A 113,875-nucleotide genomic window follows, 5' to 3' on the forward strand; every position below is an offset into this window, starting at 1 on the left:
GCGTGTGGACGCCCGGTGAGACGACCGCGCTCTACTGGGCCGCCCGGATCAGCTTCGTGCGGCGGCACGCCGACCTCGCCGCCTTCGACCGCGTCTTCGCCGCTGTCTTCGCCGACGCGCCGCCGCTGCCGCTCACCCGGTCCGCGGCCCCGCCGGGGACCCGGGACGACGTGCACCTGCCGGTGCCCGCCGACACCGACGACACCGACGACGGTGGTGGGCTGCCGTGGGCGACGTTGCCGGCGCCCGTCGCCGAGGCGGAGCCCTCCGACGCCGGGGTGCGGCTGCCCGAGCGACGGCCCAGCGCCCTCGCCGGGCTCGCCGACCGGCCGTTCGAGGACCTCGACGCCGCCCAGCTCGCGCTGCTCGGCGACGCCTTGCGCGAGGCCGTCGCCCGCTGGCCGTCCCGGCGCACCAGGCGGCACGCCGTCGGTCCGGCCGGGCGGCGGGTCGCGCTGCGTCCGACTATCGCCCGGGCCCGTCGCACCGCGTGGGAGCCCGTCGAGGTCGTCCGCGAGCGACAGGTACGCCGACCGCGCCGGGTGGTGCTGCTGTGCGACCTCAGCGAGTCGATGCGGGCCCAGGCCCACGCGTACCTGCACCTGCTGCGGGCCTTCGCGGTGACCACCGACGCGGAGGTGTTCGCCTTCGCCACGACGCTCACCCGGCTCACCGTCGCGCTGCGGCACACGTCGGCGTCCGCGGCGATCGCGCACGCCGGCGCCGCCGTGACCGACCGGTTCGGGGGTACGCGCATCGCGACGAACCTGCGGGCACTGCTCGCGTCCCCGCACGGCGACGCGGTTCGCGGGGCGGTGGTGCTGATCGGCTCGGACGGCTGGGACAGCGACCCCCCGGACGAACTCGCCGCCGTGATGGCACGGCTGAGCCGCCGCGCCCACCGGATCGTCTGGCTGAACCCACGGGCCGGCGCCCCCGGCTTCGCTCCCCTGGTGGCGGGCATGGCCGCGGCCCTGCCCTACTGTGACCGGCTGCTGCCGGCCGCGACATTCCGGGACCTGCTGGACGCCGCCGGTCAGCTCCAGAGCGTCACGTGCACCGAGGGCCGGAAGCGGTTCACCGCGACGCCCACGCCGCGCATCATCGCCTGAATCGCCCGGGGCGTCGACGCGAAGCGGCACAGTTCCGCTGCCACGGACGGTGTGCCGGGTGTGACGAGCACCAGCGAATGCCACACCGCCTCGGCCTTGGCGTGCGGCCCGGACAACGCCACGAGCTGGCCGCTGCGGAGATCCGGCGCGACGGTGAACGACAGCGCGGGCGCGATCCCCCGGCCGCGCTGCGCCTCACCCAGCGCCGCCGCGTGGCTCTGGAAGATCTGCTGCTGCTCCTCGGGTACGCCGAGCCGGCGCAGCATCGCCGGGACAGCGCCCACGGTGTCGGTGGCCGAAGGGCCGAGCAGCCAGGTCTGGTCACGCAGCTGCCCCGGCGAGGCCGGCACACCGGCCAGCGGATGATCCGGGCCGAGGACAGTCACCAGCCGGTAGTTCATCATCGGCCGGCCGGAGATCGCCGGATCAGCCACCGGCGGCAGCGGCCCCATCGCGACGTCCGCGGCCCGGGTCAGCAGCAGCGACTCGAAGGAGCCGGGGTCGCAGACGCTCAGCTCGATGTCGAGGTCGGCGGCGCGTCTGGCGAACAGCTCGATCAGTCTCGGCGCGGCGAACTCGGCGAACTCGCTGGACGCGGCGACCCGCAGCATCCGGCGGCCGTGCGCCGCCGAACTGACCTCCAGGACCGTACGGTCCTGCAGGCCCAGCATCTCGGCCGCGCGGCTGGCGAGCCGCAGCCCGCCGGGGGTAAAGGCCAGCCCCGCCGCCGTCCGGGTGAACAACTGGTCTCCGAACTCCCGCCGGAGCTGGCCGATGAGCAGCGAGACCGCCGACTCGGAGACCTCCAGTTGCGCGGCGGCCTGCTTGACGGATCCCAGCCGGACGACAGCGACGTAGGCCCGTAGCTGCGTCGGAGTCATCGGCGTCGACCCGCCCTTCTGCTGCGCCGTGGACTGCTGCGGGCAGCCCGCGGTGTACCCCGATCATTCCCCGCCGATTGCCTCGCCGCCAGGGACAGCGCGCCCGGAGCGATCCGGCTGGTACGCGGGGTGAGTGCCCGATCAGGCGTCGGTGTCGGTGAGCAGCCGGGCGGCCAGGGCGCGTATCTCGTTCTTGAGTTCGTCCGGGCGCTCGATCGTGAACGACCAGCCGAGCCCGGCGAGCATCTGTGCCGCGCCGTCGAGCCGTTCCGCTCGGGCGGTGAGGCGCACTCCGCCGGGAACCTCGGTGAGCGTGCCGACCGAGGGCGGGATCCGTCGCTGCGCCTGCTCCGGGCTGGTGTGCAGCACCACGGAGATGTCGTGCGCGTACGGCACTGCTGCCAGCCCGGTGAGTACCTGCGTGGTGGGATCGAAGCCGGCCGGGATGTCGAACCTGCCCGGGGTGGGGCGGGCGGTCCCGATGCGGTCGAGCCGGAACGTCCGTACGGCCCGGCGGTTGTGGTCGTGGCCGGTGACGTACCACCGGCCGGCGTGGAAGACCAGCCCGTACGGGTCGAGTCGGCGCTCGCCGGCCTCGCCACGCCAGGTGGTGTAGGTGATGTCCACCGGTTGCTGATGCCGGGCCGCTTCCGCGAGCACCAGCAGCACCTCGATGCCGGGCGGGGCGGACTTCCGGACCCGTGCGGTGAAGTCCACGGTCTCCAGCAGCGAATCGATCCGCCGGGCGAGAACCGCTGGCAGCACCCGGCGGATCTTCGCGGTCGCGCTCTCGGCGGCCGCGCCTTCGGCGGTGACCAGCCCGGCCCGGCGGGCGGCGACGAGCCCGAGCATGACGGCGACCGCCTCCTCGTCGGTGAGCATGAGTGGCGGCAGCTTGTATCCGGGCGCGAGCCGGTATCCGCCGTAGCGGCCGCGCCGGGCCTCGACCGGGATGCCCAGGTCGGCGAGGTGCGCGGCGTAGCGGCGGACCGTGCGCTCGTCGACGCCCAGCCGACCGGCCAGTTCGGCGACGGTGAAGCCGCCGCCGGCCTGGAGGATCTCCAGCAACGCCAGTACGCGCGCGGTCGGCCGGGTCACGAATCCCCACTTCCAATCCGGGCGGAACCTGTCCGGTATTGATCGTAGCGTGTCAGGCATGACGACCTTCGTACTGGTTCCCGGGTTCTGGCTCGGCGCATGGGCCTGGCGCCCGGTCACCGCCGCCCTGCGCGGGCACGGCCACGAGGTGTACCCGCTGAGCCTGACCGGTCTGGGCGAGCGCGCCCACCTGGCCCGCCCGGACACCGACCTCGACGTCCACGTCACCGACGTGGTCAACCTGCTGCGCTACGAGGACCTGCACGACGTGGTGCTCGTCGGGCACAGCTACGCCGGCGCGGTCGTGACGACCGGCGTTGCCGACCGCATGACCGACCGCATCGCCCAACTGGTCTTCGTCGACACCGGCCCGCTGCCCGACGGGGCGGCGAACGAGGACTTCAGCCCGCCCCCGGAGCGTGACCGCAACGCGGCGACGGTGGCCGAACACGGCGACGGCTGGCGGCTGCCACCCCCGCCGTGGGCCGGGCTGGCGGCGAGCGCAGCAGACGTGGATGAGTCGGTCGTCGCGTTGCTCGATGAGCGGTCGGTGGCCCAGCCGTGGGCGACTGCCACCACCCCGGTGCGGCTCACCGGCGCGTGGGAGAAGCTGCCCCGCCTCGGCGTGCTGTCGAGCTTCACCGCCGAGCAGGCACGCGAGATGGCCGCCACCGTGCCGCTGTGCCGGCACATGGCCGGCGATTCGTGGCGGTACGAGGAACTGCCGACATGGCACTGGCCGATGCTCAGCCGACCGGCCGAGCTGGCCCGGATCCTGCACGAAGCCAGGCCGACGGTGTAGCCCGCGGTGCCCGGGCGACCGCGCCCCAGGTCACCCGGGCACAAACATGGGGAACCATCGAACACAGCCGGTGCTCAGATGTTGGAGCCGTCCGGCGGCAGCCCGGGCGGTGGCTGCGGGGATCCGCCCCGGCCGGCAGCCGGTGGACAGGACATGCCCAGGGTGTAGGCCGTCATGGACAACGAGCCGTAGGCGTAGCCGTCGACGAGGACCTCGGTGTCGGGGGTGTCCATGGCGGCGGCCAGACCGGCGAGATACAACGCCGGGATGAAGTGATCCGGTGTCGGTACCGCACGGCGGAAGTCCCCGTGGGCGTCGAGGGTCGCGTACTCGCCCGGATCGGTCAACATCCGGGCCTTGGCGTCCTCGTCGAAGCGTCGCGCCCAGTCGAAGCCGTCGTCGGTCAGCGTCCAGTCCATGCCGCGCAGGTTGTGCACGACGTTGCCGCTCGCCACGATCAGCACGCCGCGCCGACGCAGTGGAGCGAGCCGGGCGCCGAGTTGAAGGTGGTAGTCCATCGGCTTGTCGGCGTTGATGCTGAGCTGGACGACGGGAATCGTCGCGTCCGGAAAGGCGTGCATCAGCACCGACCAGGTGCCATGGTCGATGCCCCAGCTGTCGACGTCCGCCCCGACCCAGGTCGGATGGACGACGTCACTGACCTCCTCAGCCAGCTCGGGCAGCCCCGGCGCCGGGTACTGCACCTCGAACAGCTCCTGCGGAAACCCGTAGAAGTCGTGGATGGTCCTCGGCCGGGGCATCGCGGTGACGGCCGTGGCGTTGATGTACCAATGGGCGCTGACCACCAGGATCGCGCGGGGACGCGGCACCGCGGCGCCGAAGGCTCTCCACGCGGAGGTGTACCGGTTGACCTCGAGGGCGTTCATCGGGTTGCCGTGGCCCAGGAACGCCGCGGGCATCAACACATCCAGGGCCGGATGTACGTCTGAAGGCACGTGGACTTCCCTCCGTGGAGGACCGGATCGTACGGCGCGGCCTGCCGGACCTGAAAGTCACGATAGTGCCGACCGCGACGTGACGTGGGCTGATCAGGCGGTCGGATGGGAGAGCGCCACGGCGATGGCTGGTCCGATCGCGACGCTGAGCAGGTAGGCGAGGTTGAACAGGCCCAGTGCTTCGGCCCGGTGGGAGCCGGATACGACGCCGGCCGCGTGCAGGGCGAGTACGCCTTGGCCGGTCGCGGCGGCCAAGGAACCGAGCGTCATCGCCGCAAGCAGCAGCGGTACAGCGGTGGTGACCGTCGCCAGCAGCAGCGCGGCGGCGCCGGTGAGGAGCAACACGGCGACCGCGACGCGGCGTGGCACTCGCACGGATGCCGCGACCAGGAACCCGGAGCAGATGCCGCCGATCAGGTACGGCGCCAGCAGCACGAGCCCGCTCTGGGTGCCTGCCCATCCCGCGTGCTGTCGCAGCAGGTCCGGCGCGGCGTAGAGCAGGGCGAAGTTCCCCGCTCCCAGCGCGAAGGCCAGCGCGCACGCCGCGAGGAACCGGCCGTTCCGTGCCACCGCAGCAGGCAGGAAGCCGTCCGGGCGGACCTTGGTCCAGGCCACCAGCAGAGGCAGCAGCACGACGGTGGCCGGGCCGGCCACCAGCGGCCGGTGCGGAATGAGGACGGCTGCGGTGACCAGCATGGCCAGGATGGTCATCCCGAAGAAGTCGAACGGCGCCGGCGCCGCGTCCGGTGCGGTGGTGCCGCGGCGAGTCGCGGGCACGGCGAGCACCGCCAGCAGCGGCAACGCCAGCGCCGCCTGCCACGAGGAGAGGTCGGCGATCAGTGCGCCGGTCAGCGGACCGGTGGCCCCGACGACCGCCAGCGACGCGGCGACCACGCCCATCTGCCGGGCCGAGTCGGCCAGTTTCATCGCGGTCACGGTGAGGCCGGCAGACCCCAGTCCCTGCACCGCCGCACCGGCCACCATCGCCGACACGCTCGGGATCAGCACGAGGATGAGCGTCCCCGCTGCCACCAGCGCGGACGCGACGGTCAGGGCCGCTCGTACGCCGCGACGGGCGAGCAGCGCCGCCAACAGCGGCGTCCCCAACGCGATCCCCCAGCCGAAGGCGGTCACACCGGAGGCCGCGGCCTGTTCCCCACCACCCGTCGCGCGCGCCAGGTCGTCGAGCAGCAGTGCCGGTGCGGCAATCCCGAACGACAGCGGACCGGCCAGCAGGGCGAGCCAGGGTGTGGCCACCCGCCCCGGTGCGAGTTGCCTGTCGCGGTGAGCGGCTCGGCGCCGCTGTAGCTGATCCATGTCGTTCCTCCGGTGTCGGCTCGGTTCAGCCTTCCCGGGGCTCCTTACCATCGGCTGATGGCCGGCTGACGTACGCGTCGGTGACCCCGCGTCGCTTCCCGCCGAGCAGACCGACGGCCGGCGGACCTTCGCGGGGCGGGACAGCCGGCTGGCTAGTGTGAAGCGATGAGGTTCGGAGTGCTGGGCGACGTTGCGGTGTGGACGTCGGACGGCACACCTGTCGCCGTGCCCGGCCTCAAAGTGCGTGGTCTGCTGGCTGACCTGCTGGTTCACGAGGGGCGCCCGGTGACCGCCGACCGGCTGATCGAAGATCTCTGGGGTGACGAGGCGCCGGGCAACGCGCTCGGGGCGCTCCAGACCAAGGTGTCGCAGTTGCGGCGTGCCCTGGAGGCGGGCGAGGCGGGTGGCCGTGCGCTGGTCGAGTCCGGTGAGGCCGGCTACCGGCTGCGGACGTCGTCGGAATCGGTCGACGCCGGTCGCTTCGCCGCTCTGTTGCTACGTTCGGGCGCGCAGCGGGAGCCCGCTGTGCGGGCGGCGACGCTGACGGAGGCTCTGTCGCTGTGGCGCGGTTCCCCGTACGCCGACTTCAGTGACGAGCGATTCGTCCGCCAGGCGGCCGATCGGCTCAACGACCAGCGCCTGACCGCGCTGGAGGAACTGGCCGAGGCCCGGCTCGATCTTGGCCAGCACCACCTGCTCGCCGGGGAACTGACCGACCTGGTCGCAGGCCACCCGTGGCGTGAGCGACTACGGGCCGCGCACCTGCGCGCCCTGTACGGCTCGGGACGGCAGCATGAGGCGCTGTTCGCCTACGAGCAGTTCCGTCGGCAGGCGCGCGACGAACTCGGTGTCGATCCCGGCAGAGAGTTGGTCGAGCTGCACGGGGCGATCCTGCGCCAGGATCCCGCCCTCCAGCCGCCGGCACCGGCGTCGGCTCCGGCCCGAACCAACCTGCCGGCGCCTCTGTCGCCCGGTCCGTACGGCGGACTGATCGGGCGCGACGCGGCCGTCGAGGCGGTACGGGAGCGGCTGACGAACGAGCGGCTGGTGACCCTGACCGGTCTGGGTGGGGTGGGAAAGAGCAGGTTGGCGATCGAGGCCGCTCGGGTGCTGGGTGACACGTTCCCCGCTGGAGTGTGGCTCGTCGAGCTGGCCGGCCGGCCGTACAGCGGCGACCACGCGACCTGCACCGAGATTGTCGACATGGTGGCGGCGACGCTCGAGATCCGAGACGACAGTCCGCCCGGCCTGCCCGGTGATCGACCACCCCGCGAGCCGATGGACCGGCTGGTCGCCGCGCTGCGAGGTCGGCGGATGCTGTTGCTGCTCGACAACTGCGAACACGTGGTGGCGTCAGTCGCTCAACTGACCGAGAAACTTCTCGGCGCCGCGGCCGACCTGCGCATCCTGGCGACGAGCCGCGAACCGCTCGGGATCCCCGGCGAAGTCGTCATTCCGGTGCCGCCGCTGGCCCTGCCGGAGCCCGGAGCCGGCGCGCGGCAGATCGCCGAGGCTCCGGCGGTTCGGCTCTTCGTAGCCCGCGCCCGCGCCACCGAGCCGGGGTTCACCGTCGATCAGCGGGACACGGACGCGGTCGCCGTCATCTGCCGGCGTCTCGACGGCGTACCGCTGGCGCTGGAACTGGCCGCGTCCCGTCTGGCCGTTCTCGATCCGGACGAGCTGGCGGCACGGCTCGACGATCGCTTCCGGCTGCTGTCATCCGGCCGGCGCACCGCGCCCCCGCGTCAGCAGGGACTTCGCGCCGTGATCGACTGGAGTTGGGAGTTGCTGGCGCCTCCCGAACGCGCGGTGCTGCGCCGGCTCGCGGTCTTCGCCGACGGCGCCACCCTGGCCGCCGCCGAGCAGGTGTGCGCTGGCGGCCAGGTGGCAGCGGACGAGGTCCTCGATGTGCTGGCACGCCTGATCGACCGGTCGCTGGTCATGGTGCGGCACGGTGAGAGTCCGCGACGCTTTCGGCTGCCGGAGACGGTGGCTGCCTACGGTCTGGAACAGCTCGACAGCGCCGCCGAGCTGCCCGCAACTCGTCGCCGTTACGTCACGTGTTTCGCCCGTCTCGCCGAGCAGGCCGCCGGGCGGCTACGTGGTCACGATCAGAGCCGCGCGCTACGCGAGCTGGACGCCGAGAACGCGAACTTCCGGGCGGCGCTCGACGTCGCCGCCACTGACGGTCAGGCCCGCGTGGGCCTGGCGCTCGCCACCTCGTTGTCCTGGTACCGGCTGCTCCGGGGTCGGTTCGGAGAGGTGAGCCGGTCACTGCGAACGGCGCTGGACATCGTCCCGAGGAGCGAGGTCGACGTCGCACCGGACGGCCTGCGGCGGCATGCGGAGATGTGGCTGACCGCTCTCGCCACCCGGGACGGCGATCCGACCGCTCCCCGGCAGCGGATCCTGGAGAGCTACCAGGACCACGAGGGGCCGGAGAAGGCGTTCGCGCAGTGGTTGTTCGCTTCCATGATGCTCGGCTCCGGAGATCCGGGCGCGGCGGCCGTCCTGGTCGACGCGGCGCTGGCGGCGTTCCGCGCCGGCGGGGACCGGTGGGGCATCGCTGCCGCCTGCGCCATCCGAGCGGACCTCGCGCTCGTACTCCGCAGCGACCTGCCCGCGGCGCAGCGTGACTGCGAGACCAGCCGGGCGCTGTTCGAGCAACTGGGCGACCGCTGGGGCCAAGTACATCCGACGAGCCTGTTGGGAACCCTGGCCGAGATCCACGGCGACTACGATCGCGCCGCCACGCGCTACCGGGAGGCGTTGCGCATCGCCGAACACCTGCGGCTGTGGACGTCGGTGTCCCGGCAGCTGGCATGCATCGGCCGGCTCGCCATTCTGAGAGGCGACCTCGACGAGGCCGTCGTCAGTCACGACCGCGCGCTACAGGTGGCCCAGGAACAGTCGAGCTCCTCCGCCGTCGCCTTCGCCGGCACGGGCCTGGCAATGATCGCGCGACGGCGGGGCGACCTCGACGCCGCCGAGACCCGGCAGCGGGACCTGCTCGACTGGAACCGCCGTGCCGGCTTCCTGCCGGGCTGCGCGCTCGCGCTGGCCGAGTTGGGGTTCATCGCCGAGCACCGCGGTGATGCTGTCCTCGCCGAGCGCCACCACCGTGAGTCGCTCGACGCGGCGCGCGCCACCGGTGATCAACGGGCGGTCGCCCTGGCTCTCGAGGGCCTGGCCGGGGCCATCAGCCTCGGCGGTGAGAGCCGGCCCGCCGCGCGGCTGCTCGCCGCGGCACGGACGCTGCGCGAGGCCGCCGGCGCGCCGCTGCCTCCCAGCGAGCAACACGACGTCCAGCGCATCACCGTCCGCCTCCGGGAGGCGCTCGGCAGCGACGAACTCGCTGCCGAGATGAGCCGCGGCGCACAGCTCGACCTCGACGAACAGCCGTTCAGCGGCGTCGGTAAGGGGGTGGTCAGCGAACGGTAAGCCTGCTCGGCACGGTTGACCGAGTACCGAGCCGACCCAGGAGGCAGCATGCATACCGATGCCAGGATCGCCGTCATCTACTACTCCGCCACCGGCACCGTGCACCGGCTCGCGCAGGCATTTGTCGACGGAGCCGCGGACGCCGGCGCGGAGGTCCGCCTGCGCCGGGTGGCAGAGTTGGCGCCGGAGCACGTCATTGATGCCAAGCCGCAGTGGCGAGCCCACCTCGACGCCACTGGCGACATTCCGGTCGCCACCCTGGACGACCTCCGGTGGGCCAACGGGTACGCCTTCGGCACGCCGACCCGTTTCGGGAACATCTGCGCTCAGCTGCGCCAGTTTCTCGACACCACGACCGGCCCATGGCAGGCGGAGGAACTGGCCGACAAGCCGGCGACCGGTTTCACCGCCAGCTACGAGGAACACGGCGGCCAGGAGGCGACTCTGCTCAGCCTCTACCAGACCTTCCACCACTGGGGGTCGATCATCCTGCCTACGGGCTACCTGAACTACGACACCGCTCACGTCGCCGGCGGAAACCCGTACGGCGTCAGCCAGGTGGAGAGCCGCGCCAGCCGGGATCCCGAGTACGCCAGAGCGGTCCTCGAGACGGCCTGCTTCCAGGGCGCACGCCTGACCCGGATGGCAGCCGCTCTCGCCGCCGCCCGCGCGGACAGCAAGCTCGGGTAGGAGCCCGGCGGCGGGAGCAGTACGACACCGGGACGGAATCGTGAGTAGACGCGCGGGTCATGTCGAACATCGGCAGAAGGTGTACGGGGTGTCCGCGCTCAACCCGGTCACGTCATCGGCCGCCTTTCGGGGCATGCGCCGAAGGCGATCGTGGGGAACTGATGCGGGGCGCCGTTTCCTCGCCTAAGCTGCATCCAATACATCGATATCAATCGATAGCAGGTGTCGGCGGCCGAGGCCGGTCCAGGCAGCCACGGGCCTCGCATTCACCGACCCCGATTGGAGTACCCGATGACCTGGCGTCCAACCATCGCCGCACTCACCGGCCTGTGCCTCGCGCTCACCACCGCACCAGGCCCCGCCGGCGCCGCGCCCCCGGCACCTCGGCGCGCCGCTCATGTGAACGTTCACACCTACCCGCTCGCCGGGCCGCCCGGCGCGCCCCCCGGGGTCTGCCCGGGCGGCACCGGGTACGGCCCGCCGCTGCCGGCCGGCTCCGTGTCCGCGACGAAGATCCAGGGCGGGTTCTCGTTCCTCGAAGGACCGGTCTGGATCGCCGAGGGCGGCTACCTGCTGATGTCCGACATGGCCGCGGGCACCGGGCCGTACAACGTGCAGCCCTCCACGATCCGCCGATTCACCCCGCCTTCGACCTTCGACACCTTCATCGCCGACTCCGGCAGCAACGGCCTGGCACTCAGCCCCGACGCCCAGCAGATCATCGCCGCCACCCACGACCAGCGGAACGTCTCCGCGTACCGGCTGAGCGACCGGACCCGCAGCACCGTCGCCGCCGACTACCAGGGCCGGGCGTTCAACTCACCGAACGACGTCACGGTCCGCTCCGACGGCGTCGTCTACTTCACCGACCCCAACTTCCAGCGCGGCAACCGACCCGACCAGATGAGCGGACGTACCAGTGTCTTCCGCGTCTCCGGCGGCCAGGTCTCGCTGGTGGACGACCGGCTGCGGCAACCCAACGGCATCGCGCTCTCCCCGGACGGCGGCACCCTCTACGTGAGTGCCTACTCCGAGAACAAGATCTACAAGTACGTCGTCCAGCCCGACGGCAGCACCGGCGCCCGCAGCGTCTTCGTCAACTACCTCGGCGGTCCCGACGGCGTCACCGTCGACTGCGCCGGCAACGTGTACTGGGCCTCCGGCTCGGACGGGCTGATCCACGTCTACTCGCCCTCAGGCGCGCAGCTCGGCACGATCCGCTCCGGCGGCGCCGGCACCACGAACGTGGCGTTCGGCGGACCCGACCGGCAGACCCTCTACATCACCTCCGGCCGGACGAACGACTCCGGCCTGTACAGCATCCGGCTCAACGTCCCCGGCTACCCGTACTGACCAAGAACCCCGGGAAGGAAAGCACCCGTGCGGACCAATCCTCACCAGCTCCGACACCGCGTACCGCTCGCCCTGCTGATCTGCGCCGGCACCGTCCTGGCCGGCGTACCCGCAAACGCCGCGGCGGCCGCGCCGGCGGCCGGCAGCCGGCCGGCGGCCCGGCTCGCCGCCGACACCAGCCCGCCCACCCGGCCGACCGGCCTGCGCAGCAGCCGGCTGACCTGCCAGTCCGTCACGCTTTCCTGGTACGCGTCCCGGGACAACGTCGGCGTCGCCTTCTACGACATCTACCACGACGGCCAGCTCGTCACCTCGGTCTCGGGACGGACGCTGACCGCCACGCTCAGCGTCGTGCAGGGTGTCACCTGGGGCTGGTACGTCAACGCCCGCGACGCCGCCGGCAACGTCTCGCAGGCCAGCTCCACGCTCTCGGTCACCCCGCCGTTCTGCCAGCAGGACACGACTCCGCCCAGCACGCCGACCAACCTGGCCGCGACGGTGAACGGTACGGCCGTGACCCTCACCTGGTCGGCCTCCACCGACAACGTCGCGGTCACCGGCTACACGATCCTGCGCAACGGTACGGCCGTCGGCTCCACCACCGGCACCGGCGGAAACCCACCGGCGACCACGTTCACCGACACCGGGCTGACGCCCGACACCGACTACCGGTACACGGTGACCGCCCGCGACGCCCAGGGCAATGTCTCGGGGACGAGCGCCGCGGTCACCGCGCACACCGGCACGGGGTGCACGAGCCCGGTGTGCGGCGCCACGGTGGTCACCACCGAGAAGGACCTGCCCTGGGGCCTTGTGCAACTGCCCGACGGCACGGTCCTCTACGGCCGGCGCGACCTGTTCGACATCGTCGCCATGAACCCGGACGGCACCGACAAACGCAGCATCGGCACCGTGCCGAACGTGGCCGGCACCAGCGGCGAGGGCGGCGTGCTCGGGCTGGCCGTCTCGGCCACCTTCACCACCGACCGCTGGCTGTACATCTACCACACCACCACGACCGACAACCGGATCGTGCGCATCCGCTACGACGGCACGCTGCAGACCGGCACCAGGCAGGTGCTCGTCACCTGGATCCCGCGCAACAAGTACCACAACGGCGGCCGGCTGCGCTTCGGCCCCGACGGCAAGCTCTACGCCGCCACCGGCGACGGACAGAACCCCGACGTGGCCCAGGACACCAACAATCTCGGCGGCAAGGTGCTGCGGCTCAACCCCGACGGCACGGTGCCGGCGGACAACCCCTTCGGCAACCACGTGTGGAGCTACGGCCACCGCAACCCGCAGGGACTCGCCTTCGACTCCCAGGGCCGGCTCTTCGAGCAGGAGTTCGGCAACAACGTCATGGACGAGACCAACATCATCGTCAAGGGCGGCAACTACGGCTGGCCCGCCTGCGAAGGCACCTCCGGCGACTGCGCCAACCCGAGCTTCAGGGCCCCGATCCGGACGTACCCGGTGGCCGAGGCCTCGTGCAGCGGCATCGCGATCGTCCGGGACGTGCTCTACATCGCCTGCCTGCGTGGCAACCGGATGTACCGTGCGGAGATCAGCGGCGACACGCTCACCAACGTCCAGCAGTACTTCGTCGGGACGTACTTCCGGCTGCGCACCGTCGAACCGACCCTCGACGGCAATCTGTGGCTGACCACGAGCACCGGCGGGGACAAGGACAGCACCCCGAACAACAGCAACGAGAGAGTCCTCAAGGTGACCCTCGGCGGGGCGGCGTCCGGCCCCACGAGCTGAGAGAAGGCCTCCCGGTTGCCGGAGCGGTTGCTGGACAGCTCCACTCCACAACCGGGAGGCCTTCGTCATCACGTTCATCGACGTCATGCCTTCTCGGCCGGGTGAGGAGGCCGACGCACCAGTACCGGGCAGAGGGAGGATGGGTGGTGATAGGCAACTTGATCGCGATCGAAGAGCACTGGATCACGCCCGCGCTGACCGCCGCTGTTCAGGGCAGCGACGACAGTCTCCCGTTCGTGCTCGCGCTGACACCGCCCGGCACCCAGTCGCTGGCACCCGACGACGCGGTACGGCTCAGCCGGATAGCGAACGAGACGGCCGCCGAGGCCGTGAGCCGTCACCCACGTCGGCTGCGCGCGATGTCGAGCTGCCGATGTCGGCTCCGGACCGGGTCGTGCCCGAGCCGGAGCGCGCGGCGGCGGAGGGGCACGTCGGCACGATGGTCTACGGACGGTCCGGCGACCTGTTGCTGGACGACCCGGTGTACGAGGACTTCTTCGCCGCGGCCGAGGGGCTGGGACAGCCGGTCTCCGACTACATCCGGACGAACATCTGGATCACGACGTCGGGGATGCTGAACCCGGCGCTCCTGCAGCACGCGCTGACCGTGACCGGGTCGACCGTCGGATCTTCTCCACCGACTACCCCTTCCAGCACCCTGGCCGCGACGAGATCGACACGTTCCTCTCCCACTTCGCTCCCGACGCCCGGGACCAGGTCACCGAGGGCAACGCGCATGGGTCTGGACTGCCGGGCCTTCTGGTGGGGCGGACCGGGCGAGGGCGAGCATCACGGCAGTGCCTGGCGGGTGGCCGCGGCTTCGCTCAGCCGGCCAGCCCTCGCCGGCGCCTGTGGCCAGGCACTGCGGTGATCAGCAGCCCGCCGACGACGGCAGCCGCGCCGAGGTAGGCCAGCGGCCGGAAGAGCATGAACGTATACCCGATCCAGGCCGGTCCTGCTGGCTGGTGCGGGGCAAAGTAGCTGGCGACCAGCGCCAGGGCGCTCAGCGCAGTAGCGGGGAGAAGGGCGAGCAGTCCTGCGCCGGCTACGACTACCGTGAGGGCCCGCCGCGTTGGAGTGGCTTCCTTGATCCGCCGGAACGCCCAGGCCGCCATCAACCAACCGGCGGCAGCGCCGGCGAGTAGCCCAGCCGTGGTCAGTGGGAGCACGGCGACGGGCGTCGTACGGCTGACGGCTACTTGCAACCCATAGTGGGATTCGTCGAGGGCGCCCTCAGAGAAAACCTCCACCAGCCACCCATCCCGATAGACCGCTGACTCCGGGCAGCAACCGGACAGATCCGTTTTGGCTGGCCGCCAACCGGCCGCCCGCATGCGTTGCTCTGCCCCGTCAACCAACTGGCGCACCGGCCTGTCGTTGGGGTAGGTGAACTGGAAGAAGACCTTCCCCGCCCGGTACTCGTCGGTTCCGCCTATCAGGTACACCCATCGCGGATCGGTGTAGTCGGGGTTGTCGTCGTAGATGAAGTCCCACCGTTGCGGCACAGCCGACATCCCCGGCGGTAACGCCGGCTCAACCATTCGCAGCGCGTCGGAGTTGCTCGGCAAGGGTTGCGCGGTCTGCCAACCCAGATAGCCGCCGAGCGCGCCGAGCGCCACGGCCGTGACTGTGGCAGCGCAGATCACGCCGACTATTCCGGCTGCACCCCACACCCGGAATCGGAATCGGAGACCACCGGTGAGCAGGTCGACGACCTCGGCGCGGGTCGGCCAGGTCCTGTCGACTGGAGCGGCGTCCAGCAGTGTCGTCACGATCTCGGCGCCGCGTCGGCGTCGGTAGGACCGCGGGTACGTCAGCAGCAACCGTCGGTAGCGGCAGGTGAGCCTCGCCCGAGCGCCTGGTTCTGGCATCTGCACTCCTTGCCGATACGTGAGCACTGCTGATCAGAGGGATCAGGACGGAAGGAGACCGGGCCGCGATGTCCACCCGGCGAGACGGTTGACGGCGATCTCTGCATTGCTGCGTAGCCGGGCAGTCTCCTGCCGCAGTGCGGCACCGCCCTGTTCGGTCAGCCGGTAGTAGCGCCGCGCCCGACCATCGACCGTCTCCTCGCGGTCGATGGCGATCAGCCCTTCGGCGGTCAAGCGGTCCAACGCCGCGTACAGCGTGCCGGCGCTCAGCTTCACGCGTCCCTTGGACAGGATCGCCACCTGGCGCATCACGCCGTATCCGTGCAACGGCGGACCGGCCAACGCGGCGAGGGTCAGGAAGGTGGGTTCCCGCATGGTCACGCCAGCAATATACAGATGATCGATACAACCGAACAGATCCAGCCGGCCACAGCAACCGACCCCAGCGAGCACGGTAGACGACAAACAACGATCGGCCGCGCCGATGCCGCGTGGCACGTCAGGCAGTGCTAGCCGTCACCGAAGGCGATGGCCAGCACTGCCCGGGCGATACCGACGACGGAGTGTCGACGCGGTGTCAGGTCAGTTGACGCCGACGTTCAGGTAGAAGTGGCCGAGCTTGAGCGACAGAGAGGCGCCTCCGAAGTTGTGAATGAGCAGGGCCAGAAGTATGACGATCAAGATGCAGACGACGATCCAGATCAGGGTCCACACGAACCTTGGGATCCCGTAGCGACCGACGCGGGCCATCAGGCTCGCCCCCTCGGCGTCGGCGCTGCAGCAGGCGCCGCCACGCATGGCCTTGTCGGCTGTTGACAACTGCGTCCGACGCTAGCGGACGTCTCCATACACCCTCCTTCATCGAGGTGTCCGCGAAACTTCCCAACCGAGGCGCGCGTCAAACTGGGACGGACCCGCTGACCATCGACCGTCGAGGAATGGTCGGCGCACGAATCACTACGCCTCTCGCACGTACCCCGAGGAGTTGTGCCGCCCGGCCGCAGCGCTGGTGCTCGATTCCGGTCGCGCGATCCGCGACGTGGGCGAGGTCTCCCGCCGGAGGCCGGGGCCGGCGGGCCGGCGGGCCAGGTGACGCGCTTGAGCAGCTGCTCGCGGCTCTTGTCGTCCCCGGAGATGAAGGCCGTCGTCGCCTGAATCTCGTTGCTGAAAGCACGGTAGGTCCAGACGGACGGGAGCACGTGCTGGTCGGACTGCTCGACTTGGAGCAGCTGCCCATCCTTGACCACCAGCCGGTTCGGGTTGACGAGCGGAGCGACGCCCTGGTGCACGACAGCTATCCACGCCTGGCCTTCAGAGTTGCAGGCCCCGGGCGGGCCAGCCGTCGGTCTCGTGGCCTGGGGACCCCACCCCGCCACGAGGTAGACGATGCGCGGCTCGGCGGTGCAGGGGTCAAAGGTCGGACCTCGCTCGTGCGCCAGCCCTCCGGGACGGCGACCGACAGGCCACCCAGGCTCACCGTGGCCCCGGCGGCCTCGGACCCCCTTCGGGGGCGCACCTAGCTGGGGCAGGGCCACGACGGCCGCGGCCGCGACGGCGACGGCGACGGACCCAGCGGATCCCCAGGCACGGCGGCGGCGCTGCACGCTACGCCGTCCGAGGCGGACCAGCCGGGTGGCGGGATCAGTCTCGGCCGGCGTCACGGAGGCGGCCGCGCGGTCGAGCAGCTCGCTGACGTGGGTGGTATTCACGGCGTCTCCTTGGCAGATTCGACGAACAGGCCGCTGGCGCGCAACGCCGCCAGGGCACGGGACGTGCGGCTCTTGACCGTTCCCACCGCAACGCCGAGGGTCTGCGCCACCTCGGCCTCGGAGGCGTCGGCCCAGAACCGCAGCACCAGCACCACCCGCTGGTCGGCAGGCAACCGGCGCAGACTGGCGAGCACCTGCACGCTGAGATCCGACTGATCCGCGAACCCACCACGGGACGCGTCCGGCAGCTCCCCGGTCGGCGCCTCGTCGCGCCAGCGCCGGCGCCTGGCCCGCATCGTGGCCCGGACCATCACTGCCGGACGTACGCCTCCGGCCGCCCCTCCGGCACGCCCAACCGGTGCCACGACCGGTAGGCCGCGATCAGACCCTCCTGGGCGAGGTCCTCGCCCAGCCGGCCGTCACCGGTCAGCAGCGCGCCGAAGCGGACGATCTCGCGGTACCGGCTGGCGACGAAGTCCTCGTAGCCGGCGGGTTCCGCTCTGCGAAGCAAGCCCATACCTCATTAAGGGACCTGGACCTGCCCGTTGGTTCCCCCTGCCTAACCGGCGGTGACGGCAGAATTCCCCGCCACGTCGGCGAGGTCGCGGCCGGCGGTGGCTCGAATGGCCCGGGGCCAGGTCCATGCGGCGCGCAGGATGAAGGCCAGGAGCAGCAGTTCGAGCCCGATGGAGAAGCCGTAGAAGTAGAGGTAGGCCCAGGACTCGCCGTCCGCGTTGTACGCCGTGACGGGGATGTAGAGCGTTGCCACGACGAGGTTGGTGGCGCGGTTGACACGGGCGGGGAGCGTCGTGGAGAGCAGGATCATGAGGATCGGGACGGCCATGAGTGTGAGCGCGAGGGCGACGAAGGTCGGGCCCGTGTCGAACTCGTGCACGGCGCCGGCCAGGATGTCGTCGATGAAGCCGGGCTTGTACAGGGCGAGGTAGTCGACGTAGATGTAGAGGAACATGAAGCTGGCCCAGGCCGCGGCAAGCTTCGCCTGGACCGGGAGGTGCGCTTCCTGGAGCGCACCGGCCCGTCTGTCGGTTCTGGTCATCACGTCTCCTGTCTGCTGGCGTCAGCCGGGTCGGCTCACTCGATGTCTCCACACTGACCAGCGTCGGCGGGCGTCACATCCGCTTGCGGGCTCGGGCTGTCCTGGCCCCGGGCGCGGGAAACTCGCCGTACTTTCGGCTGATCCGCCCGAGGGGCGGCCCCCTTACGTTCTCGGAAAAGGGGGAAGCATGCTTGCTGGGATCTGGGCTGAGCCTCGCCCCACAGGTGCGCCGGTGCGTCTGTGGCGGGACTGGGCGCTGTCCTCGGCTCTTGTCGTGATCTCGGTCGTCGAGATGCTGCTGCGCGACGACAGGGCATGGGCGCCGCTGCTGGTCGGTGTCAGCGTCGTGGTCGCGGCGTGCCTGCTGTATCGACGCACGCGACCGCTGGCCGCGGTAAGCGTTGCCTTCGGAGCCGTTCTCCTCTTCGACATCGCGAGGATCGCGGTCATCGACGCCACCGGTCTGCTGGGCATCGCAGGGCTGCTCGTGTTGCCCTACGCCCTGCTGCGCTGGGGAGCAGGTCGTGAGGCTGCCCTCGGACTCGGCATCATCCTCATCTGGCTACCCGTCACCCTCGTCGCGGAGTCGACCTCGCCCGCGGAGAAGGTCGCCGGTTACGGCTTCTTCCTGTGCTCTGCCGCGCTCGGAGCGGCAGTGCGCTACCGCACCAGAAGCCACGAGCGCGACGTCGAGCAGGTCCGGCTCCACCAGCGCAACGAACTCGCCCGCGAGCTGCACGACACGGTCGGCCATCACGTCTCGGCCATCGCCGTCCAGGCACAGGCAGGTCGCGCGCTGGCCGCCGCAGATCCGGAGCGCGCGCTGGCCACCCTGGTCACCATCGAGGAAGAGGCGTCCCGGACGCTCAGGGAGATGCGAGCCCTCGTGGGCGTGCTGCGCGACGGTACGGACGCCGATCTCACCCCTCGGCGAGGAGTGGCGGACATCGAGCGACTCGCTCGTCCCGGCGGCGAGGTGCTGGGCGTCCGCGTGCAGGTCTCCGGTGACGCCGAGGCCGTTGAGCCGGCAGTCGGCACCGCGCTCTACCTGATCGCCGCCGAGGCGGTCACCAACGCGACCCGCCACGCCCGCGGCGCCACCGGAGTCACCGTCGACGTCACCGCATCCCGCGACCAGGTGCACCTGCGGGTACGCGATGACGGCGAGGCGACCACGACCAGCTCTTCGCACGCCGGCTACGGGCTGCGCGGCATGGCCGAGCGGGCGAGCCTGCTCGGCGGCACCCTCCGGGCGGGACCTGCCGCGGACGGCGGCTGGAGCGTCGACGCCTCGCTGCCTCGGACAGCGCGCGCGTCATGACCATCCGCGTGCTGGTCGCTGACGACCAGGACATCGTCAGGGCAGGGCTCTGCATGATCCTGAACGCCCAACCGGGCATCGCCGTCGTCGGCGACGCCGCCGACGGCCGCCGGGCGATCTCCATGGCCCGTTCGCTGCGTCCCGATGTGTGCCTGCTGGACATCCGCATGCCCGAGGTCGACGGGATCGAAGCCACCCGCCGGCTCGCCGGGGCCGACGTCGCCGATCCTCTGGCCGTCGTCGTCATCACCACCTTCGACCTCGATGAGTACGTCTACGGCGCGCTCAAGGCAGGCGCCCGCGGCTTCCTCCTCAAGGACGCCGGCGCCGAGATGCTCACCCAGGCCGTCCATGCCGCGGCCCGGGGCGACGCCCTGATCGCACCGAACATCACCGCGAGGCTCCTGTCCTCCTTCGCGAACAGCCGCCCGCGCTCGGTGCCACCTGAGCCTGTCGAGCCGCTGACCGCTCGCGAAGAACAGGTTCTGCTGGCTGCCGCTCGCGGGCGGACCAACAGCGAGATCGGCGATGAGCTGTCCATCAGCCTCAGCACCGTCAAGACCCACATCGCCGCCCTGATGCGCAAGCTCAACGCCCGCAACCGCGTCGAGATCGTGATGTGGGCCTACGAGACACGCCGCGTCGGCACCTGACCGACGCCCGCAGGCCCGGGTCGCGGAACCAACGCCGACCGCTTCGGTGTGAGCTGTCGGCGAGACGGCCGGGTCAGGCCCGATGCGAGGTCAGGGGGCCCGGTGGGACTCGTCTCGACCGGGCTCGGCTGGCATGAGCTGGCCGGGTTCCCTGGTCCAGCCGAGGAATCGGTGGTGCGGCACGCCCGCCGGCGTCGACGGCATGTTTTCGGTGGCCTGAATGAGATAGGCACCAAGTAGAGGGCCAGCGACACCGGAGCGCCCGCATACTCCGCCCGCAACTCTCGCTTCCGGGTGGGGCACGGCCAGGGCAGGTCGCAGCCACCGCAGCTCCGGACCGGCATGACCGGGCCGTGGGTGGCCACCGCACACCCTCCAGGAACCGCGCGGTGATCGCCCGCGCCTGCCGGCTGGTCGCCCAATCCACCTGCCAACAGGGGTACGGAGTCATCCGCCACGACCACACCGGCCGGTGCCTGCGAGCAAGAGCCAGCGCGGTGGCAGAAAGGTATTCGTCATACGAGACGCGCCGCTCTCGCGACATCGATGTGTCCCCGGCGCCCTTGGCAGAGCGCCCTGAGGCGCAACCCGTTGAGCTTGCTGGGAAAGATCGAGTGCTGAACGGTAGTCACCTTGCGTCAGCGCGTCCCAAGCCCTCGTCTCCAGACACCACGCCTGAATTTCAGGTTCAGCAAGGTCACGAGCAGCTCGCAGCTGAGCAGCCGCAGCATTCCGCTGCCGCAGGTCGATGTGAACCGTGGCCCGCAGCACCGCCAACCAACCGCCGGCAACCAACCGCCGACGCTGTTGAGCAACTGTTACCCGTCAGTGCAGCAACCGCACCACATAGGAGAGGTGCCGTCGCACCAACGGCAACAGATCCGCCGGGGCCATCGTCGGATAGGAGCTGGCGAGGTCGTCGACGCCCTGCTCGATCCGTTCGAGCAGGGCGTTGCTGACATCAGTGGCGGCGACTCTCGCCGGCAACTCGCCTGCCTCGACCGCATGGTCGATCGGCGCATCGACCAGCCGAGCGAGCACTCCCCCGGGCGTCAGGGATCCGGTCCAGGTGGCGGGCTGTGTCGACCGTCGGAGCTTCGAGCCCTGCCTCCAACTTGTGGAGATGGCTCTTGCTCCGGTGAGCGAGTTGCCCGAGAGACCGAAGCGACAGGCCACGCCGCTCCCGGCTCAAGGGGCCTGGCGAATCAGCCGGCCGCCACCCCGTCGACGGTACCTAGACTCTTCACACGTGGATCCCCCATGCTCCTCACTTCTCGGTGAAGTGGCCTTGGACCTACCCCGGTCGACCTCGGACTCGTCACCGGTTCACCCCACTGACGCAGTGTGACGCGCGGGGCGGGGCGTGGGGTTCGGCCCGGCTGACTTTCCGCCCCGGCGCCGTGGGCAGCCGGGGTGGTCGCTTCATCCGTAATCGCATCGACGGCGACAGGTGCGGGCGGCACCTGCGCCGGGATGAAGACCTCGTCCACCTGGTCGAACTTCCAGCGGAACAGCGCTCGCCCGGCGACCGCGTCGAGTAGTGAAGGGCGGGCCGGCCCACAGCCAGTCCCGATGACCTCAGGCCGGCTCGTCCGGGAACCAGCCGGCCCGGCCGAGGGCACCCGGCAGGCTGGCCTTGCCGAGCCGGTCACCGATCCAGGCCGCCGTCTCGATCACCGCACGCGGGTCGAGGCCGGTCTGGTGGCCGGAGCGGTGCAGGGCGTAGACCAGGTCCTCCGTGGCGACGTTGCCGGTGGCCGCCGGGGCGAAGGGGCAGCCACCGATGCCGCCGACGCTCGCGTCGAGCACGCTCACGCCGGCCTCGACAGCAGCCAGAGCGTTGGCGATTGCGGTGTTGCGGGTGTCATGCAGGTGCAGGCGCAGCGGTACGCCCGGCGCGGCCGCGCCGGCTGCGGCCACCAGGTGCCGCACCTGGGCGGGCACTCCCACACCGATGGTGTCGGCCAGAGCGATCTCGTCCGGCTCGCCCTCAGCGAGCCGGGCGACGAGCTCACCGACCGTCGACGGGGCGACGTCGCCCTCGAAAGGGCAGCCGAACGCCGCAGCGACGGTGACGCTGGCCCGACGGCCTGCGGCGTGGGCGGCTGCGGCAATGTCGGACCAGGCCTGGACCATGGTGTCGACCGAGGCGCCCTGGTTTCGCCGGCTGAACGTCTCGGTGGCGACCACGACGCAGTTCACCTCGTCCACCCCGGCGGCGAGGGCACGGTCGAGCCCGCGTCGGTTGAGCACCAGACCGATGTACGATACGTCGCTGCGGCGCGGCACCTCGGCCATGACGGCTTCCGCGTCGGCCATCTGGGGCACCCGGTCGGCGCGGACGAACGACACCGCCTCGACCCGCCGCGCTCCGGCCTCGACGCAGCGCCGGATCAGCTCGATCTTGCTCGCTGTCGGGAGGACCTCGGACTCGTTCTGCAACCCGTCCCGGGGGGACACTTCCACCACGCGCACCATCATCTGTATACAATCTCATAGCAGCAGGCGGTCGGCAAGGTACCGGTCGCGACATCGCTTCAGACCACGGAGGCACGGGTGACCAATGCCGGGCAGGACGCCTACGAGGCGTTGCGGAGCGCGATCCTGAACGGATCCATCCGCCCGGGGGAGCGGCTGGGCGAGGTGGAGCTGTCCTCGCAGTTTGGGGTGAGCCGGACCCCGATCCGGGAGGCTCTGCGCCGGCTCACCGCCGAGGGCCTGGTCGTCTTCCAGCCCAACCGGGGGGCCCGGGTGGCCGAGTGGTCGCTCAGCGATCTGGAGGACACCTACGAGATCCGGGCCCGGCTGGAGAGCTACGGCGCGGCCCTGGCCGCCCAGCGCATCGACGCCGACTGCCTGCCGAGGCTGAGCCTGCTCTGCGACGAGATGGATCAGCGGGCGCAGCGGATGACCCCGCAGGATCTGGACGACATCGCCGACCTCAACGCCGAACTGCACGGTCTGGTCATCGGCGCTGCCGACAGCCCTCGACTGACCTCCCTGCTCTCGGCGGTGGTGGAGGTCCCGCTCGTGGTTCGGGCGTTCCGCCTCTACACCCCGGAAGCGCTGGCCCGCAGCATGGCCCACCACCGTGACCTGGTGGCAGCCCTCCGCGCCCGCGACGCCGAATGGGCGTCGAGCACGATGCGCGCGCACGTGCTGGCCGCCCGGCGAGTGCTGCTGGACGCCATGTCCGACAACCCGGATCTCTGAGCGCTCGGGGCGCGCCGTTCCGACCGCGGTCCAGCCTCCGGGCCCGGTGGCCCGGAGGCTGGACGGGCCTCCGGGCCCGGTCAGCTCCCGGGTGCGCCCGGCTTGATGCAGGCCACCGCGCGGTCGGCGTCGAAGGGGGTCAGGCGCACCTCGTTTTGTACACACCGGTCCTCGCCGACCGGGCACCGACCGTAGAGGACGCAGCCGCTCACCTTCTCCGTCGGGCTCACCGGGTCGCCGACCAGGCGGGCCGGCGGCAGCTCCTGGTCGGGGTCGACGGGCAGCGCTGCGGCCAGCAGAGCGCGCGTGTAGGGGTGCTGCGGGTCGGCGAACACCCGCTCCGACGGGCCGGTCTCCACCACCCGTCCCCGGTACATGACCGCGATCCGGTCACTGACGTAGCGAACGGTGTGGATGTCATGGGAGATGAACAGATACCCCATGCCGAGTTCGGTCTGCAGGTCGGCCAGGAGTTGCAGGATCTGGGCGCGGACCGACAGGTCGAGCGAGGAGGTGGGTTCGTCGAGGACGATCAGGGAGGGCTCGGTGACGATGGCCCGCGCGATGCCGACCCGTTGCTGCTGTCCCCCGCTGAGTTCACCGGGAAATCGGCGGGCCATCTCGGGTGCCAGCCCCACCTGGTCGATGACCCTGGCGACCCGGCTCCGGCGGTCGGCCGCCGGGGTCTTCGGCTGGTGGATGGCGAGTGGCTCGCCGACGATGTCGGCCACCCGCATACGCGGGTTCAGCGACTCGAACGGTTCCTGGAAGATGATCTGCGCCTTGGCGCGCAGCTGGCGCAGTCCGGCTGCGGGCAGCGCGAGCATGTCGGTGCCCTGGAAGTGCACCGAGCCCCGGGTCGGCTCGATCAGGCGTAGGGCCAGCCGGCCCAACGTCGACTTGCCCGACCCGCTCTCGCCGATGACGGCCAGTGTCTCGCCGGCGTTCACGGTCAGCGACACGTCGTCGAGGGCGTAGACCGTGGTGGTCCCGCCGACGGAGAACTCCTTGCTGACGTTGGTCAGCTCCAGCAGGCTCACCGAGCGGCCTCCCTCTCCTGCGACAGGTGACACCAGTACGTCCGGCCCGACGCAGAGGTCGTCGGCTCCGGGAACACCTGCCCGCAGGGCTCGAAGGCGTGCGGGCAGCGGGCCTGGAAGGGGCAGCCGGCCGGATAGTCGACGAGATCCGGCAGCCTCCCGGTGAGGTGCACCAACGGATGGCCCGGCCGGGGAACGGCCCGGACCAGCGCCTGCGTGTACGGGTGCTGCGGGCTGGTGAGCACGTCACGGACCGAGCCGTGCTCGATCACCTTGCCGGCATACATCACGACCACCCGGTCGCAGTACTGGGCCACCACGCCGAGGTCGTGGGTGACCAGCAGCATCGAACGGCCGTGCTGCTGGACCAGGCCCCGGATGAGGTCGAGGATCTGCCGTTGCACGGTCAGGTCGAGGCCCGTGGTCGGCTCGTCGGCGATGACGAAGGCCGGGTTGAGCAGCATGGCCATGGCGATGACGACGCGCTGGGCCATCCCGCCGCTGAGCTGGTGGGCGTAACCGTCGAGGACCCGGTCCGGGCCCGCGATGCCGACGTCGGCCAGCGCGTCGCGGGCCCGGTCCCGGGCGATGGCGTCGGAGCGGATGCCGTGCGCAGCGAGGATGTTGGCGAACTGCCGGTGGATGCGCATCACCGGATTCAGCGCGCTGAACGGGTTCTGCGCGATGAAGCCGATCTCGGCGCCGCGCAGCCGGCGCAGTTCGGCCGCACGCAGGCCGAGCAGGTCGACGCCGTTGAATCGGGCGGTGCCCTCGACCACCCGCCCCGGGGGACGGACCAGGCCGAGAATCGACCGGATCGTCACCGACTTGCCGCATCCGCTTTCGCCGACCACACCGACGATCTCGGCCCGGTCGACGTGGAAGTCGACGCCGTTGACCGCGTGTACCAGCCCGTCGGGGGTGTCGAAGCGGGTGGTGAGGCCGCGGACCTCCAGCAGGCGGGGCTCCCGGTCCGCGCCCTGGCCGGTGTTGGTGGGGCGGCTCAGTGCCTGGCGGGGGGCGCTCATCGCTGCCTCGCCCGTCCGAAGGAGTCCTGCAGCTCGTCGCTGATGGCGTTGAAGCAGAGCACGGTCAGGAAGATGGCGAGTCCGGGGAAGACCGATACCCACCACTGGCCGGTCGTCATGTTCTGCGCTCCTGTCTGGATCATCGCTCCCCAGCTGGCGTCGGCGGCGTTGATGCCGATGCCGAGGAAGGACAGCGAGGCGATCACCACGATCGAGTGGGCCACCGCCAGCGACGCCTGGGCCAGGATGATGCCGGTCATGTTCGGCAGCACGTGACGGAACATGACCCGCGGCCCGGTCGCGCCGATGGCGTGGGCGGCCTCGACGTAGCGGCTCTCCCGGATGGTCAGCCCTTCGCTGCGGACCAGACGGACGAACCGGGGGACGTTGATGATGGCGATGGCCACCACGACGTTCTCGATGTTGTTGCCCATCAGGGCGACCAGTGCGATGGCCAGGACCAGCAGGGGGAAGGCCTGGAAGACGTCCAGCGCGCGGACCACGCGCTCTCCCCACGGCCCTCGGTGCAGGGCGGCCAGCCCGAGCAGTACGCCGACCACCAGCGAGATCAGCATGCCGGCGAGGGCCAGCGGGATGTCCACTCCGGCCGAGGCCACCAGGCGGCTGAAGACGTCGATGCCGAACTTGTCGGTGCCCATCCAGTGCTCGCCGTCGGGTGCGGCGAGGGTGTCGGGCAGCGGCTCGGCCGGGTCGTAGGGCAGCGGCGCGAGGTAGGCCGCCGCCAGCATGCCGGCGAGGATGCCGCTGGGCACCCACAGGCGCAGGCGGCGACGACCACGGCGGGGCTTGCGACCCTTCGGCGCGGAGACCGTGGTGGGATCGGCGGCCAAGGTTTCAGTCATAGCGCACCCTCGGATCGAGCACCGCGACCAGGATGTCCAGTGCGGTGAAGGCCAACAGGGTTCCCAGACCGGCGGCGAGGATGAAGCCCTGCACGGCCGGCATGTCGAGCTGGAGGATGGAGTCGATCGCCCACTCCCCGAAGCCACCCCACGAGAAGATCGTCTCGATGATCGCCGCACCGCCGAGCAGAGCGGCCAGCAGGATGCCGCCGTAGGTGAGGATCGGGGTGCGGGCCTGACGGAAGGCGTAGGCCAGCACGGTCCGCTCGGGCAGACCGCAGGCCCGGGCGAATTCGACCTGCTTGGACTCCAGGGCGGGCACCAGCGAGGCGTAGGTGCTGCGGGCGAAGTACGCCGAGTAGTAGATGCCCAGGGTCAGCACCGGCAGCATCGAGTGCGCCACCGCCGAACGGAACACCGTCATGTCACCGGCGATCAGCGAGTCGACCAGCAGTGCCCCGGTCACCGCCGGCGGCGGCTCGTCCATCAGACCGAGCCGGCCGACCGGGGCGGGAGCCCACCCGGCGAGATAGAAGCAGAGGTAGATCAACAGGAGGGCGAGGAAGAAGTCGGGGATCGACTGGAAGGTGGTGACCACAAATCGGGAGCCCCGGTCGGCCAGCCTGCCCTTGTGGTACGCGCCCAGGGTGCCCAGGCCCACACCGAGCACCGCGGCCACGATGAGCGAGAGGATCACCAACTCCAGGGTGGCCGGGGCGAAGCGCAGGATCTCCGACAGGATCGGCCGGTCGGTGTAGTACGACGATCCGAGGTCGCCGCGGACCAGGCCGCCGAGGTAGTCGACGAACCGCTCCCACAGTGGCCGGTCCAGACCGAGACGTCGCTCGATCTCGGCCAGTTCCTCCGGGCCGGCGGCCGGCCCGGCGATGACCCCGACCGGGTTGCCCGGCAACGCGTTGACCAGGAGGAAGGCCAGCACGACGACCGAGAGCAGCCCCACGGGCAGGAAGAGCACCCGCCGTCGGGCGTAGCCGAGGACCCGCATCACAAACCTCCCGGTCCGAGCAGCGCCGTGGCTTCGTCCAGAGCCAGCACTTCGGCGTACTTGGCGCCGAGGTCGAACAGGGCGGCCTGGTGCGGTCGCGGGTCGCGGTCCAGGCATGCCTCGGCGACGACGAGGGGGACGAAGCCGTGCTGCAGGGCGTCCACCGCACTGGCCCGGACACAGCCGCTGGTCGACGCGCCGCCGATGACGAGGGCGTCCACCCCCAGGACACGCAGGGTGCTGGCCAGGCTGGTGCCGAAGAAGGCGCTGGCGTACTGCTTGGTCACCACCGTCTCGCCGGGCGCCGGGGCCAGGCTCGGCGGGGCGTCGGCGAACGCGCTGCCGTGTTCGAAGACCCGCAGGGCGGGCACCTTGCGGGCGAAGAGGCCACCGTCTGCCCCGCCCGGGCTCAGTTCCACCCGGGTGTGGATCACCGGCACGCCGTGGCGGCGCGCGGTGTCGAGCAGTGCGGCGCAGGCCCGCAGGGCCGGTGGGTCGGTGTCGCCGGCGTAGAGCGGTGAGGCCGGGTCGAGGTAGGCCCGGACGAGGTCGACCAGGAGCAGAGCTCGACGTGATCCGCGACCCAGGTCCCCGCCGAAGCCGGCCCTGCGGTAGTCGCCCTGGAGGTCATCCACCGTGTCCACCCCTAGATGACGCCGCTGGTTCGCAGCGCGTCGATCTCGGCGGACTCCAACCCGACGATGTCGGTGAGCACCTCGTCGGTGTGTTCCCCGAGCCGCGGCCCGGCCCACTTGATCCGCCCCGGGGTCGCCGACAGTCTCGGTACGACGTTCTGCATGGGGAACTCGCCGAACTCGGGGTGGGCGACCCGGACGATGGCTTCCCGGGCGGCGAAGTGCTCGTCCTCCAGCATCTCCGGGGCGCGGTAGACCCGGCCGACCGGGACGTCGTGCTTGACCATCGTGGCCATCAGGTGCTCGGTGTCGTGCTGCGCCGACCAGGTCGCGATGATGGCGTCCAGTTCGACCTGGTGGCGGCCCCGGGCGGAGTGCGTGGCGAAGCGCTCGTCGGTGCCGAGTTCGGCCATGTCCATGGCTGCGGCCAGCCGCCGGAAGACGGTGTCCTGGTTGGCCGCGATGAGCACCAGCCCGTCGTCGCGTGTGGGATAGACGTTGGAGGGGGCGATGTTGGGCAGGATGGCACCGGTGCGTTCGCGCACGTGACCGGCCAGGGCGTACTCCGGCAGCAGCGACTCCATCATCGCCAGCACCGCCTCGTAGATCGCCGAGTCGACCATCTGGCCCCGGCCGGTGCGGTCGCGGACCCGCAGCGCGAGCAGGGCCCCCAGGGCGGCGAAGGTGCCGGCCAGGGAGTCGCCGAGGCTGATGCCGACCCGGCTGGGCGGCGTCTGCGGGTCGCCGACGACGTAGCGCAGGCCACCCATGGCCTCGCCGACGGAGCCGTAGCCGGGGCGGGCGGAGTAGGGACCGTTCTGACCGAAGCCGGAGACCTGGACCATGACCAGCCCGGGATTGGTTTCGGACATCTGCTCGTAGCCCAGGCCCCAGCGCTGCATGGTGCCGGGCCGGAAGTTCTCCACCACCACGTCGCACTGGGCGATCAGCCGCTGGGCCACCGATTGGCCCTCGGGGGTGCGCAGGTCCACGGTGATGGACTTCTTGTTGCGCGCCACGATCGGCCACCACAGCGACTTGCCGTACGGCTTCTCCCGGCCCCACTCGCGCATCGGGTCGCCCTGGCGCGGAGGTTCGCACTTGATGACCTCGGCGCCGAAGTCGGCCAGGAGTTGGCTGCAGAACGGCCCCGCGAGCAGGGAGCCGAACTCGACCACGCGTACGCCGTGCAGCGGTCCCTCATGGTGCAGATCGCTAGACATGAACACCTCTCATAGCAGCCACTCAGTGGTCGTTGTATACAACAGGGAGTCGAAGCTCGCTGTCAACAGCAGTTTGGGCCGATCAGCCGCGCGCCACCGCGCTCACATTCCCACGTTTCTGCATACAGAAGCGGCCCGGGCGGCCCCGACGCCTGTCACGCCCGTGCGCCCAGCCGACGGCCGAGCAGCCGCCCGAACGCCAGCGCCGGCGTCACCGCCATCCCCCCGCAGAACGCCGCGCCACTGGTGGCCCCCATGCCGATGGCCTCACCGACGGCGTGCAGCCCGGGCACTATTGCGCCACCGGGCCGCCGGACCCGCAATTCGGTGTCCACGTCCAGTCCGCCGAAGCTGCACAGCAGCGCGGCCACCGAGCGAAGCGCGTAGTAGGGCGGCCGGACCAGGGGATGCGCGGGAGCCCGGCGGCCCAGCGGGTCCACCCCTTGCCGCACCGCGAGGTTGTAGGACCGCACGGTGTCGACCAGCCCTTGCGCGTCGATGCCCGCCCGGCGGGCCAGGCCAGGAAGGTCGTCGGCGACCCAGGCCACGTCCCCCCGCTGCGCCTCGACCCGGAACCGCTCGTGCCCCCAGGCCGGTACCAGAGGCGGCCCCGCCGCCAGGGCTTCGGAGTCGCAGACGATCCAGAACTCGCCCCCCGGCTGCTCCTGCACGGCCCGCTCGTGTCCGGTGACGTCGTCGAGGTCCTCGGCGACGAACCGTTGCCCGGCCGCGTTGACCCAGATCTCCCGGGGCGGGCGCTCGACCGGTGCGAGGTGCGCCAACTCCGACCAGAAGTCCACCCGCCCCGGCTGGGAGCGGCGTTCGAGCAGGCCGAGCCGGGGCGTGTGCAGATCAGCGAAGCGGACCTCGGCCCCCAGGGGCCTGGCCATCTCGATCGCGGCGCCGGTGGAGGTCGGCACCGCGTTGGTCACCAGCCGAGGGCCGCCCGGGGTCAGCGCGCGGAACAGCTCCGGGTTGGCGCCGTACCCGCCGCAGGCCAGCACCGTGACCCCGGCGCGGACCTCGCGGGGGCCCTCGGGGGTGTCCAGGAGCGCGCCGGTGACCGTGCCTGCGGCGCTGGTCAGCCGGGTGGCCCGCGAGCGCAGCCGCAGGGCGACCCGGCCCGCGGCCACCTGCTTGTCCAGCAGTGGACGCAGCGTCTCTCGGATCGACCGACCATGCCCGATCCCCCAGTAGGTCCGCGGCCGGGAGTACGGGGAGTGCCCGTGGTAGACCACAGGTGTGCCCGGGGCGAACGGGAAACCATGCTCGTCGAGCCAGTCCACGACGCCGGCCGCCTCGTCGACCGCCAGCCGGATCAGCGCCGGGTCGCCGCGGTGATGACCGATGCGCAGCACGTCGGCGTAGTGCCGGTCCGGGTCGTCGTCGATACCCGCCTGGCGCTGCCGGCGGGTGCCCGCGGCACTCATGTGCCCGGCCGAGACGCTCAGCGTGCCACCGATGTCGGTGCCCCCGTCGACCAGCTCGACGCGGAGCCCGGCCCGCGCCGCCTCGATCGCGCAGGGCAGGCCGGCGGTGCCGGCCCCGATCACCAGCAGGTCGACCTCGCCGCTCATCGCGCGCTTGCCCGGTCGGATACCAGCCGGCCCGTGGTGACGAAGGACGACAGCACCGCGGCGAACTCCTCGGGCACCCGCCAGGGCAACTGGCCGGTGGTGTCGGTCAGCCGCACGGCGACGGCGTCCGGACGGATTGCCTGCGCCAACGCGTCGCCGTCGGCCAACATGTCCCGGGCGGCGGTCAGCAGCAGCACCGGGCAGGGCAGGGCGCGCAGCGGCTCGGTCGGGTCGTAGGCGAACGCGGCCCGGTACGCCCAGTTGTACCGTTCGAAGACCGAGGCGATGTTGGCCACCGCGAGGTTCACCAACTCCGGAGGCCCCTCCCAGATGTCGAGGTAGCGGGCCCAGAGATCCTGCAGGTGCCGGCCGGCCGGGTCGATCGGCTTGTCCGGCGCCCAGGAGGCGCCGAGGCGCTCCCGCTCGGCCTGGTCCAGCACCAGCCCCGACAGGATGGCGTGAGTGACCCGGTCCGGCCCGGCGAGTTGGGCGACCGCCAGGGCCAGCGAGGCTCCGGTGTGCTGTCCGGCGACGGCGAACTCGGTGATACCGAGGGCGTCGACGGCGTCGAGCAGCAGGCGGGCGTAGCCGGGGATCTCCAGTGGGTCGCGGGGCGGGTCGGACAGCCCGTACCCGGGGGTGTCGAAGGCGAAGGCGCGCAGTGTGCGGCCAAGGGCGGGCAGGGCCGGGGCGAAGACGTTCGATGCCTGCGGCGACTCGTGGAACAGCACCAGGGCAGGCCCGCCGGTGCCGGCGGTGCGGTAGTGGATCTGCCCGCCGGGCGGGCCGACGTATCCGCGCATGTCACTTTCCTCGGGCTCGGGGGGCGGGGGGTTCGGGTGGTGGCTCGTACGGCCCGGCGGCGGGCGGACGCCGTTTCGGGGCGGTCGAGCGCGCGGCGCTCCGGGTGGGGCTCCCGCCGGCCTTTTCGGCCGATCGGCGGGCGGGCACGGCGGGCGGCGCCGCGGCGGGTCCGGGCTCCAACTCGGCCCCGGCCGCGGCGGACGGTGGAGCGGCGGCCGGTGGCTTCGGCGCCCCGCCTGTCCGGGGCTCACGCAGCAGGTCCGTCGGCACGGCCGGTCGACCGATCACGGTCGTCACGACAGTCCCGCCGATCGCAGCCACGGCCTGCCGGGCGCTCTCCACCGCGGACGTGACCGAGGCCATGTCGCCGACGAGGGAGACCGTGACAATTCCATCGCCGATGCGTTGCACGCCGATCAGCCGTACCTCGGCCGCCTTGCCCATCACGTCGACGGCGACGATCGAGGCGGTCAGCCCTTGTGTCTCGACCATGCCGAGCGCACCCGCATCCCACAGATCCACGTCAGTCCTTCACGTAGTTGAGCCACGCCTCGGTCTCCAGCCGGTCGACGATCGCGACGATGCTGGAGTCCACGGGCGCCTGACCGGGTTGCCGCAGCGCCAGCCGCGCGGCGCCACCCGTGGCGACCAGGACGACCTCTCCCCTGCCGGCGCCGACGGTGTCGACGGCGACGTAGGGCTCTCCGGCGGGCGCATCGCCCAGCGGCGCGACGACGAGCAGCTTGGCCCCGGTCAGCGCCTCCGACTTGACGGTGCTGACCACCGAGCCGATCACGCGGGCGACACGCATGCCGACACCACCTCGTTTCTCTAGCGTCGGTGCGACCAGGGCTTCGTCTCGAACGCTCGACGGACCGCGTCGCGCGCCGCCTCCACCTCCGAGTGCAGTCCGGAGATCCACAACCTGCCGAACTGGCCCACGCCCCGGACATCGATGATCTTCACACTGGCGGACTTCTCCACCTCGTTGCCGACAGCGGAGATGTAGGCGGCGGGCTGACACTCGACCACCAGCATCGACTCGCCGGCCACCAGCAGGGAGCCCTTGCGGGAACGGTTGACCAGCTGCGCCTGGTAGGCGTCGATGTTGGAGACGACCTTCGCCGAGACCAGCTCCGCCGGCTGCGCGTCGGCCTCGGTGATCCCGAGCAGGTCCAGGATGGTCTGACCGGCCTGGCGCACCGCGTCCTGCGACATCGAGTGCAACTCGGTCATGCCGTACTGCCGCTCGACGACCTGAGAGCCGGGGCGCACCCCGGTGGCCTTGACGGCGGCGTCGACCAGGGCGTACACGTCGCTGCCCGGGGAGATCTCCAGGTAGAGCTCGGACATCCCCTCGACCACCGGGTCACCCGACATCACGCTGCCGAGCAGGGCGGCCATCTGCGGTTGGAGTCGGTCGACGAACGCGAAGGTACGCAACTCGACGTCGTTGTGGGCCATGTCAGCGCCGGCCCACGAGCAGCGCGAGGGTGCCGCTGCTGCGCCGCTCACCGCTCTGCAGCACCCGGCCGGTGGGGGTGGAGACCTCCTCGACGCACTCCCGCTTGCAGGACAGTTCGGTGCAGTCGCCGGTGAACCCGGCGTCCCGGGCGGCCTGGACCAGGTCCATGTCCCGCATCGGGCCCCAGAACGGCTCGTTGTTGTTCCAGGTGTCCCAGTCGATGAGGAACTGCACCAGCGGGTCCAACCCGGCGTAGCCCGGGAAATCCGCGTGGATCATCATCCCGCCCGGGGCGAGCAGCCGGTGGCATTCCCGCAGGACGGCGCGGACCGCCTCCGGCGGCATCTCGTGCAGCAGGATGTGCGAGACGACCAGGTCGAAGTGCCCCGACGGGAAGCCCGTGTCCTCGCCGTTGCGCTGCGCGAAGTGCACCTTGCGGCCCAGGGACTCCGCCCGGCCGTGGGCGTAGCGCAACAGAGCGGCACCGACGTCGATGCCGTGCACCTCCGCCTCGGGATAGGCGTCGACGTAGGGCAGCGTGGAGTTGCCGACTCCGCAGCCGATCTCCAGGATCCGCCTGGGGCGGAAGTCCTTGTGCACGGTCTTGAGGTAGTTGTTCACCACCGACTGGCCGTAGTCGTCGTTGAGCTCGCCCATCTGGCCCATGGCGTAGACGTAGACGCCGCGGTCGTAGAGCGCCCCGGCGGTGACGTCGCCGGGGACGTACTCGCCCCGGTAGCCGCCGGGCATGGCGTGGATGTCGATGCCCCAGAAATACCAGGGCAGGACGAAGTCGGGATCCAACTCCAGCGAGCCGAGGGTACGGCCGGTCCGTTCCGCCCTGGCCCGCAGGTCGTCCAGTTGCCGGCCGATGCTGTCGGCCACCACGTTCCAGAGCAGGTCCTGGCTCGCCCGCCGCACCGAGCTCCAGAGCTGGTAGTACGGCTCGGGCTCCATCGCCCGGCGGACCGTCTCCCGGTCCCGGGGCGGGACGCCCATCTCCTGCTGGTACCTGGGCAGGACGCGGTGCGCGTACAGCTCCCGTACCCCCGGGGTCACCTCGGTGGAGATGTGCGACTTCAGGGCCCGGACGAACGTCTCCCGGGCCAGTTCGTCGTGGTTCTCCGTCGGCAACAGGCCGTGTCGCTGCTGCTGTTTCACTTGTCCTCCCCCACCTGTGCGAAGGCCCGCCGGATGACCTCCCGGTAGGACTCCGGGGTCTCCTCCCGCACGATCTCTTCACGCCACTCGTAGAAGACCCGCAGCACCCGGGCGACGAACGCCGCCGCCTCGGCGTCTCTGGTCTCGGCGTCCTCGGCGGAGAGCGTGAAGCCGTCCACCGCGCCCCCCTCCACAACCCGCCGGTCGGCCAGCAGTTGTTCCAGGGTCATCACCCGCTCACGCAGCACCCACACCTCCGAGGTGAGGGTCACCATCGTCGAGACCAGGGCCTCCATACCCGGCTCAGCGAAGAACTGAGGGCGGGCGCCCTTGGCTTTCTTGGGCAGCAACTGTCCGGGCAGCGGTTGGGCCTGCTCGGGGCTGCCCACCCCGGGCCCGCCGTAGGCGCCGAGCGCCCGCAGCGTCTCGGTGGCGACAGTGGAGGCGTCCGCGTCGGGGTTGGCCGACACGACCGCGGCGGCGATGGTACGGATGGTCCGCTCCGCCTCCTCCGCGGCCTCGCAGCCACACGAGCAGCCGTCGGCGTCGTCGCAGCCGCCCTGGGGCTCGCCCCCGCCGGGGCCGGCCCCGGCGGGGGCGGCCGGCGCCGGTGCCGCCGACCCGCGCCGGACGTCGATGCCCAGCCCTTGGGCGATGTCCTGGGCGTGCGGGGAGATCAGGTCGCCCGGGCCCAGCAGGACTTCGCGCGGTCCGTCCGACCGGGCGATGTCTTCGATATCGACTGCAGTCCACACCCGACTCATGTCTCAGCTCCTTCGATGAGCACGCGGGCTCCGGTCAGGACTTCGTTCCGCCTCGACTCGAACCGGTCGGCAGGATCGCCTCGACCTCGTTGTGCGGGCGCGGGATGACGTGCACCGAGACGACCTCACCGAGCCGGGAGGCGCTGGCCGCACCGGCGTCGGTGGCGGCCTTGACCGCGCCGACGTCGCCACGGACGACGACGGTGACCAGGCCACCGCCGATGTACTCGGTGCCCACCAGGACGACCGTGGCGGCCTTGACCATGGCGTCGGCGGCCTCGACCGCCGCGACCAGGCCCCGGGTCTCGATCATGCCCAGCGCGGACATCTGCAGGTCAGCCATGACAGTTCTCCTTTGCGAGTTGGTTGGCGTGCGGGTGCCCGCCGTTGCCCAGGACCGTGGTGGTCTGGAAGTGGGGTGGTCTCATCGCACGGTCACCTGCCGAGCGATGTGGTGCACGAGCGCCTCCAGCGGGGACTGCGCCGGTCGCTGGGCGCGGGCGGGCCGGTCGCTGCCGCCTGCGGGCCCGGCGTCGCGATGGCGGGCCGGCGTCGCACCGGGCCGTGGGCCGGGAGGCGCCGGCTCCGGCCGCGCCCCGGCGCCCGCCGGTTCCCGGGGTGGGGTCAGTCCGGTCTCGGCGAGGCAGCGCGCCCGGAGTTCCTCCACGGTGCCGCCCCGGTTGAAGCGGGGCAGGTCGCCTCGGCCGGCGGCGAGTTCCGCGCGCCGGGTCCGGGTGCGCTCGGCATCGACCCGGCCGTCGACCAGGACCACTCCGTAGCGCCGGGCGCCGTCGACGGTGACCAGGCCCCGCTCGACGTCGTGGCGGACCTGCTCCGGGTCGCGCTCGAGCGGGTCGCCCCAACCGCCGCCGCCCCAGGTGACGAAGTGCAGCAGGTCGCCGGGGCGGACCGCGACGTGGTCACACTTGGCCGGTACCACCTGCCGGGAGCCGTCGGCGCGTTCCAGGATCTTCGTGCCGCGTTCGCCGGGCTCGCCGCCGAGCACGCCCCAGGGTTTGGTGAACCATCTGTCGTCGTGGATCGAGACCTCACCCGGTTCCAGGAACCGGTAGCCGACCCGGATGCCGTTGCCGCCCCGGTGCCTACCGATGCCCCCGGAGTCGGGGACCGTCTCGTAGGACTCGATACGCAGCGGGTAGTAGGCCTCCAGGTACTCGTTGGGCACGTTGGTGAACGAGGGCCACATGGAGTGCCCGTCGAACCCGTCACCGACCGGTCGGGCGGGCACACCGCCGAAGCCGATCTGGTAGAGCTGGAACCACTTGCCGTGCCGATCCAGGCCGGAGTACATCAGGTGCGGGCTCGAGGAGAACCCGGCGGCGGCGAGGAAGTCCGGCTGACACTGCCCCAGCAGTCCGGCGAGCACGTCGAAGAGCCGACCCAGGGCGTGGGTACGACAGGAGACGGCCGCCGGGCGCCGGGGCTTGAGCAGGCTGCCCTCGGGGATGCGGACGTCGACCAGGGGGTAGAACCCGTCGTTGAAGAGGATCATCGGGTCCACGGCCATGATGGTGTAGACCCCGAAGAACATCCGTAGGACGTTCTCGTTGAGCAGGAAGTTGATCGACCCCTCGGCCTGCTCGCTGGTACCGGTGAAGTCCAGCACCACCCGGTCGCCCTCGCGCCACAGCGAGCAGCGGATGCGGAACGGTCCCTCGCCGCGTCCGTCGTCGTCGACGAAGTCCTCGAAGGTGACCGGCTGCTCGGGCACGACCTGGCGGAACAGCTTCGCCATCGCCTGCCGGTTGCGCTCCAGCAGCAGCTCCAGGGTGGACAGGTAGGTGTCAGCGCCGAAGCGCTCGCAGAGTTCACGGACCCGGGTCTCGGCGGTGCGGCAGGAGGCCAGGACCGCGTTCAGGTCGGCGCGGTTCCAGCTCGGCAGGCGCACCTGGTTGAGCACGGTGTCCAGGAGCTGTTGGTCGAGGGTGCCGCCGCGGAACAACTTCACCGGCGGGACGATGACGCCCTCCTCGTGGATGGACACCGCGTCGGTGGGCAGGCTGCCGGGCACCTTCCCGCCGACGTCGCTCATGTGACCGAACATCGCCGCCCAGCCGACCAGCGCCTTCTCGAAGTAGATCGGCAGCAGCACCAGCCAGTCGTTGGCGTGGCTGATGGCGCCGTCACAGGCGTACGGGTCGGAAGTGAAGAAGACGTCGCCCTCCTCGACCGTGCCGTCGTATGCGGAGAGGAAGCCGTCGATGAAGGAGCCGAACTGTCCGGCGACCATGCGCCCGCGCCGGTCGGCGATCAACGGGAAGGCGTCGTGCTGCTCGCGGATGCCCGGTGACATCGCGGTACGCATCACCACCGCGTCCATCTCGAAACGGGCGTTACGCAACGCGTTTTCGACGATGTCGAGCACCGCGGTCTCGACCTCGACGCCACGCTCCGGGCGTACTGTCTCGACGATGACCGCACTCATCGGTTCCCTCCCTGCTCGGCGGGCAGGATGAGCAGGTTGCCCAGCCTGTCGACGCGCGCGACACAGCCCGGCAGGACCAGGCTGGTGGAATCCATCTCGACCACGATCGCCGGCCCGGACAGCTCGTTGCCGGCCCGCAGGGCGGTGCGGTCGTAGAGGGTGGCCTCCTGCCAGCCGCCGTCGACGTAGACCTGCTGACGGCCGACGATCGCCTGCGCGGCGTCGCGGTCACCGGATTCGATCTCGACCGGGGTGATCCGTTCGGCGTGGGAGACCCCGACCGCCCGGATGTTGACGATCTCGTGCCGCTCATCCAGTGCGAAGCCGAACAGGCGCTGGTGGGCCTCGTCGAAGCCGCTGCGCAGGCCGGGGATCACAGCCATGCCTCGGCCCGCGTCGACCTCGACGGAGACCTCGAAGCCCTGGCCGTGGTAGCGGACGTCGGCCTCGTATCGCACCGACCGGGCGTCGCCTGGCACCCCGGCCCGGTCGAACTCGGTGTCGATCTGGGCGGCGAGGTCGGTGAACTCGCGCCGCAGCAGTTCCTCGTCGACGTCGTCGAGAGGGCGCACCAGGGACCGGTTGGCCTCGGCCCGCACACCTGTCGAAGCGTCACCGTAGGCGCAGAGCACCCCGGGCGACTGCGGGATCACCACCGGCCAGGAGCCGAGAAGCTTGGCGAGCGCGTTGACGTGCAACGGGCCGGCGCCGCCGAAGCCGAACAGCGCGAAGCGCCGGGGGTCGTAGCCGCGCTGCACCGAGACCAGCCGCAGCGCGCCGAGCATGTTCTCGTTGACGATGTCGATGATCGCGGCGGCGGCGGCCTCCACCGACACCCCCAGCCTGCTCGCAACGGTGCCGACCGCCGTGCGGGCCTTCTCCACGTCCAGCGGCATGGCGCCGCCGAGCAGGGCGTGCGGCAGGTAGCCGAGCACGACGTTGGCGTCGGTGACGGTGGGCAGTTCGCCGCCGCGTCCGTAGGTCGCCGGACCGGGCAGGGCACCCGCGCTGGCCGGGCCCACCCGCAACGCACCGGTCAGCTCGGGGACGTGGGCGATGGAGCCGCCGCCGGCGCCCACGGTCTGTACGTCGATCGACGGGGCGCGGACGGCGAGGTCGGCCACGGTCGTCTCGCGCCGGATGGCCGGGGTGCCGTTCTCGATCAGCGCTACGTCGGTGGAGGTACCCCCCATGTCCAGGGTGAGCAGGTCCGGGTGGCCGGCGGCCGGGCCCAGCGCCACGGCGGCGGCGACCCCGCCGGCGGGTCCGCTCATCAGCAGACTGACCGGGATGTCCTCGGCCCGCTCGAAGGTCATCAGTCCGCCGTCGGAGCGCAGCACGCGGCGCTCGCCCAGGAGTCCCTCGGCGACCAGTTTCGCGCTGAGGTTGCTCAGGTAGGAGCTGACGCCGGGGCGGACGTAGGCGTTGGCGACGGTGGTCAGGGTCCGCTCGTACTCCCCGAGCTCGGGCAGGACCCCGGCGGAGGTGGAGACCGGCACACCAGGGGCCTCGGCGGCGGCGATCTCGGCGGCCCGCTGTTCGTGGGCGGGGTTGGCGTAGGAGTTGACGAAGCCGATGGCGAGGGCGTCCACGCCCTGGTCGACCAGCTGGCGGACCGCGGCCCGCACGGCCGCCTCGTCGAGGGGCTCGACCTGCTCGCCTCGGGCGTCCATGCGGCCCCGGACCTCGCGGACGTCTTCGAGCGCGACCATCTCGGCCGGCCGGTCCCAGACGATCCAGCCGCCCAGGCCGCCGGGAACGAACGAGCGGGCGATGTGCAGGATCTGCCGGTAGCCGACGGTCACCACCAGGCCCACCCGGGCGCCCCGGCGTTCCAGGACGGCGTTGGTGGCCACCGTCGTGCCGTGCAGGAACTGGCGGACGTCCGCGGCGCGGGCCCGGGCGTCGGTCAGCACCCGGGTTACGCCCTCGATGACGCCGACGGACTGGTCCTGAGGCGTCGAGGGCACCTTGGTCCGTCGGGTCTTCCCGGTCGCCTCCTCGATCAGAAGAACGTCCGTGAACGTGCCACCGACATCGACTCCTAGGCGGTACATCAGTGCATATCCTGCTTTCTCGAGTGCCGGCTCTTCTCGGGTTGCCGTTCTGCGTCGTCGCTGTGTGGTCCCCGGCCCCTGGGGTGCTGCCCACCGGGGCCGGGGATCACCGCGCCGGTGGGACGCCGGCGAGGTCAGGAGCCGCTGATGTCGTAATAGTTGACGTGGCCCTGGGAATAGCTGACGAACCCGGTCACGCCCTTCTTGAAGACGTAGTACTTCTGGGAATCGACCAGCGGGATGGCCGGCATGTCACCCACCAGGAAGTCGTTGACCTGCTTGATCAACGCGTCGCGGTCGGGACCCGGCTGGGTTTCCAGGATCTTCCGGGAGAGGTCGTCGAGGGTCGGCGAGCTGTAGTTCTGCAGGTTGGTCAGTCCACCCGTGGAGTAGAAGACCTGCAGGTAGTAGGCGGGGTCGGGCACCAGCGGGGTGCTGGTGGCCAGCCAGCTCTGCAGCTTGCCTTCACGCTTGGCGGTGTCGAAGTCCGCGCCGGAGGCGACGTTGTTGAGCTTGACCTGGATGCCCACCTTGGCCAGTTGCGAGCGCAGCAGGACGGCGACCTGCTCGCTGTGCGCTCCGACGTTGGCCGCGTTGTAGGCCAACTCCATCGGGAAGCCGTTTGGCAGGCCGGCCTCGGCCAGCAGTTGCTTGGCCCGGTCGAGGTTCTGGGCGAAGGGCTGGCTGGCCGCCGGGGCACCGAAGTCGTCGTGGATGAAGTCGTTCGAGGGCGCCGAGTAGCCCTGGTACGCGGAGTCGACGATCGCCTTGCGGTCGACGGCGTAGGAGATGGCCTCGCGGACCCGCTTGTCGTCGAAGGGCTTGGCCTTGAGGTTGGGCACCAGCACGTCGATGTTCGGGTAGAGCACACGCTCCAGCCGGGCCTGGTCGCTCTCCTCCAGCGAGGAGAGCTGGTCGAACGTCATCGCGGTGGCGACGTCGACCTGCCCGCTCTGGGCCAGCTGGAGCCGGTTGGAGGTGTCGGGGACGGCGCGGACCACCACGTCGGTGACCTTGGGCTTCCCGCGGAAGTAGTTCTCGTTGGCGGTGAGCCGGACCTCCTTGCCGGGGTCGAACGAGCGCACCTGGTACGCCCCGAAGGTGGCGGTGTTCTCCCCGAGCCACTTGTAGGCGTACGGATCGTCGGCGGTGGCGTGCTTCTTGGCCTCCACCGAGTCGTAGATGGTCATGAAGAAGGTGCTCAGGATCGACACGCTCACCGCGTTGGGCTTGGCGACGTTGATCGTGAACTTCTTGTCGTCCGTGACGGTGATCGGGTTGGCGGTGTCCCAGCCGCCGACGCCCATCAGGATCTTGGCGATCGGCACGCCGGTGCTGTTCACCATCCGGTCCACCGACCACTTCACGTCTTGCGAGGTGATCGGGTTGCCGAACTGGCTCTTGGCCTCGCGCAGCGTGAACGACATCTTCCTGCCGCCGTCGTCAAGCGTCCAGGACTCGGCGAGCTCGGGCTCGATCTGGTCCGGCGTCTGAAGTTTGGTAGCGCCGGCCTCGGGCTTCTTGAAGCGCACCAGGGTCCCGGCGGTGTTGGGAAGCAGGTCGATCGAGATGAAGCCCTGGTAGCGCTCGGAGTCGAGACTCGACAGCACCCCGGGCGCGGCGATGGTCAGCGCCTGGCCGGTGCCGGCGTCAGACTTCCCCGCATCGTCGGCGCCGCAGGCCGCGAGCGACACGCTCGCCACGGCGAGCACTGCCACGGCTCGCACCCGCACGGAACGTATTCCCATGCCGACACCTCCAAATTGTGTGCAAGCTTGAATAGGTCTAGCGCAACAACCCAGGTAGGGCGACTAACACGAGCGATGCTTGTATACAAACTTGACCCTGTCAAGGCTCCGAGCAGTCAGATCCCGCAGCCAGCCGCGTCGACACTCACGCCCGGCGACGGGCCAGGAACCGACCGGCGTCCTGCCGGCCGACAAATCGTCCACGCTGGGCGATCAGCTCCCCGCGCAGATAAACCGCTTCGACCCGGCCGGGCACGTGCCACCGCTCGAACGGCGTGTAGTCACAGTTCTGCGTCATCGTCCGGGCGAGCACGACGGAGGCCGCCTCCGGGTCGAGCACGACCAGGTCGGCGTCGGCGCCCCGCCTGATGACCCCTTTTGTCGGGTACAGCCCGAACCGGCGGGCCGGCTCGGTGCAGGCCACCTCGACGAAGCGCGACAGACTCAGCCGCCCGGGGCGTACACCGTGGCCATAGAGCAGGGGAACCCGGTGTTCGATGCCCGGCGCTCCGTTCGGGATCCGGCGAAAGTCCTCGGCTCCCAGGCTCTTCTGCCCGGACATGCAGAACGGGCAGTGATCCGAGCTGACGACACCGAGGATGCCTTCCCGCAGCCCTTGCCAGAGCGCCTCCCGGTGCTCGGCGGTGCGCAGCGGCGGGCTGACGACGTACTTGGCCGCCTCGAACCCGGGCTGGTGGTAGAGGTCGGCGTCGAGCAGGAGGTAGTGGGTGCACGTCTCGCCCGCGACCGGGCGGCCGGCCCGCTGGGCCTCGGCCACGGCGGCGACCGCGCCGGCGGTGGACAGGTGCACGAAGTACAGCGGGGCGTCGGCCAGGTCGGCGAGCGCGATCGCGCGGCGTACCGCCTCCACCTCGGTCTCGGGTGGCCGCGACAGCAGGTGCGCCAGCGGCCCGGTGCGGCCGGCCCGAACCAGCCGCTCGGCGAGGACGTCGATGACGTGACCGTTCTCGGCGTGCACGCAGAGTGTGGCGCCCAGGCGGGACGACTCGGTGAGGATGGAGAAGAGCTCTCCGTCGTCGAGCATGGCCAGCCCCTTGTAGGCCATGAACACCTTGAAGCTGGTCACGCCGTCGGCCACCACAAGCGCCATGTCAGCCACCATGCCCGGGTAGGGCGAAGTGACAGCCAGGTGGAAGCTGAAGTCGATGGCGGAACGACCGTTCGCCCGCCCGGCCCACCGGGCCAGCACCTCCGGCAGACGCTCACCGGCGCGCTGAAAGGCGTAGTCGACATATGTCGTGGTGCCGCCGACGGCAGCGGCCCGGCTGGCCGAGGCGTGGTCGTCGGAGGTGACCGTCCCCATGAAGGGCGTATCCATATGTGTATGCACATCGACGCCACCCGGAATGATGATCTTTCCTCGGGCGTCGACCTTCTCGACATCAGCCGATGGCGGAATCCGGCCGACACTTTCGATGCGGCCGGAGTCAACGAGCACGTCAGCGCGGTGGACACCGTCCTCGGCGACCACCGTGCCTCCGACAAGACCAAACCTTCGGGGCATCTCTTCCCCGTTCGCTGCAGATGAGGAAACGCGAGTGACAGGCGGGCTAGGCAGTGGACCGTATACAACTCGACGGGACGGCACAAGGAGTCGACTCAACCCCGACCCGACGCCGACCACCGGGAGGCAACTCCTGCCCGCAAGCCAGCCTTAGGCATTTTGCATACATTACGCCTCGATGAGGTCAGCGGCGGTGGCCGACTTTGCTGCTCAGGCCCGAGTATTCACGACGACGCCCTAGACGAGCTGCGCCAGATTACATACAGTCTGGCGCAACCTGAAGGAGGTCGCCATGGCTCATTCCGGCAAGCGACGGGTCACCATCGAACAGGTACCCCAGCGGGTGTGGCGGGCATCGGGCCTGCCCTTCGGCCTACTCGTGCGGCAGATCAACGCCGACCCGGAGACCGGCGCGCAGACGCTCGTCGTCGACGTTCCACCCGGCTGGCAGATGCCCGAGCACTGGAACAGCGCCGACATCGAACTCCTGGTCCGCGACGGCGACCTGAGCATCGCCGGACGCCAGTGCCGGCGCGGGCACTACCTCTTCCTGCCCTCCGGCACCGAGATCGGCCCGGTCTCCTCGACCGAAGGCGCCACGTTGATCTTCTGGACGGACTCGCCGTTCGAGGTCCGCACTGACGAACGACCCCCGCCGTCGAAACCGCTCGGAGAGACCGTCGACCTGTTCGACCCGGCCAACTGGCGACCCGTCCAGGAGGCTTTCGCGGGAGTGACCGACACCAGCAGTCACGGCGACCTCGATGTGCCCACGCAGTGCATCCGGTTGCGCAAGGTGGAGGAGACCGGCAAGGACACCATCCTGTTCGTCCTGCCACGCAACTTCGCCAAGACCGCGTTGGAGTTCCACCACAGCACCGAGGAGATCTTCTTCCTCGGCGGCTGGTGCGCCACCGACCCGGAGCACGTCTACCGTGCCGGTGAGTACCTGTGCTGGGAGCCGGGCGTCATCCACGGCGTGGTGACCGGCTGGGAGGCCATTTGCCTGTCCAAGCATCACGGACCGCTGACCAGCCCACAGATCCCCCTCGGGGCGACAAGCGTGGACGCCGAGCGGTGACGGCATTGCCCGGCCGTGGACGCCGGATCGCCGCCGGGGACGCCGGGGCGGGCGCCGTACGCCCGGCGTTCGTCGTGCACCGCGACGAACTCGCCTACGAGCTGATCTCCAGCCTCAACCACAACACCGACGACGAAGGGCTGGTGCATCGCCTCGTCGACCGGCAGCTCACCGGCGACCCGGACTGCGAGTTCCTCAATGGGGTCTACCGCATGGAGCCCAGGATGACCCACCCGCTGCACCTGCACGCCGACTCGGCCGAGTTCTACTACGTGCTGTCCGGCACCGCGCTGTTCCGAGTGGCCGACGAGGAATTCGAGGCGGGCCCGGGCACCGCGATGTACATCCCCGCCGGTGTCGCCCACGCCATCACCACCGGCGGCGAGCACGCCATGGAGTTGCTCTACTCCTTCAGCACCCCGGACCTCAACGAGATCGGCACCAGGTGGCTGTAGCCGCCGACTGCGGATCGGCTCCCCCTGCCTACGTCCACCACTAAGGGACGCTGCAGAAGTAGAGCTCATCCGTCAGCATGCCGAGCGAACCGGTGACCGGCGCCGACGTCCAGCCGCCAGGGCCGTTCGCGTACAGAGTGAAGGTGCCGGTGCCGACAGCCAGCAGCGCGCCGGGAACGACGATCGAGGTGTCGTTGGGGCCGAGAGTGCCGCCTCCGGAGAAGCCGTCGCTCAGGGACCAGGTGAAGCCACTGCGGGCCAGGCCACCGGCGGGCAGGTTCCAGGTGAAGGTGGGCGGGGTGAGCTGGCCCGCCGTGCACGCCAGGTCGGTCGGTGGGTCGACCGTGCCGGCGGCGAGGGCAGTGCTGCCGTACTCGGTGTCGTTCCAGGCGGCCAGCGTCGACTGGGCAGGTGCGAGCGCCATGACATGGATCCAGAGCGAGAGGGCGAGGACACCCGCGAGCCGGCGTCGCCGGGCGCGGCTCTTACGTCGCCCGCTCGGCGTAGCGGGGATCCCTACGCGCCTCACGGCTGTTCCTGCCTGATCCGGTTCCTGCGCGTGGTGCCCACGAGCAGCAGACCGACGAGCAGGGCGCCCGCACCGGCGAGCATCGGCGTCCGCAGGTCGGTGCCGGTGCGTGGCAGCGTGTCGACCTTGCCGCCTGTCGCCGCCTTGTCGCCGAGCCCGGTCGCCGTGAGGATCAGGTCGGCCGAGCCCGCGGCCGTGGAGTTCGGGAGCAGGCTCGCGGTGACGAGTACCCAACGCTGTTCGTCGGAGCGCATCGTGCTGATGGGGACCGGGCGTTCGGCCAGTCTGGTGGCGGGGCCCTCGGCGAGAACCTGCTCTCCCCGCCCGCCGGGACAGGCGCCGTTCACCCAGCGGATGGCGCAGACGGCGGCCATGACCTGGAGTCCGTTCGGCGAGACCACGAGCGGGCCCAGCGCCGACAGCGTGATTGTCACCGTGCCCGGGTGCGGGGCGTGCGCGGTGACGCCCACCTGCCACGGCACCGGCTCCTTCGGTGTCATCGATGTCATGCGGGCCTCGTCGCGGATCGATATCAGGGTGAGGTACCTGCCCCGGATGACGTCCTCAGTCGGTTCTGCCCGTGCCTGACCGGGCGTGGCCAGGACCGCGGCGGCGACGCCCGGCAGCACGGCCACCATGACGAAGAACCGCCGGGCGGTCGATTCGACGTGCGCCGCTGTCCGGCCCGGCGGGGCGCCGGCCTCGGGACCTGTTCCCGCCTCGTCAGGCGTCGGAGGGCCTGTTCGCCGTCGGCGCCACGCCGTACGCCGCCGGGTCGGCGGTTCCGTGGCGCGCGGCCAGAACGCCCAGGTGACGATCACGGCGGTCCCGACCGTGATCGCACTGGTCGCGTACGGGTTCGACACGGCCCGCACCGTGTACCCGAGCCCGGGCACCGACCAGGTGACGAGCCGTACGCGGGTCACCGCGTACGGCGCGGAGTCGTTGGAGTCGTTCGCGTCCCCGCGCAGGGTGAGCAGACGGGTGGGCCCGCCACCGTCGGCGATCTGAACGACCCGGTGGGTGATCGGTGGAAGCGGCGTGCGGTCGACGGTGACCACGTCGCCCACCTCGACCTCGGACGCGGGGATCTCACGCACCACCGCCAGCGACCCGGCGGGAATGGTGGGGCTCATCGATCCGGTCTTGAACAGGATGAGTGAGATGTCGAAGAAGAACGCCAGCGGGACGAGGACGACGCACACCGTCCCGCCGACGGCGAGCAGGGTCAGCGCCAGGTCTCCGACGCGGGCGATGACGCCTCGCCCTCGACGTGCTCGTCTCATCATGTGCAGGACCCTTACGTAGATGTGGCGGTGAATTCCCAGGTGACGGTGGCGCTCGTGCCCTGGTACGAGTTGTCTGCGCCGGCCTCGATCCGCACCTCGAAGCAGAACCGCACCTCTGGCGTCGCGCCGTCGGGAGTGGTGAGGACGGACGACACCGGTGAGCCGGGAACCGAGGTGACGTCCAGGTAGCCGGGGCCGGCGATCCACGTCGGCGAACCGGTGAAGGCGGTGGCGGAACAGGCGCTACCGGTGTCCGGGGTGCGTACCGCGCGGTATTCGAGCACCGGAAGCAGGGCCCCGGAGCTGTCCGAGGAGCTCGTCAGCGCGACCGTACCGTCGACATTCGTCATCGTGGTCGTGCGGATGTCGATCCAGGCGTACGACGAGTCCGTGGGGGACATCGCGGTCGCGTTGAACGCCAGTGTCGCGGCGTTTCCCACCGGATTGTGGCTTGCCCAGGCACTGGACGCGGTCTGCGACTCGGTACCGAAGACGCTTGCGGTGAACGACCCGGTGCCGTACTCGCTGTCGGTCCACGCCGCGAGCGTGGACGTCGTGCCCACGCCGAGGACGAGGGCGGCAGCGAGTACGGCACGGGTCCGGAGGAGCCGTGGTGATCCGGCCGGCATCCGGCGGTTGACCACGGCTGCCACCTACACGGACTCGGCGAGGAGCTGCCAGGTCTCCGTGACCGACGAGCCCTGCACCAGAGCGGCGTCCGCCGTCACGACGAAGCACAGGTACGCCGGAGCGCCAGGCGTCGTGGGAGGAGTGCCCTGCGTCAGGTTGAACGGCACCGCGCCGGCCACCGAGTCGAGCGCCGTGCCCTGCGCCACGATCCAGGTCGGGCTCGTGGGGGTCGCGCTGCAGTCCGCGAAGGTCGGCACGGTCGCGATCCCGTAGGTGAGCCCGGTGAAGGCGGGCAGGTCGGGAGTGGCCGAGGCCACCGTGACTGTCGCGTCATACGTGGTGGCTGCGGTCAGGCGGACGGCGAACGGTGCCGCGACCACGTCGCCGGGGCTGATGTTGTCGAAGCCGGTGCTGAAGGCCAGCGCCGCCGCCGTGCCGGACGTGGAGTGCTCCGCGTAGGTGGTGTCGTCCGTGCTGCCCTCGATGCTGAAGGAGCCGGCGGTGAACGTTCCCGTGGCGTACTCCGAGTCGTTCCAGGCGGCGAGGGAGATCGTCGCGCCGACGCCGAGGGCGAGCCCTCCGGCCAGGACGGCCTTGAGCTTGCGACGCCTTCCCGGGCTGCTCGATCCGCCCGATGTCAATCTTGTCGATCCAAACAACGTGTCCTCCTCGTGCGACGCTGTGGGCTGGCCTGGGGCCGGTGACAGCCGTGCGGTGGCGGTCCGGCCGGCTGGTGCCGTCGTGGAATCGCCGTGCGAACGGGATGACCCGGCTGGGCTGTCACGCAAGGGACACGATAGATCTCAAACCAGACAAAGCGGGCGAAAGCGTCCAAATCACCTGGCGAACCGGGCCATGTTGGCCCGGCGCGCGGCGCTGCACCCGGTCCCCGCCTTCCGGGCGGAACCTCATTGCGGTTCCCCTCGTAGCGTGGAGGCCAGAGCTTGAGGGATAGAGGTTCATGGCTGAGCCGAGACGCTAGTTCGATTCGGAGTTCCGGGCGGGCGCGGTGCCCTCTTCGGTGTGAACTGTCGGCGGCGGGCGAAAGGCCGGCCGGATCAGGCTCGACGCGAGGTCAAGGGGCCTGGTGAGGGTTTGTCTCGACCGGGTTCGGCTGGCACGGTTGCTGCACCTCGCTGCTGCACTACCGGCATGAGGTTGCCGCTTTCCCTGGTCCAGCCGAGGAAACGGCGGTGCAGCACGCCCGCCGGCGTCCACGGCATGTCCTCGGTGGCCTGGACGAGGTAGGCACCGAGGTAGAGTGCCAGCGACATCGGAGCGCCCGAATACTCCGCGCACAACTCCCGCTTCCGGGTTGGGCATGGCCAGGGCAGGTCGCAGCCTCCGCAGCTCCAGACCGGCATGACCGGGCCGTGGGTCGTCACCGCACACCCTCCAGGAAGCGCGCCGTGATCGCCCGCGCCTGCCGGCTGGTCGCCCATTCCACCTGCCAACAGGGGTACGGAGTCAGCCGCGCCCACCACGCCCGGCACCCGGCACACATGCCGTCGAGCCCTGGAATGTGTACCGCGAGGATCGCCTGTTCCTGCCCGCCGGTCACCGCTCGCCCTCCTGTGGCCAGTGGCCACGATTGATCGGTATCCGGTGCCGAGCGCGGCAGGGCAGGTCGGACCCGCAGCGGCAGATGCGCCGCCAGAGCCGCCACGACCACACCGGCCGGTGCCTGCGAGCAAGAGTCAGCGCGGTGGCAGAAAGGTATTCGTCATACGAGACGCGCCGCACGGACCCTCCCTCGCTCACGAACGAGGGCGGTCTCCTGCCCCCGAATCTGAGGGGGACGCGGCGACCAGGCGATACCCGCACCGCCCGCCGCATCCCGTAAGCAGGACGCTACGGTCAGTCGCGGAGCGAAATGGGTAGGGTTCCTACCCCTGGATCACGAGAGCAACCCGACCTTGACCGCGAGGTCACGGGCGTCATCACGGCTGGAGCGTGGGCCGTCGAGCAGGTCCAACGTGATCTGGCGGGCGTACCCGTTGAAGCGGATCGTCTCCGGGGCCCACTCGTACGCCTGCCGCAGCGTCGTCACGGCCGCTTCCTTGTCGTCCTTGCCGTAGTGCGCCCGCGCCACCTCGATGAGATGGCGTGCCCGGCGCGGTCTCGACGGGATAGCCGCCGAGTCGTGGCGGCGCGCCTGCCGCACCGCCTCACCGGACTTCTGCAACTCCACCGCCACCGTCACCGCATGGGCGCCCATGATGACCCGGGAGAACGACGTCTGCGGCTGATAGAAGCCCTCCGGCAGACGCTGCGCCACCCGGTCCGCCCGATCCCTGTACCGCCACGCCCGGCCTTCCTCACCGGCACGCGCGGCGGTGTAGGCGGCTTCGAAGTTGAGCGCACCCCACAACGCCAGCAGATTCGTGCCCCCGTCGACCGCCCTCGGCTCCAGAGCCGACAGGACGTCGTGCGTTACCGCCATGGCGGTGTCCCAGTCCCCCGCGTCCCGATGCACCTGACACAGGAACCATGCCGCGAGGGCCACCGCCTCCGGGTCACCGGAATCCTGCGCCGCCACCATCGCCCGGTCCGCGACCCGCCACAACAACTCGGCAGCCGGCTGGTACGCAAGGAACATCTGCGTCAGCCCGAACGTCTCCGCCAACAGCGACTGTGCATGCCGACGCTCAACGCCCTCATACAGCAGCGCGGCGCGCTGCACGTCGTGCAGAAGTCTCGGCAGCAGCCCACCGAGCACCGTCCGGTGATCCGACGCCTGATGACGCGCCCGCCACGCCACCGCAAGCCGCTCACGCAAACCGACCAACGACTCCGGCTCAGCATCGTCGGCGAGCACGACGCGGTTCACGGCGTCCCGCACCGACGCCAGCGCCGGGTGTTCCGGCCCGTTCACCACAGCCGACCGGTCGCTCAGCTCGCCGGCCAGAGCAGACACGTCGACCTTGAGCGCACGCGCGATGCGATCCAGCATGTGAATGCGCGGAGGCAGGATCCGATCGGTCTCCACCGCCTTGACCCACTCGGCACTACGACCGACCAGCCCACCCAGCACCGCGCGAGTCTTCCCGGACCGCTCCCGGTAGACCTTCAACCGCTGACCGAAGGTCAACTCCGGCAAGGATTCCATCCCGGACCTCCTCATAGCGCGGGATGCGCCACCGGCCTCTTAGCCGCCGTGGCACCAACGCTACCGAGCTGCGTGCGGCCGCATAACCCCGAACACACCGGCATGCTGTCCGGAGCCCTCGTGATGGCTCCACCTAGACGTACGTCCACTTCACCTGCGCTGGTCCGCTCGACGCGCTGGCCGCGCCACGTCGCGGCCTCACATCGTTGGTCGCTGGTCGGCGAGGCTTCACGCCGTCTTGTGCCCCGGGTGTGCCCCGGGCCCGGCGAACGGTACTTCCTCCAGCGCCGAAACCCGCCCGCGTCATCCCGCCGCCAATCGCCCCCCAACAACGCCTCGACTACGACAAAGGCCCTCCGGCGAGCTGATCGATCCGGCCACGCCGTCGCGTAGCAGGCTGCGACCCACCGGCTGTCGCCCGGTAGATGTCGAGGCGATACCCACTGGGTAGGCTCCGAGATCGGCGCGGTGGTTGACGGTGGCGCTCAGAGACAGGGCCGCCGTCAGCAGGGATGAAGGGCGGGCCCCGGGCGGCTTGTTCTCAGGGTTGGCTCGACGGGACCGGAGCGGATGCAACTGTGAAAGGCAACCAGCGGGCTGGCGATGCGAGCGCTGCCGCATCCACGCTGGACCTGAACCCGCTTCAGAGTCGGCAGAGCCTACGCGAGGACGTAGCGCACGCCCTGCGCGCGGCTATCGTGGCTGGCAGCTTGAGGCCGGATTCGACCTACTCCGTCCCGATGCTGGCCGGACGCTTCGGCGTCTCGCCCACGCCGGTTCGCGAAGCGATCCTCGACCTGGCCAAGGAGGGCTTGGTCTCGATCGTCAAGAACAAGGGATTCCGCGTCAAGGCCCTCAGCGAGCGGGATCTGGACGAGATCACTCAGATTCGGGAGCTTCTCGAGATTCCGGTGGTGGCCGACCAGACAGGCAGACTGTCGGAACCGCAGGTGCGGGAACTGCGGAGGTTGGCGGACAACATCGTTTCTGCTGCCGGACGTGGGGACCTGGTGGCGTACATCGAATCGGACAACGCCTTCCACCTGACACTGTTGCGTGCCGCCGGGAATCAACGGCTGGTCGAGACGGTTGCCGACCTGCGCAATCACACCCGTTTGTACGGCCTCGACGCGCTGGTGGAGAGTGGAGGGCTGGTCGACTCCGCGAACGAGCATCTCGAGTTGATCGAGCTCATCGCCGGGGGTGACCGTGAGGCCGTGGTCGGCCTGATGCAGCACCACTTGCGGCACGTCCGAGGCATCTGGGCGGCCCGTCGTGAAGACTAGGACCAACGTGCTCTGTTAGCACGTCCGACATGCCATGCTGCCGCCCCCGACCGCCAGCATGGCACCTCGGGCCACACCTACTGTGCTCGCCGGCAGCAGCCGGCCCGCCATCGCATGCGGTCACGCCCTCAGCACGTCATCGACTGACCTCGAACGTGCCAGGGGCGGGCCGATTGCACCTCTTGACGGGGCGGGCGCAGCCACTATGGTGCTGTGTAACATATTACCGATGGAGGCCGCATGGAAATGGCGCCGTGGCGTGGGGTTCTCGTAGCGACCGCTCTACCGTTCCACGCCGACCAGGGCATCGATTTCGATGCTTACGCTGCACATGTCGGGTGGCTCGCTGACAACGGCTGCCATGGCGTTGTCCCCAACGGTTCCCTCGGTGAATACCAGGCGCTCAGCAGCGAGGAACGGGCTTCGGTGGTGCGAACGGCGGTGCAAGCCGCCCCTGATGGGTTCGCCGTCGTACCAGGCGTCTCGGCCTACGGTGCCGACGAGGCACGGCGCTGGACCGAGCAGGCTGCGGAGGAAGGCTGCCCGGCCGTCATGTTGCTGCCACCGACGACGTACCGCGCTGACGAGGCAGCAGTGCTGGCCCACTACCGCGAGGTGGCGAAGGCAGGTCTACCGATCGTCGCCTACAACAATCCGATGGACACGAGGGTGGACCTGACACCCGACCTGCTGCGGCGTCTACACGACGAAGGTTTGATCGTCGCGGTCAAGGAGTTCAGCGGCGACGCCCGCCGGGCGTACCAGATCGCCGAGACGGCGCCTGGTCTCGACATCCTCGCCGGCGCGGACGACGTCGCGCTCGAATTCCTGATCGCGGGCGCGGTGGGGTGGATTGGCGGTTACCAGAACGCCATTCCGGCGAGCTGCGTTCGTCTTTACGAGGCCGCGACGGCGGGTGATCTCAGGACGGCCGTCCTCCTCTACCGGGCACTGCATCCGCTGCTCCGTTGGGATTCGCGCACTGAGTTCGTTCAGGCGATCAAGCTTTCCATGGATGTCGCCGGTCGTCCCGGTGGCTTCACGCGCCAGCCGCGCCAGCCACTGGCCCCCGCCGACGCCGAGGTCATCCGTGCCACGACCGAACGGCTGCTCGCGGCAGGGCACCGCTGATGCGCAGCAGCCGCGTCATTCACGTCGTCGACTCCCACACGGAGGGAATGCCCACCCGGGTGGTGACCGGAGGCGCGCCGCTCCTGCCGGGCGACACCATGGCGCAACGTCGGGAGTACCTGACGAACCACCGCGATGACCTGCGCACGTTTCTGATGTACGAGCCGCGCGGGCACTCCGCCATGTCGGGTGCGATCCTCCAGCCGCCCACCCGCCCGGACGCCGATGTCGGTGTGGTCTTCATCGAGGTGTCGGGGTGCCTGCCGATGTGCGGACACGGTGCGATCGGTGTGGCTACCGTACTGGCAGAGACCGGGATGGTGCCGGTCACCGAGCCGGTGACCACGATCCGCCTCGATACGCCGGCCGGACTGGTGGTGGCGTCTGTCAAGATCGAGCAGGGCCGCGCCACCGCTGTCACCATCCAGAACGTTCCTTCCTTCCTGGTGGAACAGGACGCGCTGGTCGACGTCCCCGGCTACGGCCACGTCCGTTACGACCTCGCGTTCGGCGGCAACTTCTATGCGATCGTCGACCTGCCGGAGCTGGGCCTGCGACTGGATCGCACGGACAAACAACGGCTGCTGGAGGTGGGCCTCAGTGTCATGAGAGGCGTGAACGACACCGCCCGGCCAGTGCACCCCGAACAGCCGCACATCGCCGGATGCCACCACGTCTACCTGACGGCGGAGGGGGCGACCGCCCGGTTGTCACGCCACGCCATGGCCATCCATCCCGGCTGGTTCGACCGATCCCCTTGCGGGACCGGCACGTCGGCGAGGATGGCGCAGCTCCACGCCCGCGGGTTGCTCCCCCTCGGACAAGAATTCGTCAACGAGTCCATCATCGGCAGCCGGTTCTCCGGTCGGCTGGTCGATACGACCACCGTCGCCGGTCGGCCCGCGGTGGTGCCGACAGTTACCGGGCGGGCGTGGCTTACCGGTACCGCCCAGTTCTTCCTCGACCCCGAGGATCCTTTCCCGGCGGGATTCATGTTGTGAGTCTCATTCAGAGCCGTTCTCCTCAGAAGCCGGACGATGTAGTCGCGGAGCGTGCCCCGGTCACTCCTGATGGGGTGCGGAAGCTCGCCGATTCGGTCCGTGTCGCGCAGGACGCCTGGCGCCGTCGGGATCCCTCCGGCCGCGCCGCTGCCCTGAGCGGGGCGGCGGACCGGCTGCGGGCTCGGGCCGGTGAAGCGGCTTCCCTGATCGTCCGTGAGGTGGGCAAGCCGGTCGTGGAGGCGAACGCCGAGGTCAGCCGGGCCGCTGCGATCCTCGACTACTACGCACAGTCCTGCTTCGCGGCGATCGGCGACCTGCTGGCGCCGACGCTGCCGGCGAATCAGCCGGGACTGCTGTTCACCGAACGTCGGCCGCGGGGCGTGGCCGGTCTGATCACGCCGTGGAACTTTCCACTGGCCATCCCCCTGTGGAAGGCCGCACCGGCCCTCGCCACTGGTAACGGAGTGCTGCTCAAGCCGTCACCCGAGGCGCTGGCTTGCGGCGAGTTGGTGGCGGGCCTGTTCGACGGGCTGCTGCCCGACGATCTGCTCCATGTCGTGCCGGGAGGGGCGGACACCGGACAGGCCGTCGTCGAAGCGGCTGACGTCGTGTCCTTCACCGGCTCCGCGACGGTCGGCAGGGGTGTCGCCGCCGCCGCCGTTCGCGCCGGGCTGCCGGTTCAGGCGGAGATGGGCGGACAGAACGCCGCGGTCGTGCTGCCGGACGCCGACCCTGCCACCACTGCCACGATGCTGGCAGGTGCCGCCATGGGATATGCGGGCCAGAAGTGCACCGCGACCCGGCGGATCATCGTGGTGGGCGATGCCACCGCGCTCACCGAAGCCCTGGTGGCCGCGGTGGCGGGGCTACGCGTCGGCGACCCGGCCGATGCCGGCGTCGCAGTCGGTCCCGTCATCACCGACGCCGCGCGCCGTCGAGTTCTGGACGGCGTCGCGGCAGCCCGCGCGGCAGGAGGCCGGGTTCTCACCCGTCTCACGTCCCCGGGTGACGGCCTCTATGTGGCGCCGGTGCTGCTCGATTCGGTCGACCCCGGCCATCCGGTCGCGTGCGAGGAGACGTTCGGCCCGCTGGCCAGCATCTTCACCGTGCCGGACCTGCCCGCCGCGGCCGCTCTGGTCAACCATGTTCGGTACGGGCTGGTGACGTCCGTCCACGGCCGCGACATCGGCCGGTTGTTCGAGGTGGTCCGGGCCGTCGACACCGGTCTCATCCGGGTCAACACGCCCACTACCGGAGTCGATTTCCATGCGCCGTTCGGCGGGGAGAAGGCGTCCAGCCAGGGCCCTCGAGAACAGGGCACAGCCGCACTGGACTTCTACACCTCGTTGCGCACCATCACCCTCTGCACTCCCCCACCCAATCCCGCCGAGGAGGCCGCATGAAACGGGTCGACCTGCACACCGGTAGTCATGATCTGCCGGTCAGCCCCGCGCTGGAGAAGTTCATGCTCTCCGGGTGGGCGGACAGCGAGCAGTACGTCACACAGGTCGACGAGGTCGCCGGCTGGGCCGCGGCACGCCGGAGACAGCTGCACGGCCGTTTCTCCGGGGAACGGCTCGTCGTCCCGGCCGGAAGCTTCAAGAGGCGTTCCAACGACCAGCACTATCGGTTCCGCCCGCATTCTGCCTATGTCTGGCTGACCGGCGACCAGTCCTCAGACGGGGTCCTGGTCATCGAGCCGGACGGCGAGGAGATGCTCTATCTTCGCCCCCGATCCGACCGGAGCACGCCCGAGTTCTTCCGTGACCGGATGTACGGGGAACTGTGGGCCGGACGCCGGCCCACCTTGGGAGAGAGCCGTCGGCGGCTGGCTGTGACGACCCGTCATCTGGCCGAGCTGGAATCGGTTCTGTCCGGGCGGGGCGTTCCGACCCGCGTGCTGCGTGGAGTCGACGTGCACGTGGATGGGCTGACGGCCGACGCCGCGGGGCCGGGCGACCTGGAGTTCGCCGCGGTACTGGATGAGATGCGGCTGGTCAAGGACGACTGGGAGATCGGCCAGCTGGAAGAGGCGGTAGCCATCACCACCCGCGGTTTCGAGGACATGGTGCGTGCCTTGCCGATGGCGAAGCGTACGTCCGAGCGTTACCTGGAGGGGGTGTTCTGGCAGCGAGCCCGCCTGGAGGGCAACGACGTCGGATACCACTCGATCGTGGCTGCCGGTGCGCACGCCGCCACCTTGCACTGGATCGACAACGACGGCGCGGTCCGCGACGGGGACCTGCTGCTGCTCGACGCCGGTGCCGAGACGAGGTCGCTCTACACGGCAGACATCACTCGGGTTCTACCGGTGTCCGGCCGGTTCAGTCCGCTGCAACGCGATCTTTACGAGTTGTGCCTGAAGGCGAACGACGCAGCTCTGGACTGCCTCAAGCCGGGCGCCGACTGGCGTGCGTTCCATCAGGCGGCGATGACCGTGCTGGCGTACGGCCTCGCCGACCTGGGCGTGCTGCCTGTGTCGCCGGAACGCGCCTTGACCGAGGAGTCTGGGCTCTACCGGCGGTGGACGCTGTGTGGATCAGGCCACATGCTCGGTCTGGACGTCCACGACTGCGCGGCTGCCCGCGCTGACAGCTACCTGCACGGACGGCTGGCTGCCGGCCAGGTTCTCACTGTCGAGCCCGGCCTCTACTTCCAGCCTGACGACGAGTTGGTTCCGGCTGAGCTGCGCGGAATCGGGATTCGGATCGAGGAGGACGTTCTCGTCACCGACAACGGCTGTCGAGTCCTCTCCTCCGGGCTACCTCGACGTCCCGACGAGATCGAGGCATGGATGCACCGGGTGTCGTCGTGATCGACGCCGGCGCCGACGTGGTGGTGATAGGCGCCGGGATGACCGGTGCCGCCTGCGCCTACTACGCCGCCCGGGCCGGCCTGACGGTGACAGTGGTGGACCGGGCGGGCGTCGCGTCCGGCACCACCGGGGCCGGCGAAGGCAACATCCTCCTGTCCGACAAATCACCCGGACCGGAACTCAGCCTGGCGCTTCATTCCGTCGCGCTGTGGCGCGAACTGGGCGAGACGGTGGGCGATGCGCAGATCGAACTGGAGCGTAAGGGCGGACTGGTGGTGGCGGCCTCGGCGACAGAGCACGACACGCTGGCGGCGTTCGCGGACCGCCAGCGTGCTGCGGGCGTCGAGGCGCACGCCGTCGCCTCGCATGAGTTGCCCGGCTACGAGCCGCACCTGTCCCCCCATCTCGTCGGTGCGGTGCACTATCCCCAGGACATGCAGGTCCAGCCCATGCTCGCCGCCGCACACCTGCTCCGTGCGGCCCGGGCAACGGTACTGACCGGCACCTGCGTCGTCGGCCTGCTCCGGGACGGCACCAGGGGGATTCGAGCTGTGCGGACTGATCATGGCGTGCTGTCAACGACCAGGGTGGTGAACGCCGCCGGCGTATGGGCTGGCAGAGTCGCCGCGTTGGCGGGCGTCGAACTGCCGATCCTGCCTCGACGTGGCTTCGTCCTGGTCACCCAGCCGCTGCCAGAGCTCGTGCGGCACAAGGTCTACGCCGCCGGCTACGTTGCGAACGTCGAGCGCAGCACCGCTGGGCTGGAGATCTCCCCGGTGGTGGAGGGGACTCGCGCCGGCACGATCCTGATCGGGTCCAGCCGGGAGCATGTCGGCTTCGACCCGGCCATGTCTCTGCCGGCGCTCAGAGGGCTCGCAGCGGCTGCGATACGCCTGTTCCCGATCCTGGCCGGCGTCTCCGCGATCCGCGCCTACCGGGGTTTCCGGCCGTACAGTCCGGACCACCTGCCGATCATCGGCGCGGACAAGAACGTGCCGGGGCTCTACCATGCCACCGGCCACGAGGGCGCCGGTATCGGCCTCGCCCCGGCGACCGGGCACGCCATCGCGGCACTGCTGACCGACCGCCGCCCGCATGTAGATCTACGACCGTTCGCACCGGAGCGTCACCATGTTCACCTTTGACGGCCGCTCGATCCCTCACGACGGGCGGCAGAGCGTAGCCGCGGCTCTTCTGGCCGCCGGGATCCGATCCTGGCGGAGCACACGCGTCGAAGGGCGACCCCGGGGGGTCTTCTGCGGCATCGGCGTGTGCTTCGACTGTCTCGTCACGGTCAACGGTGTGCCGTCGCAGCGGGCCTGTCTGGTGGTCGCCCGCAGCGGTGACGTGATCGAACCTCAGGACGAGCGGCGGGAGAGGACATGAGCACGTACGACCTGGTGGTGATCGGTGCAGGACCGGCCGGTCTGGCCGCGGCGGTCACGGCGGCCGATGCCGGCTGCCGGGTGGCCGTCCTGGATGCCGGGCCGCGTCCCGGCGGACAGTACTGGCGGCACCGATCCGGAGCGGATGCCCACAGCCACACGGACTGGGCGGTGTTCGCCGGTCTGCGCGCACGGTTCGACCAGCTCCATCACCACCCCGACGCGGCACTGTGGTTCGTCGAGTCTCGCCCGGACGACGTCGGTCCGCAGTTCGCCGTCCACACGCACTCCACGGTCGTGTACGGCCGGCGACTCGTCATCGCCACCGGAGCTCATGACCGGGTTGTCCCTTTTCCAGGTTGGGATCTGCCGGGGGTGGTCACCGCAGGTGGAGCTCAGGCCCTGCTGAAGGGTCAAGGGGTGGTGTTCGCGCGACGCGTCGTCGTCGGGGGTACCGGACCGTTTCTGTTGCCGGTCGCGACCGGCTTGGCCGACGCCGGCGCCACGGTGGTCGGCGTGTACGAGGCGAACGACCCTGTCCGGTACGCACGGCATGTCGGTGCGGTTCTCGGCGCAGCGAGCAAGTTGACCGAGGCAGGCCGGTACGGCTGGCGCATGCTGCGTCGTCGGGTGCCGTATCGGCGGCGTACGGCTGTGGTGGCCGCGCACGGCGACGAGCAGCTGACCGGGGTGACGGTGGCGGCGATCAGCCCGCTGGGCTCGGTGGTGCCCGGCAGCGAGAGACACGTCGGCTGCGACGGTCTCGCCGTCGGCTTCGGTTTCACCCCGCAGGTGGAGGTGGCTGTCGCCCTGGGATGCGAGACATTCATGGACCGCGACGGCAGTCTCGTGGTGAGGATCGGGCCGGATCAAGCGACCTCGGTACCGGGCGTGTATGCAGCGGGCGAGGTGACCGGCGTCGGCGGGGCGAAGCTGGCGCTCGTGGAAGGGCACCTCGCCGGGGACGCGATCGCCCGGTCTCTCGGTCGTGCGGAGCCGCTGCGTGCGGGTGAGCGCAGCCGGCTGCTACGGATCCGGCGTCGACTGCGTCGTTTCGCGGCGGCTCTGCACGCGGTTCATCCCGTGCCGGCGTTCTGGCCCGACCTGTGTGACGACCAGACGCTCGTCTGTCGGTGCGAGGAGGTGTCGGCAGGCGCTGTTCGACAGGCGGTGCGTGAACTGTCCGCGGGCGATGCCCGGGGCACGAAGCTGTTGACCCGCGCTGGCATGGGCTGGTGCCAGGGGCGAACATGTGGTTACGCCACAGCATGCCTCACCGCCCGAGAAGCGGGACGGCTGGTGAGTTCGGTGGATCTTCAGGGACATGCGTCTCGTACGCTGATGCAGCCGATCACGCTTGCCGACCTCGCCGGCGACGACTGATCTCGCGCACGGCGAATCACGGCCGGCGCGGAGGTGCCCTCAGCATTCGATGACGTTGACGGCGAGCCCGCCCCGCGCGGTCTCCTTGTACTTGACCTTCATGTCCGCGCCGGTCTCCCGCATGGTCTTGATGACCTTGTCCAACGACACATGGTGCACCCCGTCGCCCCGCAACGCCAACCGGGCCGCGGTGATCGCCTTGATGCTCGCCACCGCGTTGCGCTCGATGCACGGAATCTGCACCAGGCCACCCACCGGATCGCAGGTCAGCCCCAGGTTGTGCTCCATGCCGATCTCGGCGGCGTTCTCCACCTGCTCCGGCGTACCGCCCAACGCCTCGGCCAGCCCGGCCGCCGCCATCGAACACGCCGAACCCACCTCACCCTGACAGCCCACCTCCGCACCCGAGATCGACGCGTTCTCCTTGAACAACACACCGATCGCGCCCGCCGCCAGCAGGAACCGCACCACCCCCTCCTCGGACGCGCCCGGCACGAACCGGGTGTAGTAGTGCAGCACCGCCGGGATGATCCCGGCAGCCCCGTTCGTCGGCGCGGTGACCACCCGCCCGCCCGCCGCGTTCTCCTCGTTGACAGCCAGCGCGAACAACGTCACCCAGTCCATCGCGCGCAGCGGGTCCTGGGCGCCGGTCTCCGCCTCCAGGCCGCGCCGCAGCTCCGCCGCGCGCCGCCGGACCTTCAACCCACCCGGCAGTACGCCGTCACGCGTGCAGCCGTTCTCCACGCACTCGCGCATCACCCGCCAGATCTCCAGCAACCCCGCCCGCACGTCCGCCTCGCTACGCCAGGACACCTCGTTGGCGAGCATCACCTCACTGATCGACAGACCCGTCTCCGAGGTGACGGTCAGCAGTTCCGCGCCGGTGAGGAAGGGGTGCTTCACACGGGTGCTGTCCGCCTTGATCCGGTCCGCCCCGGCGGCCGCCTCGTCCACCACGAACCCGCCACCCACCGAGTAGTACGTGCGCGTCCGCACCTCGTTCCCGGCCACGTCGTACGCCGCGAACGTCATCCCGTTCGGGTGATACGGCAACGACCGCCGACGATGCAACACCAGATCCGCGTCCGGGTCGAAGTCGACCCCCTGACTGCCGAACAGGTCCAGCCGCCGCTGGGTGCGGATCCGCTCCACCCGCGGCCCCACCGAGTCGGTGTCGACGGTCTCCGGAACCTCGCCCTCCAGCCCCAACAGCACCGCCCGGTCACTGCCATGCCCGTGACCGGTCGCGCCGAGCGAGCCGAACAGCTCCGCCCGTACCCGCGCCACGTCAGCCAGCTGCCCGTCAGCCTTCAGGCCCGCCACGAACGTACGAGCCGCCCGCATCGGCCCGACCGTGTGCGAGCTGGACGGCCCGATACCGACACTGAAAAGATCGAAAACACTGATCATCGCGCGCATGCTCCTGTCATCGCCACGGACGACGGTCTTCGGTTCCGCGTGACCGCCCATGGCTGCCTGGTCCGCGGCGAACGATGCCGGAAGCTCCGCGTCGCGCTCAGTCGGCGGCGCCAGGCTTGAAGGATCGAGCCAGGAGGAGCAGGTTCGCGGGCTTCTCGGCAAGCCTGCGGGTGAAATATGCGTACCAGTCCTGTCCATACGGCAGATACACCCGCACGCGGTACCCCTCCCCCGCAAGCCGCCTCTGCTCGTTGGCGCGGATGCCGTACAGCATCTGGACCTCGAAATCGGTGGTGCTCCGGCCACCGGCGCGGGCGAGCCCGATGGCGCTGTCGATCAGGCGGGGATCGTGGGTCGCCACCATGGGATAGCCCTGGCCCTGCATCAGGATCCGCAGGCACCTGTCGAATGCCTCGTCGATCTGACGCCGTCGCGTATATGCCACTGACGCCGGCTCCGCGTAGGCTCCCTTGACCAGGCGCACCCGGCTCCCTGCGTACGCGAGGCGCTGGCAGTCCGCCGGGGTACGGTGCAGGCACGCCTGCAGCGCCACGCCTACCCAGGGAAATTCGGTACGCAGTTCGTCCAGCACGGACAGCGTCAGGTCAACCGTGGTGTGATCCTCCATGTCGAGGGTCACCGTGGCGCCGGCGGCAGCCGCAGCGGCACAGATGTCGCGCGTCAGCCGATACGCGTGTCGGCGACCGTCGTGGGGCAGCGCGCTACCGAGCGCCGACAGTTTCACCGACACCTCGGACGTACCGGGCATCCGCATCTCGGAGAGCAGGCTGAGATACGCGTCGCGTACGGCGGCGGCCTGCTCGACTGTCGTCGTTCCTTCGCCGAGATGGTCGATCGTCACCCGCATCCCGGATTCGACGATGCGCCGCGCCACTGCGATCGCCTCGTCGTTCACCTCGCCGGCAACGAACCGTTGCACCACGCCCCGGGTCAGGGGGGATCCGGCGACGATTCTCCGGAGTCGGTGACTGCCGGCCGCCAACAGCAACAGCTTGTTCGGCAATTGGGGTCCTTTCTCGGGGCTGTCGTCGCCCTCAGGCAGCAGAGCGTGACGAAGCGATCTACCACCCGCGGAAGCTCGGGTTCCCCGTACGGTCAGGAGGTGTGGCCGGGATGGAGGGGGTGCCGATCGACGAGGCGAGCCACCCGCGTGCGTAGCGACGTGTCAGCCTCCCTGGCGGTCAGGGCAGCGGCGATGATGTCGGCCACCTCCATGAAGTCCGCTTCGGAGAACCCTCGGGTGGCGAGACCGGAGGTGCCGATCCGTAGCCCGGAGGTGACCATCGGCGGGCGGGGGTCGAACGGCACGGCGTTACGGTTGACGGTGATGCCGACGCCTTGCAGCAGCCGCTCCGCCTGCGCGCCATCGAGATCCGCGTGGCTCAGGTCGACCAGCACCAGGTGCACATCGGTGCCTCCGCTGACCACCCGGATGCCGGCCTTCGCGACCTCGGCGGCGCAGAGACGATCAGCAACGATCTTCGCTCCGGTCAGGGCTCGCTGCTGCTGATCCTGGAACTGCGGTTCTCCGGCGATCCGGAAGGCCACCGCCTTCGCGGCCACGACATGCGCCAGCGGACCACCTTGCTGGCCTGGGAAGACCGCCGAGTCCAGCCTCCGCGCGAGATCGGTGTACGCGCTGAGGATGGCGCCGCCCCGAGGGCCGCCGAGGGTCTTGTGCGTGGTCAGGGTGACGACATGGGCGTGAGGCACCGGGTTGGGATGCAGGCCGGCCGCGACCAGCCCGGCGAAATGGGCCATGTCTACGAGCAGGTATGCACCCACCTGATCGGCGATCCGCCGGAATCGGGCGAAGTCGAGCGTTCGAGGGTAGGCCGACCAACCGGCGATGAGCAGCTTCGGCCGATGCTCGCGCGCCAGTTCTTGGACCTCATCCATGTCGATCAGGTGGTTCTCGGCGCCTACCCGATAGCTCACGGCCCGGTACAGCCGCCCCGAATAGTTGATGCGCATGCCATGGGTCAGATGACCGCCGTGAGCGAGGTCGAGCCCGAGGATGGTGTCACCCGGCTGGATCAGAGCAGCCATCACGGCGGCGTTCGCCTGCGATCCGGAATGCGGCTGCACGTTCGCGTAGGTGGCGCCGAACAGCCGCTTGGCCCGGTCGATCGCCAGGAGCTCGATGTCGTCGACATGCTCGCATCCGCTGTAGTAGCGCCGCCCCGGGTAGCCCTCCGCGTACTTGTTGGTGAGGGCCGATCCCTGCGCCTGGAGGATGGCTCGGGGCGCGAGATTCTCGGAGGCGATCATGCCCAAGGTCTCGTGCTGCCGGCGTAGCTCCCGGCCGATCGCCTCGGCGACGGCGGGGTCGAGGTCGGCCAGATCATCGTCGAAGGCTGCCATCGGGGCCTACCGCGACTCGTCGGAGAAGTCGCGGTACTCGTCCGGCGACATCAGGGAAGGCACCTGCGCCAACCGGACCCGCAGGAGCCAGCCTTTGCCGTACGGATCGGCGCCGATCAGGCCCGGATCGGCGATGACCGCCTCGTTGACGGCGACGACCTCTCCACTGACCGGGAGGTACAGCTCCGCGACCGACTTCGTGGATTCGACCTCTCCACACACGTCACCGGCAGTCAGCTGGCTCCCCGGCTCGGGCAGTTCCACGTAGATGACATCACCGAGCGCTTCGGCGGCGAAAGCGGTGATGCCCACTTCGGCCGGCTGAACCGAGTCGTTGACCCACTCGTGGTTGGGGCTGTACTTCAGGTGTTCCGGTACGTTCATGACGCTGAACCCTCGCAAGGAATGGCCGCGGATCACCGCGGACGACGGTAGAACGGAAGAGGGACGATCTCGACCGGCTCGGTGGTCCCCCGGACCTGCACGGCCAGCCGGATGCTGTCGCCAGTGCCGGCACGGATGCTGGCCATCGCGATCGGCCGCTTGAATGTGGGTGAAGGGGCGCCGCTGGTGATGAGGCCGACCGGATCAGCGCCATGGCCGTCGTCGGTCAGCGTCACCACCTGCTGGCCCGCTCGGGGAATTCTCTGCCCGGACGCGACAAGGCCGACAAGCCGACGGGTGACACCGCTCTTGTGGGCCTCGGCCAGTGCGGCTCGTCCGACGAAGTCGCCTGGTTTGACGAAGGACACCACCCGCCCCAGCCCGGCATCGAACGGGGTGACGTCACGGCCGATCTCTGCGCCGTACAACGGCATTCCAGCCTCGATGCGGAGGGTGTCGCGGCACGCCAGCCCCGTGGGCGTCAAGCCGTGACGCCGACCGGCCACAAGCGCTGCTTCCCACGTGCGGACCGCGTCTTCGGCGTGTACGAGCAGTTCGAAGCCGTCTTCGCCGGTGTAGCCGGTACGAGCGACGACGGCTGGACGACCGTCGATATCCAGTAGCGCTGCGGTGTAGTAGCGAAGTCGGGTGAGTCCCGTACCGGTCAGGGCTTCCACGATGGGGGCGGCGCTCGGCCCCTGCACCGCGATGATCGCCCGCTCGTTCGTGCGGTCGGCGGCCCAGGCCGCGTAGTCCGCACAACGGGTCCTGATGGCCGCATAGACGACGCGTGTGTTGATGGCGTTGACGACCAGCAGGTACCGGTGCGATGCGAGGCGATAGGCAACGAGGTCGTCCAGCACTCCGCCGGCGGCGTCGCAGAGCATGGTGTAGCGCGCGCCGCCGATCGGTACGGCAGACAGATGTCCGACCAGAGCGTAGTCCAGCGCTGTCGGGGCCTCCGGCCCCGTCACCTCGAGCTGACCCATGTGGCTGAGATCGAAGAGGCCGGCCTGTTCGCGTACGGCGCGGTGCTCAGCGAGCTCGCTTCCGTAGCGGAGCGGCATCCGCCAGCCGCTGAAGTCGGTGAATCGAGCTCCGTGTTCTATGTGCGATGCATGCAGAGGTGAGCGGAGCAGAGCCGCAGGGTCCTGGTGCACGGGGGCGCTCCTCGTCCCGACGCACGCGGCGTCGATCGGTCGGTTGCCTCCCGCTCTGTCATTGACCTGAGAGCTTCACCGCTGCGTCAGCGGCTTGCACCGTGGGTGAGACGACGGTCGTCTGCTTTCCAGAGTTACCTCGCCTGCACGGTAATGGGGCCTGAGAGTTTCTTGGGAGTTTGCTCCTTCGGCGCTCCGAATGAACGGAGTCTCTCCCGTGCAGGTTCGAATGGTGTCTATGTAGTTGTGAGTCATTCGCAGGTTAGGTGACCGCACATACCGCGTCAACATCATCCTGCCCATAGCTGACGCCTATATATCGCGTCGGATCGCTACGACGCTGCCGGATGGGCGTGGGGATTGGCCCGCCACCATCGGGCGAAGGCAGCGTTGTCGTTCACGTGATCCAGGTAGGCCCGGGTGATGGCCTGGAACAGGGCGCTGCTCTCTGCATGGGTCAGCGCATCGCGCCGCCAGACGACCACCAGCCTGGCCAGCAACTGCGGCTCCCCGCGCAGCGGCAGCACCCGAGTCCCGGCGGCCGGGGCCCAGGTCGGGTCGACCAGCCGGACACCGTCTCCGGCGGCCACCAGTGGGTGCGCGGCGCCACTCGGCGCTTCGTACCGGATCTTCGGCTCGAAACCTGCGGCGCGGCAGGCCCGTCGCAGCGAGGCGAGTGAGCCGTCGTCCGGCCCCGGCGGGCACACCCACGATTCGTTTCTCAGGTCGGCCAGCCGCACCTGCTCGTGGTGGGACTGCGGGTGGGAGGCGGACATGGCGACAAAGATCGGGTAACGGGGGATCAGCGGCCGGCTGGTGAGCGTGGGACCGATCGGCAGCTCGAAGCCCTCAAGGATGCCCAGCAACGCGGCATCCAACTGGCCTCGGGTGAGTGCCTCCACCAACAGGCGCGAGGACGGCTCGATCTGCAGCGCGATCTCCGGATCCGGGAACGCTTCCGCGACATGGCGTACGAGACTGCCCGCGCAGGCGATGTGGACGGTGCCGAGTCGGAGCAGGCCCGGAATGGGGTGCCGGTCGCCGAAGTCCTCGACGAGCGCGTCGACCTCGGCCAGCACGACGCGGGCGCGCTGGAGCACCTGCTTGCCGAGTTCGGTCGGTTGCATACCGGTACGGCTTCGGACGAACAGCGGCCCACCGACCGTCTTCTCGATCCGATGCACCTGGGCCGTCAGCGCGGGCTGCGACAGGCCCAGGCGGGCGGCGGCGCCGGTCACGCTTCCGGCCTCGGCGATGGCACTGATCGCCCGCAGGTGGCGCACATCGATGCCCATGACCGAGATTATGCACGCGACCGCAGGCAGTGCGGCGGCCACAGGCCAGGCGGGCGCGCCGCCCGGCGACTCTCGCCGGGCGGCGCGCTCATACCCATCACATGTGGTTCAGTAGCGCGTGCTCACCGTGGCGCCAGAGCAGGCGGTCTTCCCGTAGAGGCTGATGTAGTGGTACCCGGCGGCCGGGCTGGGGACGGCCAGCGACTCGGTGTTGCCGGCCCCGGCGGAGGAGCGGGTGGCGTTGCTGGTGGTGGCCCAGCTCGACGGACTGTAGTAGAGATCGCAGTTGCCCGTGCCGCCGGCTACGGCAATGGTCAGGGTGCTGACGCCGGCGGGCAGGTAGATGTACAGGTAGTCGTAGTTGCCCGCGGTCGCGGAGCGTCCACTGCGCTGGCAGTTGCGGTCGAGGGTCCGTGTGTCGGTGCCGCTGCATTCCGGCACGGTGGTGCCGCCGCCCGTCGTGACCGAGATCGTCTGGGACGATCTCGCGGTCGCTCCCTGGTTGTCGGTGACCGTCAGTGAGACGGTGTAGGTGCCGGCCGTAGCGTAGGTCTTGCTGGGGTTGACGGCCGACGAGGTGCTCCCGTCCCCGAAGGTCCACTGCCGGGAGGCGATGCTGCCGTCGGCGTCCGTGGACCGGTCGGTGAAGGTGGCGGTGAGCCCACTGGTCGTCACGGTGAACGAGGCGGACGGGGGCTGGTTGGTCGGGGGCGGCGTGGTGCTCCCGCCGCAATCCCCTGCCGCGCAGCGCGTCAGCCAGGCGTCGAAGTCCGCGTCGTAGCGCGAGCCAATGGTGCTGGTGAGGTACGTGCGGGCGGCGTTGAATGCCCCCGATCGGTAGTATCCGAGCACTGTCGTCATGTCCGGCCGATGGGACTGCATCATGTACCGCACGGCCAGGTAGCCCCAGTTGTAGATGCGCGTCTGGTCGTTGTTGTAGGTGGTGTCGAACAACGTACGCAGCGCATAGGTGTGGTTGCCCGCCTGGTTCTGGGCGCTGGTGTAGGTGACGTTCCGGTAGGAATAGGAGACGTACTCGGCGAAGCCTTCGATCCACCAGATGGTCGGTGTGGTGATGTTGGCGCTGAAGTCGCCGTACATGTTGAACCGGCCATCGAGGTAGTGGGTGTACTCGTGGTTGAGGTTCCAGATCTGGAAGGCCGGCCGGACCCACTCGGCTTCGTAGGCGATGAACCTTGCCTGGTTGTTGGGGTCTGACGGGTTGCCCTCCAGGTACATACCACCGTTGTTCGTATCGATGCCGTAGATGGCGCCCGCGTAGGTCTGGTAGTCGGTGCTCGAGTTGAAGACGACCACCTCGATGTCGGTGTTGACATCGCCTGCCACCGGCCCGCTGTCTGCGACCAGGCTGTGGAAGTAGGCGTCCTGACCTTTCAGGCTGGTGCAGGACTGGCTCAGTTCAGCCGAGGTCATGTCCTGCGCGACGATCTTGATCGACGGACTGCACGTGTAGTTGATCGTCAGGACAGAGCTGGTCAGCTGGGCGGAGAGGTTGCAGGTGGTGTAGTAGGAGCAGTTGGCGACGTCGTATGCCTGGGTCATCTCTGCGACGCCGACCCAGAGCGGCGCCGTCGGGCCGGTCATGTTGCTTCGCGAGAGAAGCGCCGACGCCATCGGCCGCACGATGGGACTGAGCGGGGCGTGCTGCAGGAATCGTCCGAGTTCCCGGCCCGCGTTCGACGTGAGGTAGCCGTTGTCGGTGCCGAGGAGACCGGCGTGGGTGTTGGCGAAGTTGTACAGGTTGTCGAGCACGGTGCGGTCGGCCTGCACGGCGGAGACGAACGCGGGCACCTGGTGGCCTCGGAACAGCACCGTGTAGACGTTGTTGACCGCGTTGAGCATGTACCAGGACGAGGTGTACGACGAGTTGAAGCCGGTCAGGAGCCGGTTCACCACGAACAGGTATCGGGCGTTCTCCTGTGCGCTGTCGATGAGCGTCACCGCCTCCGCCAGGGTCTCACCGTTGGCGTCGGTCACGTCCCAGGCGCGTGGGTTCGCGAAGAAGGCGTCGAGCGCTGAGCGGATCGCGGTCTGCAGTGCCGGCCCGTAGGTTCCGACGCTCGTGTCGTACCACTGCACGTAGTAGCCGGCCCGCAGGTAGAGAACGAGCTGGGGCATGCCGGTGGAGGGGTTACCCGGGTAGCCGGGCGAGCCGTCGCGCACCGCGTACGCGACGCTTGCCATCTGCGCCTCGCGGAAGGCGTTGTAGGCATCGCTGCCGGAGAGGCTGAACAGGCTGTTGATGCAGTCGACCGTGGATCCCTTGATCTGGCTGACCAGCGCCGACCCCGTTCGGCTGGTGAAGTCTGCGGTGCTGCAGGCGGCAGCGGCGGCGCGAGACCCGGCGTCCGACGGCCGAGCGCGTCGCTTCGGGGTTGCCGGGCGGTCGTAGTCGACACGGGCGGCGTCCTTCGCGGCCGGCTGCGGCGGGCGCTTGTGTACGGGGAGCGCCTGCTCGCTCACATGGTCTACCCGGTCCTTGCCCCGAACAGTCGCATCGCCCGCTGCCGGCGGTGCCGCATCGGCCTTCCTGGCCTGCTGCCCGGGTGGCACGGGCCGCGCCGAGTTCGCGGCGGCCGGCGGCGCGATGACGCCGCAGGCGAGCGTCAGCGCGGTGAGCGCGCCGAACAGCTGACCTAGTCTTCGCCGCAATGGGTGTCCAGACATGCTCTCTCCTCATGGGCGAGGGTGTGATCCAGCAAAGGCGCTGACGCACTTCGATGGATGCTTGGGGGGTGGACGCTAGCCAGGCGGCTCCGGCGGCCACAACGAGTCCACAGCGGGCGGTCAGGGTGGCCCGCCTGGGCCTTACCGGAACCTGTGAGCGATGCGTCGAGGGTCGTCGGATCGATCAGGCGACGTGATGGACAGATGACATGAAAGCGGGCGGTCCGGTCGTGCGATCGTCCAGGTGTTCACGATTCAGACACCGGACGGCAACCATGGCGACCATCTTGCTCATCGACGAAGACCATCGCTATCGGCGGCTACTCGGCGATCAGTTGACGCGCTTCGGTCATCTGGTCACCGAGATCGCCCTCCATGAGAGCGGGCGGACGTTGTCCGACCTGACCTGCCACACCCACCGGAGGCCGGATGTCGTGATCGTGGACCCGGTCGTGCCGGCGGTGGACGGGCTGCTGCTGATGCGCCTGCTTTGTGTCGCGTCCCGCCGCCCGGTTCTGGCACACAGCATCAGGAGTATCGATGATGACGTCGTCCGCATGCTGCGCGCCGGCGCAGACGGATTCCTGCCGAAGCCGTGTCCACCCGCGGTGGTTGACGCCTCCGTCCGCGCTCTGCTGCGCCGGGTTCCGCCGGCACCGCCTCCGGCGCCGTCCGAGGTCGGCGCTCTTCGCATCGATGTGGCAGGTCGCAGCGTCTCAGTGGACGGACGACCCGTGGCGCTGACGCGTACCGAGTTCGAGCTTCTCGCCTATCTTGCGGAGCACCCCGGCCGGGTGGTGCCACGGTCGCAGCTCCGGACGAGGATCCGCGCGGAGGGCCTGCCGTCGGCGGCGTCCCTCGACGTCCTGCTGTCCCGTCTGCGGCGCAAGCTGGGCGAGCGCTCGACAGGCACGAAATACCTGCACACCGCTCGGGGGCGGGGAGTCTCGTTGCGACCGGTTCCGGCGCGGGAGCAGATCACGCAGACATCCGGGAGCGATGCGGCGCGTTGATCGCCGATCGTTCTGGGCCGCGCCGCGGCGCACTTCATGGAGGACCGCGATGCGTTGCGGCAAGGGACGTGGTCCGGCGGGCCGCTACCAGACGAAGCAGCATGACGAGGGACGAGTGTGATGTCATGGGGAAGATCGGTCATCGGCCCGCCGAGCGACAACTCGCCTACACGTTCGGGGGTCGGATACCAGTCGCGCATCTGCGCTCCGGTGACGTGCTGGAGGTGTACACCGAGGACTGCTTCGGTGGCCGGCTTCGCAGTGTGTCCGACCTGTCGTCCTGGATGTTGGAGACGCCGCATCTGAATCCGGTCTCCGGGCCCTTCCTGATCGAGGAGGCCGAGCCCGGTGACACACTCGCCATCCACATCGTCTCGATCGTTCCCGCGCGAGACTGGGGGGTGTCGTCCACGCCTCCACACATCGGCGCGCTCGGATCCGGTGTGCGAGCGCTCGCGCTTGGCGCACCGGTCGAGGCGCGGGTCTGGTTCTACGAGATAGATCGTCGGGCTGGAACGGTCCGGTTCCAGTCGACGAGAACGGACCATGCGGTGGACCTGCCGCTGGAGCCGACTATCGGCACCATAGGCGTGTCTCCCGGGAGACTCGAGGCTCGGTCCACCATGGTGCCTGACTTCTACGGCGGGAAGCTCGACATCCCCGAGGCGCGTGCGGGCGCGACCCTGTACCTGGGTGTCAACGTTCACGGGGCGATGCTTGCGCTCGGTGACGGCTACGCTCGCCAGGGGCACGGCCAGGCCTGTCCGGCCGGTGTGGCGATCGCTACCGTCACCACTGTCGCCATTGAGGTGATCAAGGGATGGCAAACCAGTTGGCCACGGTTGGAGACCGACCTCGATCTCATGTCGATCGGCTGCGCCCGTCCTCTCGATGACGCCTATCGAATAGCTCACCAGGATCTGGTGAGCTGGGTCGGATCCTTGGCGGGGCTGGAGATGCTGGACGCTCATCAGCTCGTCTCGCAGGCAGGGCGGTCGGCCCTCGGCAACGTGCGCGACGCGAACTACACGCTTCTCGCCGCGATCGGGAGACGGCTGGTCCCCCATCCTGCTGCCGCGTACGACGACGCACACGATCGGCTCAAGCGGACCGCCGCCTCGGCGGGATAGCGGTCGTCGATCCCTCCACGCACCGGGACGTGCTTGCTGGTCGATGAGAGTGCTGTTCGTCGTCGCGAGGCGCCGTCAGACAAGCTGATGGGTGCCTCGACCAGCGCGGCTGGAAAACGGGGCTCTCCATCGCGAACGTCGAGTAGGTGCCGAGGATAACCTCGAAGAGGCGGTCGGCCTGTTCGGCACTCATGCGACGGCGATGCCACCAGAGCGTGAGGTGCATGCGCAGCGGTTCCCCGGCGAGGGGAACGACTGCGACTCCCGGACCGCCATGGGAGGTCGGCTCCACCAGCTGAACGGCGCGTCCGGAGCCGACGAGCTGCCGCCCGCCGCCGCTGGGCACGTCGAACTGGATTCGCGGGGTGAAGCCTGCCTTGCGGGCCGCCTGCCAGAAGGCGGACAGGGAACCGTCCTCTCCGCCGGGCGGCCTGATCCATGCCTCTTCTTTGAGCCCTTCCAGGGGGATCTCCCGAAGACCCGCCGCCCGGTGGGCGCTGGAGACAGCGACGTACACCGGGATTGCCGACGCGAGCACCCTCTCACCTAGTTCCTGCGGGAGTGGAATCTGATGGGACTCCGCAATCGCCAGCACTGCCACATCGAGGTCGCCGTGCACCAGTCGCTGGGCGAGCCTCAGGCTGGACGGCTCGACGCACATGGAGAAGGAGATATCCGGGAAGCTCGTCTCCAGACGCTGGAACAGAGACGAGACGCACTCCATGTGCACCGATCCAAATCGGATCGTGCCCGCCGGGCCGGCGATATTTCCCCTCAACGCGTCCATTTCGGCGACCAATAGGCGGGCTCGTTGGAGGAACTGCTCTCCGAAGGTGGTGGATCGAGCGCAACCGCGCCCGCGCTGGAATATCTGATGACCGACCATCCGTTCGACACGCTGAAGCAGGGTCGTGACGGAGGGCTGCGAGATCCCCAGTCTGGATGCTGCTTTCGAGATGCTTCCGGTATCGGCGATCGCGCAAACGACTCTCAGATGCCGGATTTCCAGATCCATGCGTGCACCCTATCCATCCGGGTTCAGGCCGGGTAGGCGCTACTCCCCCGTCCTCGAGCGAGGGCATGTCGTCAAGAAAGCGTCGCAGTCTCGGTGGCAATGGCGGGCGGAAGCTTCGCGCGCATTCATGAACCGTCATTGGGCTCGGGGTGGTGACCCGGCGGCTACGGCTCACTGGGGAGAGGCCAGCGGGACGGCCCCGCTGCCCGAGATATCCGTCGTGGTGTCGCGGCCTTCACCGCGAGGACCGGGCAGGAGACCCGGAGCAGGATCTCCTGTGCGGTCGAGCCCAGGATCAGCTTGCCGATCGGGCTTCGATGCCGGATTCCGATGACTACCAACGACACGTCCTGCGCCTCGGCGAGGTCGGCTATCTCCTCGGCGGCGTCCCGACCCTGCATGAGCTGCCTGATCGCGAACGGTACCCCGGACGCGGTCAGCTCGCGGGTCACCGCGTCCAGGTCGGGCTGCTGGGCGAAGCAGGGATCGACGTAGGCATCTCCCCGCGAGGTGTTCACCACGAGCACCGGCTCGTCGCGGAATCGCGCTTGTCCGATCGCGGCCTGCAGGGCTGCCATTCCCATCGGGGATGGAACGTATCCCACCAGAACGGTCACCCTGTCACCATCCTTGCACGCCGGCGGAGGACGAACCGCCGGACCAACGGCCAGAAGAGCACCACCAGTACGGTGGTGTAGATCAGACCCGACACCCAGCCGCCCAGCAGCCCGTGCCACTCTCCACCGGACAGCTGCAACGCCCGGCGGCCCTGCAGTTCGGCGCGCGGAGCCAGGATCACCCCGACTATCAGCGGCAGGATCGGCAGCCCGAACCGGCGCAGGCCGAAGCCGAGCAGGCCGAGTACGAGCAGCAGGAAAAGGTCGAACGGCTGTGCGTTGACGGCGTACGCGCCCATAGACGCGAAGAAGAGGATGCCGGCGTAGAGATACGGTCGAGGAATCCGAAGCAGCCGCGCCCAGGCGGGCGCGAGCGGGAAATTCAGCACCAGCAACAGCAGGTTCCCGACGAAGAGGCTGGCGATGAGCGTCCAGACCAGACCCGACTCCCGCTCGAAGAGCAGCGGGCCGGGTTGGATGCCGTACTGCTCGAAGGCGGCCAGCATCACCGCGGCGGTGGCGTTGGTGGGCAGGCCGATGGCGAGCATCGGTACCAGCGTGCCGGCGGCGGACGCGTTGTTGGCCGCCTCGGGGCCGGCGACGCCTTCGATCGCTCCCCGGCCGAACTCGTCCCGGTGCTTGGACAACTTCTTCTCGGTGGCATACGACAGGAACGTGGGTATCTCAGCGCCGCCCGCGGGTAGCGCCCCGAACGGGAATCCGTAAGCGGTGCCGCGCAGCCAGGGCTTCCAGGACCGGCGCCAGTCGTCGCGGCCCATCCACGGCCGGCCGACCGGGATCACCTCGGCCGGACGGCGTCGGAGGTGCGCGGCGATCCAGAGCGCTTCGCCCACGGCGAAGATCCCGACAGCCACCACAACCACGTCGATGCCGTCTGCGAGCTGCGGCACGCCGAAGGTGAGCCGTTGTTGACCGGTCACCCTGTCGATCCCCACCACTCCGATGACCAGGCCGATCAGCAACGAGGCGAAACCGCGTACCCGGGAGGCGCCCAGCACCGAGGTGACGGCGACGAACGACAGCAGCATCAGGGCGAAGTAGTCCGGCGCGCCGAGGCTGACCGCGAACCGGACCACCGGCGGGGTGATGACCACCAGCAGCAGGGTGGCGATGGTTCCGGCGACGAACGACCCGATCGCGGCGGTGGCCAGCGCCTGCGTCGCCCGGCCGGCCTTGGCCATCTTGTTGCCCTCGATCGCGGTCACCACCGACGAGGACTCACCGGGAGTGTTGAGCAGGATCGACGTCGTCGATCCGCCGTACATTCCGCCGTAGAAGATGCCGGCGAACATGATGAAGGCCTGGGTGGGCTCCATGCCGTACGTCACCGGCAGCAGCAGCGCCACTGTCATCGCGGGGCCGATGCCCGGTAGTACACCGACCGCAGTGCCGATGGTGACACCGAGAAGCGCGATGAGCAGGTTCATCGGCGTCGCCACGTGGGCGAACCCGTAGAGAAGCGAATGGAGGTTCTGCATCTACAGGATTCCTCGCAGCACGCCAGCGGGCAGGTTGATGCCGAGCCCGATGGCGAATGTGTAGAACGTGATGAGCGAGAGCCCCACGGCGATCAGCAGGTTCCGGACGTGGTCGCGGCTGCCGAGCGCGAACGCCGTACCCCAGAAGAGCAACGTGCCACTGATCACCCAGCCGAGTGGCTCGATCAACACTGCGTTGGTCAGGAACGCCGCGACGAGAAGCAGGACGGTGCGCCAGTCGATAGGGGTGGCCAGGTCGACGTCCTCGCCGGCCTCCGGCTCACCGACGCCGCCACGGGCCACATCCACGGCGTAGACCACCGCGACGACCATGAGCAGCGTTCCGAGCAGGATCGGCACCGGCCGTGGGCCGAGCGGGTCGGTGCTGCTCACCGCCTGACCGATCTGGGTGGCGTCGACGACAACCATGATCCCGACCAGCGCCAGGAAGACGCAGACGACGTACTGTGCGCGGTCCGGCTTCGACGCATCCGCTGCGGAACGCGGAGCGTCGGCCGCTCGTACCGCGTCCGACGGCTCGGGCGCGGGCTGGATCGGGATGTCAGACAACGCCGGGAACCGAGACGGCGAACCGCCGTCCCGATCCGATCGGCTCGGCCGGCCGGTCATGCCAGGCCGAGCTGCTTGAGCAGGTCAGCCACCGACTTGTCCTGCTGGGTGAGGAAGGCGGCGAACTGATCGCCTGTGACGAACGCGTCGGTCCAGCCCCGCTTGGTGAGCTCGGTCTTCCACTCGGCGGAGTCGTGCATCCTGGTCAACGCATCGATCCACAGCTTCTTGTCGGCGTCGCTGATGCCGGGTGGTGCGACGATGCCCCGCCAGTTGGTGAAGACGAGGTCGATACCTGCGGACTTCAGGGTCGGTACCTCCGGAAGCGCGTCGACAGGCGCTTCGCTGGTCACCGCGAGAACCCGGAGCTGCCCGGCCTCGACCTGATCGAGGAACTCCCCGAACCCACTTGCGCCGAAGGCCACCTTGCCTCCGAGCAGGGCTGGCAGCAGCTCGCCTCCGCCGTCGTACGAGATGTAGTTGACCTGTCGCGGGTCGATGCCGATGGTCTTGGCCAATTGCATCGGCAGCAGGTGGTCGGGGCCGCCGGGAGACGAGCCGCCGCCGACAGCGAGGCCCTCCGGGTTGGCCTTCCAGGCCGTGACCAAGTCGTTGATCGTCCGGTACGGCGAGTTCTTCGGCACGACGACCGCGCCTGCTTCCTCGATCATTTTGGCCAGCGGGGTGGTATCGGTCAGTGTGGCCGACGACTTCGAGGTGTACGAGGCGCCGACCACCCCCAGCCCCATCTGCATCGCGAGCTTGCCGTTGCCCTTCTCGTTCACGATGCGCTGCAGTCCGACCGTGCCGCCCGCTCCGGGCAGGTTGAACACCTGCACGCCAGCGGCGATCTTGGCATCCTCCATCACCTTCGCCGCCGTGCGGGCCGTGGTGTCGTATCCACCACCGGGGCTGTTCGGCACCATGATGCGTAGACCGGTGATCGGCTTGCCGTCGCCGCCGGCGCCCGCCTCGCCCTCTTCTGCCGTGGCGCCGCAGCCCACCAGGGCAAGCGCCATGGTTGCGGAGACGCCCATGAGTAGCGCTTTTCTTCTGGTTGCCATCAGGCTTCTCTTCCGTTTCGATTCAGACCGGCGGCAAGATGATGACCCCGACGCAGGGTCCCCGTCTGCCTTGTGTCACCAGCGGAAGTTGAGGTCTTTGTGGTCGCGGTCATGCCTCGGCGTCGTACGCTCGCCGGGCAGTTGCTCGCTCTCCAACTCGCGATCATTGTCGTGGTGCTCGCAGCGGTGGCGGCCGTGTCGCTGGCGCAGTCGGCGGCCACCTTCAACCGGGTCGAAGGCCGCCGTGTTGCTGCCCTCGGCGAACAACTCGCCGGGAACCCGCTGCTACGGGACCGCCTCGACCGGCCGGCGCCCGGGGAGACGATCGCGTCCCTGGTGCAGAACCTGCCGGTTCAGGCGAACGTGACCACCGTCAGCGTCGCCGATGACAGCGGACGGATAGTCACCTCCACCAACCCGACGCTGGTGGGCAGCCTCATGGTGCTCGGTGATCCGAGGGTCGCCGGCGGTCGGAGCTGGTTCGGTGAGCTGGCGGTGGGCGGGGCACGCGAGCTGGTGGCGCAGGTGCCGGTCCTGGGCGACCGCAAGAAGGAGAACCTCGGGCGGCATCTGGGCGTGGTGATGGTCGGCGAGGCACTTCCGTCCTGGTGGCAACGGCTGGTCGGCGCTTCGTCCTACCTCTTCACCTACCTCGGCATAGCCAGCGCCCTCGGAGTGCTCGGATCATGGCTGCTGGCCCGGCGCATCAAGCGGCAGACCCTCGGCCTCGAACCGCGGGAGATCGCCGGTCTGGCAGAGCACCGGGAAGCGCTGCTGCACGGCCTAGCCGAAGGGGTCATCGCGCTCGATCCGCAACACCGGGTCACGCTGGTCAACTCTGTCGGCCGCCGATTGCTCGACCTGCCCGAACATTGCCTCGGCCGCAGCCTGTCGGAGCTACGGATCGAGGGCCGGCTACGCGACGTACTCACGGGGGCGGGCAGCGCGCGGGAGACGCGGGACCAGGTCGTGGTGCGGGGCGGCCGGGTGCTCGTGATGAGCCGGATGAGGGTGAACAAGGACGGCCGGCGGCTCGGCTCGGTCACCACACTGCGGGACCGGACCGAGCTGGCCCGCCTGGAGCAGGAGATCGGTTCCTTTCGCAGTACCACTGAGTCGCTGCGCGCACAGACACACGAGTTCGCGAATCAGCTGCACACCATCTCCGGGCTGATCCAGATCGGTGAGCACGAGGAGGTGGTCCGGTATGTCGAGGCGCTCAGCCGGCATCGCGCCTCCCTGGACCTCGCGGTGACGAGCCGGATCCACGACACTGCGGTGGCAGCTCTGCTCACGGCCAAATCGGCGGTCGCCGCCGAGCGCCGCGTGGAACTGCGGATCTCTGAGCGGACCAGGTTGGGCCGGCTGGACATGGCGGTATCAGCCGATGTGGGTACGGTGTTGGGCAACCTCGTGGACAACGCCGTCGAAGCCGTCGCAGGAGGCCGGAATGTCTCCCCCGCGGACTCGGGCGCCTGCCCGGACATCAACGGCAGGCCGGGCGCCGGAAACCAGTGGGTAGAAGTCGAGTTGCGTCAGGATTCCGCATCGATCGAAATCGTCGTCCGCGACTCGGGGCCGGGGATCGCTCCCCGACTGGCGCAGGAAGTGTTCGCCCACGGTTTCACGACGAAAGCGGCAGAGGGCGGTGAACGGGGTATCGGCCTCGCGCTCACCCGCATGGTCTGTCACCGCCGCGGTGGTGAGGTCGCAGTGACGAACACCGAGGAGGGCGCGATGTTCACCGCGCGAATGTCGGTAGCGCCGCTGGAGGCAGGGCCGTGATCGACGTGCTGATCGTTGATGATGACTTCAGGGTGGCCCGGATCCATCGCGGTTTCGTCGAACGGCTCGAAGACTTCCGGGTCGTGGCAACCGCGAGCACCGGGGAAGAGGCAATCGCCGCGGTGGAGCAGTTGCGCCCAGACCTGGTGCTGCTCGACTTGCACCTTCCGGACATGTTCGGCCTCGACGTGGTCGCCAGGCTGCACACCGCCGGGCATGACTGCGATGTCCTCGTTATCAGCGCTGCCCGGGAGAGCGACAATGTACGCCGGGCGGTGCGGTACGGCGCGGTCAACTACCTTCTCAAACCATTCAGCTTCGAGGAACTGCGGGGCAGGCTCGAGCAGTATGCCGCGCGGCGCAGCACTCTCTCGAAGAGCATGGTCTGCGACCAGGGGGATATCGACCGGGCGCTCACGTCGAGCAGCCCGATCACCGGCTCGTCCGCTCTCCCCCGCGGCCTCAGCCCAGAGACTGCCGGACTGGTGGAGGAGATCCTCCGGAAGCAAGCGGGAACCCTCTCCGCCGCCGAGTGTGCGCATCAGATCGGCATCTCCCGAGTCAGTGCCCGCCGTTACCTCGAACACTTCGCCGTAGTCGGCCGGGCCGCAGTAACACTCAGGTACGGAAACACCGGACGGCCGGAACGCCGTTACCGCTGGACGGTCCGTTCTGGATCTTGAAAGGTCAACTCGTTCATTGCAACTCGGCCTGTCAGCGTGGTCGTCACCGTTAATCACCGCGGGCCCGGGTGATGGGGCATTTCGATGAGGTGGGTTGTCCGCGCGGTGGGCGAGTGTGAGGCGGTACGGCGGCAGGCGGTTGGCGTGCTTCGCCGCCGGGGGGTCGGTTCCGGAGATCACGGCCGTGCTGCGACCCGCCTGTGGTGCAGCAGGGCGACCTCGGTCAGCTGGGCTCCGACGTCGGTGACCAGCAGGCTGCCGGCTGCTCCCGAGCCGATCGCGGCGGCGCGCACGGTGTCGATGAACACCAGGCGGGAGGGTGCGAGGACCGTCTCGACGACGCGGCGCATCACGGTCTGGTCGTGTTCGCCGGCTAGGACCGGGCGGCAGGCCGCGACGACACCGCCGGAGGCACCGGTTCGCTGAAAAGGCGGATCAAGTGGGACAGCAGGATCACGCAGCCGTCGGCGTCGACGATACAGCCGCGCCGGATCAGAGAACCGGCGGAGGTAGACGCGTCCCCGCACGGCGCGCTGATGGTGCCGCGGTGCGCCGCCCAGACGCCGATCGAGCTGCTGCCGAGGCCAATCGCGACCGCGGTCTGCGGGGCAGAGCGACACATACCGGCAGCGCGCTGGTCGGACGAGAGGACGTTCGCGGGCACGGTTACACCGATCACTTCCATTGAGCCATTTTCATCGTGACGGCGCAGGTCACGGGCGGTGTGGGAGGCCGCTGTCCAGGTAGGACGAGGCTCCCGGTAAGACAGCAATCGACCAAGATCAGATGCCCCAACCGGGAGCCTCGCTGTGCTGTCTTACCCTGCCGCGATTCCGTTGTCCACCCGCAGCCTGAACCACCTCGCCGCCCTCATCCGAACCCGCCGCCAGCAGCAACGGTCTCGGTGGCGACGCCTCGACCCCGGCCGGCAAGCCCTGCTCGCCCTGGCCCACCTGCGCAACGGCGACACCTACACCCGCCTGGCCGCCGGATTCGACATCGGCGTCACGACCGCCTGGCGTTATGTCCGCGAGGCCATCGACCTGCTCGCCGCGACCGCCGACGACCTGGCCACGGCCATGACCAGGATCCGTCTGCTCGCCTACGCAATCCTCGACGGCACCCTGATCCCGATCGACCGGGTCGCCAACCAGAAGCCGTACTACTCCGGAAAACACAAGCGTCACGGCGTGAACGTGCAGGTCATCGCCGACGCGGCCGGGCGTCTCGTCTGGGCCTCGGCCGCGCTGCCCGCCTCGACGCACGACCTGACCGCCGCCCGCACCCACGGCATCATCGACGCCCTGGCCAGCACCGACGTGATGACCTTCGCGGACAAGGGCTATCAAGGCGCCCCCGGCAGCGTGCGCACCCCGTTCAAGCGGCGCCGCTTCCGGCCGAAGCTGTCACGCCGGCAGAAGGCCGTCAACCGAGCGCACGCGAAGATCCGCGCCCGCGGCGAACGCGCGATCGCCACCCTCAAGACCTAATAGAACCCGAACGGCCGCCGTTGACCTCGGGACTATGCCGAAGCCGGGTGGATTCCTACTCAAGACCCCGGTCCTGTGAGGCCTCTTTCCAGGCTTGGTGCGCCCTGCCGAGTGCACGGTCAGGTGGTCGGGCGGCGGCCGTTCAGCCAGGATTGTCTCGATTGCCGGCGCACGGTCGCTACAGGCCCAGCACGACCGGCACTGCCGGGGCGGATCACTTCACGCAGGTCAGGATGGTTACTTGTTCGTGGTTCGAGCCCGCCAGCATGATGCACCCCTCGCTTACCGGGAGCCGTCGAGCTCTGAACCAGCACGGGAGTCGTGGTGGTCGCTGGGATCGCGAAATGGCTAATCGGAGGGTAGGCCACGAGCCTCGCTATTAGGGTGCCGCGCGATCCTACCAGGGGTTTGACCTAGGCCGATGTAAACGTTCGAGTGAACGGGAGCAGCTTTGAGCAAGGTGTTCTGCGGAATCGACTGGGCCGAACGGCATCACGACGTCGCGCTGGTCGACGAGCACGGCGAGTTGGTGGCCAAGAGGCGCATCCACGAGACGGTCGAAGGTTGGCAACAACTGCTGGACATGATGGCCGCCGCCGGCGACACCGCCGAGGACCCGATCCCTGTGGCGATCGAGACGCCACGCGGGCTGCTGGTAGCGGCGTTGCGGGCCAGTAGCCGGCCCGTCTGGGCGATCAACCCGATGGCGGTGTCCCGCTATCGGGACCGGCACAGCGTCTCGCGCAGCAAGTCAGACCACGCCGACGCGATGGTCTTGGCGAACATCCTGCGCACCGACGCCCACGTCCACCGCGCCTTGCCCGCTGACACCGAACTCGCTCGCGCCATCGCCGTCCTGGCCCGCGCGCAGCAGGACGCGACCTGGCGGCGCACCAAGGCATCTAACGAGCTTCGCTCACTGCTCCGCGAGTACTACCCGGCCTTCCTCGACGCTTTCATCAACCGCAAGGACTACCTGACCAGCAGCGACGCCCGCGCGATCCTCGCCGTTGCCCCAACGCCGGCAGCCGGGGCCAAGCTGAGCAAGGCACGAATCGCCGCAGCGCTGCGCCGCGGCGGCCGCCAACGCGGTATCGACGCCCTTGCCGCCGAGATTCAGCAGGCACTACGCGTGCCACACCTACGGCAACCGTCGATGATCGAGGACGCGATGGGCACTACCGCACTGGCGTTGCTGGCCACCCTCAACACCGAGTGCGCCAACGTCGCTCAGCTCGGCGAAGCCTGCGCCCAAGCATTCACTCAACACCCCGACTACCAGATCATCACCAGCTTTCCCGGCCTGGGTGACCTCACCGGCGCCCGTGTCCTGGCCGAACTCGGTGACGACCGCACCCGCTTCACCGACGCCCGCGCCGTTAAGGCCTACGCCGGCTCCGCACCCGTCACCCGCGCCTCCGGACGGAGCATCTCCATCACTCACCGCCGCGTCAAGAACGACCGACTCGCTGCCGCCGGCTGGGTCTGGGCGTTCGTCGCCGCCACCAACTCACCCCACGCACGCGAGCACTACAAACGACGCCGGGAAGTCCACGCCGACCGCCACGCCGCCGCCCTACGCCACCTCTTCAACCGGCTCATCGGCTGCCTACACCAATGCCTCACCACACGGCAGCTCTACGACGAGACCAAGGCATTCCCCACCCGAAACCCAACCCTCGCTTGACCCTTACAGCTATCGGAGGTCTGGAAAATCCTGGTCAAGCTGCGCTGCTGCCCACGCCGAGCGACCGCGATCGTGCAGGCCATCCTCGTCCTGCACCGCGTCGAAGCCGACCGCTACGCAGGATGAAAATGGCTCATTGATACAAGCGTTTACCGAATCCCGTCGTCGCCGCTGAACAGCTCAGTGAAAGCGGTCGGATCCGGCGCAACTTCGTCGCGCTCGTTGCCGATGCCCGGCAACCGGCCCGCGGTCACTGGCTGCGGTGCGGGCCGGATGACCGAGACCTCGGTCGACCGCTTGAGTGCTGTCGTGGCCCTTCCTGTTCTGGACGGCTATGGTGGCCGACATGGATGACGGGCGCGGCTTCGGGGGCGTCGGCCGGCGAGTTGCGGTGCCGACGTTGCTCGTCTGGGCTGTGCTGGTGTTGGTCGTGTCCACCGCCCGGGACATCGGGTTGTGCATCGTCTTCCGGCTGACCCGCTGTGCGGTCCCGGGCTGTGTACCGGCGTGGTCGGCGGACCGGGCCCCGCCGACGTGGACGCTCACCGCCTGAAGCCGCCCGTTGCGCGGCGTCGGACACGACGCTGCCCCTTGGCTGGGAGCACCATGCCAACCTTCATTCATGACTTTCGCTTCTGCATGCCCATTGACCTGCCGGCGACGTCGCTTCCCTTCGTTAGCCCTCGACACCTGGTCCCCGACGTACCCGGGTGGACGACATGCTGACCGCCGGCGCCTACGCTCGTCCGGGCGTACAGTCGTGCCTTGCCCTTGACCTCGGAACGTCCACCGTCCGGCTGTGGACGCCGCAGGCTGGAACGGTGATCACTGAACCGACGGTGCTCTGCCGCCCCAGCACCGACCGGCACGTGGCCGGACGAGCCGCGCTGACCGCTCAGACCCGCGGTGTGACCGCCACGTGGCCGGTGCGCAACGGCGTGGTGCGCGACTTCTTCGCCTGCGTGCACCTGCTCCGGTTGCTGACCGCCGATCTCCGCCTACCTTCCGACACCGCCTATCCCGTACTGGTCGGTGTGCCGGCGACCGCGACCCTGCGCCAGCGCAACGTGCTTGTCGCCGCGGTCCGCCGTGCCGTCGGTGGACGGGTCAATGCAGTGGAGGAGCCACTCGCGGCTGCTCTGGCCTGCCGTCCTGACCCGGGCGGTGACGTGGTCGTGGTGGACATCGGATCCGGACGTACCGAAGTGGCACGCATCTGTGACCGCAGCATCGTCGCGGCGGAGCGTGTCGATGACGCCGGATCCGTCGACCGGATCCCGGCGATCGCCGACTGTGTGCGCCGTCTCGACCGTCCGCGGGGTGGTCAGCGGCGGCTGCTGCTCACCGGTGGTGGTGCGACCGCCGCCGGAGCCGCCGCGAGGTTGGCCGCGCTGACCGGCCGCTCCATCACGATGCCCGCCGAACCGCCGCTGGCCACGCTCACCGGCCTGCGCCGGCTACTCACGAGCTGACGTGGGCCGGTCCCGCATCCGTATCCACTTCCCGGCCGCGGTTGCGGTCATCTTCTTCCGGAGTTTGTCATGGACGTCGAATTCACACCGCTGCCGGGCATCGGAGAGTGCCACGCATTCACCACCGTCACCGGTCATCGGGTCGGCGTTGTCACCCACTACGCCGGCGGTCGACGCGAGCTGATCCACGGCGTCAGCGACGATCCCGATGCCACCTGCAGCCTGACCCTTTCGCGTAGCGAGGCGATCGCGTTGGCGGGACTGCTGGGCATCCTGGACGTCATCGACGTGGATGTCACAACCACTCGGCAGCCCCGCCATCCGGCTGCCGGGTGACGGGGCTGAGTGCTGCCATGATCAGCGGCCGCGCCGGCGACGAGGCCGGCGCGGCCGCTGCCGCGGCATTCCGTCAGCCCTTGTGTTTCTGCTGGAAGGGGACGCAGAACCGGGTATGCGGTAGCACTTCGAGCCGTTCGGCGGGGATGAGGCCGCCGCATTTTTCGCAGCGGCCGTAGCTGCCCTCGGCGATGCGTCGCAGCGCACCGGTGACCTGTTCGAGGTTGTGCCGGGTGGCCGTCACCAGTGCCGCCCGGTTGTGTGCTTCGCCGGGGTCGCCGGTGTCGGCCGAAATCTCCGTCAGTTCCTTGAGCCGGTCGTCTGGGCGGCGAAGTCCTCGCTCAGCGACGCACGGAGGCCGGCGAGCCAGCCCTGATCGGATACTTCGATGTCGACGCTCATGTACCGCTTTTTGGTCGGGAGGCCGAAAGTGCTTCGGGAAGCAAGAGGGCGGAAGCTCGAACGGCTTCGCCCTGGCGATCGGTGGGTGTCGTGAACTACCTCGCTCGCCGTGGGTCTCGACCCGACGGCTGCGGGCTGCGTTGCCCAGTCGCCGTCCTGCTCGAGGAGCAACCGTCGGAAACTGCGGCGATCGGCCGCGGGGCCGTGAGATGGACAGCTTTGAACGCCGCCAACGCAGTGACGGTGTGCGAGCGAGAGCTCGCCACCAGCATCGGACCACCTTGAATTGATCGTTCCGGACGTTCGGCAGGGGCTTCGGCAGCGCTGACGCACCCGCTAGCGCAGCGGGTCGAACGGCGCCAGCTCCGCGGGCACCTCACCCTTGAGCACCGCTTGGGCCACCAACTGTCCGGTGATCGGCCCCAGGACGATGCCCCACATGCCATGGCCACCGGCGACGAACACCCGCGGCGCGGCGGTCGCGCCGATCAACGGCAGGCCGTCAGGAGTGCACGGCCGGGAACCGACCCACTCGTCGCGACGGTCATCAAGGTTCACCCCGTTGAGCAACGGCCGCACCGCGTCGACGACGGCGGTGATGCGTCGCGGGTCCAACTCGTCGGCGGGCCGGCGGAACTCCATCATCCCGGCTACCCGCAACCGGCTGCCCAACGGAGTACAGGCGACCCGCTGCGCCGGGAAGTACAGCGGGCCGGCGGGCATCCGTTCGACAGGCACGCTGAAGCTGTAGCCGCGCCCGGCCTGCACCGGGCGACGTACGCCGAAGCGTGCCGCCAGCTCACCGAAGGCCGCTCCGGTGGCGATGACCACAGCGTCATGGCGGCGCTGCTGCCCGAATGGGCCGGTGACGCGGACGTCCGTGGTTGCCGGCTGCAGACCGGTCACCTCGCTGTTGTCGAGGATGCGGCCGCCGCGGGCCCGGACCGCATCCGCCAGCGACGGGATGAACTCGGAAGGGTTCAGGTACCGCTGCCCGAAAATCTGGACGGCGGCACCGACCCGGTCGCTCAGAACGGGCTCCATCGATCGGACCACCTGTCCGGTCACCGGGCGGAAGGTGACGTCCTGACCGGCGTCGCCCATCTGTTCCAGCTCGTCCAGCAGCCCACGGCTGTCACGCTCGCGGGCGAAGCAGGCCAGGAAGGGTTCCGCCGGCGTCGTCACGGCGCTCACACCGCCGGCCGCGAGGGCATCGAAGGCATCCAGGCAGCGCTCGTTGAGGGGGACGTAGGCGGCCATGCCCCGTCGCCACCGCCGGGCGGTGCTGTAGAACACGAACGACAGCAGGAAACGCCACAGGTCACGGTCGGCCCGCAGCGGCAGGTACACCGGGGATCGGGCGCTGAGCACCGCGCGTAGACCGTAACGCAGCACCGCAGGTTCCGGCAGTGGGGCGGTCAGCCCCGGGGTCAGCCAGCCGGCGTTGCCCCACGACGAGCCGGCGCCAGCGTGATGACGCTCGTAGACCGTCACCCGTGCGCCGGCTTCCTGCAGGAACCAGGCCGTGGACAAGCCGACCATGCCCGCTCCGATCACCGCGACGTCACACGGTGAGCCGCGCACGAACGCGGGAGTGCCTGTCACGCCGAGCTCGTCAGACATACCACTCCTCTGCTGCGCTGTGCCGTCTCGACAGCCGTTGGGTAGCTGGGCGCGCCATCCGGGCCTGCTTTCCGGCCATGATCGCCTGGTCACCGCATACCGGGCCAGGGCTGTGGCCGGTCAGCTGATGCGTCACACCTTGCCGACGCTCGGAAACCAACAGGCGACGGCAGCGCGACGGCAATCTCGCCCAGCCCGGGCCCGTTGTCGCTGACCTGGCAGGTCAGCACGTCGTGGTGCTGCCACAGACGCACCTCGCCGCCGCCCCCGCCCAGACCACGCACTCCATCAACATTGGTCGATAGCTGCGGGCCTGGTCGAACAAGCGGCCGTCACCGGCGAATCATCGGGGTTAGGAGTTCTAAGTGAGTGTTTGAGATTTGGGGTGCGGCGGCGTGTCGGGTTGAGGTGAGGGAAGGCCCTCGGTAGGTCCGGTGGTGTCGAGCCAACCGTTTCCATACCGAGGGCCTTCTGATGACGTTGTACCCGATCACTGTCACGCCGTCCGCGTCGCCCCGCCGTTATCCGTCGCAGCGGGTGCGGCGGGAACGGGAACGGGCGGTGCGGCGGCGGTATCCCAGTGATCTGACCGATGCGCAGTGGGCGTTGATCGCGCCGCTGGTCACGCCGGTGTCGGTCGGTCGGCGGGGGCGGCCGCCGTCGCATCCGATGCGGGCAATCGTCACGGCGATCTTGTATGTGGCCTGCACCGGTTGTCCGTGGCGGGCCCTGCCGCGGGAGTTCCCGCCCCCGGGGACGGTGTACTGGTGGTTCGCTCGATGGCGCGATGACCACACGTTGATGCGTCTGCACGACCGGTTGCGGGAGCAGTGCCGTACCGCCGCCGGACGGCACGCGCATCCCAGCGCCGGAGCGATCGATTCTCAGTCGGTGCGCGCCGCGGACACCGTGCCCCGACACAGCCGCGGTTTCGACGTCGCGAAGAAGGTCAACGGCCGTAAACGCCACATCGTCGTGGACACCATGGGCCTACTCCTGGCCGTCATGATCACCGGCGCGCACGTCAACGACCGCACCATCGCCCGTGACCTGCTCTGGCGCACCCGGCTGTTCCACCCCCGCCTACGCCTGCTCTGGGCAGACGGCGGCTACATCGGCACCCTGAGCACCTGGGCCCGCCACGCCCTCGACCTCACCGTGCACCTGGTCCACAAACTCCCCGGACAACACACCTTCGTCGTGCTGCCCCGACGCTGGGTCGTCGAACGCACCTTCGCCTGGATCAGCAAGAAACGCCGCTGCGTCCGCGACTACGAACACCTACCCACAAGCCACGCCGCCTTCGTCACCTGGGCCATGATCCACGTCATGGTCACCCGCCTGGCCCGACACACGAAACCGGCCCAGGCAACCCACACCTGAGCCGGAATCTCAAACACTCACTAAAAGCTGGCCGGCCGACCGGTCATGGCAGACGGCGCCTACCGCGGCAATCCTGAGGTAATCATCCCGTACCGCAAGCCCGCTGACGGCAGTGATCTGCCCGAGTGGAAGGCGGACCTGAACAAGCAGGATCGCTCGGTCCGAGCGCAGGTCGAACACGCCCTGGCCCGCATGAAATGCTTCAAGATCCTGCGCGACTACCGCCGCGCCGCCCACACATTGGCCGACACCGCATCCGGCATCGCCCACCTCCACAACATCATCCTGGCCGGCTGATCCAGGAACCGTTGCGCGGCAACGCCATCACCGAGTTACGAGACATCCTTAGACGCACTCACATGTCGCAACGGGGCACCCTGCGATTAGCAGGTCGACTCGGGCAGCGGGCTTCGAGCGCCGGGTCACATCACGACGCGGACACCAGGCCAGCGTTCGGTGGGGCGGTGGCGGGCGAGTCGCCGCCGGGAGATCTCCGCGCTGGCCCTGGCCGGGTTGCGCCGCCACACCCCATCGAGCAGATCGTCGGGGCCGTGGGGCGCGCATACCGTGATCTGGTCATGCGCGTCGAGGCGTACGGCCACGGCGGTGGCGTACTCGGGCCAGGTGGCAATGGCATCGGCGACGGTCCGCAACGGCGCCACCGGACCTCCGCCGAACTTGGCCGGGTACCAGGTGTGCACCGCGGCCTGGTTTTTGCCTCCCACGGCGGATTCGGCTAGCGCGGATGATCACGGGCGACCTCCTCGCCACCCGAGCCCCGGGCGGCGGCGCCGCGTGCCGCGGCCGCCGGGGACTTCGGCCGGTCGCGATGTACGCCCGGCGATCGGCCGTCTCGTGACACGCTGCCGTGGGGACGACCCGGACGGGAGCGGAAGTAATGACCATCGGTATCGCGGTGAACGGCAGCTGATGGGCCGAGCGGTGATCATGCTGGCCGCGGTGGCGGCGGCCGTGCTGGTGGACGTGCTCAGCGGCGTACTCGTCAACCGGATCGCCCATGGTCGCTACAAATGGCTGCTGGCGCCGCTGCGCCAGGCCTGCCGCCGCCCGACGACCGCCGTTCTGCTACTCGCTGGCCTCTACGCCGCGCTGCCGGGAGGGCCGGGCCGGTGGCTGCGCGAGGGCCGGCACGCCATCCTGTTGCTGCTGATCGGCAGCGTCGCCTTGCTGGTGGTCAGGGCGCTGCACGTCGCCGAGTTCGTGGCGTTCAGCCGGCTGCCGGCCGGGGTGATGGCCGGCCGTCGGATCCGCCGCACCCGCACCCAGATCCGGCCGGTGCGACGGTTGACCTCGACGGCGGTCACGATCGTCGCGATCGGTCTGATCATGACCACCTTCGAGCCGATACGCCTGTTCGGCATCTCGGTGCTCACCTCGGCCGGTGTGATCGGCGCCGTGATCGGCCTGTCCGCCCGGACCGCGCTGGGCAATGCCTTCGCCGGCATCCAGGTCGCCTTCGCGGACGGCCTCTACATCGGTGACGTGCTCGTCATCGACGGCGAGTGGGGTCGCGTCGAGGAGGTGAAACTGACTAACGTGGTGATCCGGCTCTGGGACGACCGCCGGCTCATCCTGCCCACGACCTACTTCACCGAGCGCCCGTTCCAGAACTGGACGCGACACGAGACCCGGGTGGTCGGCAAGGTCCAGATCCACGTCGACCACACCGCCAACCTGGACGACCTGCGCGTCGAGGCGCAGCGCCTGATCGAGGCGTCGCCGCTGTGGGACCGGCATCAGTGGGTGCTTCAGATGGTCGATGCCAACCCGCAGACCGTCGTCATCCAGATCCAGGCGTCCGCCGCCGACGGGCCGAGCGCCTGGGACCTCCGCTGCGACCTGCGCGAGGCGATGGTTCGCTACCTGCGGGAGAAGCACCCGCAGTGGCTGCCCCGCACCCGCAGCGAGTACAAGCCCTGATTCCGCGCCCGGGATGCGGCATTCGCGTTGCCGACCAGCAGCCGGGCCGTTAGACCACCATAGGGCTGACACGCAACGAAGGTGGGGAACCCGATGCTGGTTGACCTGCTCGCCCAGGACGCCGCCCCGGGAGACCTCATGGCGGCGCGGGTGCAGATGGCCCTGTCCCTGGGCTGGCACATCGTGATCGCCTCGTTCGGCGTCGGCATGCCGGCGGTCACCGTCTTCGCCGAGTGGCGCGGTCTGCGCACCGGGGACCCGACCTTCACCCGGCTGGCGCACCGCTGGGCCAAGGCGATGGGCGTGCTGTTCGCGGTCGGCGCGGTGTCGGGGACCATCCTGTCGTTCGAGATGGGGCTGCTCTGGCCCGGCCTGATGGGCCGCTTCGGCGACGTGATCGGCCTGCCGTTCGCGATGGAGGGCATCGCGTTCTTCGTCGAGGCCATCTTCGTCGGGATCTACCTGTACGCCTGGGACCGGGTGCCACCCCGGGTGCACCTGCTCTCCGGACTGCCGGTCTGTGTCGCGGGCGTGGCGTCCGCGTTCTTCGTGGTGTCGGCAAACGCCTGGATGAACCAGCCCCGCGGCTTCGACCTGGTCTCCGGCGAGGTCACCGACGTCAGGCCGTGGCAGGCGATGTTCAACCCGGCGACGCCGCCGCAGACCCTGCACATGATCGTCGCAGCGTTCATGGTGACCGGCTTCGGCATCGCCAGCGTCTACGCGGTGGCCCTGCTGCGCGGCCGCCGGGACCGCTACCACCGGCTCGGCTTCGCCATCCCGTTCACCGTCGCTGCGGTGCTCTCCCCGGTGCAGGTCGTGGTCGGCGACTGGGCGGCGCACTTCGTCGCGGAGTACCAGCCCACCAAGCTCGCCGCGATGGAGGGGCTGGCCCGCACCGAGGCCGGCGCGCCGCTCTCGCTCGGCGGCGTCTACGTCGACGGGGAACTGCGGTACGCAGTCGAGGTGCCCAACGCCCTGTCGCTGCTGGCCAGGTGGGATCCGGACGCCGTGGTCATGGGCCTGGACCAGGTGCCCGACGATCAGGAGCCACCGGTGACGGTGGTCAAGTGGGCGTTCCAGCTGATGGTGGCCATCGGCTTCGGGCTGGTAGCGCTTTCCGCCTGGTGGGCGCTTGCGTGGTGGCGGCGTCGGGGTCCGCCGCGCTCGCCGTGGTTCCTGCGGGCCGCCGCCCTGTCCGGGGTCGCCGCCGCCGTCGCGGTCGAGGCCGGCTGGGTCGTCACCGAGGTCGGGCGGCAACCCTGGATCGTGTACGGCGTGCTGCGCACCGCCGAGGCGGTAAATCCGGCGCCGGGCCTGGCCACCGGCCTGGCCCTGGTCACCGCCGTCTACGCGGTGCTCACCGTCGCCACCGTCGCGGTTCTGTGGCGGATGGCCTGCCACCGCGACGAGCCGGTCGCTCCGCAGGAGGGCGTACCCGAACCGGTGGACAGCGGCCGATGACCGTCGTCGACGTCCTGCTCGGGGTGCTGCTGGCCGGTCTGACGCTCTACACCCTGCTCGCCGGCGCGGACTTCGGCGCCGGGATCTGGGACCTCCTCGCCGGCGGGGCGCGCCGCGGCGCAGCCCGCCGGGAACTGATCGCGCACTCGATCGGCCCGGTGTGGGAGGCCAACCACGTCTGGCTGATCCTGGTGATCACCCTGTTCTGGACCACCTTTCCGCCCGCGTTCGCCGCGTTCGCCTCCACCCTTTACATCCCGCTGACCCTGGCCGCGCTGGGCATCATCGGTCGTGGCGCGGCCTTCGCCTTCCGCAAGGCCAGTCACACCCTCACCGAGCAACGCCTCTACGGCGCCACCTTCGCGCTCTCCTCGGTGGCCACCCCTTTCTTCCTCGGCTCGATCGTCGGCGCAGTCGCCTCCGGTCGCGTCCCGCCCGGCATCGCCGAGGGTGACATCTGGCGCAGCTGGCTCAATCCCACCTCCATCTACGGGGGACTGCTCGCGATCGGCGTGTGCGCGTACCTCGCCGCGGTCTACCTCATCCACGACGCGCGCCGCGCCGGTGCCGCCGACCTGGTGGCCCAGTTCCGCCGCCGCGCCCTGGTCACCGGCATAGTGGTGGGCGTCGGCGCGGCGGCCGGGCTGGCCGTCGTCGCCGCCGACGCGCCGGACCTTTTCGCCGATCTTCGGGGCCGGGCGCTCGCCCTGGTGCTGCTCTCGTTCGCCGCGGGGCTCGGGTCGCTGGTGCTGATCGCCACCGGCCGCTACCGGGCGGTGCGGGTGACCGCGGCCCTCGCGGTCGCGGCCGTCCTCTGGGCCTGGGGCGCCGCCCAGTACCCAGACCTGCTGCCGCCCGACCTGACCGTCACCGAGGCGGCCGGTGATCCCACCGTGCTCGCCACGGTGCTCGCCGTCCTCGCGGTCGGAGCGCTGCTGCTGGCGCCCTCCCTGCTCTGGCTGTTCGGCATCTTCCAGCGCTCCAAGCCGGCCGCCGGCAACCCACCGCCCCGGTGACGCTCACCCGGGCGGGCAGCCTGTGGGCGGCGCTGGCGGCGGCGGTGGCGCTGGGAGCCCTGCACCTTCTCGCGCCGGCCATCCGCCGGAGACTGCCGGTGCCCACCCACGCGGCGACGTCCCTCGGTGGCGGCATCGCCGCCGCGTACGTGTTCCTCTACCTGCTGCCGCGCCTCGCGGAGGGCAACCAGGCGGTGGCCCACGTCCTGGAGGAGGAGATCAGGCCCACCCCGGCCCGCGGATTCGTGCTGTTCCTCGTCGCGCTGGTCGGCTTCTTCACGTTCTACGCCCTGGAACGTGTCACCCACCGCTCGCAGCAGCGCCGGCAAGAGGCCACCCGGCTGGTCTTCGGGTTCCAGCTCGGCTTCTTCGCCCTGTACAGCGGCCTGATCACGTACACCCTGGCGACTAAGCTGGACGCGGGGCTCGGGCCGGCGGTGCTGTTCGCCGTCGCCATGGGGCTGCACGTGCTGGCCACCGACGGCGTCCTGGCCGAGCACTTCCCGGTCAGCCTCACCACCGGGTGGCGCCTCGTCCTGGTCGCCGGCGCCGCCGGCGGCTGGGTGACCGCGGTCGCCGTCCAGCCCACCGGCGTGCTGATGAACGTGCTCACCGCCTTCCTGGGTGGCGGGATCCTGCTCAACATTTTCGTCGACGAACTGGCCCCCGAAAGGCACTCCAGCTTCACCTGGTTCACCATCGGCCTGGCCGCCTACTCCGGCCTGCTCGCCTTCGCGACCTTCACCACCGACGTCGGCGCTGCCTGAGGACGATCACCGGCCGCCTCCAGATGGCCAGCCGGTGATGGCGGCCGGTTGTCAGCGACTGACCGTCACGTCGACCGTTCCGGCGCTCACGGTGCCGTCGTTCAGTGGGGTGCAGCGGATGCCGCCCGTGCGGCGCAGCGCCTTCTACGCATTGGGGGCCGATGGCGACGTCCTTCAGGCACAGGGGGTTGGCCGGGCGGTTGTTCCGCAGGCTGACCGGCCTGCGCCGGCGTCGTCGTCAAGCCCTCCCAGCACGGCCGCGGTTTGGATGATCTGCTGCAACAACTCGCCGGGGTGGAGCCCCCGGGACACACCGCGACGGCTCGCCGAGCTGCTCGTCGGGTGTCACGTGCCAGCCGGTACGGCGGCGGGCCGGACCGAGAGGTCGAGCTCGCCGCCGACGACGTTGACCTCGATGGTGTCGCCCGGATTCGCCCCGTCATCGAGCAGCAGGGTCGACAGCCGGTCTTCCAACTCGCGCTGGATGCTGCGCCGCAGTGGCCGCGCCCCGTACTCGGGCTGGTAGCCCCGGTTGGCCAGCCACTGCGTGGCGTCCGGGCTGATCTCGAGGTTGATGTTCTGTGCGTGCAACCGACGGCGGGTGCGGTCCAGCAGCAGGCCGGTGATCTCAAGGAGCTGGTCCCGGTCCAGGCCGGTGAAGACGATGATCTCGTCGATCCGGTTGAGGAATTCCGGCCGGAACCGCTGCCCCAGCAGCCCCATCAGTTCCTCGCGCTGGTCGTTGACCGGACGCCCTGCCGCCTGCGCGGCCAGAATGCGGTCCGCGCCGATGTTGCTCGTCATGATCAGGATGGTGTTGCTGAAATCGACCGTGCGGCCCTGCGCGTCGGTGAGGCGACCGTCGTCGAGCACCTGCAGCAGTGCGTTGAACACATCCGCATGCGCCTTCTCCACCTCGTCGAAGAGCAGCACCGAGTATGGCCGGCGCCGGACCGCCTCGGTGAGCTGACCGGCCTCCTCGTACCCGACGTAGCCCGGGGGCGCTCCGACCAGCCGGCTGACCGTGTGCTGCTCCTGGAACTCGCTCATGTCGAAGCGGATCATGCTGGACTCGTCGCCGAAGAGCGCCGCGGCGAGGGCTCTGGCCAGTTCGGTCTTGCCGACGCCGGTGGGTCCGAGGAAGAGGAACGACCCGTCGGGTCGCTGGGGGTCACTCAGCCCGGAACGCGATCGGCGTACGGCGGCCGCCACAGCCCGTACGGCCTCGTGCTGGCCGACCACGCGCTCGTGCAGTTGCTCCTCGATGCGCCTCAGCCTCTGCTTCTCCACCTCCGTGAGCTGGGTGACGGGAACACCGGTACGGCGGCTGACCACCTCGGCGATGTCGCTCATATGCACCTCGGGCACCGGAGGCGTGCCCTCCTGCGCCGCCGCCAGATCCCGCTCTGCCGCACCGATCTCGGCTTTCAGCGCACCCGCGCGTTGATAATCCTCGTTCGCCACCGCGCTGTCCTTCTCCCGGCGCAGCTGGGACAGCCGCCTTTCGATCTCCTTCTTGTCCGGAGCCGGGGTGCGGGAACGAAGCCGGACCCGGGCCCCCGCCTGGTCGAGCAGGTCGATGGCCTTGTCCGGCAGAAACCGGTCGGTGATGTAACGGTGGGACAGTTCAGCCGCGGCGTCCAGCGCTTCGTCCGTGTAGCGCACCTGATGGTGCGCCTCGTACCGGTCACGTATGCCCTTGAGGATCGCGACGGTGTCCTCCACGCTCGGCTCCGACACCAGGATCGGCTGGAACCGGCGCTCCAGCGCAGGATCCTTCTCGATGTAGCGACGGTACTCGTTCAGTGTCGTCGCACCGACCACGTGCAGTTCGCCGCGGGCCAGGGCGGGCTTGAGCATGTTGCCGGCATCCATCGCCCCCTCGCCACCGCCGCCCGCGCCGACAACGGTGTGCAGTTCGTCGATGAAGAGGATCAGCCCGTCCTCGCCCGACGTCACCTCCTGGATCACGTTCTTCAGGCGCTCTTCGAACTCACCGCGGTACTTGGTGCCCGCCACCATCCCGGACAGGTCGAGTGCGACCACACGCCGGTTGGCCAGGGTTTCGGGCACCTCGTCGTTGACGATGCGCTGCGCGATGCCCTCGACGATCGCCGTCTTGCCGACGCCCGGCTCGCCGGTGAGCACCGGATTGTTCTTCGTACGCCGGGAGAGCACTTCGATCGTGTCGTCGATCTCGTCATCACGGCCGACGACCGGATCGAGCCGACCGGCCCGGGCGTCCTCGGTGAGGTCCCGCCCGTACTGGTCAAGGGTGGGGGTGCTGCTGGCTCCGCGCCCGTCGGCACCGCCCGCCGGCGGCGTGGGCCCGGTGACGGCCCCACCGAGCGCCCGCAACGCCCGGCCCGCGGTCGTCTCCGGGTTCGCGGCGATGCCGAGCAGGAGGTGTTCGGGGCCGATGTACGTCGCGCCGGACCGTCGCGACTCGCGGTGCGCGTCGAGCAGGGCGCGCTTCGCCGCCGGCGCGAGCGGAGGCGTGTCCTCGCGTGGCCTGCCCTTGGGGACGGCCGACTCTATCTGGCGGGCCAGGTCGTCGGGGTCGGCGCCGCTCGCGCCGAGCATCCGGCGGGTGGGGTCGGCCTGGGCTGCGGCCCACAGCAGGTGCTCGACATTGAGGTACGGGCTGCCCCACTCCGTAGCCTGCTCGGCTGCCCGTTGCAGCAGTTGCCGCGACTCGGTGGAGAGCAGCCGGGACAGGTCGACCCGCTCCACCGGACGTCCCGCGAACGGGTCTCCGCCGAAGAACCGACTGATCAAGTCGTCCAAGGAGCCGCCAGGGATGCGGAACGCGTCGAGCGACATCTCATACCCTTTCTGCCGGTGGGGTGGGTCCTCGGCACAGGCCCACCTGAACGCTACGCACCTTTCGCCCACAGGGTTGGCCTTTATGGGTTTCTGGGGAGGCCAGGGTTTGTACTCGCTGCGGGTGCAGGGCAGCCACTGAGGGTGGTTGTCGCGGAGGTCGCACCGGAGCGTCCCAGGCGCTGGGCCCCGTCGGCGCCTGCGGCCTGCCCACCATCGGATCGGCGCCTTGACCGGCAGGCCGGGAGGCGCGGGACCCCGGTACCCGCGGACCCTGCGGTCTGCCCTCACGAGCGCTGCGTTGTTACCGGTGGACTTGACCCAGGCGTCCGGCAGGCGTCCGAGTTTGGCCATCGGCGGGGGACCGAATTGCGCTCAGTGTTCCGACAGCACCACGCTCTCCGCCGTCTTGCGCCCCAGACATCTCCGCCGAGTTCGGGCGGCGAAGGCGTGATCGAAAGGCGGCGGTGTACTTGCGGTCGCGGATGAGGAACCCTCCCCGCAGCACACCGGCCACCCCGCCCCACCCTCGATGCGGCCCGATCCGGTGATGGCTCCGGGTTTCCGCTGGCCGGCCCGGTTGATCCGGAACGCTGAACGGGTGGAGCAGCGATCGGGACGTGCGCCGGGACGCCTGCTGTCCGTCAGGCGTGCGCTGTGGTCGTTGGCCGCCGGTGTCGTCGCCGGCACGGCCACCGCGCTCGTCGGGGCGCCGGAGCTGACGCCGCTGGTGGTCTGGACGATCGCGGCGGGCACGATCCTCGTTTGGGTGTGGCGGGCCTGCTGGTCGGCGAGCCCGAAGCGTACCGAGCAGCTTGCCGAGGCGGAGCAGCACTCCCGTTCCACCGACTCGGCGATCCTGATCGCGTCCGTTGCCAGTCTCGCCGCCGTGGCCGAGGCGCTCGTGCGCGCCTCGAACCAGCATGACGCAGTGGCAGTCACGCTGGTGATCCTCAGCGTCATCGCGGTGGTCCTGGCGTGGGCGCTGGTGAACACGGTCTTCGCGTTGAAGTACGCCCGGCTGTGCTACCGCGACGGCGGTGGCATCGACTTCAAGCGGGGAGATCCACCGGCGTACGCCGACTTCGCGTACATCGCCTTCACGGTCGGCATGTCCTATGCCCCGGGCGAGAACGAACCGACGAGTAACCACATGCGCCGGATCGCGCTCGGGCACGCACTGCTCTCGTAAACCTTCGGAACCGGCACCCTGGCCGTCGCCGTCAACCTGGTCACCAACCTTGGTCAGTCATGACCCACCCCGCAGCACATGAAAGAACTTCCAGGCATACCCGTATGGGTCCTCGACCTCGACGTACCGCTCGCCCCACGCAGCATCCAGTGGGCCAGCCCCGATCACGCAGCCCGCGATGCGGCAACTCCGGGCCATCTCATCAACGTCTTCTACCTCGATGCCGATGACCATGCCCAGACCGCGCGGCCCTGCCAACGTCTGACGCTCCCGCGCACTGTCGGGAAACGGCATGCCCACTAACGCATCGACCAGCAGCTGCAATGGACCCCGGCGCAGGATAGCCATCAGCACCTTGCCATCCCGACCCGGCACGGTTCCGACCGGTACGAAACCGAAGCCTTCGTAAAACGACGCAGCCGCGCCCACGTCCTCGACCCGCAACCCGACCCGCACCGGAGGCTCACCACTCAGAGGGGGGCCTAAAACTGGCTGGCCGGCGTCCCCGCCTAGCCGGCATGTGGACAGGATGATCACAGGCAAGAGCGAGAGGATGACCTCCTCATCGGACGGCTGCAGACCTTCCAGCCTCCCTGTCTCCGGAGGCTGGTAGCCCCTGTGGTGCCCGACGTAAGCTCACGCGGGCCGAGCGACGGGGGTTAGGAGTCGTACGCCCAATTCGTGGCCGTACCGTTCAATTTCAGCCGCACTCTCCTGCTTCTGGACGAGGTTGGCGTGTAGATACTGCACACACTGGGCCTCACCCATAATAATCGCCCAATCAAAAAGGGTCTTGTGTGCCGCAATGGTGAGGTATAGGAACCGAATCAGAGTATCGACTGCGAATTGATCAACGAGGCCGACTGAGGGGTTTGTGCGTACGAAGCTTTCAAATTGCCCATACATGCCTTCAACAGCGTCGGACCGGGTTGAAAGCGGGGAGGTGCCGAATGCCTTGGCGCAGGAGTTGATGTTGTGATTCCACTGCATACATTCCTGTTGCTTGCGCCGTACGATCTGCCTGAGATCGTCACTAACTCGATGGGCCAAGAAGTCGAGAACCCGCCGCCCGGATATCTCCATTTCACCTAGTATGCCTAGCTCATAGATGAACAGGTCACGCGTCGTATTAATCGCCATGCGCTCCTCCTGACCTCGCTGGCGAGCCGCCACGGCCTACCCGTTCAGAAACCACCAAAACGCGGCAGGCAAGCCAGCAGGAAGGGTGTAAATTTGCGCATGTCGAACGAGCGGCCGAGAAGGATGAATGAGCCATCCCTGTCTGCCATCGACCCGCCCCTCCTGGGGAGCGGGCCGCCGCCCGGCCCGCCACGTCAAGCGGGCCTTGACGCGCGTACGGACGCTGTCGGAACAGACTGAGTCGGCTCTCGTGTCACGGACCGCGCCCCCGGCGGACATCGCCACAGTGGCGCAGTTGACCCAACCTTGCCCGGCACGGACCCGGCTTCCGGGGTCGGAGCTGACCACCAGCGACCACCCCTCCCCCTCCCAGGTGAGCAGTTGACCTGACCCTGCACGGCTGCGAAGCCGGCTCCTGGACGACCGACATGCCTTCGCGCGGACACCGCCCCCAAGCTTGGAGCTTGCCGCGCGGACCCGACGCCCTCCCTTCGCCGCGCTGCTCAGGCGCGGCGCGGCCGGCTGCTGGCGAGAACCTCCACCACTCTCCCCGCTATCCCGTCTGTGGCGGCTCCGGGGCTCCCCGCTGTCCGCGCCAGCCGCCGGGCGTCAGGCGTGACGGCCGCAGAGCGACAGCGGCAGCGGCCGGCGCGCGCCCAGGCGGCGGCGCGTACGGCCCGTTGCGGGCCGCCTTGAAGACGTACAGAAACTTTGAACAGCCTCGTCGGGACATCGTTGTCGGGACATCGTCGGCACGTCGTTGGCACGTCGTCGGCACGTCGGCACGTCGGCACGTCTGTCCGACTCCGGTTGATGCGTTGCACGGTGGCTTCACTTGATGGGTGACACTCCGCCGAGTGCTGGTGGAGTTGAGTGTGACCGGGCAGCGCTATCGCGCAGTCTGGAAGTTGAAGCTGGCCTGTCCGTGACGAAGGTCGCCGAACGCTTCGGCGTCTCGCGCCGGTGGGTGTGATCACCGGCGTTCTCGGCGCCCCGTACCTCATCTATCTGCTCGTCCGCACGAACCGCGCGGGAGGCTCGCTGTGACCACCGACCATTCACTGACGGTCGAGAAACTGACCGTCGGCTAGGGCGGCCGCGTCGTCATCGAATCACTCGATCTGCTCGTCCCGCCCGGCCGGATCACCGCGATCGTCGGTGCCAACGCGTGCGGGGAATCGACGCTGCTGCGGTCGATGTCGCGGCTACTCGCCCCGCGAACCGGCCACGTCATGCTGGACGGCCGCGAAGTACACAGGATGCCGGCCAAGGAGCTGGCCCGAACGCTCGGCCTGCTCCCCCAGTCACCGATCGCGCCCGAGGGCAGCACCGTGGCCGACCTGGTCGGCCGGGGCCGCAACCCGCACCAACGCCTGCTGTCACGATGGAGCAGGGACGACGACCGGGCGGTGGCCGCCGCCCTCGACGCCACCCACATCGCCGACCTGGCCGACCGGTCGATCGACGAGCTCTCCGGGGGGCAGCGTCAACGGGTGTGGATCGCCATGGCGCTGGCCCAGCAGACCGAGCTGCTGCTACTCGACGAGCCGACCACCTTTCTCGACGTCAGCCACCAGGTCGAGGTGTTGGACCTGCTCACCGACCTGAACCTCACTCGCGGCAGCACGATCGTGATGGTCCTGCACGATCTGAACATGGCGGCCCGCTACGCAGATCACCTCATCGCCCTCGCCGACGGCGGCCTGCACGCAGCAGGTGCGCCGACCGATGTGCTGACCGAGGACTGCGTCCGCGCCGTCTTCGGCCTGGACAGCCAGGTCATCCCGATCCGGTCTCCGGCAAGCCGCTGATGCTACCGATGGGCCGTCACCACATCCGGGCCGCGCAGTCGTAGGCCGACAGCGGCGCATCTCCACGTCCTGCGTTACGCCCCGGCGTCCTGCCGCGTCGCGCCGGCACCAGTTACGACACCCCATAAGATGGTTCACCTCAGCGAGGGTGATCGACTACGGTACGGGTTCGGTCGAGCGGGTAGGTGATCGGCATGGACTCAGTGCGGATGCCCTTCGGCGGTGGTGCGGACAGCGCGCCGGTCCGCCGGGCCGTCCGGGAGGTCCTCGTCGGCTGGCAGGCCACGCACGTCACCGACGACGCGCTCACCGTCATCACGGAACTCGTGCACAACGTCATCAGGCACACCGGTGCCGGGGGCAGGGTCGAGTTGACCCGCAGTCGGACGCGATCCGGATCGAGGTTTTCGACGACTCCGATCGACCACTGCGTCGCTTCGAGCCGGACCCGCACCGCATCGGCGGTCGTGGCCTGCTGATCGTCGACGCGATGGCGCGCAACTGGGGCACGAGAACCACCCCGCACGGCGAGCCCGGCAAAGTGGTCTGGGCGGAGATCTCCCTCGACCGGTCCGCCTGACCGCCCCTCACCGCGAGGCCCGGCCTGCCTCACCTGGCCGGCACCGCACCGCCACCGGCCGCACCGATGACTCGTCCCGGCGGGCCCGTGGCCTGGAGAGGCGCCCCACGGGCGGGCGAGGCGACGCTGTCCTACCCGGCTCGTGCGGGCAGGTGATAATCGACAGGTTTACACAACAGGTGGATGGTGCATCGTGTCGGCGTCACCGTCCGCGTGACGGTCGCGGCCGGAGAGAGGATCTGTCGTGATCAGTGACGCCGACCTGCCGACGGTGCCGCCCACCGGCATGCCGTCGGGGCTGGCGAATCCGGCGTCGTCGCCGACAACCGCGGAGCCGGCGGTCCTTCTCATCGAGGATGACCCCGGTGATGCGTTGCTCACCCGGGAGCTGCTGAGCGACAGCGGAATCAGCAACCGGTTCACCCAGGCGAGCAGCCTGAAAGAGGCCGCGGCCGCGCCGACGACGCCGGACTGCGTGCTGCTCGACCTGCACCTGCCCGACTGCCAGGGGCTGGAGGCGCTCGGCCGGGTGCTGCACCGATGGCCGGACGCGGCAGTGGTGGTGCTCACCGGCCTGGACGACGCGGCCACCAGAACGGCGGCTGTCGCCGCCGGAGCACAGGACTACCTGGTCAAGGGTCACATCGACGGCGCGCTCCTGGGCCGCACGATCCAGTACGCCATTCAGCGCCGACGGGCCGTGGTGACGGAGCGGCAGCTACGCGACAGCCGGATGCAGGCCAGCGAGAACACGCGGCTGCAACGCGGCCTGCTCCCTACGCCACTGGTCACCGACCCCGCGCTGGCGGTCGTCAGCAGATACGTGCCGGGACGGGGACGGTCACTGCTCGGCGGTGACTTCTTCGACCTGGTGCAGGACGAGGATCACACGCTCCACGCCGTCATCGGTGACGTCTGCGGCAACGGTCCGGATGAGGCAGCCATCGGCGTCGGCCTACGCGTCGGGTGGCGCACCCTCACCCTGGCCGGGGTGGAGAAGGCCGCCCGGATGCGGCTGCTGGAACAGGTGCTCGTCGCCGAGCGGCCACGTGAGTCGATGTTCGCGACCGCCTGCACCATCCGCGTCGTCCCAGACCGCTCGCAGGTGATCATCGTGAGCGCCGGTCACCCCGCGCCACTGGTGATCACGCCCGGCTCGGCCGACCCCGCGCCGATCCGCCACCATCTCGGGCTGGGCATGTTCCCCGGGCGAGGTCGCTGGCAGGAGTCGGTCGTCACGCTCCCGGCGGGCGCAGGTCTGCTGCTGTACACCGACGGCGTCTACGAGGGGTTCAGCGAGGACGGGACCCGCCTCGGCGAGGAACGCTTCATAGAACTCGCCGCCACGCTGAGCACCGTCACGGAACCGGGCGACTTTCTCACCGCCCTGCTCGACAAGATCAGACGCAGCGACGACGGCCGGCACAGCGATGACACGGCCCTGCTCTACCTGACCTGGCCCGCCGGGGCGGACGCCGCGCCGATCGGCCCTGATCGGTGAAGGGCGCGGGCGCAGCCCACACTGCTCTGCTCAGACCTCGGTGAGCTGGCCGCGCAGCTTGGTCAGGGCGCGGGCGAGCAGCCGGGACACGTGCATCTGGGAGACACCGACCCGGGCGGCGATCTCGCTCTGGGTCAGGTTGCCGTAGAAGCGCAGCGTGAGGATCTTCTGCTCCCGCTCGTCGAGCGTGGCGAGCGCCGGGCCGAGGGAGGCGCGCAGGTCGGCCAGCTCGTACTCGTTGTCCTCGGCGCCGAGGGTGTCGCCCAGCTCGGTGGCGCTGTCGCCGTCGCCGATCGGGGTGGACAGCGACACCGCGTTGTAGGCGCGGGCGCCTTCCAGGCCTTCGAGCACCTCTTCCTCGGTGACGTCGAGGTGGGCGGCGATGTCGGCGACGGTCGGTGCCCGGTTGAGCGTCTGGGTCAGCGTGCTGTTCGCCTCGGAGATGCGCAGCCGCAGCTCCTGCAGGCGGCGCGGAACCCGGATGTTCCAGGTGCGGTCGCGGAAGTGCCGCTTGATCTCGCCGAGGATCGTCGGGATGGCGAAGCCGGCGAAGTCGACGCCGCGCGAGGCGTCGAACCGGTCCACCGCCTTGATCAGGCCCAGCGCCGCGGTCTGCGCGAGGTCGCCGGCCGGCTCGCCGCGCCCGCTGTAGCGGGCGGCCAGGTGGTTCGCCAGCGGCAGCCACGCCTCGATGACCTGGTTGCGCAGGGCGGCCCGCTGCGGGTGGCCGGCGGGCAGCGCGGCGAGCGCCGCGATCAGCTCACTGGCGCGGCTCTCCTCGCCGGTCTGCGACGCGCGATGCACCTCGGTCGCGGTCGATGCCATGGTCATCGTGGTCATGCTGCCCTTCCCCGCCTTCGTGCGAACTGGCGCCCCAAGCACCGATGGTGAACGAACCATAGACGACACGACAGCAAGAATCAACCGATCAGCTGATGTACAAAACCTGCCATAAGCATCAAAGCGGATTTCCCCCACCGGCGGCGCCTCACGAGTTCACAGATTGACCGCTTCGCGCCTCAACTGCCCGCTCCGGCGGCGAATCTGGTCAGCAGACGGGCGAACTGGTGCTTCTCCTCGGTCGTGAAGCCTGCCGTCGCCGCACGCAGACGGGCGTGCCGGAACGTCCGGGCCCGCTCGTGCAGGGCGACGCCGTCGGGGGTGAGGCGCACCAGACTCTGCCGAGCGTCGACCCGACCCGCCAACCGCACCACCACGCCGCAGGTCTCGGCGCGACCGACCAGGCGACTGGCAGTCGAAGGTGCAACCTCCAACGCGGTGGCGATCTGACCGACGGATGCCTCTCCGGCCGGCTCCGCTGCGATCGCCGTGACCACCAGCAGAGTGGACAGGTCGACGGATCGATTGTCGTGCTCGAGGGCCGCCGGTGTCCGGAAGAAACGGCGCAGCCGGAGCAGCGCCTCGTCGACCGCTACGAGATCCGGGTCTTCAGCCGGACGAGAGGACATGTGTGTGCGATACACACGTTGGACCGAGGAGGTGCGCGATGGATCGGATTCTCGTGACCGGTGCTACCGGCACTGTGGGATCGGTGGTGGTGCGGCACCTTCGGGCGGCCGACGTCGCGGCTGCCGCGGCGTCGGCGCATCCGCCCGCCGTTCGCGCACCGTGAGCGCCACCACTGGACAACCAGGAGCCCGTCATGAACATCGCCCTCATCGGCGGCACCGGACGCACCAACCGGCTGGTGCTGGACGTCCTCACCGATCGCGGCCACCGGGTCACAGTTCTGGTTCGGGATCCTGGCAGGCTCGGCCGCGCCGCCGACGACGCCGACGCGCGGGTGATTCGCGGGGACGTGCGCGACGTCGAGGCACTCCGGCGGCTCGTCGACGGCTGCGACGTGGTCATCTCCGCGCTCGGGCCGACCGACAAGGAGGCCGATCTGCACACCGACGCCGCGAGAGCACTGGTTGACGTCATGCGGGACGCCGGCGTGAACCGCTTCGTCGGCATCAGTGGCGCCGGTGTCGACGTGCCGGGTGACCGCAAGTCCCGCCGCGACAAGGTCATCAGCTGGTTGATCAACAAGCTCGGCGGCCCACTCGTCGCGGACAAGCCCGCCGAGCTCGCCGTATGGCGGGCCAGCGCCCTGGACTGGACCCTCGTCCGGCTGCCCCGCCTCACGGACGGCCCGGCGACGGGCCGAGTCGAGCACCATGCGAGCGAATCGACGAGCCAGACCAGCACCCGACCGTTCGACTACATCCATCGATGGTCACGATGGCGACGACGACACCAGTACCGCGCCAGAACAGCCCACTACCAGCGAAGACTCCAACTTCACCAGGTGCGGCTGGAGCACTAGGCCAGGTGGCCTTGCTGGCGGGTCCTGTGGGCCAGAGGGTGCGCCGGCGATCCTCTACCGTTCGATCGAGCGGGCCGTCAAGGTTTCAGCCCGCTCAGGGCGTTCGCGTGCAGGACCCTCAGACGAGAGGCATTGCGGACCGGAACGTCCCGGAGTGGGCCGACGCCGCGTACGAGCTGGCCGCGCTGCTCGACGTCGATGACCTGCTCGTCTTCATCCCAGGGACGATCGCCGTCGTGTGTGCCGTTCTCCTCACCGGCGACCGGGCACTAGACAGGGTTATCCGCATCGCGGCGCGTTCTGATGGCAGCAGTGGAACCGACGACGGCTAATCCTCAAGTCTGATTGGGCGCACGGCGTCGAACATCAATCATCCTGGAATACTGTCACCTGTTGCCGCCGCGGGCGGGGCATGTTCTGCCGCGACAACTCGTAGGCCCGGTTTACAGGCACAGCCACACAGACGCGATCTTCGCTGACACACACTTAACGAAGATTACGTCGAGGTATCCCAACACTCTCTGAGCCAGGTTCGCTGGGCCTGAGCCGCCCCGGGTTATGTGGAGACGGCTCTACAAGATCCGGGGCGGTTCATCCGCCGCATCGGGCCTGCCCGAGCTCGGCGGTGACGCTGCGGTTGCCCGCTGGGTTCCGCCTCCGGGCGGAACCCAGCGGACCGTCATGCCGGTTGGGACTGGACGGTGTTGGCCAAGAGTAAGGACAGCTCCCGGACCAGGTCGTCCATCGACTGGCGGCTCTGCGCCTTGACCAGGCCCAGAGCGAGATCGGCCAGGAGGTAGAAGCCGAGGGTGCGGGACTGCTCGGAGCCGAACGCCGACATCAGTTCCTCCGCGCCCGCGAGGTCACCGCGATGCTTGGCCGCGATGACCCCGGCGGCGCGTTGGACGATCTCGGCCGCCTCGGGGGTGTACCCGGTCATCCCGATCAGATCTTCGGGGTGGCGGCGCGGGCGGCGTCGAAGCGGGAGATGACGTCGGTCCAGTTGACCAGGTTCCACAGCCGGTCCACGTAGTCCGGGCGGACGTTGCGGTACTGCAGGTAGTAGGCGTGCTCCCAGGCGTCGAACACCAGGATCGGGGTTGAGCCCTGCCCGACGTTGGCTGGCGCAACCAATTAGACGCGCCCGTACTGAAACGGTCGCCGACATCCGATCATCAACGGATCACTACGCGATCTACTTACTCCGCGTGGAGCACGGCCGCTACAACGGCGATTGTAGTGAAGGAAGGCTCGGCGCAAGGCGTTAGAGCGGCACGCACAGTAACGGGTTGCGGCCAACGATCGCAGGAGTGCGTTCACGGCTGGGTGATCATCGGTGGGTCAAAGGATGTGATTCTCAGGATCGCCGCTCGAGGCTGCCGGCCCGGCGCAACAAATACGTGTCCATGACCCAGCCGCGGCTCTGTTTCGCCGCCGTCCGCCGGGACCAGATTCGGTCGGCGACCTCGTCAAGGTTGCCGGCCACCAGTTGCTCGTCGGACGAGCCGAGGTTCGCGCCCCACCAGATCCGCCAGGCCGACAGTTCGGGGAGCTGGCGACAGGTCAATGCCCCGTCGAGCAGGACGACGAGGTTGTCGTGTGTCGCCGCGTCGTGGAGCAGGCGGCGGCCGGTCGTGATGGTGATCGGGCCGCCGATTGTGTTGAGGACGAGCCGGTGGTGTGCCGCCAGCAGTTGGATGCTGCTGAGGCCGGGTACGACGTCCACGGTGATGTCGACCCGTGCGCGTTCGGCGATGCGGTCGGCCACACGGATCGCCGAGTCGTACAGGGCCGGATCGCCCCAGACGAGCACTGCGGCGTCTCCCGGGTTGTCCAGCAATGCCTGCTCGAACGCCTCGGCCCGTGCCTCGTGCCAGTCGCGTACCGCGCCGGTGTAGTCGGCCGGGCCGGCACGGTCGCGTTCCGGGTCGGGTACGTGCACGAGCCGCCAGGCGCCGGTGACGTGCCGGGCGCAGATCGCCTCGCGCATCGCGATGAGGTCGGCCGTGCCCGGGTGCTGTCCGGTCTTGTCGGCGACGAGGAAGTAGTCGGCCTCGTTGAGTGCCCGGACGGCCTGGGCCGTGACCAGTTCGGGGTCGCCCGGGCCGAGGCCGACCAGGGTGAGGCGCCGTGTCACGCCTGATCCTCCAGGTCTCCCTCGACCTCGAGGTACACGCGGGCCATCTCCGCCATGACCTCGGCGTCCGGTTCGGCCCACAGTCCACGGTCGGCGGCCTCGTTCAGCCGTTCCACGATGCCGCGCAGTGCCCAGGGGTTCGCGCGGCGCATGAACTGCTGGTTCGTCTCGTCGAGGACGTATTCGCGGGCCAGTGACTCGTACATCCAGTCGTGGACGACACCGGCGGTGGCGTCGAAGCCGTAGAGGTAGTCCACGGTGGCGGCGAGCTCGAACGCTCCCTTGTAGCCGTGGCGCTGCATCGCCGCGATCCAGCGCGGGTTGACCACCCGCGAGCGGAAGACGCGGTTGGTCTCTTCCTGCAGGCTGCGGGTGCGTACGGCGTCGGGCGTGGTGGAGTCACCGACGTACGCCCTGGGTTCGGCGCCGGTCAGCGCGCGGACCGTGGCGATCATGCCGCCGTGGTATTGGAAGTAGTCGTCGGAGTCGGCGATGTCGTGCTCGCGGGAGTCGATGTTCTTCGCGGCGACGGCGATGCGCCGGTAGTTGGTTCGCATGTCGTCGGTTGCCGCGATGCCGTCGAGGCCGCGGCCGTAGGCGAAGCCGCCCCAGGCGGTGTAGACGGCGGCCAGGTCGGCGTCGTCGCGCCAGGTGCCGGACTCGACGACCTGGAGGATGCCGGCGCCGTACGATCCGGGCTTCGAACCGAAGATCCGCGTGGTGGCCCGCCGCTGGTCGCCGTGCTCGGCGAGGTCGTGGCGGGTGTGTGCCCGCACGTAGTTGCGCTCATCGGGTTCGTCGAGCCCGGCGACGAGCTGCACGGCGTCGTCGAGGAGTTCGATGACGTGCGGGAAGGCGTCGCGGAAGAATCCCGAGATGCGCACGGTAACGTCGATGCGGGGCCGGCCGAGTTCGTCGAGGCCGATCACCTCCAGGCCGTTGACCCGGCGTGAGGCCGTGTCCCAGATGGGGCGTACGCCCAGCAGCGCCAGCACCTCGGCGATGTCATCGCCGGAGGTGCGCATCGCGGAGGTGCCCCACACGGAGAGGCCGACCGATCGGGGATGCTCGCCGGTTTCGGCGAAATGCCGGGCGACGAGGGACTCGGCCATCGCCTGTCCCGTTTCCCAGGCCAGACGGGACGGAACGGCCCGCGGGTCGACGGTGTAGAAGTTACGGCCGGTCGGCAGGACGTTGACCAGTCCGCGCAGCGGGGAGCCGGAGGGCCCGGCCGGGACGAAACCGCCGTCGAGCGCGTGCAGGACGTTGGTCAGTTCGTCGGTGGTGGCGGCCAGTCGCGGCACGACCTGCTCGGCGGCGAAGCGCAGGACGTCGCGTACCACCGGGTCGTCGTGCAGCGCGTCGATCGCGTCAGCCTGCCAGCTGGCCTTCTCCATCGCCTCGATCAGGGCACGGGCCTGCGCTTCCACGGCGTCGACGTCGGCCGCCGGGGCGTCCTCGGCAAGACCCAGCGCGGCGCGCAGGCCGGGCAGTGCCCGGTTCTGTCCGCCCCAGACCTGTGTCGCGCGGAGCACGGCGAGCACCAGGTTGACGCGTGCCTGTCCGGTCGGCGCCTGGCCGAGCACGTGCAATCCGTCGCGGATCTGTACGTCCTTGATCTCGCACAGCCAGCCGTCGACGTGCAGCAGGAAGTCGTCGAACTCCTCGTCGCCGGGCCGTTCGTCCAGGCCGAGGTCGCGATGCATTTGTGCGGACTGCATCAGCGTCCAGATCTGCTGGCGGACCGCGGGCAGCTTTGCCGGGTCCATCGCGGCGATGTTGGCGTGCTCGTCGAGCAGTTGCTCCAGCTTGGCGATGTCGCCGTAGCTTTCGGCGCGTGCCATCGGCGGCACCAGGTGGTCGACGATGGTGGCGTGCGCGCGGCGCTTGGCTTGGGCACCCTCGCCAGGATCGTTGACCAGGAACGGATAGATCAACGGCATGCTGCCGATTGCCGCGTCCGTGGCGCAGGCGGCTGAGAGCGCGGCGTTCTTCCCCGGCAGCCACTCCATCGAGCCGTGTTTGCCGAGGTGCACCACCGCGTCGGCGCCGAAGCCGTGTTCGAGCCAGCGGTACGCGGCCAGGTAGTGGTGCGACGGAGGCATGGCCGGGTCGTGGTAGATCGCGACCGGGTTCTCGCCGAAGCCACGCGGGGGCTGGATGAGGATGACGACGTTACCGGCGCGCAGGGTGGCCAGCACGATGTCGCCGTCGTCGTCGACGAAAAGCGAGCCGGGAGCCTCGCCCCAGGTCTCGGCCATGGCGTCGCGCAGCGCGGCGGGCAATCCGGCAGTCCAGCGCCGGTAGTCGTCCCGGCTGATACGCACGTGCGACTCGCTGAGCTGAGCCTGCGTGAGCCACTCCTCGTCCTGCCCACCGGCGGCGATCAAAGCGTGGATGAGCGCGTTGCCGGCCGTCGTGTCGGCATCCTCTCCCTCGACCGGGAGCAGCGGGTCGAGCCCGGGAATTGCGCCGGGTGCGCCGAGGTCGTAGCCGGCATCTCGCATCGCGCGCAGCAATCGGATCGCCGACACGGGCGTATCGAGGCCGACGGCGTTGCCGATGCGGCTGTGCTTGGTCGGGTAGGCCGACAGGACGAGGGCCACCTTGCGCTCGGCGGGCGGGACATACCGCAGTCGGGCGTGGTTGACGGCGATGCCCGCGACGCGGGTGCATCGCTCAGGGTCGGTCACGTAGCGGGGCAGGCCGTCGGCGTCGACCTCCTTGAATGAGAACGGGACGGTGATGAGGCGGCCGTCGAACTCGGGGATGGCGATCTGGGTCGCGGAGTCGAGCGGGGTGACGCCTTCGTCGGACGCCTCCCACTCGGCTCTGCCGGACGTGAGCGCCAGAGCCTGCAGCACGGGGATGTCGAGGGCGCGCAGCCGTTCGACGTCCCAGGACTCGTCGTCGCCGCCGGCGCTCGCGGTGGCGGGCCGGGCGCCGCCGGCGGCCAGGACCGTGACGACGATCGCGTCCAGGGTGGCGAGTTCGGCGTACAACTCCTCGGGCGCCGCCCGCAGTGACGAGACGTAGATCGGTACGCCGGCGGCCACGCCGGTGGTGTCGATGGCATCGGCGAGTTCGTGGGCGAACGCGTTGTTGCCGCTCACCTCGTGGGCCCGGTAGTACAGGACTCCGACGCGGGGCCGGGCGTCCGGGGCCGGCTGCCGGCTGACTCCCCACTCGGGCAGCACGGCCGGCGGTTCGAAGCCTTCGCCGGTCAGCAGCACGGTGTCGGACAGGAAGGCGTGCAGTTGGCGCAGGTTCTCCGCGCCGCCCTCGGCGAGGTAGCGGTGCGCCTCGGCGCAGACGCCGATCGGGACGGTCGACAGCCCCATCAACGCGGCGTTCGGCGTCCGTTCCCCACCGAGCACGACCAGGGGACGGCCGGTGCCGCGGATCAGCGCGGCGAGGTCGCGTACGTCCTCGGGCGAGCCGAGCACCCGCAGAACGACCACTTCGGCCTCGGTGGTCAGGGTGTCGCGGCGCTCGCCGGTGAGCCGGGCAGGGTTGGCCCAGGACCAGTCCGCGTTGCTGGCCCGCGCCGAGAGCAGGTCGGTGTCCGAGGTGGACAGCAGGGCGATACGTGTCATGTTTCTCCTTCGGTGACACGGGAGCCGAGGCGCAGGTCGCCGACCGGACGGCCGGCGCGTAGGTGCTCGCCGACGAGGCGTGCCGCGTCGCCGGGTCGCACCGGCCCGTACCAGGTGCCGTCGGGGTGCACGACGGCGACTGGTCCGTGGTTGCACGGGAACAGGCAGCCGGTCTGGGCCATGAGGACGTCGGCGTCGGTGAGCTGCTGCTCGACGAGCGCGCCCACGATCGCGCGATAGGTCTCGTCCGCGCCGCGGGCACTGCAGCGCGGGCCGCGGCACAGCAGTAGATGATGGCGGTACGGCGGCAGGGTGTCCCAGGCCGGTGAGGTGAGTGGCGCCTCGTGCCCGGTGATCGCGCGCTCGCCGAACCGGATGACCGGCGGGTCGATCTGCTGACGGTGCCAGTGGCCGGCCACGCGTCCCACCCACGAACGGGCGAAAGTCAGGTCGTCGGTGCTCACCGGTTCCAGGCGAACCTCCCGGGTGCCCTCGGCGTGCAGCAGGTCGAGCACATGGGTCAGCGTCGGCTCGCCGGCTTGCAGGAAGGCCAGTCGGGCGCCGGCTGCCTCGGCCTGCCCGCGTAGCACCGGCGACGCGGCGTCCGTCAGTGCGGTCGCGACGTGAACGAGGACGCTCACGGGGTCAGGAGCCGGTGATCCGGTGCGATCGGGACACGGGGTCTTCTTTCGTCCGGGGCCTGTGCGCGAGGCCTGGATGGGCACGTGTCGCAGACGGATCTGCGGCCAGCAGGTCTTCGGACTCGGGATCAACCGGACGGGGCGCCTTCCCAGACCGTGGGTCCAGTGGCGTCGTGCCCCGCCCGTCACCCTCACCGCTGCGCGTCAGTCCCGGATTCGCACCGGGTTCCCTGGCTCATGGCTGAGTTTGACTGGCATCACGACGGTAGCACCGACAGCCGGTGTCGCCGGGGACGGGCTCTGGCACCATGTCGCCGTGACCGAGAGGACCCGCCGCGACCTGTGTCCCGGCCTGCTGCGCCCATGGATCGCCGACGACGGCGCGCTCGTGCGGGTGCGCGTCCCCGGCGGGATCGTGCCGACTGCGGCGCTGTGCGCACTCGTGGAGGTGGCCCGTGCGCACGGCGACGGCGCGGTCCACCTGACCAGCCGCGCCAACCTGCAGGTGCGCGGTCTCGAGCACGACGATGGGCGGCTGCCCGAGACCGTCGTCGCCGACGTCATCGCGACCGGGCTCGTACCGTCCACGTCGCACGAGCTGGTCCGCAACATCCTCGCCTCACCGCTGACCGGACGCAGTGGCGGCCGGGCCGATCTACACCCGGTCGTCGCCGGACTCGACGCACGGCTGCGCGCCGAGCCCCGGCTCACCGCGCTGACCGGACGGTTCCTGTTCGTGCTTGACGACGGCCGCGGTGATCTGGTCAGCCGTGACTTGGACCTGGGGTTGGTGGCGCTCGACTCGGACACCGCGCAGCTACGCGCCGGAACCTCGGCGTGGGGGCCAGTCATCCGGCTGGACGAGGCCGCCGCGGCGCTGACCGGGCTCGCCGTACGCTTCGCCGGGCTCGCGGGTGACCGGCCTGACTCACCCTGGCACGTCGACGAGCTGCCCGGCGCCGGCGCCGCGCTGCTGGGCACCGTACTCGACCGTGCCGAGCGGACCCGGGTGAGCACACCTCCACCCGCGCTGGGCAGGATCGTTCAGGATGACGGCCGCGTCACCGCGCACCTCGCGGCTTCCGGCGGCCGAGTGGACGCTCCCCTGCTGGAGGAGATCCGCGCGCTCGGCGCCGGCGAGATCGTCGTCACCCCGTACCGCACCCTGCTCGTCCCCGATCTGGAGAACGCATGAGTCTCACCACACCGGCACGCCGCTACGACTACGTCACCGACGGCGCGGCGATCTACGACGCCTCGTTCGCCACCATCCGTGCCGAGGCCGATCTTTCGGGTGTGCCGGCCGACGCCGAGAAGGTCGCGGTGCGGATGATCCACGCATGCGGCCAGACCGACCTCACCCGCAACCTGGTGATCCACCCCGGCCTGGTGGCCGCCGCCCGCGGGGCGCTGGAGGCGGGGGCGCCGATCCTGACCGACGCGCACATGGTCGCCGCCGGCGTTACCCGCGCCCGCCTGCCCCGTGACAACGAGGTCCGCTGCTTTCTGCACGAACCCGAGGTCCCGGCGCTTGCCCACCGGTGGGCAACGACCCGGTCGGCGGCGGCGGTGTCGCTGTGGACCGACCACCTCGCCGGCGCGGTCGTCGCCTTCGGCAACGCCCCCACGGCCCTGTTCCACCTGCTGGAGATGCTGCGCGACGGCGCGCCACGACCAGCTGCGATCATCGGTACGCCGGTGGGATTCATCGGCGCCGCCGAGTCCAAGCAGGCGCTCATCGACCTCGCCACCGACGCCCCCGGCCTCGACGTGCCCTATCTCGTGGTGACCGGGCGCCGGGGCGGCTCGGCGATGGCCGCCTCCGCGCTCAACGCCCTCGCCCGGGAGGCGGAGTGACCGGGCGGCTGTCCGGCGTCGGGGTCGGCCCGGGTGATCCCGAACTGATCACGCTCAAAGCCGCCCGGCTGATCGGCGCGGCCCAGGTCATCGCCTACCACCAGGGTGTCGGCAAACAGTCCAACGCGCGCCGCATCGCTGCCGGGCTGTTCCCGGACGACGTGATCGAGGAGGCGCTGGTCTATCCGGTGACGACCCAGAGCACCGAGCACCCGGGCGGGTACGCCGGGGCGATGGCCGACTTCTACGCCGAAGCCGCCGAGCGGCTGCGGGCCCACCTTCGTGCGGGCCGCGACGTGGTCGTGCTGGCCGAGGGCGACCCGATGCTCTACGGCTCGTTCATGTACCTGCACGACCGGCTCGCCGGCGAGTTCGACACGCAGGTCGTCGCCGGTGTGCCCGCCTTCGCCGCCGCCACCGCCACCACCGCCCTGCCGCTGGTCCGGCAGACCGACGTGCTGACCGTGCTGCCGGGAACGTTGCCCGAGCCCGAGCTGGCCCGGCGTCTCGCCGACACCGACGGGGCGGTGATCATGAAGCTGGGCCGGACGTTCACCAAGGTCCGCTCGGCGCTCGAGCAGGCCGGGCGCGTCGAGGGCTCCTGGTACGTCGAACGGGCGTCGATGACCGCCGAGCGGGTACTGCCTGTCGCCGACGTGGACCCCGCCACGGTGCCGTACTTCTCGATCGTGCTGGTCCCCGGCGACACCCGGCCCGGAGTGGCCCGTTACGACCTCCCGGCCACCAGGGTCACCGAACCTTATCCCGGTGCCGAGGTCGTCGTCGTGGGCCTCGGCCCCGGTCCCGATCGGTGGCTCTCCCCCGAGGCGTCGCAGGTGCTCGCCGAGGCCGGCCACGTCGTCGGCTACGGCCCGTACGTCCAGCGCGTCGCGAAGCGCCCCGGACTCGTCCGCCACGCCTCCGGCAACACGGTCGAGCTCGAGCGGGCCCGGCAGGCGCTCGATCTGGCGGTCGCCGGTGAGCGCGTCGCGGTCGTCTCCGGCGGTGACGCGGGCGTCTTCGGCATGGCGTCGGCGGTGTTCGAGGCAGGGGTGGACAACCCGCTACTTTCGGTTTCGCCATCCGTGTCGTACCCGGGATCTCCGCCGTCCAGGCGGTCGCGGCGCGCGCGGGCGCGCCGATCGGGGCCGATTTCGCGGTGATGAGCCTGTCGGACCGGCTCAAGCCGTGGGAGGTCGTGGTCAAGCGGCTGCGCGCTGTCGCCGAGGCGGATTTGGTGCTGGCCCTCTACAACCCGCGCTCACGCTCACGCACCGAACAGGTCGCGCAGGCCCGGGCCGTGCTGCTGGAGCACAAGTCCCCCCGGACGGTCGTGGTCGTGGGCCGCGACATCGGCCGGGCCGGGGAGAGTCTCACCGTCACCTCGCTCGGCGAACTGGACCCCGGCAGCATCGACATGAAATGCCTGTTGATCATCGGCGCCTCGGCGACGCGAGTCACCGCGGCCGGACGTGTCTGGAGCCCGCGCTTCGTGCCCTGATCAGCCGCGCACGCGGCGCTCGCGACCGGCCGAGTAGAGGAACGACTCGCCGCCACGGACGTCCCCGGCCAGCGCCGGGCCGACCAGGATGACCGCTGCCTGTCGCAGACCGGCCTGCTCGACCCGGCCGCCGATGTCGGCCAGCGTGCCGCGCAGGATGAGCTCCTGCGGCTGCGACACCCGGTGCACCACGACTATGGGGCAGTCGTGGCCGTAGTAGCCGGCCAGTTCGGCGGCCAGCTCGCGGGTACGCGTGACCGCCAGGTGCAGGGCGAGCGTCGCGCCGGTCGCGGCGAACGCGGCGAGCTTCTCTCCCGACGGCATGACCGTGGACCGGGCCTGCGCGCGGGTGAGCACGACCGACTGGGCCAGCTCCGGGACGGTCAGCTCGGCGCCGACGGCGGCGGCAGCAGCCGCATAGGCCGGCACGCCGGGCGTGACGTCCCACGGGACCCGGGCGGCGTCGAGCCGGCGTGCCTGCTCGTGCACCGCCGAGTACAGCGACGGGTCACCGGAGCACAGCCGTACGACCTCGGACCCGTCGGCGTGTGCCTGGACCAGGTGCGTGGTGATCTGGTCCAGGTCGAGGTGCTGGGTGTCGATCAGCCGGGCGTCGTCACGGCAGTGCTCCAGCACCTCGGCGTCGAGGTACGTGCCCGGGTACAGGCACACGTCGGCGGACTCGAGCAGGCGTACCGCGCGGAGGGTGAGCAGGTCGGCGGCGCCGGGCCCGGCCCCGACGAAATGGACGGTCATGAATCTCCCTTGACGATGGACCACTGGCTGACTGCCCGTGCGGGCGTCCAGCCGGTGAAGCCGCCGAGCGGTTCGGCGCGTTCGACGTGCAGGCGGACGAGTTCACCGCCGCGCCGGCTGTGCTGCTTCAGCAGCACCGCCTCGGTCTCGGCGGTGACACCGTGCACGACGAGCCGTCCACCGGCGCCGAGCGCATCCCAGCAGGTGTCCAGCACGCCGGGGACGGTGGCCCCGCCGCCGACGAACACCGCGTCGGGACGGTCCAGGCCGGACAGGGCCCCGGGCGCCGAACCCTCGACCAGACACAGACCCGGCACGCCGAGGGCAGCGGCGTTGCGGTGCACCAGCGCGGCCCGGTCGGAGCGGGGCTCCACCGCGATCGTCCGTGCCGTCGGCCAGGCCCGCATCCACTCCACACCGATCGAGCCGCTGCCGGCGCCGACGTCCCACAGCAGCTGACCGGGCGCGGGCGCGAGCCGGGCCAGGGCACTGGCCCGCAGGTCACGTTTGGTGATCTGCCCGCCGTGCTCGAACGCGTCGTCGGGCAACACGCCGCCCGAGGCCCAGCCCGGACCGGCACCGCAAGCTTCGACAGCGAGAACGTTCAACCGCGGCACGTCGTTCAGGTCCCACCCGGCCGCGGTGGTCGCGGTACACGACTCACCGGCGGCACCGAGGTCACCGAGCACGACCAGCCTGGACTGCCCCCAACCGAGCCCGGTCAGCACCGCGGCCACGGCCGCGGGTGTCGTCTCGTCGCTGGACAGCACGAGCAGCCGGCGCCCGGCCGAGAGCGCAGGCACGATCAGCCGTAGGTCCCGGCCGACCAGGCTGACCGTGGTGACGGACTCGGCCGGCCATCCGAGACGTGCTCGGGCGAGGGCTACCGAGGAGACCCCGGGCACGATCGTCACGCGCTCCGGGCCCAGGACGTCCAGCAGCGTCGTGCCGATACCCGACACGAGCGGGTCGCCGGAGGCCAGCACGACAACCGGCCCTCGCGCGGAGGCGAGCACACCTGGCAGATTGTCCCGCAGCGGCGACGG

106 protein-coding genes, 8 pseudogenes and 2 riboswitches (2 of these 116 running past the window's edge) are annotated in these 113,875 nt (G+C 69.8%); of the genes and pseudogenes, 46 read left to right on the forward strand and 68 right to left on the reverse strand.

The window, feature by feature from the left end:
• Positions 1-1,112, forward strand: partial view of a vWA domain-containing protein gene (locus tag MCBG_RS10530; RefSeq protein ID WP_223201173.1) — the 3' portion only. 139 nt of this gene lie to the left of the window's left edge; 1,112 of the gene's 1,251 nt are visible here — the last part of the coding sequence; the start codon falls outside the window, past its left edge; it ends in the stop codon at positions 1,110-1,112.
• On the opposite strand, the gene MCBG_RS10535 is transcribed toward MCBG_RS10530, so the two are convergent.
• Together MCBG_RS10535 and MCBG_RS10540 are read right to left on the reverse strand one after the other, a co-directional pair.
• A complete protein-coding gene (locus tag MCBG_RS10535) occupies positions 1,037-1,993 on the reverse strand; it encodes a LysR family transcriptional regulator (protein ID WP_043325369.1) in 957 nt (318 codons plus the stop codon). The two genes, MCBG_RS10530 and MCBG_RS10535, sit on opposite strands and share 76 nt — an antisense overlap.
• Positions 1,994-2,134: 141 nt before the next feature.
• Positions 2,135-3,091 (reverse strand): helix-turn-helix transcriptional regulator, encoded by a 957-nt coding sequence (locus MCBG_RS10540; RefSeq protein WP_043325371.1) that lies wholly within the window; start codon positions 3,089-3,091, stop codon positions 2,135-2,137.
• Positions 3,092-3,149: 58 nt separating this feature from the next.
• Here MCBG_RS10540 and MCBG_RS10545 point away from each other — a divergent pair, with 58 nt between their 5' ends.
• The gene (locus MCBG_RS10545; RefSeq protein ID WP_043325372.1) at positions 3,150-3,893 is read left to right on the forward strand and encodes an alpha/beta fold hydrolase; all 744 of its coding nucleotides are present in this window, start codon (positions 3,150-3,152) and stop codon (positions 3,891-3,893) included.
• Positions 3,894-3,967: 74 nt separating this feature from the next.
• Here MCBG_RS10545 and ygiD read toward each other — a convergent pair whose 3' ends face one another.
• Complete coding sequence (gene ygiD / locus MCBG_RS10550; RefSeq protein ID WP_043325374.1) at positions 3,968-4,813, reverse strand: 4,5-DOPA-extradiol-dioxygenase; 846 nt, start codon at positions 4,811-4,813, stop codon at positions 3,968-3,970.
• 129 nt (positions 4,814-4,942) lie between these two features.
• Positions 4,943-6,166: an MFS transporter gene (locus tag MCBG_RS10555; protein WP_043325376.1), complete on the reverse strand. Its 1,224-nt coding sequence runs from the start codon at positions 6,164-6,166 to the stop codon at positions 4,943-4,945.
• A 165-nt stretch (positions 6,167-6,331) separates the two neighbouring features.
• Here MCBG_RS10555 and MCBG_RS10560 point away from each other — a divergent pair, with 165 nt between their 5' ends.
• From MCBG_RS10560 to MCBG_RS32990, 5 genes are all read left to right on the forward strand, one after another.
• Positions 6,332-9,607 (forward strand): AfsR/SARP family transcriptional regulator, encoded by a 3,276-nt coding sequence (locus MCBG_RS10560; protein ID WP_223201174.1) that lies wholly within the window; start codon positions 6,332-6,334, stop codon positions 9,605-9,607.
• Positions 9,608-9,622: 15 nt separating this feature from the next.
• Positions 9,623-10,297 carry an NAD(P)H:quinone oxidoreductase gene (wrbA, locus tag MCBG_RS10565; protein ID WP_223201175.1) on the forward strand — a complete coding sequence of 225 codons (675 nt, stop codon included), beginning with the start codon at positions 9,623-9,625 and terminating at the stop codon, positions 10,295-10,297.
• Between the two features lie 291 nt (positions 10,298-10,588).
• Positions 10,589-11,650, forward strand: coding sequence for an SMP-30/gluconolactonase/LRE family protein (locus MCBG_RS10570; protein ID WP_043325381.1), 1,062 nt, complete (start codon positions 10,589-10,591; stop codon positions 11,648-11,650).
• Between the two features lie 27 nt (positions 11,651-11,677).
• Positions 11,678-13,417, forward strand: coding sequence for a PQQ-dependent sugar dehydrogenase (locus MCBG_RS10575; RefSeq protein WP_140946250.1), 1,740 nt, complete (start codon positions 11,678-11,680; stop codon positions 13,415-13,417).
• Positions 13,418-13,790: 373 nt separating this feature from the next.
• Entirely contained in the window at positions 13,791-14,288 is a 498-nt protein-coding gene (locus MCBG_RS32990) for a hypothetical protein (RefSeq protein ID WP_198033291.1), read from the forward strand.
• On the opposite strand, the gene MCBG_RS32425 is transcribed toward MCBG_RS32990, so the two are convergent.
• The 6 genes from MCBG_RS32425 to MCBG_RS10605 form a co-directional block, all read right to left on the reverse strand.
• The gene (locus tag MCBG_RS32425) at positions 14,242-15,189 is read right to left on the reverse strand and encodes a hypothetical protein (RefSeq protein WP_043325384.1); all 948 of its coding nucleotides are present in this window, start codon (positions 15,187-15,189) and stop codon (positions 14,242-14,244) included. The two genes, MCBG_RS32990 and MCBG_RS32425, sit on opposite strands and share 47 nt — an antisense overlap.
• A gap of 141 nt (positions 15,190-15,330) precedes the next feature.
• On the reverse strand, positions 15,331-15,663 hold the full coding sequence (locus tag MCBG_RS10590; RefSeq protein ID WP_043330437.1) for a PadR family transcriptional regulator: 333 nt from the start codon (positions 15,661-15,663) through the stop codon (positions 15,331-15,333).
• A gap of 207 nt (positions 15,664-15,870) precedes the next feature.
• Complete coding sequence (locus tag MCBG_RS10595) at positions 15,871-16,107, reverse strand: hypothetical protein (protein WP_124778790.1); 237 nt, start codon at positions 16,105-16,107, stop codon at positions 15,871-15,873.
• An 886-nt stretch (positions 16,108-16,993) separates the two neighbouring features.
• Positions 16,994-17,293 carry a sigma factor-like helix-turn-helix DNA-binding protein gene (locus MCBG_RS31130; RefSeq protein WP_158629854.1) on the reverse strand — a complete coding sequence of 100 codons (300 nt, stop codon included), beginning with the start codon at positions 17,291-17,293 and terminating at the stop codon, positions 16,994-16,996.
• A 14-nt stretch (positions 17,294-17,307) separates the two neighbouring features.
• Positions 17,308-17,508 carry a sigma factor gene (locus MCBG_RS31135; protein WP_158629855.1) on the reverse strand — a complete coding sequence of 67 codons (201 nt, stop codon included), beginning with the start codon at positions 17,506-17,508 and terminating at the stop codon, positions 17,308-17,310.
• A 48-nt stretch (positions 17,509-17,556) separates the two neighbouring features.
• Positions 17,557-18,054: a DUF6326 family protein gene (locus tag MCBG_RS10605; protein WP_051611129.1), complete on the reverse strand. Its 498-nt coding sequence runs from the start codon at positions 18,052-18,054 to the stop codon at positions 17,557-17,559.
• A gap of 232 nt (positions 18,055-18,286) precedes the next feature.
• Here MCBG_RS10605 and MCBG_RS10610 point away from each other — a divergent pair, with 232 nt between their 5' ends.
• Positions 18,287-19,375, forward strand: a complete 1,089-nt coding sequence (locus MCBG_RS10610) for a sensor histidine kinase (RefSeq protein ID WP_223201176.1) — start codon at positions 18,287-18,289, stop codon at positions 19,373-19,375.
• Positions 19,372-20,028 (forward strand): response regulator, encoded by a 657-nt coding sequence (locus tag MCBG_RS10615; RefSeq protein WP_043325390.1) that lies wholly within the window; start codon positions 19,372-19,374, stop codon positions 20,026-20,028. Before MCBG_RS10610 ends, MCBG_RS10615 begins: the two co-directional genes overlap by 4 nt.
• Positions 20,029-20,118: 90 nt before the next feature.
• Here the strand turns inward: MCBG_RS10615 and MCBG_RS33895 are convergent.
• From MCBG_RS33895 to MCBG_RS10625, 4 genes and pseudogenes are all read right to left on the reverse strand, one after another.
• Positions 20,119-20,393, reverse strand: a pseudogene (locus MCBG_RS33895) (hypothetical protein).
• Positions 20,393-20,572 (reverse strand): annotated as a pseudogene (locus MCBG_RS33900) (hypothetical protein); the annotation flags it as partial. The pseudogenes MCBG_RS33900 and MCBG_RS33895, both read right to left, overlap by 1 nt.
• Before the next feature lie 5 nt (positions 20,573-20,577).
• Positions 20,578-21,220 (reverse strand): annotated as a pseudogene (locus MCBG_RS10620) (multiprotein-bridging factor 1 family protein); the annotation flags it as partial.
• Positions 21,221-21,606: 386 nt separating this feature from the next.
• Positions 21,607-22,506, reverse strand: coding sequence for a hydroxymethylglutaryl-CoA lyase (locus MCBG_RS10625; protein ID WP_245255153.1), 900 nt, complete (start codon positions 22,504-22,506; stop codon positions 21,607-21,609).
• Between the two features lie 78 nt (positions 22,507-22,584).
• Between MCBG_RS10625 and MCBG_RS10630 the strand changes: the two genes are divergently transcribed.
• A complete protein-coding gene (locus MCBG_RS10630) occupies positions 22,585-23,241 on the forward strand; it encodes a GntR family transcriptional regulator (protein ID WP_043325395.1) in 657 nt (218 codons plus the stop codon).
• Between the two features lie 80 nt (positions 23,242-23,321).
• Here MCBG_RS10630 and MCBG_RS10635 read toward each other — a convergent pair whose 3' ends face one another.
• The 18 genes from MCBG_RS10635 to hydA all read right to left on the reverse strand — a co-directional run bounded on the left by MCBG_RS10635 (position 23,322) and on the right by hydA (position 42,583).
• The gene (locus MCBG_RS10635) at positions 23,322-24,281 is read right to left on the reverse strand and encodes an ABC transporter ATP-binding protein (RefSeq protein ID WP_043325397.1); all 960 of its coding nucleotides are present in this window, start codon (positions 24,279-24,281) and stop codon (positions 23,322-23,324) included.
• The gene (locus MCBG_RS10640; RefSeq protein WP_084789483.1) at positions 24,278-25,309 is read right to left on the reverse strand and encodes an ABC transporter ATP-binding protein; all 1,032 of its coding nucleotides are present in this window, start codon (positions 25,307-25,309) and stop codon (positions 24,278-24,280) included. The genes MCBG_RS10635 and MCBG_RS10640 overlap by 4 nt, the downstream gene beginning before the upstream one ends.
• The gene (locus tag MCBG_RS10645; RefSeq protein WP_043325398.1) at positions 25,306-26,172 is read right to left on the reverse strand and encodes an ABC transporter permease; all 867 of its coding nucleotides are present in this window, start codon (positions 26,170-26,172) and stop codon (positions 25,306-25,308) included. Before MCBG_RS10645 ends, MCBG_RS10640 begins: the two co-directional genes overlap by 4 nt.
• Entirely contained in the window at positions 26,165-27,178 is a 1,014-nt protein-coding gene (locus MCBG_RS10650) for an ABC transporter permease (RefSeq protein WP_043325400.1), read from the reverse strand. The genes MCBG_RS10645 and MCBG_RS10650 overlap by 8 nt, the downstream gene beginning before the upstream one ends.
• Complete coding sequence (locus tag MCBG_RS10655; protein ID WP_104114753.1) at positions 27,178-27,822, reverse strand: isochorismatase family protein; 645 nt, start codon at positions 27,820-27,822, stop codon at positions 27,178-27,180. The genes MCBG_RS10650 and MCBG_RS10655 overlap by 1 nt, the downstream gene beginning before the upstream one ends.
• Before the next feature lie 2 nt (positions 27,823-27,824).
• Positions 27,825-29,036 carry a CaiB/BaiF CoA transferase family protein gene (locus tag MCBG_RS10660; protein ID WP_043330443.1) on the reverse strand — a complete coding sequence of 404 codons (1,212 nt, stop codon included), beginning with the start codon at positions 29,034-29,036 and terminating at the stop codon, positions 27,825-27,827.
• Positions 29,037-29,191: 155 nt separating this feature from the next.
• Entirely contained in the window at positions 29,192-30,613 is a 1,422-nt protein-coding gene (locus MCBG_RS10665; RefSeq protein WP_043325401.1) for an FAD-dependent oxidoreductase, read from the reverse strand.
• Complete coding sequence (locus MCBG_RS10670) at positions 30,610-31,416, reverse strand: alpha/beta fold hydrolase (RefSeq protein WP_051611133.1); 807 nt, start codon at positions 31,414-31,416, stop codon at positions 30,610-30,612. Before MCBG_RS10670 ends, MCBG_RS10665 begins: the two co-directional genes overlap by 4 nt.
• Position 31,417: 1 nt before the next feature.
• Positions 31,418-31,939 (reverse strand): BMC domain-containing protein, encoded by a 522-nt coding sequence (locus tag MCBG_RS33905; protein ID WP_223201177.1) that lies wholly within the window; start codon positions 31,937-31,939, stop codon positions 31,418-31,420.
• Between the two features lies 1 nt (position 31,940).
• Complete coding sequence (locus MCBG_RS10680; protein ID WP_043325403.1) at positions 31,941-32,228, reverse strand: EutN/CcmL family microcompartment protein; 288 nt, start codon at positions 32,226-32,228, stop codon at positions 31,941-31,943.
• Between the two features lie 20 nt (positions 32,229-32,248).
• Complete coding sequence (locus MCBG_RS10685) at positions 32,249-32,881, reverse strand: hypothetical protein (RefSeq protein WP_043325405.1); 633 nt, start codon at positions 32,879-32,881, stop codon at positions 32,249-32,251.
• 1 nt (position 32,882) lies between these two features.
• The gene (locus MCBG_RS10690) at positions 32,883-34,043 is read right to left on the reverse strand and encodes a class I SAM-dependent methyltransferase (protein ID WP_051611136.1); all 1,161 of its coding nucleotides are present in this window, start codon (positions 34,041-34,043) and stop codon (positions 32,883-32,885) included.
• Positions 34,040-34,807: a hypothetical protein gene (locus MCBG_RS31140; RefSeq protein ID WP_051611138.1), complete on the reverse strand. Its 768-nt coding sequence runs from the start codon at positions 34,805-34,807 to the stop codon at positions 34,040-34,042. Before MCBG_RS31140 ends, MCBG_RS10690 begins: the two co-directional genes overlap by 4 nt.
• A gap of 34 nt (positions 34,808-34,841) precedes the next feature.
• Positions 34,842-35,141 (reverse strand): ethanolamine utilization microcompartment protein EutM, encoded by a 300-nt coding sequence (gene eutM / locus MCBG_RS10700; RefSeq protein ID WP_104114777.1) that lies wholly within the window; start codon positions 35,139-35,141, stop codon positions 34,842-34,844.
• Between the two features lie 90 nt (positions 35,142-35,231).
• The gene (locus tag MCBG_RS10705) at positions 35,232-37,253 is read right to left on the reverse strand and encodes a hydantoinase B/oxoprolinase family protein (RefSeq protein ID WP_084789485.1); all 2,022 of its coding nucleotides are present in this window, start codon (positions 37,251-37,253) and stop codon (positions 35,232-35,234) included.
• Positions 37,250-39,310 carry a hydantoinase/oxoprolinase family protein gene (locus MCBG_RS10710; RefSeq protein WP_198033292.1) on the reverse strand — a complete coding sequence of 687 codons (2,061 nt, stop codon included), beginning with the start codon at positions 39,308-39,310 and terminating at the stop codon, positions 37,250-37,252. Before MCBG_RS10710 ends, MCBG_RS10705 begins: the two co-directional genes overlap by 4 nt.
• Positions 39,311-39,444: 134 nt before the next feature.
• Positions 39,445-41,058 carry an ABC transporter substrate-binding protein gene (locus tag MCBG_RS10715; RefSeq protein WP_083664652.1) on the reverse strand — a complete coding sequence of 538 codons (1,614 nt, stop codon included), beginning with the start codon at positions 41,056-41,058 and terminating at the stop codon, positions 39,445-39,447.
• Positions 41,059-41,203: 145 nt separating this feature from the next.
• The gene (gene hydA / locus MCBG_RS10720; protein WP_043325410.1) at positions 41,204-42,583 is read right to left on the reverse strand and encodes a dihydropyrimidinase; all 1,380 of its coding nucleotides are present in this window, start codon (positions 42,581-42,583) and stop codon (positions 41,204-41,206) included.
• A gap of 292 nt (positions 42,584-42,875) precedes the next feature.
• Between hydA and MCBG_RS10725 the strand changes: the two genes are divergently transcribed.
• Entirely contained in the window at positions 42,876-43,664 is a 789-nt protein-coding gene (locus MCBG_RS10725) for a cupin domain-containing protein (protein WP_043325411.1), read from the forward strand.
• On the forward strand, positions 43,661-44,119 hold the full coding sequence (locus tag MCBG_RS31145) for a dimethylsulfonioproprionate lyase family protein (RefSeq protein ID WP_140946248.1): 459 nt from the start codon (positions 43,661-43,663) through the stop codon (positions 44,117-44,119). The genes MCBG_RS10725 and MCBG_RS31145 overlap by 4 nt, the downstream gene beginning before the upstream one ends.
• 40 nt (positions 44,120-44,159) lie before the next feature.
• Here the strand turns inward: MCBG_RS31145 and MCBG_RS10735 are convergent, their stop codons facing one another.
• The 7 genes from MCBG_RS10735 to MCBG_RS10760 all read right to left on the reverse strand — a co-directional run bounded on the left by MCBG_RS10735 (position 44,160) and on the right by MCBG_RS10760 (position 49,676).
• Entirely contained in the window at positions 44,160-44,543 is a 384-nt protein-coding gene (locus MCBG_RS10735; RefSeq protein WP_043325412.1) for a hypothetical protein, read from the reverse strand.
• 101 nt (positions 44,544-44,644) lie between these two features.
• The gene (locus MCBG_RS31645; protein ID WP_084789487.1) at positions 44,645-45,937 is read right to left on the reverse strand and encodes a signal peptidase I; all 1,293 of its coding nucleotides are present in this window, start codon (positions 45,935-45,937) and stop codon (positions 44,645-44,647) included.
• An 11-nt stretch (positions 45,938-45,948) separates the two neighbouring features.
• Positions 45,949-46,566 carry a SipW-dependent-type signal peptide-containing protein gene (locus tag MCBG_RS10745; RefSeq protein ID WP_073827761.1) on the reverse strand — a complete coding sequence of 206 codons (618 nt, stop codon included), beginning with the start codon at positions 46,564-46,566 and terminating at the stop codon, positions 45,949-45,951.
• Positions 46,567-46,590: 24 nt separating this feature from the next.
• Positions 46,591-47,208, reverse strand: a complete 618-nt coding sequence (locus MCBG_RS10750) for a SipW-dependent-type signal peptide-containing protein (RefSeq protein WP_043325414.1) — start codon at positions 47,206-47,208, stop codon at positions 46,591-46,593.
• Positions 47,209-47,625: 417 nt separating this feature from the next.
• Entirely contained in the window at positions 47,626-47,952 is a 327-nt protein-coding gene (locus MCBG_RS35140; RefSeq protein ID WP_073827203.1) for a hypothetical protein, read from the reverse strand.
• Positions 47,949-48,287 (reverse strand): hypothetical protein, encoded by a 339-nt coding sequence (locus MCBG_RS35145; protein WP_073827202.1) that lies wholly within the window; start codon positions 48,285-48,287, stop codon positions 47,949-47,951. Before MCBG_RS35145 ends, MCBG_RS35140 begins: the two co-directional genes overlap by 4 nt.
• Positions 48,288-48,464: 177 nt before the next feature.
• Complete coding sequence (locus tag MCBG_RS10760) at positions 48,465-49,676, reverse strand: helix-turn-helix domain-containing protein (protein ID WP_043325416.1); 1,212 nt, start codon at positions 49,674-49,676, stop codon at positions 48,465-48,467.
• Between the two features lie 578 nt (positions 49,677-50,254).
• Here MCBG_RS10760 and MCBG_RS10765 point away from each other — a divergent pair.
• The 8 genes from MCBG_RS10765 to MCBG_RS10795 all read left to right on the forward strand — a co-directional run bounded on the left by MCBG_RS10765 (position 50,255) and on the right by MCBG_RS10795 (position 58,677).
• Positions 50,255-50,962, forward strand: coding sequence for a GntR family transcriptional regulator (locus MCBG_RS10765; protein ID WP_084789489.1), 708 nt, complete (start codon positions 50,255-50,257; stop codon positions 50,960-50,962).
• A gap of 240 nt (positions 50,963-51,202) precedes the next feature.
• Entirely contained in the window at positions 51,203-52,093 is an 891-nt protein-coding gene (locus MCBG_RS10770; RefSeq protein WP_043325419.1) for a dihydrodipicolinate synthase family protein, read from the forward strand.
• Positions 52,093-53,094, forward strand: a complete 1,002-nt coding sequence (locus tag MCBG_RS10775) for a proline racemase family protein (RefSeq protein WP_043325420.1) — start codon at positions 52,093-52,095, stop codon at positions 53,092-53,094. The genes MCBG_RS10770 and MCBG_RS10775 overlap by 1 nt, the downstream gene beginning before the upstream one ends.
• Positions 53,091-54,497 carry an aldehyde dehydrogenase family protein gene (locus MCBG_RS10780; protein WP_043325421.1) on the forward strand — a complete coding sequence of 469 codons (1,407 nt, stop codon included), beginning with the start codon at positions 53,091-53,093 and terminating at the stop codon, positions 54,495-54,497. Before MCBG_RS10775 ends, MCBG_RS10780 begins: the two co-directional genes overlap by 4 nt.
• Positions 54,494-55,909, forward strand: coding sequence for an aminopeptidase P family protein (locus MCBG_RS10785; protein ID WP_043325422.1), 1,416 nt, complete (start codon positions 54,494-54,496; stop codon positions 55,907-55,909). Before MCBG_RS10780 ends, MCBG_RS10785 begins: the two co-directional genes overlap by 4 nt.
• Positions 55,885-57,054: an NAD(P)/FAD-dependent oxidoreductase gene (locus MCBG_RS10790; RefSeq protein WP_051611144.1), complete on the forward strand. Its 1,170-nt coding sequence runs from the start codon at positions 55,885-55,887 to the stop codon at positions 57,052-57,054. Before MCBG_RS10785 ends, MCBG_RS10790 begins: the two co-directional genes overlap by 25 nt.
• A complete protein-coding gene (locus tag MCBG_RS31660; RefSeq protein ID WP_073827198.1) occupies positions 57,041-57,295 on the forward strand; it encodes a (2Fe-2S)-binding protein in 255 nt (84 codons plus the stop codon). Before MCBG_RS10790 ends, MCBG_RS31660 begins: the two co-directional genes overlap by 14 nt.
• Positions 57,292-58,677, forward strand: coding sequence for an FAD/NAD(P)-dependent oxidoreductase (locus tag MCBG_RS10795; RefSeq protein ID WP_043325426.1), 1,386 nt, complete (start codon positions 57,292-57,294; stop codon positions 58,675-58,677). The genes MCBG_RS31660 and MCBG_RS10795 overlap by 4 nt, the downstream gene beginning before the upstream one ends.
• A 39-nt stretch (positions 58,678-58,716) precedes the next feature.
• Here the strand turns inward: MCBG_RS10795 and MCBG_RS10800 are convergent, their stop codons facing one another.
• The 7 genes from MCBG_RS10800 to MCBG_RS10830 form a co-directional block, all read right to left on the reverse strand.
• Positions 58,717-60,087: an L-serine ammonia-lyase gene (locus MCBG_RS10800; protein ID WP_043330461.1), complete on the reverse strand. Its 1,371-nt coding sequence runs from the start codon at positions 60,085-60,087 to the stop codon at positions 58,717-58,719.
• Between the two features lie 106 nt (positions 60,088-60,193).
• On the reverse strand, positions 60,194-61,120 hold the full coding sequence (locus tag MCBG_RS10805; RefSeq protein ID WP_043325427.1) for a proline dehydrogenase family protein: 927 nt from the start codon (positions 61,118-61,120) through the stop codon (positions 60,194-60,196).
• Positions 61,121-61,212: 92 nt separating this feature from the next.
• Positions 61,213-62,481 carry a serine hydroxymethyltransferase gene (gene glyA, locus MCBG_RS10810; RefSeq protein WP_043325428.1) on the reverse strand — a complete coding sequence of 423 codons (1,269 nt, stop codon included), beginning with the start codon at positions 62,479-62,481 and terminating at the stop codon, positions 61,213-61,215.
• Positions 62,482-62,487: 6 nt separating this feature from the next.
• Entirely contained in the window at positions 62,488-62,865 is a 378-nt protein-coding gene (gene gcvH, locus MCBG_RS10815) for a glycine cleavage system protein GcvH (protein WP_043325429.1), read from the reverse strand.
• Positions 62,866-62,897: 32 nt separating this feature from the next.
• Positions 62,898-64,025 carry a glycine cleavage system aminomethyltransferase GcvT gene (gene gcvT / locus MCBG_RS10820; protein ID WP_043325431.1) on the reverse strand — a complete coding sequence of 376 codons (1,128 nt, stop codon included), beginning with the start codon at positions 64,023-64,025 and terminating at the stop codon, positions 62,898-62,900.
• A gap of 138 nt (positions 64,026-64,163) precedes the next feature.
• Positions 64,164-64,253, reverse strand: a riboswitch (glycine riboswitch).
• A gap of 104 nt (positions 64,254-64,357) precedes the next feature.
• Positions 64,358-65,320: a LysR family transcriptional regulator gene (locus MCBG_RS10825; RefSeq protein WP_043325432.1), complete on the reverse strand. Its 963-nt coding sequence runs from the start codon at positions 65,318-65,320 to the stop codon at positions 64,358-64,360.
• A 108-nt stretch (positions 65,321-65,428) separates the two neighbouring features.
• Positions 65,429-68,008, reverse strand: a complete 2,580-nt coding sequence (locus MCBG_RS10830) for a collagenase (protein WP_043325434.1) — start codon at positions 68,006-68,008, stop codon at positions 65,429-65,431.
• 275 nt (positions 68,009-68,283) lie between these two features.
• Between MCBG_RS10830 and MCBG_RS10835 the strand changes: the two genes are divergently transcribed.
• Both MCBG_RS10835 and MCBG_RS10840 read left to right on the forward strand, forming a co-directional pair.
• Entirely contained in the window at positions 68,284-69,021 is a 738-nt protein-coding gene (locus MCBG_RS10835) for a response regulator transcription factor (protein WP_051611145.1), read from the forward strand.
• Positions 69,022-69,122: 101 nt separating this feature from the next.
• Positions 69,123-70,151, forward strand: a complete 1,029-nt coding sequence (locus tag MCBG_RS10840; protein WP_223201178.1) for an acetamidase/formamidase family protein — start codon at positions 69,123-69,125, stop codon at positions 70,149-70,151.
• On the opposite strand, the gene MCBG_RS10845 is transcribed toward MCBG_RS10840, so the two are convergent.
• The 5 genes from MCBG_RS10845 to MCBG_RS10865 form a co-directional block, all read right to left on the reverse strand.
• Complete coding sequence (locus tag MCBG_RS10845; RefSeq protein ID WP_043325435.1) at positions 70,123-71,166, reverse strand: LysR family transcriptional regulator; 1,044 nt, start codon at positions 71,164-71,166, stop codon at positions 70,123-70,125. The genes MCBG_RS10840 and MCBG_RS10845 overlap by 29 nt on opposite strands.
• 164 nt (positions 71,167-71,330) lie before the next feature.
• Complete coding sequence (locus tag MCBG_RS10850) at positions 71,331-71,783, reverse strand: universal stress protein (RefSeq protein WP_043325436.1); 453 nt, start codon at positions 71,781-71,783, stop codon at positions 71,331-71,333.
• The gene (locus MCBG_RS10855) at positions 71,780-73,282 is read right to left on the reverse strand and encodes a tripartite tricarboxylate transporter permease (protein WP_043325438.1); all 1,503 of its coding nucleotides are present in this window, start codon (positions 73,280-73,282) and stop codon (positions 71,780-71,782) included. Before MCBG_RS10855 ends, MCBG_RS10850 begins: the two co-directional genes overlap by 4 nt.
• Positions 73,283-73,912 (reverse strand): tripartite tricarboxylate transporter TctB family protein, encoded by a 630-nt coding sequence (locus tag MCBG_RS10860; RefSeq protein ID WP_043325441.1) that lies wholly within the window; start codon positions 73,910-73,912, stop codon positions 73,283-73,285.
• A complete protein-coding gene (locus tag MCBG_RS10865) occupies positions 73,909-74,916 on the reverse strand; it encodes a Bug family tripartite tricarboxylate transporter substrate binding protein (protein WP_043325442.1) in 1,008 nt (335 codons plus the stop codon). The genes MCBG_RS10860 and MCBG_RS10865 overlap by 4 nt, the downstream gene beginning before the upstream one ends.
• A 99-nt stretch (positions 74,917-75,015) precedes the next feature.
• On the opposite strand from MCBG_RS10865, the gene MCBG_RS10870 reads away from it, so the two are divergent.
• Positions 75,016-76,701 (forward strand): sensor histidine kinase, encoded by a 1,686-nt coding sequence (locus tag MCBG_RS10870; protein ID WP_140946564.1) that lies wholly within the window; start codon positions 75,016-75,018, stop codon positions 76,699-76,701.
• On the forward strand, positions 76,698-77,384 hold the full coding sequence (locus tag MCBG_RS10875) for a response regulator (RefSeq protein WP_043325443.1): 687 nt from the start codon (positions 76,698-76,700) through the stop codon (positions 77,382-77,384). Before MCBG_RS10870 ends, MCBG_RS10875 begins: the two co-directional genes overlap by 4 nt.
• A gap of 176 nt (positions 77,385-77,560) precedes the next feature.
• Here MCBG_RS10875 and MCBG_RS32435 read toward each other — a convergent pair whose 3' ends face one another.
• Together MCBG_RS32435 and MCBG_RS31150 are read right to left on the reverse strand one after the other, a co-directional pair.
• Positions 77,561-77,734, reverse strand: coding sequence for a hypothetical protein (locus MCBG_RS32435; RefSeq protein WP_157539094.1), 174 nt, complete (start codon positions 77,732-77,734; stop codon positions 77,561-77,563).
• A 23-nt stretch (positions 77,735-77,757) separates the two neighbouring features.
• Positions 77,758-78,069: a hypothetical protein gene (locus MCBG_RS31150; RefSeq protein WP_051611147.1), complete on the reverse strand. Its 312-nt coding sequence runs from the start codon at positions 78,067-78,069 to the stop codon at positions 77,758-77,760.
• A gap of 124 nt (positions 78,070-78,193) precedes the next feature.
• Here MCBG_RS31150 and MCBG_RS10885 point away from each other — a divergent pair.
• The 6 genes and pseudogenes from MCBG_RS10885 to MCBG_RS10905 all read left to right on the forward strand — a co-directional run.
• Positions 78,194-78,868: pseudogene (locus tag MCBG_RS10885) on the forward strand (transposase family protein); the annotation flags it as partial.
• A gap of 457 nt (positions 78,869-79,325) precedes the next feature.
• A complete protein-coding gene (locus tag MCBG_RS10890; protein ID WP_043325446.1) occupies positions 79,326-80,561 on the forward strand; it encodes an IS110 family RNA-guided transposase in 1,236 nt (411 codons plus the stop codon).
• Positions 80,562-80,582: 21 nt separating this feature from the next.
• Positions 80,583-80,687 (forward strand): annotated as a pseudogene (locus MCBG_RS32440) (IS5/IS1182 family transposase); the annotation flags it as partial.
• A gap of 220 nt (positions 80,688-80,907) precedes the next feature.
• Positions 80,908-81,114 carry a hypothetical protein gene (locus tag MCBG_RS10895; protein ID WP_223201179.1) on the forward strand — a complete coding sequence of 69 codons (207 nt, stop codon included), beginning with the start codon at positions 80,908-80,910 and terminating at the stop codon, positions 81,112-81,114.
• A 166-nt stretch (positions 81,115-81,280) separates the two neighbouring features.
• On the forward strand, positions 81,281-82,033 hold the full coding sequence (locus MCBG_RS10900) for a rod shape-determining protein (RefSeq protein ID WP_148062122.1): 753 nt from the start codon (positions 81,281-81,283) through the stop codon (positions 82,031-82,033).
• A gap of 69 nt (positions 82,034-82,102) precedes the next feature.
• Complete coding sequence (locus MCBG_RS10905; RefSeq protein WP_030274987.1) at positions 82,103-82,369, forward strand: hypothetical protein; 267 nt, start codon at positions 82,103-82,105, stop codon at positions 82,367-82,369.
• A gap of 73 nt (positions 82,370-82,442) precedes the next feature.
• On the opposite strand, the gene MCBG_RS33910 is transcribed toward MCBG_RS10905, so the two are convergent.
• Positions 82,443-82,613, reverse strand: a complete 171-nt coding sequence (locus MCBG_RS33910) for a TraR/DksA family transcriptional regulator (protein ID WP_223201180.1) — start codon at positions 82,611-82,613, stop codon at positions 82,443-82,445.
• Positions 82,614-83,107: 494 nt separating this feature from the next.
• Positions 83,108-84,394, reverse strand: coding sequence for an NAD(P)/FAD-dependent oxidoreductase (locus MCBG_RS10915; protein ID WP_036311788.1), 1,287 nt, complete (start codon positions 84,392-84,394; stop codon positions 83,108-83,110).
• A 474-nt stretch (positions 84,395-84,868) separates the two neighbouring features.
• Here MCBG_RS10915 and MCBG_RS10920 point away from each other — a divergent pair, with 474 nt between their 5' ends.
• Both MCBG_RS10920 and MCBG_RS10925 read left to right on the forward strand, forming a co-directional pair.
• A complete protein-coding gene (locus MCBG_RS10920; protein WP_198033294.1) occupies positions 84,869-85,777 on the forward strand; it encodes an IS5 family transposase in 909 nt (302 codons plus the stop codon).
• A 27-nt stretch (positions 85,778-85,804) separates the two neighbouring features.
• Positions 85,805-86,074, forward strand: a pseudogene (locus MCBG_RS10925) (transposase family protein); the annotation flags it as partial.
• 125 nt (positions 86,075-86,199) lie between these two features.
• Here the strand turns inward: MCBG_RS10925 and MCBG_RS10930 are convergent.
• Entirely contained in the window at positions 86,200-86,439 is a 240-nt protein-coding gene (locus MCBG_RS10930) for a nucleotidyltransferase family protein (protein ID WP_334553501.1), read from the reverse strand.
• Positions 86,440-86,707: 268 nt separating this feature from the next.
• Here MCBG_RS10930 and MCBG_RS10935 point away from each other — a divergent pair, with 268 nt between their 5' ends.
• The 4 genes from MCBG_RS10935 to MCBG_RS10950 all read left to right on the forward strand — a co-directional run bounded on the left by MCBG_RS10935 (position 86,708) and on the right by MCBG_RS10950 (position 90,965).
• Complete coding sequence (locus tag MCBG_RS10935; protein ID WP_043325454.1) at positions 86,708-87,718, forward strand: mechanosensitive ion channel family protein; 1,011 nt, start codon at positions 86,708-86,710, stop codon at positions 87,716-87,718.
• A 93-nt stretch (positions 87,719-87,811) separates the two neighbouring features.
• On the forward strand, positions 87,812-89,182 hold the full coding sequence (locus MCBG_RS10940) for a cytochrome ubiquinol oxidase subunit I (RefSeq protein WP_124779049.1): 1,371 nt from the start codon (positions 87,812-87,814) through the stop codon (positions 89,180-89,182).
• Positions 89,179-90,198 carry a cytochrome d ubiquinol oxidase subunit II gene (locus MCBG_RS10945; RefSeq protein ID WP_030275000.1) on the forward strand — a complete coding sequence of 340 codons (1,020 nt, stop codon included), beginning with the start codon at positions 89,179-89,181 and terminating at the stop codon, positions 90,196-90,198. Before MCBG_RS10940 ends, MCBG_RS10945 begins: the two co-directional genes overlap by 4 nt.
• The gene (locus MCBG_RS10950) at positions 90,195-90,965 is read left to right on the forward strand and encodes a hypothetical protein (RefSeq protein WP_043325455.1); all 771 of its coding nucleotides are present in this window, start codon (positions 90,195-90,197) and stop codon (positions 90,963-90,965) included. The genes MCBG_RS10945 and MCBG_RS10950 overlap by 4 nt, the downstream gene beginning before the upstream one ends.
• 345 nt (positions 90,966-91,310) lie before the next feature.
• Here the strand turns inward: MCBG_RS10950 and MCBG_RS10955 are convergent, their stop codons facing one another.
• Positions 91,311-93,788 carry an ATP-dependent Clp protease ATP-binding subunit gene (locus MCBG_RS10955; RefSeq protein ID WP_043325456.1) on the reverse strand — a complete coding sequence of 826 codons (2,478 nt, stop codon included), beginning with the start codon at positions 93,786-93,788 and terminating at the stop codon, positions 91,311-91,313.
• A gap of 664 nt (positions 93,789-94,452) precedes the next feature.
• Between MCBG_RS10955 and MCBG_RS10960 the strand changes: the two genes are divergently transcribed.
• Positions 94,453-94,980, forward strand: coding sequence for a DUF1345 domain-containing protein (locus MCBG_RS10960; RefSeq protein ID WP_198033295.1), 528 nt, complete (start codon positions 94,453-94,455; stop codon positions 94,978-94,980).
• Positions 94,981-95,037: 57 nt separating this feature from the next.
• Here MCBG_RS10960 and MCBG_RS10965 read toward each other — a convergent pair whose 3' ends face one another.
• Positions 95,038-95,436, reverse strand: coding sequence for a VOC family protein (locus MCBG_RS10965; protein WP_223201181.1), 399 nt, complete (start codon positions 95,434-95,436; stop codon positions 95,038-95,040).
• A 180-nt stretch (positions 95,437-95,616) separates the two neighbouring features.
• A complete protein-coding gene (locus tag MCBG_RS31675; RefSeq protein WP_140946589.1) occupies positions 95,617-96,120 on the reverse strand; it encodes a DUF892 family protein in 504 nt (167 codons plus the stop codon).
• 1,106 nt (positions 96,121-97,226) lie between these two features.
• On the opposite strand from MCBG_RS31675, the pseudogene MCBG_RS10970 reads away from it, so the two are divergent.
• From MCBG_RS10970 to MCBG_RS10980, 3 genes and pseudogenes are all read left to right on the forward strand, one after another.
• Positions 97,227-97,975 (forward strand): annotated as a pseudogene (locus MCBG_RS10970) (ABC transporter ATP-binding protein).
• 141 nt (positions 97,976-98,116) lie between these two features.
• Positions 98,117-98,410 (forward strand): hypothetical protein, encoded by a 294-nt coding sequence (locus tag MCBG_RS10975; RefSeq protein ID WP_030275400.1) that lies wholly within the window; start codon positions 98,117-98,119, stop codon positions 98,408-98,410.
• A gap of 345 nt (positions 98,411-98,755) precedes the next feature.
• Positions 98,756-100,012 carry a PP2C family protein-serine/threonine phosphatase gene (locus MCBG_RS10980; protein ID WP_051611149.1) on the forward strand — a complete coding sequence of 419 codons (1,257 nt, stop codon included), beginning with the start codon at positions 98,756-98,758 and terminating at the stop codon, positions 100,010-100,012.
• 30 nt (positions 100,013-100,042) lie between these two features.
• Here MCBG_RS10980 and MCBG_RS10985 read toward each other — a convergent pair whose 3' ends face one another.
• Together MCBG_RS10985 and MCBG_RS31160 are read right to left on the reverse strand one after the other, a co-directional pair.
• A complete protein-coding gene (locus MCBG_RS10985) occupies positions 100,043-100,852 on the reverse strand; it encodes a SigB/SigF/SigG family RNA polymerase sigma factor (protein WP_043325459.1) in 810 nt (269 codons plus the stop codon).
• Between the two features lie 179 nt (positions 100,853-101,031).
• Complete coding sequence (locus tag MCBG_RS31160) at positions 101,032-101,481, reverse strand: MarR family winged helix-turn-helix transcriptional regulator (protein ID WP_051611151.1); 450 nt, start codon at positions 101,479-101,481, stop codon at positions 101,032-101,034.
• 194 nt (positions 101,482-101,675) lie between these two features.
• Here MCBG_RS31160 and MCBG_RS10995 point away from each other — a divergent pair, with 194 nt between their 5' ends.
• Positions 101,676-102,341: an NAD(P)-dependent oxidoreductase gene (locus tag MCBG_RS10995; protein ID WP_051611152.1), complete on the forward strand. Its 666-nt coding sequence runs from the start codon at positions 101,676-101,678 to the stop codon at positions 102,339-102,341.
• Positions 102,342-102,448: 107 nt separating this feature from the next.
• A complete protein-coding gene (locus MCBG_RS11000; protein WP_043325461.1) occupies positions 102,449-102,673 on the forward strand; it encodes a hypothetical protein in 225 nt (74 codons plus the stop codon).
• Between the two features lie 347 nt (positions 102,674-103,020).
• On the opposite strand, the gene MCBG_RS11005 is transcribed toward MCBG_RS11000, so the two are convergent.
• The 5 genes and pseudogenes from MCBG_RS11005 to MCBG_RS11020 all read right to left on the reverse strand — a co-directional run bounded on the left by MCBG_RS11005 (position 103,021) and on the right by MCBG_RS11020 (position 108,799).
• Positions 103,021-103,281: a hypothetical protein gene (locus MCBG_RS11005; protein WP_030275063.1), complete on the reverse strand. Its 261-nt coding sequence runs from the start codon at positions 103,279-103,281 to the stop codon at positions 103,021-103,023.
• 5 nt (positions 103,282-103,286) lie between these two features.
• Positions 103,287-103,448, reverse strand: a pseudogene (locus MCBG_RS31680) (Fe-Mn family superoxide dismutase); the annotation flags it as partial.
• A 250-nt stretch (positions 103,449-103,698) separates the two neighbouring features.
• Positions 103,699-104,478, reverse strand: coding sequence for a precorrin-6A synthase (deacetylating) (gene cobF / locus MCBG_RS11010; protein WP_030275065.1), 780 nt, complete (start codon positions 104,476-104,478; stop codon positions 103,699-103,701).
• Complete coding sequence (cobN, locus tag MCBG_RS11015; protein ID WP_043325463.1) at positions 104,475-108,074, reverse strand: cobaltochelatase subunit CobN; 3,600 nt, start codon at positions 108,072-108,074, stop codon at positions 104,475-104,477. Before cobN ends, cobF begins: the two co-directional genes overlap by 4 nt.
• Complete coding sequence (locus tag MCBG_RS11020) at positions 108,071-108,799, reverse strand: (2Fe-2S) ferredoxin domain-containing protein (protein WP_223201182.1); 729 nt, start codon at positions 108,797-108,799, stop codon at positions 108,071-108,073. Before MCBG_RS11020 ends, cobN begins: the two co-directional genes overlap by 4 nt.
• A gap of 5 nt (positions 108,800-108,804) precedes the next feature.
• Positions 108,805-108,986: riboswitch (cobalamin riboswitch) on the reverse strand.
• A gap of 45 nt (positions 108,987-109,031) precedes the next feature.
• Here MCBG_RS11020 and MCBG_RS11025 point away from each other — a divergent pair.
• Genes MCBG_RS11025 through MCBG_RS34775 form a run of 4 tightly spaced genes read left to right on the forward strand, consistent with a single transcriptional unit; the run spans position 109,032 to position 112,073 of the window.
• Complete coding sequence (locus MCBG_RS11025; protein WP_043325467.1) at positions 109,032-109,910, forward strand: sulfite reductase subunit beta; 879 nt, start codon at positions 109,032-109,034, stop codon at positions 109,908-109,910.
• Positions 109,907-110,572 (forward strand): precorrin-8X methylmutase, encoded by a 666-nt coding sequence (locus MCBG_RS11030; RefSeq protein WP_013476141.1) that lies wholly within the window; start codon positions 109,907-109,909, stop codon positions 110,570-110,572. Before MCBG_RS11025 ends, MCBG_RS11030 begins: the two co-directional genes overlap by 4 nt.
• Positions 110,569-111,735, forward strand: coding sequence for a precorrin-2 C(20)-methyltransferase (locus tag MCBG_RS11035; protein WP_255358602.1), 1,167 nt, complete (start codon positions 110,569-110,571; stop codon positions 111,733-111,735). The genes MCBG_RS11030 and MCBG_RS11035 overlap by 4 nt, the downstream gene beginning before the upstream one ends.
• A complete protein-coding gene (locus MCBG_RS34775) occupies positions 111,672-112,073 on the forward strand; it encodes a precorrin-3B C(17)-methyltransferase (protein WP_255358660.1) in 402 nt (133 codons plus the stop codon). The genes MCBG_RS11035 and MCBG_RS34775 overlap by 64 nt, the downstream gene beginning before the upstream one ends.
• Here MCBG_RS34775 and MCBG_RS11040 read toward each other — a convergent pair whose 3' ends face one another.
• Complete coding sequence (locus tag MCBG_RS11040) at positions 112,074-112,829, reverse strand: cobalt-precorrin-4/precorrin-4 C(11)-methyltransferase (protein WP_013476139.1); 756 nt, start codon at positions 112,827-112,829, stop codon at positions 112,074-112,076.
• Positions 112,826-113,875 carry the 3' portion of a bifunctional cobalt-precorrin-7 (C(5))-methyltransferase/cobalt-precorrin-6B (C(15))-methyltransferase gene (locus tag MCBG_RS11045; protein ID WP_043325469.1) on the reverse strand. The gene runs 159 nt beyond the window's last position, so the window shows 1,050 of its 1,209 coding nt (coding positions 160-1,209); its start codon lies beyond the right edge, outside the window; it ends in the stop codon at positions 112,826-112,828. The genes MCBG_RS11040 and MCBG_RS11045 overlap by 4 nt, the downstream gene beginning before the upstream one ends.

Source organism: Micromonospora sp. M42 (assembly GCF_000568915.1).
GTDB classification, from domain to species: domain Bacteria; phylum Actinomycetota; class Actinomycetes; order Mycobacteriales; family Micromonosporaceae; genus Micromonospora; species Micromonospora chalcea.

Bases quoted from the DNA above. Each gene is read 5' to 3' on its own strand.
- MCBG_RS10535 (WP_043325369.1), bottom strand. From the start codon at position 1,993: ATGACTCCGACGCAGCTACGGGCCTACGTCGCTGTCGTCCGGCTGGGA.
- MCBG_RS10545 (WP_043325372.1), top strand. From the start codon at position 3,150: ATGACGACCTTCGTACTGGTTCCCGGGTTCTGGCTCGGCGCATGGGCC.
- ygiD (WP_043325374.1), bottom strand. From the start codon at position 4,813: ATGCCCGCGGCGTTCCTGGGCCACGGCAACCCGATGAACGCCCTCGAG.
- MCBG_RS10555 (WP_043325376.1), bottom strand. From the start codon at position 6,166: ATGGATCAGCTACAGCGGCGCCGAGCCGCTCACCGCGACAGGCAACTC.
- MCBG_RS10560 (WP_223201174.1), top strand. From the start codon at position 6,332: ATGAGGTTCGGAGTGCTGGGCGACGTTGCGGTGTGGACGTCGGACGGC.
- MCBG_RS10570 (WP_043325381.1), top strand. From the start codon at position 10,589: ATGACCTGGCGTCCAACCATCGCCGCACTCACCGGCCTGTGCCTCGCG.
- MCBG_RS32990 (WP_198033291.1), top strand. From the start codon at position 13,791: ATGTCGGCTCCGGACCGGGTCGTGCCCGAGCCGGAGCGCGCGGCGGCG.
- MCBG_RS10590 (WP_043330437.1), bottom strand. From the start codon at position 15,663: ATGCGGGAACCCACCTTCCTGACCCTCGCCGCGTTGGCCGGTCCGCCG.
- MCBG_RS31130 (WP_158629854.1), bottom strand. From the start codon at position 17,293: ATGCGGGCCAGGCGCCGGCGCTGGCGCGACGAGGCGCCGACCGGGGAG.
- MCBG_RS10605 (WP_051611129.1), bottom strand. From the start codon at position 18,054: ATGACCAGAACCGACAGACGGGCCGGTGCGCTCCAGGAAGCGCACCTC.
- MCBG_RS10615 (WP_043325390.1), top strand. From the start codon at position 19,372: ATGACCATCCGCGTGCTGGTCGCTGACGACCAGGACATCGTCAGGGCA.
- MCBG_RS10625 (WP_245255153.1), bottom strand. From the start codon at position 22,506: ATGGTGCGCGTGGTGGAAGTGTCCCCCCGGGACGGGTTGCAGAACGAG.
- MCBG_RS10640 (WP_084789483.1), bottom strand. From the start codon at position 25,309: ATGAGCGCCCCCCGCCAGGCACTGAGCCGCCCCACCAACACCGGCCAG.
- MCBG_RS10645 (WP_043325398.1), bottom strand. From the start codon at position 26,172: ATGACTGAAACCTTGGCCGCCGATCCCACCACGGTCTCCGCGCCGAAG.
- MCBG_RS10650 (WP_043325400.1), bottom strand. From the start codon at position 27,178: ATGCGGGTCCTCGGCTACGCCCGACGGCGGGTGCTCTTCCTGCCCGTG.
- MCBG_RS10660 (WP_043330443.1), bottom strand. From the start codon at position 29,036: ATGTCTAGCGATCTGCACCATGAGGGACCGCTGCACGGCGTACGCGTG.
- MCBG_RS10665 (WP_043325401.1), bottom strand. From the start codon at position 30,613: ATGAGCGGCGAGGTCGACCTGCTGGTGATCGGGGCCGGCACCGCCGGC.
- MCBG_RS10670 (WP_051611133.1), bottom strand. From the start codon at position 31,416: ATGCGCGGATACGTCGGCCCGCCCGGCGGGCAGATCCACTACCGCACC.
- MCBG_RS10680 (WP_043325403.1), bottom strand. From the start codon at position 32,228: ATGCGTGTCGCCCGCGTGATCGGCTCGGTGGTCAGCACCGTCAAGTCG.
- MCBG_RS10685 (WP_043325405.1), bottom strand. From the start codon at position 32,881: ATGGCCCACAACGACGTCGAGTTGCGTACCTTCGCGTTCGTCGACCGA.
- MCBG_RS31140 (WP_051611138.1), bottom strand. From the start codon at position 34,807: ATGAGTCGGGTGTGGACTGCAGTCGATATCGAAGACATCGCCCGGTCG.
- MCBG_RS10705 (WP_084789485.1), bottom strand. From the start codon at position 37,253: ATGAGTGCGGTCATCGTCGAGACAGTACGCCCGGAGCGTGGCGTCGAG.
- MCBG_RS10710 (WP_198033292.1), bottom strand. From the start codon at position 39,310: ATGTACCGCCTAGGAGTCGATGTCGGTGGCACGTTCACGGACGTTCTT.
- MCBG_RS10715 (WP_083664652.1), bottom strand. From the start codon at position 41,058: ATGGGAATACGTTCCGTGCGGGTGCGAGCCGTGGCAGTGCTCGCCGTG.
- hydA (WP_043325410.1), bottom strand. From the start codon at position 42,583: ATGCCCCGAAGGTTTGGTCTTGTCGGAGGCACGGTGGTCGCCGAGGAC.
- MCBG_RS10725 (WP_043325411.1), top strand. From the start codon at position 42,876: ATGGCTCATTCCGGCAAGCGACGGGTCACCATCGAACAGGTACCCCAG.
- MCBG_RS10735 (WP_043325412.1), bottom strand. From the start codon at position 44,543: ATGGCGCTCGCACCTGCCCAGTCGACGCTGGCCGCCTGGAACGACACC.
- MCBG_RS31645 (WP_084789487.1), bottom strand. From the start codon at position 45,937: ATGATGAGACGAGCACGTCGAGGGCGAGGCGTCATCGCCCGCGTCGGA.
- MCBG_RS10745 (WP_073827761.1), bottom strand. From the start codon at position 46,566: ATGCCGGCCGGATCACCACGGCTCCTCCGGACCCGTGCCGTACTCGCT.
- MCBG_RS10760 (WP_043325416.1), bottom strand. From the start codon at position 49,676: ATGGAATCCTTGCCGGAGTTGACCTTCGGTCAGCGGTTGAAGGTCTAC.
- MCBG_RS10770 (WP_043325419.1), top strand. From the start codon at position 51,203: ATGGAAATGGCGCCGTGGCGTGGGGTTCTCGTAGCGACCGCTCTACCG.
- MCBG_RS10775 (WP_043325420.1), top strand. From the start codon at position 52,093: ATGCGCAGCAGCCGCGTCATTCACGTCGTCGACTCCCACACGGAGGGA.
- MCBG_RS10785 (WP_043325422.1), top strand. From the start codon at position 54,494: ATGAAACGGGTCGACCTGCACACCGGTAGTCATGATCTGCCGGTCAGC.
- MCBG_RS10790 (WP_051611144.1), top strand. From the start codon at position 55,885: ATGGATGCACCGGGTGTCGTCGTGATCGACGCCGGCGCCGACGTGGTG.
- MCBG_RS31660 (WP_073827198.1), top strand. From the start codon at position 57,041: ATGTTCACCTTTGACGGCCGCTCGATCCCTCACGACGGGCGGCAGAGC.
- MCBG_RS10795 (WP_043325426.1), top strand. From the start codon at position 57,292: ATGAGCACGTACGACCTGGTGGTGATCGGTGCAGGACCGGCCGGTCTG.
- MCBG_RS10800 (WP_043330461.1), bottom strand. From the start codon at position 60,087: ATGATCAGTGTTTTCGATCTTTTCAGTGTCGGTATCGGGCCGTCCAGC.
- glyA (WP_043325428.1), bottom strand. From the start codon at position 62,481: ATGGCAGCCTTCGACGATGATCTGGCCGACCTCGACCCCGCCGTCGCC.
- gcvH (WP_043325429.1), bottom strand. From the start codon at position 62,865: ATGAACGTACCGGAACACCTGAAGTACAGCCCCAACCACGAGTGGGTC.
- MCBG_RS10825 (WP_043325432.1), bottom strand. From the start codon at position 65,320: ATGGGCATCGATGTGCGCCACCTGCGGGCGATCAGTGCCATCGCCGAG.
- MCBG_RS10830 (WP_043325434.1), bottom strand. From the start codon at position 68,008: ATGTCTGGACACCCATTGCGGCGAAGACTAGGTCAGCTGTTCGGCGCG.
- MCBG_RS10835 (WP_051611145.1), top strand. From the start codon at position 68,284: ATGGCGACCATCTTGCTCATCGACGAAGACCATCGCTATCGGCGGCTA.
- MCBG_RS10840 (WP_223201178.1), top strand. From the start codon at position 69,123: ATGACGAGGGACGAGTGTGATGTCATGGGGAAGATCGGTCATCGGCCC.
- MCBG_RS10845 (WP_043325435.1), bottom strand. From the start codon at position 71,166: ATGGATCTGGAAATCCGGCATCTGAGAGTCGTTTGCGCGATCGCCGAT.
- MCBG_RS10855 (WP_043325438.1), bottom strand. From the start codon at position 73,282: ATGCAGAACCTCCATTCGCTTCTCTACGGGTTCGCCCACGTGGCGACG.
- MCBG_RS10860 (WP_043325441.1), bottom strand. From the start codon at position 73,912: ATGACCGGCCGGCCGAGCCGATCGGATCGGGACGGCGGTTCGCCGTCT.
- MCBG_RS10865 (WP_043325442.1), bottom strand. From the start codon at position 74,916: ATGGCAACCAGAAGAAAAGCGCTACTCATGGGCGTCTCCGCAACCATG.
- MCBG_RS32435 (WP_157539094.1), bottom strand. From the start codon at position 77,734: ATGCGCCGCGTCGTCGAGACGGTCCTCGCACCCTCCCGCCTGGTGTTC.
- MCBG_RS31150 (WP_051611147.1), bottom strand. From the start codon at position 78,069: ATGGAAGTGATCGGTGTAACCGTGCCCGCGAACGTCCTCTCGTCCGAC.
- MCBG_RS10895 (WP_223201179.1), top strand. From the start codon at position 80,908: ATGGATGACGGGCGCGGCTTCGGGGGCGTCGGCCGGCGAGTTGCGGTG.
- MCBG_RS10900 (WP_148062122.1), top strand. From the start codon at position 81,281: ATGCTGACCGCCGGCGCCTACGCTCGTCCGGGCGTACAGTCGTGCCTT.
- MCBG_RS10905 (WP_030274987.1), top strand. From the start codon at position 82,103: ATGGACGTCGAATTCACACCGCTGCCGGGCATCGGAGAGTGCCACGCA.
- MCBG_RS10915 (WP_036311788.1), bottom strand. From the start codon at position 84,394: ATGTCTGACGAGCTCGGCGTGACAGGCACTCCCGCGTTCGTGCGCGGC.
- MCBG_RS10920 (WP_198033294.1), top strand. From the start codon at position 84,869: ATGACGTTGTACCCGATCACTGTCACGCCGTCCGCGTCGCCCCGCCGT.
- MCBG_RS10935 (WP_043325454.1), top strand. From the start codon at position 86,708: ATGGGCCGAGCGGTGATCATGCTGGCCGCGGTGGCGGCGGCCGTGCTG.
- MCBG_RS10940 (WP_124779049.1), top strand. From the start codon at position 87,812: ATGCTGGTTGACCTGCTCGCCCAGGACGCCGCCCCGGGAGACCTCATG.
- MCBG_RS10945 (WP_030275000.1), top strand. From the start codon at position 89,179: ATGACCGTCGTCGACGTCCTGCTCGGGGTGCTGCTGGCCGGTCTGACG.
- MCBG_RS10955 (WP_043325456.1), bottom strand. From the start codon at position 93,788: ATGTCGCTCGACGCGTTCCGCATCCCTGGCGGCTCCTTGGACGACTTG.
- MCBG_RS31675 (WP_140946589.1), bottom strand. From the start codon at position 96,120: ATGGCGATTAATACGACGCGTGACCTGTTCATCTATGAGCTAGGCATA.
- MCBG_RS10985 (WP_043325459.1), bottom strand. From the start codon at position 100,852: ATGACCACGATGACCATGGCATCGACCGCGACCGAGGTGCATCGCGCG.
- MCBG_RS31160 (WP_051611151.1), bottom strand. From the start codon at position 101,481: ATGTCCTCTCGTCCGGCTGAAGACCCGGATCTCGTAGCGGTCGACGAG.
- MCBG_RS10995 (WP_051611152.1), top strand. From the start codon at position 101,676: ATGAACATCGCCCTCATCGGCGGCACCGGACGCACCAACCGGCTGGTG.
- MCBG_RS11005 (WP_030275063.1), bottom strand. From the start codon at position 103,281: ATGACCGGGTACACCCCCGAGGCGGCCGAGATCGTCCAACGCGCCGCC.
- cobN (WP_043325463.1), bottom strand. From the start codon at position 108,074: ATGACACGTATCGCCCTGCTGTCCACCTCGGACACCGACCTGCTCTCG.
- MCBG_RS11030 (WP_013476141.1), top strand. From the start codon at position 109,907: ATGAGTCTCACCACACCGGCACGCCGCTACGACTACGTCACCGACGGC.
- MCBG_RS11040 (WP_013476139.1), bottom strand. From the start codon at position 112,829: ATGACCGTCCATTTCGTCGGGGCCGGGCCCGGCGCCGCCGACCTGCTC.